Source organism: Dyella marensis (assembly GCF_900112865.1).
Lineage (GTDB): Bacteria > Pseudomonadota > Gammaproteobacteria > Xanthomonadales > Rhodanobacteraceae > Dyella_D > Dyella_D marensis_A.
Map to the genome: position 1 here is coordinate 1 of NZ_FONH01000010.1, position 111,663 is coordinate 111,663.

Consider the following 111,663-nt stretch of genomic DNA (forward strand, 5'->3'; position numbering starts at 1 on the left):
CCGGCATCTGGACCGAATCCCTGGGCGACAGCGCCGTCAACCTGGTGATCCGCGCCTTCACCCGCACCGGCGACCTCTGGGGCGCCCAGACCGACCTGCTGCGCCGGATCAAAGAGCGCTTCGACGCCGAGGGCATCAGCATCCCGTTCCCGCAGCGCGAGCTGCGGGTGGTGCAGGGCAAGCTGCCGGACTGAGATGAAGCCCCTCTCCCTTCGGGAGAGGGGTTGGGGTGAGGGTACGGCCGGAGCGCAAGGGTGAAGTGCACCGCTCCGCCCGCACCCTCATCCGGCTGCCGCCACCTTCTCCCGGTGGGAGAAGGGTTCTGATAGGGGAACTGAGGCGGCTCCAGTCGCCTGCATACGTATGCGCATGGTCCCCTGCGACCAAGATCGATCCAGACGGACCGGCGTGCCTTCGCTATGATTGGGCTCTTGCGCGCCGCCATCCCCCAGGCGTTGCGCCATCGCCATCCGCAGGAGAAATCATGGCCGACCTGAAAGAAGCCCGCGTGCCGGATATCGGGCACGACAATGTCCCGGTGATCGAAGTGCTGGTGAAGCCTGGCGACAAGGTCGCCAAGGAGCAGGGCCTGGTCACCCTGGAATCGGACAAGGCCACCATGGAAGTGCCCGCGCCGTTCGCCGGCACGGTCAAGGAAGTCAAGCTGAAGGTGGGCGACGAAGTGTCCGAGGGCGCCGTGATCGCCATCATCGAGGCCGACGAGGCCAGTGCCCCGGCCCCGGCGCCCCAGGCAGCCGCGCCGGCGCCGGCGCCGGCCGCGCCCGCACCCGCCCCGGCCAAGGCCGCCGAGCCCACCCGCGCCGCGGCCCCCGCGCCGGCTGCCGGCGGCGGCGTCCGCGAGGCCCGCGTGCCGGATATCGGCGGCCACGACGGCGTGCCGGTGATCGAGGTGCTGGTCAAGGTCGGCGACACCGTCGCCAAGGACCAGAGCCTGATCACCCTGGAATCGGACAAGGCCACCATGGAAGTGCCCGCCCCGTTCGGCGGCGTGGTGAAGGAACTGAAGGTCAAGGTCGGCGACGAGCTGTCCGAAGGCGCCGTGATCGCCCTGATCGAGAGCGCCGACGGCGCTCCGGCCGCCGCGCCGGCTCCGGCGCCGGCCAAGGCCGAAGTACCCCAGGTGGAAGAGAAGCCCGCCCCGATCGGCGGCCGCGGCATCCTTCCCGGCAACGCTCCGGAGGGCGACGTGGCTCCGGCTGCGCGTCCGCCGTTCGACTCGCGCATCGTCATGCCGGGCGACGCCCCCTACGCCAGCCCCGCCATCCGCGCCTTTGCGCGCGAGCTGGGCGTGGATATCCGCCAGGCCAAGGGCAGCGGCCGCGGCGGCCGCATCGTGCGCGAGGACATCACCTCCTACGTCAAGCACGCGCTGGCTTCCGGCGCGCGTCCCAGCGGCGCGGCGCAGCCGGCCGGCGGCGGCCTCAACCTGCTGCCGTGGCCGAAAGTGGACTTCGCCAAGTTCGGCCCGATCGAGGAAAAGCCGCTCACCCGCATCCAGAAGATCTCCGGCGCCAACCTGGCGCGCAACTGGGCGATGATCCCGCACGTCACCCAGCACGAAGACGCCGACATCACCGAGCTGGAAGCCTTCCGCAAGAAGCTCGGCGAAGAGAACAAGGACCTGAAGATCACCCCGCTGGTGTTCCAGATCAAGGCGGTGGTCGCGGCGCTGAAGAAGTTCCCGCAGTTCAACGCCTCGCTGGACGAGACCGGCGAGAAGCTGATCCTCAAGAAGTACTTCCACGTCGGCATCGCGGTGGACACGCCGGACGGCCTGGTGGTGCCGGTGATCCGCGACTGCGACAAGAAGGGCCTGCTGGACCTGGCGGTCGAGCTGGGCGAGATCTCCAAGAAGGCGCGCGACAAGAAGCTCGGCCCGAACGACATGTCCGGCGGCTGCTTCTCGATCTCCTCGCTGGGCGGCATCGGCGGCACCGCGTTCACGCCGATCGTCAATGCGCCGGAGGTGGCGATCCTGGGCGTGTCCAAGGCGCAGACCAAGCCGGTGTGGAACGGCAAGGAATTCGCCCCGCGCCTGATCCTGCCGCTGTCGCTGAGCTACGACCACCGCGTGATCGACGGCGCGCTGGCCGCGCGCTTCGCGGCCTTCCTCGCCAACCAGCTCGGCGACATCCGCCGCCTGCTGCTCTGACGCGAGGGGCGACGCCATGGCTAATACGATCGAAGTGAAAGTCCCCGACATCGGCGGCCACGACAGCGTGCCGGTGATCGAAGTGCTGGTGAAGGCCGGCGACAGCGTGACCAAGGACCAGAGCCTGATCACGCTGGAGTCCGACAAGGCGACGATGGAGATCCCGTCGAGTGCCGCCGGCACCATCAAAGAGGTGAAGGTGAAAGTGGGCGACGAGCTGTCGGAAGGCGCCGTCATCGTGATCCTGGAAGTCTCCGGCGACGCCGCCGCGCCCGCGGCCGAAGCGCCGAAGGCCGCCGCTGCTCCGGCACCGGCGCCTGCATCTGCGCCGGCCCCCGCCAAGGCGGCCGCACCCGCCCCGCAGGCGGCCGGCGCCTCCGGCCGCACGGCCGACATCGAATGCAAGCTGGTGGTGCTCGGCTCCGGTCCCGGCGGCTACACCGCCGCGTTCCGCGCCGCGGACCTGGGCGTGGACACCGTGCTGGTGGAGCGCTACGCCACCCTGGGCGGCGTCTGCCTCAACGTGGGTTGCATCCCGTCCAAGGCGCTGCTGCATGCCGCGGCCGTGATCGACGAGGCCGAGGCCATGGCCGCGCACGGCGTCAGCTTCGGCAAGCCCAAGCTGGACCTGGACAAGCTGCGCTCGTTCAAGAACAAGGTGGTCGGCCAGCTCACCGGCGGCCTGGCCGGCATGTCCAGGCAGCGCAAGGTGCGCACCGTGCAGGGCGTCGGCAGCTTCGTGTCGCCGCACGAGCTGGAAGTGGAGACGGCCGAAGGCAAGAAGCTGGTCCGCTTCGAGCACGCCATCATCGCCGCCGGCTCGCAGTCGGTGAAGCTGCCGGCGTTCCCCTGGGACGACGAGCGCGTGATGGATTCCACCGGCGCGCTGGAACTGAAGGACGTGCCCGGCAAGCTGCTGGTGGTCGGCGGCGGCATCATCGGCCTGGAGATGGCCACCGTGTACGCCGCGCTCGGCAGCGAGGTGACCGTGGTCGAATTCATGGACCAGCTGATTCCCGGTGCCGACGCCGACCTGATCAAGCCGCTGGCCAAGCGCCTGGGCGGCAAGCTCAAGGGCGTGCACCTCAAAACCAAGGTGACCGAGGCCAAGGCCACCAAGAAGGGCATCGAGGTTGCCTACGAAGGCGACAGCATCCCCGAGACCAAGCTGTTCGACCGCGTGCTGGTGGCGGTGGGACGCTCGCCCAACGGCGGCAAGATCGGCGCGGACAAGGCCGGCGTCGCGGTGACCGAGCGCGGCTTCATCAACGTCGACACGCAGATGCGCACCAACGTGCCGCACATCTTCGCCATCGGCGACCTGGTCGGCCAGCCGATGCTGGCGCACAAGGCCACCCACGAGGCGCGCGTCGCCGCCGAGGTGGTCGCCGGCATGAAGAGCCATTTCGATGCGCGCGTGATCCCGTCGGTGGCCTTCACCGATCCGGAAGTGGCATGGGTCGGCGTGACCGAGCGCGAGGCGAAGGAAAAGGGCTTGAAGATCGGCGTGGGCAAGTTCCCGTGGGCGGCCAGCGGCCGCGCCATCGGCATCGACCGCACCGAGGGCTTCACCAAGCTGATCTTCGACGAGGAAACTCACCGCGTGGTCGGCGGCGCCATCGTCGGCCCGCACGCGGGCGACCTGATCGCCGAGATCACCCACGCCATCGAGATGGGCAGCGAGGCGGCCGACATCGGCCTCACCATCCATCCGCACCCCACCCTGAGCGAATCGGTGGGCATGGCGGCGGAGGTGTACGAGGGCACGATTACCGACTTGTACATGCCGAAGCGGAAGTAAGCCGGTACCAAGGCAGGCAAGAAAGAGCCCGGGCATGCCCGGGCTCTTTCGTTCTCAGCTCGTCATTCCGGCGAAGGCCGGAATCCAGTCCAGTACGTCGTGCGAAGCACGCAAGACCTTTTGCGACAATCACGCATCATCGCTACTGGATCCCGGCCTGCGCCGGGATGACGGACAAATCAGTTCGATTCCGTGAACTGGATGTACGGCGTCGAGCCGCTCCCCGTCGAGCAACTGCCCAGGTTGAGGTTGTTGCTCTCGCCGGTGCTGCCGGAGTTGGCCACGCAGGACGGCGCGCTGGTCGAGCCGTTGGTCACCGCCAGCTTGGCGGTGATCGACGAGCCGCTGTTGAACTTCGCCATCGAGCCGCCGGCATTGCCGACCACGTTCCACTCCGCGACCTTCCACACCGTGGCCAGGTACAGCACGCTGTCCTTGCCGCTGGAGCTGTAGGCCTGGGTGCCGTTGGTGAACACCACGGTGTCGTTGCCGCCCGAGCTCACCGTGCCGGTCAGCTTCACATTGGCCAGCTGGGTGGCCGGCACGTCCGGCGCGGTGGCGGCCGCGCTGTTCTTGTAGCAGTCGCCGGCGCCGTCGCTGCCGAAGCCGCTCGGGCAGCTGCTGCCGCCGTAGCCGATCAGCCAATACTGCATGAACACCGCCGCCTCGCCGTCCACTTCATAGTCCGGCGCGTACACGTACTGCTGCCACACGGTGCAGCCGGAGTGGCTTTTACAGGCCGAGGTGGTGTCGTCGAAGCTGGAATTGATCTGCAGCGAATACTCGTTGGCGCCGAGGATGCCGCCGCCGCCGTAGGCGGCCACACCCACGCCGGACTCGGAGGTCACGCCGGTGACAGTCGGGAAGCTGCCGACGGCCTTGGTGATCAGCGTCGACGAATGCAGCGTGTAGTCGTTGCCGTTGCCGGCGTTCTGCGCGGCGCCGAAGTTGCGCCAGCGCGGCGTGGGCATCACGCGCGGGATCGCCGCCTTGCACGCGGTGCGCTCCCACACGACGCTGGGATAGGTGGCGTGGAAGCAGCCTTCCGCCGGCGTGGCGATATGCGAGATGTCCTCGCGCCACTGCGCGCGGGCCTGTGCCTCCAGCGCACCGACATACTCGGTGCCGGCCTGGCTGGATACGTTCGTGGGCTGCGCGGCATAGGCCGCGGAAACACAGGCGGCGCCGACCACGCCGGCGGCCAGAATAAACGTCAACTTCGCAAGCATTGAATTCTCCCTGGTACGCGAATTGGGCTGAGCGGTTCCGGCGCTGGAGGATTCCAGCCGCCGGTTTTTGGGCAACAACTCACCTGCGCGCCGACCGCCGTCGCGGTGGCGATGATCTGTGCAACTGCATGGCTCCGCTTCATCCTCACGGCGGAGAGTCGAGCGATGACGCATCCCCTGAGGGAGCGTTTGACCCTCCGGGTACAAACGTTCCGGCGGCCTTGGTAATGCATCTTCGGTGCGCTTTGCAAATCGAAAGAGACTGCGTCAAACACCTGCGATGCAAAACGCTCGATGCGCGAGCGCGAATGCTTTGCGCGAGTCTTGAAATCAGCTGTCGAACGAAAGAAGCGCCGCGTCGTTAACGATGGTCAACGATTCGTGCATTCGAAAAAACGCGCGAAGCACATGCGTGTGCAAGGTGTGAAGAAGCCGCGCCGTCATTCCGGCGCAGGCCGGAATCCAGTGACGTCACCGATCGATTTTCGCGAGAGCTCAAAAGCCCATGACTCGCTCGCTCACCCCTTCGGGAGTGCCCTGCGAGCATTCTTCGCGCTGCGCGCTCGTCCGGCCTGCGCCGGAACGATGGCTCGAATGGATGCTGTGGCTTTACCCGGCGTGTTGCTTCGCCGGCATGTTCTGTTCGATCCGCCGCCGCAGGCTGATCAGCATGTTGACCACCTCGTGGGTGGTGCCCGCCATCTGGTTGACGACGTGCAGCAGGTCGCGCGGTGAGTAGTCGTCGTTGTCGAAGTCCAGCTGCATATCGACCATGTGCGGCCCGTTCATGACCATCGGCAGGTCGCCGGCCAGGGTGGTGATGCTGGTGGCCTGCGAGGCATAGACGGCCGAATAGCCGCGCAGGCGCTCGCTGTCGATCCAGCCGGCGGACTGGTTGGCCACGGCCAGGTCCCAGGCTTCGCGTCGCAGCACCGGCCAGCGGAAGTCCAGGTAGAGGCCTTCGGGTGCGTTTGCCTGCGCATGCTGGCGGATCGTTTCGCCGGAGGCGTGCGCCTTCAGGTCGGCGTTCAGCACGTCGCGCAGATGCATCAGCGCCTGCATGCGCTGCTGGTCGTGTTCGAGCACCCTGCCGATCTCGGCCAGGTTCTGCTGGATCTCCGCGTCGATGCGCACGCTGGCCTCCCGGGCCGCGTTCTGGTGATGCGTACGTTCGATCCACGCTTCCAGCCCCAGCGCGGTGAGGATGCTGAGCACGATCATCAGGTAATGCTTGAGGAAATCCCTGAGCGAATACAGGCGCGTCTTCGGCAATTCGAGGTGCATGGCGGCATCCGGGCGACGATATGAAGCAAGCGGCCGAGGGTATCCGATGCTGCCGCGGGCAGGCAGTGCGGATTGGCACCGCCGGCCAGGCTCCGCCCGGCTATGCTGGAATAGTCCTGCTTGCAAAGCCGTCGGCGCGCCGGCATCTGCTTCGCATCTCTACTTCGACCACAAGGTGTCCCATGACTCTCAACGTCTGCCTGGCAGGAGCCACCGGCTGGGCCGGTTCCGAACTCGCGCGCGGCCTCGCCGTTGCCGATGGCCTGAAACTGGTCAGCGCCGTATCGCGCAAGCATGCGGGCGCCACGCTGGCGCAGGCGCTGGGTGATGAACGCCTCGACGCACCGGTGTTCGCCACGGCCGCCGAGGCGCTGTCCAAGCCGGTCGACGTATTCATGGAATACACCAGGCCCGACAGCGCCAAAGCCAATATCCTCGCCGCGCTGGAACACGGCGCGCACGTGGTGGTGGGCACCTCGGGTCTGAGCGACGAGGATTACGCGCGCATCGACGAAGCCGCCCGCGCCAAGGGCCGCGCCGTGCTGGCCTGCGGCAACTTCGCGCTCACCATGGTGCTGCTGCAGAAGTTCGCCGAGCAGGCGGCGAAGTACATCCCCAGCTGGGAAATCATCGACTACGCCTACGAAGGCAAGCCCGACGCGCCCAGCGGCACGGTGCGCGAGCTGGCCGGGCGCCTGGGCAAGGTGCGCCAGCCGGAACCGGGCCTGCCGCTGGAAAAGACCAACGGCGTGCGCGAGACGCGCGGCGGCACGCTGGGCGGAGCGCAGGTGCACGCGGTGCGCCTGCCGGGCTTCGTGCTCGGCGCCGAAGTGATCTTCGGCATGCCGGACCAGACCCTCACCCTGCGCCACAACGCGGGCAGCAGCGCGAAGCCTTATGTCGACGGCGCGCTGCTGGCGATCCGCAAGGTGTCCGGGCTCGCACCGGGTCTCCACCGCGGCCTGGACAAGGTGCTGGAGCTCTGACGCGTCAGCCGTGCGCGGCGCCGGCTTCGTCCTGCGCCAGCGCATGGACCAGGTGGCCTTCCAGCTGCTGCAGGTGCGACTGGATTTCCTGCGAGGTGTTGATCATCTGCCGCAGCACGGTGACGAATTCCAGCGGATCGACCGGCGCGTCCAGGTCGATCCGCGCACGCAGCGCCGCCATGCCCGGCGCATTGAGCAGGATGATGCTGTCGTGGGTGAGCCAGTTGGACGCATCGCGCAGGTCGGCATAGGCGGTGGAGTAGCGGCGCAGGTCGCCATCGTCCATCCAGCTCGCCGACTGGTTGGCCACGGCGACATCCCAGGCCTGCGAGGCGAAGGTCGGCCAGTTGATGCTCAGCTTGAAGGAGGCCCGGCGCGCGCGGATATGCTCGTTCACCACGGCGGCCGTGGCGCCCGCGCGGATGTCCTGGCTCACCGCCTCGTCGAGTTCGCGCAGCGGCGCGATCAAGGTCTGGTTCGCCTTGATCGACGTGCGCACGTCGCTGAGATTGGTCTCGATCTCCAGGCGGATCTGCCGGCTTGCCGTCGCGGCCGCATGCGCATGGTGCGAGCGCTCGATCCATGCCTCCAGACCCAGCGCGGTGAGGATGCTGAGCACGATCATCAGATAGTGCTTGGTGAAGTCCTTCAGCGAGTGCAAGCGCATTTTCGGCAGTTCGAGATGCATCGGTTCCGGCTCGGCGGGGCTGGCGGACGCGCAGCGTAGCCGATCCCGGCCGGCGGCAGCAGTGCGCTAGCCGCGTTCGAACAGGTCGCCCTGTGCGACGAAGCTGTCTTGTTCGACGAAGCCCGACAACCCCACCCCGACCAGGCGGTAGCGGCTGTCCGCCGGACGCTCCACGCGGGCACGCAGCGCGCAGGCCAGGTCGGCCAGTTCTTCCGCGGAGGCGGGCCGCGTGGAGGGCGTAAGGCTGCGCGTGAGCGTGTGGAAGTCGGCGGTCTTGAGCTTCAGCACCACGGTGCGGGCAATGCGGCCATGCGTGCCGGCGGCCTCGCGCTCGTGCGCAGCCCAGGTCTTCTCGGCCAGGCGGCGGATATGCGGCTCCAGCTCGTCCAGGGTCAGGTCGTGCTCGAAGGTGTCTTCGGCCGAGACCTGCAGGGTGGGGCGGTCCGGCTCGACCGCATGCTCGTCGATACCCAGCGACAGTTCGTGCAGGCGCCGGCCCCAGCGGCCGAAGCGCTGCTCCAGCTCAGCCGCGGCGAAGGCGCGCAGCTCGCCCACGGTGGCGATGCCCATCTCCGTCAGCTTCGCCTCCATCACCTTGCCCACGCCGGGCAGGCGGCCCACCGGCAGCGGCGCGAGGAATTCCATCACCTGGTGCGGGCGGATCACGAACAGGCCGTCCGGCTTGTTCCAGTCGGAGGCGATCTTGGCCAGGAACTTGTTCGGCGCCACGCCGGCGGAAGCGGTCAGCTGCGTCTCCGCGCGGATCGCGGCGCGGATCGCCTCCGCCGTGGCGGTGGCCGAGGGCAGCGCCGTCGACGTGGTGACGTCAAGATAGGCCTCGTCCAGCGACAGCGGTTCGATCAGGTCGGTATGCCGCGCGAAAATCTCGCGCACCTGCCGCGACACCGCCTTGTAGCGGCCGAAATCCGGCGGCACGAAGATCGCCTGCGGGCACAGCCGCTCCGCGCGCACCGCCGGCATCGCCGAGCGCACGCCGAACTTGCGCGCCTCATAGCTGGCCGCGCACACCACCGAGCGCGCGCCGCGCCAGGCCACCACCACCGGCTTGCCGCGCAGCGCGGGATCGTCGCGCTGTTCCACCGACGCGTAGAACGCGTCCATGTCGATGTGGATGATCTTGCGCGAGGTCGGGGACACGAACGGACGGGAGCGGATCGCGGGCGTGGATGGCGGCGAGAGTTAAGCACGGAACCGGAAGTTCTGCCCGATCCGCGGCCAGACTTGCCCATTCCTGCCGATCGGTCGGACCGGCGCTTGAAGGCGCGGGCCAGCGCCGCACATCACACGCGGTTACCGCCCCTCCTGCCAGGATGGGCGGCGTCTACTCGAGGAAAGCATGTCATGAAGATCCTGATGGTCCTGACGTCGCACGACCAGCTTGGCGACACCGGGCGCAAGACCGGTTTTTGGCTGGAAGAATTCGCCGCGCCGTACTACGCGTTCAAGGATGCCGGCGCGCAGATCGTGCTGGCCTCGCCCAAGGGCGGCCAGCCGCCGCTCGATCCCAAGAGCGACGATCCGGATGCGCAGACCGACGCCACTCGCCGCTTCCGCGCCGATGCCAGGGCCACCGACGCGCTCGCCCATACGCTGCCGCTCGCCGACGCAGCCAGGGCCCAGTACGACGCCGTGTTCTATCCCGGCGGCCATGGCCCGCTGTGGGACCTGGCCGAGGACAAGACCTCGGCCGAACTGATCGAGCGCACCTACGCCGCCGGCAAGCCGGTCGGCGCGGTGTGCCACGGACCGGCGGTGTTCCGCCACACGCGCATCAAGGGCGAGCCGCTGGTGCGCGGCAAGCGCGTCACCGGCTTCACCAATGGCGAAGAGGCCGCGGTGGGCCTTACCGACGTGGTGCCGTTCCTGGTCGAGGACATGCTCAAGGCACACGGTGCCGAGTATTCGAAGAAGGCGGACTTCCACCCCTATGCCGTCACGGACGGCAACCTGGTCACCGGACAGAACCCGGCTTCCTCGGTGGATGCGGCCAAGGCGGTGCTGGCGCTGCTGCGCAACGAAGACTGATGGCGAAAACGCCGAAGGGATGCGCAGGCGTCCCTTCGGTATTACACGGTGGCGGCCCGTCGAAGGCCGTCATGCCTGTCTGAAGGGGCTTGCGCGGGCGAGAGAATTCAATTCATCGAAATGCGATAAATTAATACATTTGAGATGGTTCTAGGTAATGCACTCATCCGATCGACGAAATAGCATTTAACGCAATGCCGATGCGTTAAATGTCTTTATCCTAATTCGTCTGAAAGGGTTGCTGTGATGAAAGCGTGGCTTTTTATGCTGATGGCTCTCTTGTCGATGCCTGCCGTTGCTGGCTTCAGCTTGTTGCTTCCTAAGATCACTGCGGAAAATTCGAAGCTGGTAGGTACGATCACTGCATTCAAGGTTTTCAAGGGCAACGACAAATGTTATGTGGCGATCAAGGATCCGAACAATGCCTACTACAGCGAAGGCTTTCATTTTATTGATGACGCGATGATCTGCTCGGTTGCAAAGGCGGCATTTCTCACCGGGCTCAAAGTCGCTGCTGTGACCGTAGTCAGGAGCGGATACGGGGCCAACGAAATTATATCCATGAGCGTGGTGAGGGCCGGGGGCGTACCCACCTGGCCGGCGGCTGCTGGTTACGGTGGCAGGGTCTCTGATTACTAGGGGCTCATGATCATGCTGGCGAAGCGATGGTTTTCATGTGCTGGCGGGCTGTTGAGTCTTGTTCTATGCGGTGTGCTGCCGGCGCTGTCGAATGCTCAGGTGCGCGTGGTTTACCGTTACGACACCAGGCCACCCCAGGAAATATTCGCCTCTGGTTTTGCCGCGCCAGGGCAGGATATGAATCTGATCCGGCACGTAACCGGGTGGACCGACGGAAGGGCCGAAGGCGACGACGACGGCCTGATCGCCACCACGTCCGAGGAGAGCGTTGCACGGAGAATGGCGGTCGCGCATTTAAATCATTTTTCCGATCCCAATGCGATGGTCTTTGTTTACGCCATATCTGCAAACCATGATTTCTTTGCGGTGATGCCCAGCCTGAGTAATTTTCTTGAGCAGCAAAGAGCTGCCCCCGCTGCGGCGCGCTACATGGAGCGAGAGGGCCAGCTGAGCCTTGTGATCGAGTCGTACCGGGAGCAGCAGGAATTCGTATCGGCCGCTCCCATTCCACCCTCGGCGATCCGGTGGGCGCGTCCGATCAGTTTGGAGCGCGATGCTAGGAATCGTCTGCGCCCGCGATTCGGCGAGCGCCGAATCAATGGGGACTGGGTCGATGACGCACCCGACCAGTCCGCAAATGCCGGTCACTATCCCGTAAATTGGCCAGACGAGCCCTCGGCTTCACCCCAGCCGGCTTTCTCCCTGTCTTCATGCGAGGAAGACCAAGGTGCTTCCGCAGGTCCGCCGGGGGTGAATTGCACCGGAGACTTGTACGCGGCAGTGGCGGACGACGGTGAAGTCTTTCCCCGGGCCATGCTGCCGTCCTGCTCGTCGGCACCCAGGCCAAGGCGCGCTGCCATCATGCTGCCCTGTTCCGATGCCTGGCCCCTCGTGAATATCTCCAGGCTGGCCAGAACCAACGCAGCGCTTTTCCCGGGCGGGGACGAGTTTCTTGCTGCCATATACATGTCAGTACTTGCGAATACGCGCTGGCACATCTTGTTGCACGATGAGTAGAGGTGGCGGAGCCACGCATAGCATGGCCACTCATAGGGCATAGGTCATCGGTCATGGTCGGACCGTCCCGGGTTATCGTCAGCCCCCATGACCGATACCTCCCCCTCCTACCTCCGCCGCCTCGGCACCTGGGACGCCGCCGCCATCGTGATCGGTGGCGTGATCGGCGGCGGCATCTTCCGCAGTGCCTCCACGGTGGCCGAGCGCACCTCGTCCGGCTGGGAACTGCTGCTGCTGTGGGCGATCGGCGGTGCGCTGACCCTGGCCGGGGTGCTGTGCTACGCGGAACTGGGCGCGCGGCGGCCGCAGGCCGGCGGTATCTACATCTATCTGCGCGAGGCCTTCGGCCAGCTGCCGGCCTTCCTGTTCGGCTGGACCATGGCGCTGATCAACTACCCGGGCAGCGTGGCGGCGGTCGCGACCACCTTCGCGGATTACTTCTGCGCGGCGGTGGGCCTGCCGGTGCTATGGGTGAAGCCGGTGGCGGCGGCGGCGATCACCTTCATCGTCGGCGTCAATTTCTTCGGCATCCGCGCCGGTTCGCGCATGCTCAACGTGTTCACCGTGCTCAAGCTGGCGGCCATCGCGATGCTGGTGGCCACCGCGCTGGTGCTGGCGCGCGGCCACCTGGGCATGGCGCTGGCGCCGGATCCGGCGCACCAGGCGCGGCCATGGGATTTCCTCGGTGCATTGCTGCCAGTGCTGTTCACCTATGGCGGCTTCCATTACCTCAACGACCTGGCCGGCGAAGTGCGCGAGCCGCAGCGCACCTTGCCGCGCGCGCTGGGCCTGGGCCTGGCGGCGGTGGTGCTGTGCTACCTGCTGGTCAACTTCGCCTACGTGGCCGGGCTCGGTCACGCCGGCCTGGCGGCGAGCCGCGCGCCGGCGGCGGACCTGATGCAGCGGCTGTTCGGCGACGCGGGCGCGCGGGTGATGGCGATCGGCATCGCCTGTTCCACCTTCGGCTATTGCAGCATCGCCATCGCCGGCGGCGCGCGCGTGCTGCAGACCATGGGCGCGGACGGCATGTTCTTCCGCGCGGTGGGGCGCATCGACGCGCAGTCGCGCGCGCCGCAGGTGGCGCTGGCGGTGCTCGGCGGCTGGGCGATCGTGCTGGTGCTGTCCGGCAGCTTCGGCCAGCTGCTCAACTACACCACGGTGGGCGAGTGGCTGTTCCATGCGTTCGGCATCGCCACGCTGTTCTGGTATCGCCGCCGTTTCGCGGCGGAGCCGGCGCCGTACCGCGTGCCGTTCTATCCGGTGCTGCCGTTCCTGTTCGTGCTCACCGTGCTGGGCGTGATCGCGGCAACGACCATCGATTCGCCCGGCGACGCCGGCATGAGTCTGCTGCTGGTGGTGCTCGGCGTGCCGGTGTACCTGGTGTGGCGCGCGTGGCAGCGGCGCGGAACGGCGTAGCATCGTAGGTTGGGGTGAGCGCAGCGAACCCCAACGTGCGCACCGGATACCGCGATGTCGGGGTTCGCTGCGCTCACCCCAACCTGCGTCGCCTTGGGCGGAGGAGTCGTGCGTGAAGCGATGGCGCAAAATCACCTTCTTGATGCTCGTCGCATGCGGCGAGCCGGCCATGGCCGGGCAACTGGCCGATCTCGGCCAGCCCTCCGCCAAGGTCGCGCTGGCCCAGGTGCAGCGCAGTGCGCATGAAGTGCGCGATGGCGCGGTGGTGCTGCTGCCTTTCGTGTTCCAGCCCGCCGCGGCGCCGCAGCTGACTATTGCACCGGCACAAGGCGCATGGGACTGGACCGGCCAGGGCGAGCTGCGCCTGCGCGTACAGAACGGCATGGACTGGGCGGTGACGCTGCGCATCGATATCGACGGCGCCGGCAAGGATCAGGCGCTGCACGCGACGGTGGGCATTCCGGCCGGGCCCGCGCAGACCGTGGTAGTGCCGCTGCATGCCGCCTCGCCGCGCGCGCAGGGCATGCAGGTGGGGCCGCCGATGCCGTACGACAGCAACGGCCAGCGGCTGCTGGTCGCCACCACGGTGGAAGGCCAGCTGGATGCGCATCAGGTCGCCGCGGTGCGCTTGAGCATGCCCGCGCCGCAGGCGGCGCAGACCCTGCTGTTCGGCAAGCTCGAGACCGTCGCCGGCGATGCGGCGCTGCGCAGCGCCTACACCGCCATCGTCGATGGCTATGGCCAGTACACGCGCGGCCAGTGGCCGGAGAAGATAGGCAGCGACGCCGCTCTGCGCGCCGCGCAGGCGAAAGCCCAGGCTGCACTGGGCGAACACCCTTCGAACCTGCAGCGCGACCGCTACGGCGGCCGCCAGGACGTGCCGGCGTTCAAGGCCACCGGCTGGTTCCGCACCGAGCGCCGCGACGGCCGCTGGCAGCTGGTGACGCCGGAAGGCCATGCGTTCTTTTCGCTGGGCGTCAACGCGGTAGTGACGGAACAGCGCAGCTACGTGCAGGGACGCGAGTGGATGTTCAGCGGCCTGCCGTCCGACAGTGGCGCCTGGCAAGCTTTCTACGGCGACAGCGACAACCGCGCGCCCGATGCGGCGGCCACCGCCGGCATCGGCTACAACCATGGGCGCTGGTTCGATTTCTATGCGGCCAATCTGTATCGCCTGGACGGCGCGAACTGGAAGCAGGCCTGGCTGGCGCGCAGCACCGCGCGCCTGCGCGCCTGGGGTTTCAACACGCTGGGCAACTGGAGCGACGAGGCGCTGGCGAAGGAGCGCACGAACCGCCTGGCCTACACCCGCTCGATCGAAGTGGAAGGCGTGTTCGGCAATGTCTCCAGCGGCTACGACTACTGGGGGCGCATGCCCGATCCGTTCGATCCGCGCTTCGCGCAGGCCGCCGAAGCCGCCGCGGTGAAAGCGACCCGGGATGCGCAGGACGATCCCTGGCTGCTCGGCTATTTCAGCGACAACGAACTGGCCTGGGCCGGCGCGGGACCGCAGGGGCGCTGGGGGCTTGCGCTGGGCACGCTGCGCGGCGAAGCGCGCAGCGACGCCAAGCAGGCCTTCATCGCCGCGCTCAAGCGCAAGTACGGCGAGCCGGCGAAGCTGGCCGCCGCGTGGGGCATCGAGCTGCCGTCATGGGATGCGCTCAACGCCACCGGCTACAACGCACCGCTGCCGGGCGAGGCGCATCCGGCGATCGCCGCCGACTACAGCGCATGGCTGCGGCAGTATGCCGAGCAGTATTTCCGCGTGGTCACCGAGGCGCTGCATCGGCACGACGCCCATCACCTGTTCCTGGGCGGCCGCTTCGCGGTGAACACGCCGGAAGCCGTCGCCGCCTGCGCGCGCTACTGCGACGTGATGAGCTTCAACGCCTACACCGACGTGCCGCAGCACGGCGCGGACATGGCGGCGATCGCCAGACTCGGCAAGCCGGTGATGTTCACCGAATTCCACTTCGGCTCGGACGACCGCGGCCCGTTCGGCCGCGGCGTGGTGCCGGTATGGAACGAGGCGCAGCGCGGCGAGGCGTACGCGCGCTACGTGCAGGCGGCGGCGAAGGACCCCAACGTGGTCGGCGCGCACTGGTTCGAATACACCGACCAGCCGGTCAGCGGCCGCGCGCTCGACGGCGAGAATGCGCACGTCGGCCTGGTCGGCATCACCGACCTGCCGTTCCAGAATTTTGTCGAGGCGGTGCGCAAGGCGAACGAGCAGGTCTATCAACGCTGATGTAGGTTGGGGTGAGCCGCAGGCGAACCCCAACAATACGAGGCGTTCGGGTGCGGCAATGTTGGGGTTCGCCTGCGGCTCACCCCAACCTACGCTTGCAGGCTGGTGATCGCGCCGAACGCCACCAGCATGATCACCGCCACCGCCAGGCAGGCGCTGGTCGGCTTGATCCGCCGCGCATCGATGCGCGGCACCAGCCGCCACAGCAGTCCAGCGCCGATCAGCATGTTCAGCACGATCGCGGCGCGCCAGCCGAAGGTATGCAGCTGCGCCAGCGGGTCGGCCTGCGCGCCGTGCTTCATCAGCACCGAGCCGCCGACGATCACGTCCAGCAGCATCCACAGCAGGCAGGCCAGGTAGGTGCGGTTGAATACCGGCGGGCAGCGCTCGATCCAGCGCAGCACCGCCCAGGCGATGATCGCCACGAACAGCGCGCCGATGCTGCTGTAGAGCACCCACCACAGCAGGCTGCTGAGCAGGATCAGGAAGGTGTTCATGCCTGCTCCCCGCCCAGGCCCAGGCGGCGCAGCAGCTTGTCCATCAGCCAGGCCGGGCCGACCAGCAGGTAGGAGAGGTCGGTGAGGAAGCTGGGGCGGCGCCCTTCGATGGCGTGGCCGACGAACTGGCCGACCCAGGCCACGGCGAACACCGCCACCGCGCTCCAGCGCAGCGTGCCCGCGCCGTATTGCGCGAACACCCACGCGGTGAGCAGGTCCAGCAGCACGAAGGCGAGCAGCATCGCGCCGGCCAGGCGCCGCGAATGCTTCCAGTACCAGGCGAAGGCCAGCACCTGCGCGCCGACCGACCAGAAACCCGGGCGGCCGAGCAGGGCCGGCACCGGGATCGTCCACAGCAGGGCGATGGCGCTCCACAGGATCAGCGGCACGCACACTTCGTGCAGCCGCTGGTTGAGCGGATGGCGATGGTCGCCGGCGTAGCTGTCCAGCCACGGGCCCATGCCGCTGCGCGGTTCGGTGCGCATGGCGGCGTCAGTCCAGCCGGATGTCGGCGATGCGGCGCAGCGCCTCGGCGTACTTGGCGGCGGTGCGCTCGATCACCTCGGCGGGCACGCGCGGACCGGGGGCCTTTTTGTTCCAGTCCAGCGTTTCCAGATAATCGCGCACGAACTGCTTGTCGTAGCTGGGCGGGCTGATGCCGACCTGGTATTCGTCCGCCGGCCAGTAGCGCGAGGAATCTGGCGTGAGCATCTCGTCCATCACGTAGAGCTTGCCGTGCTCGTCGGTGCCGAATTCCAGCTTGGTGTCGGCCAGGATGATGCCGCGCTCGGCGGCATAGGCGGCGGCCCACTTGTAGATGGTCAGGGTGGCATCGCGCACCTGCCCGGCGAGCTCCGCGCCGACCGCGGCGACCACCGCGTCGAAGCTGACGTTCTCGTCGTGGTCGCCGACGGCGGCCTTGGTCGACGGGGTGAAGATCGGTTCCGGCAACTGCTGCGCCTGCTTGAGGCCCGCCGGCAGCCGGATGCCGCACACCGCGCCGGTGGCCTGGTAGTCCTTCCAGCCCGAGCCGATCAGATAACCGCGCGCGATCGCCTCCACCGGCACCGGCTTCAGGCGGCGCGTGACCACGGCGCGCTTGTCGTACAGCGCCAGGTCGGTGCCGGCCGGCAGCACTTCGCCCAGCGGCGTGTGCAGCAGGTGATTGGGCACCAGGTGTCCGGTCTTGCCGAACCAGAAGTTGGAGATCTGCGTGAGCATCTCGCCCTTGCCGGGGATCGGGTCGGGCAGCACCACGTCGAAGGCCGACAGGCGGTCGCTGGCCACGATCAGCAGGCGGTTGCCCGGCAGCGCATAAACGTCGCGCACCTTGCCGCGGTGGAGCAGCTCCAGGCCGGGCAGATCGGATTGCAGCAAGGTGGTGGGCACGGCGGGCTCCTCGGAAGGTCGGGCGGGGCAAGCCCGTCATTGTAGCGGCGGCGGAGGGCGGATCGGCCTCGCGGGGGCTGCTAGTATGGGAGTCTTTAGCCCCTTCCCACCTTCCATTCCACGTGTCGCCGATGCGCTTCGCCCTGACCGCGGTACTCGTCCTCGCCGCCAGCTTCCCCGCCCATGCCGCAACGCCGCCCAAGCCGGCGCGGCTCGGCCTGTGCGCGGCCTGCCATGGCGAAACCGGCATCGCGCAGATTCCCGGCGCGCCGCACCTGGCCGGGCAGAAGGCCGACTACCTGCGCGAGGCCCTGCGCCAGTACCGCGACGGCCGCCGCAAGGCGCCGATCATGCAGGCGGCGATCGGCCCGGTGAGCGAGGCGGACCTGGACGAACTGGCTCGCTGGTACAGCCAGCAGGCACCGGCGAAGGCGCAGCCATGAACATCTCCTGGACCCTGCTGCTGGCGTTCCTCGGCCTGGTCTTCGGCCACAGCCTGACCACCATGATCGCCGGCGGCGTGGTCGGCTTCATCATCGACAGCATGCGCCAGACCCAGCGCCGCCGCGCGCCGACGGCGGGCGGCTACATCGGGCCGCTGTTCGCGCTGCTGGGCGCGGTGGCCAAGTCGGACGGGCGCGTCTCCGAAGCGGAGATCGCCGTCGCCGAGCGCCTGATGTCGCGCATGGGCCTGAGCGCCGAGCAGCGCCAGCAGGCGGTCACCGCGTTCAATGCCGGCAAGGCGCCGGAATTCGACGTGACGCCGGCCATCGACGAACTGCGCCAGTGGGTCGGCGTGCGCCGCGACCATGCCTTTCCGGTGCTGGACGTGGTGATCGACACCGTGCTGGCCGAGGGCAACCCCGCGCCGGAAAAGATGGCGATCCTGCGCCAGCTGGCCTTCGCCCTGCGCGTCAGCGACATGGAGCTGATGGCGCTGATGGCCATGAAGGGCTACGCCTGGAACGCCGGCGCCAACTATCGCGGCCAGGGTTATGGCAACGGCAATGGCTACGTGCCGCCGCAGCGCAATACCAGCGGTCCCGATCCCTACACCGTGCTGGGCATCGGTCGCGACGTCGACGACCGCGCCGTCAAGCGCGCCTACCGCAAGCTGATCTCCGAGCACCATCCGGACCGCCTGGGCGACCTGCCCGAGGACATGCGCAAGCGGGCCGAAGCGCGTGCCAGCGAGATCAATGCGGCGTATGAGCGGATCAAGGCCGAGCGCGGCTTCAAGTAAGCGCGGGCGGCGGTGCTAGGCTCTTTCCCGATTTTCCCTTCGAAGTTCGCCCGACCATGAAGCAGCCCAACGTCATCGCCCCCTCGATCCTCTCCGCCGACTTCGCCCGCCTGGGCGAGGACACCGCCAAGGCCCTGGCCGCCGGCGCGGACTGGGTGCATTTCGACGTGATGGACAACCATTACGTGCCCAACCTGACCATGGGCCCGATGGTGCTCAAGGCGCTGCGCGACTACGGCATCACCGCGCCGATCGACGTGCACCTGATGGTCAGGCCGGTGGACCGCATCGTGCCGGACTTCGCCAAGGCGGGCGCGAGCGTGATCAGCTTTCATCCGGAAGCCAGCGAGCACGTGGACCGCACCATCGGCCTGATCAAGGATTCCGGCTGCCAGGCCGGCCTGGTGTTCAACCCGGCGACGCCGCTGAACTGGCTGGACCATGTGCTGGACAAGCTCGACCTGGTGCTGATCATGTCGGTCAATCCCGGCTTCGGCGGCCAGAAGTTCATCCCGCACGCGCTGGAGAAGCTGCGCGAGGTGCGCCGCCGCATCGACGAGAGCGGCCGCGCGATCCGCCTGGAAGTGGACGGCGGCGTCACCGCGGACAACATCGGCCAGATCGGCGCCGCCGGCGCGGACACCTTCGTGGCGGGCTCGGCCGTCTTCAACGCGCCGGACTACCGGGCGGTAATCGAGGCCATGCACAAGCAGCTCGGGGCCTGAGGCAATAAAAATCCCGGCGCAGGGGAAGCGCCGGGATAAAGACGTCGGAACGACGTTCAGAGGAGACCACGCTGGCCGCGCCCGCCGCTCCTTGCGTGTTCCACGGCAATGGATTCGGGCGCAGCCGCAAGTTCTGACCGGCCATTCCCGCGTTGGTTCCTTGCAAAGCGAAAATATTTCCGCGCAAGAAAAAAGCCCCGCTGGGGAGCGGGGCGGAACTCACCGTCACAGAGGGGGACGGGAAGGGGCACATCGGGTGGCTGTCGGGACCTGGCTCCTTGCCCCGGCGGCCTGGCGCGCTTCCTTGCACGCCGGCCGCCATGCCTTCCACGGCAGCTCACTTCAGAACGGTCGTCAGTGGATGCTCATCACCAGGCCCAGCAGCAGGGCGCCGAGGGCCAGCACCACGCGCAGGGGTTCGAAGCCGCGCAGTTCGGCGTTGGGATCGGTGGGTTCGGGCTTGTCCATGGCGCGTATCCGAGGGGGGGCGAAGTGGTGCCTATGAGGCGCCGCCGGCGGGCGCGCGGCCCGGCGGGGTACGGGCGATCGGGCGACGGCGTCTGGCAAATCCCGGGCAGCAGGGGTCCCCGCCTTGCGCCGCGCGAGTGGGCATAGCACCCTGCGCGCCATCCGCACCGAGAGGGAACGCTCCATGGGCCGCAGCATCGCCATTGTCGAAGACGAACCGTTGATCCGCGCCAACTACGTCGAGGCGCTCAACCGCTTCGGCTACGACACGCGCGGCTATGGTTCGCGCCGGGAGGCCTCGACCGCCTTCGCCATGCGCCTGCCGGAGCTGGTGATCATCGACATCGGCCTGGGCGACGAGCCGGAAGGCGGCTTCGACCTGTGCCGCGAGCTGCGCGCGAAATCGCCCACGCTGCCGATCATCTTCCTCACTGCGCGCGATTCGGATTTCGACGTGATCTCCGGCCTGCGTCTGGGCGCCGACGATTACCTCAGCAAGGACACCAGCCTGCACCAGCTGGCCGCGCGCATCGCCGCGCTGTTCCGCCGCATCGAGTCGATGAAGGCGCCGGCTTCCAGCGAGACGGTGATCGAGCATGGCCCGCTCAAGCTCGAATCCGAGCGCATGCGCATCACCTGGAACAACGAAGAGATCCCGCTCACCGTCACCGAGTTCTGGATGGTGCACACCCTGGTGCGCTTCCCCGGCCACGTGAAGAACCGCGACCAGCTGATGCGCGAGGCCGAGCTGGTGGTGGACGACGCCACCATCACCTCGCACATCAAGCGCATCCGCAAGAAGTTCATCGCGGTGGCGCCGGAATTCGACGCGATCGAGACCGTGCACGGCGTCGGGTATCGTTGGCGTCCTTGAGGGAATCGGGAATAGAGAATCGGGAATAGGGAAAAGCGGCATCCCGCAAGCTTGTCGCGCCTCGCTTTTCCTATTCACTATTCTCCATTCTCTATTCCCAGCTCTCAGATGACCCTCCGCCGCAAGCTCCTTCTCGTCGCCCTGTGCACCCTGGCCCTGCCCGTGGCCGGGTGGCTGTACGTGCGCCAGATGGAAACGCTGTTGCGCGAAGGCCAGGCGCAGGCGCTGGTGGCGTCGGCGCGCGCGGTGGCGCGCAGCCTGGTGGCGACGCATGCGCCGCTGCCGCCCGGCGGTGCGGGCTGGTATGTGCAGCAGGCGGTCAATCCGATCACCGTCGACGGCTACGGTGACGACTGGGCGCCGCTCACGCCCTGGAGCCAGGCGCTGGACAAGCGCGGCAAGCTGCTGCTCGCCGAGGACGCGGACTGGCTGTATGTCTACGTCGACGTGCGCAGCACCCACCGCACCCGCGCCGATGCGGCCGACGCCAACGCGCTGGCGGCCGATCACCTGATCCTGGGCCTGCGCAAGGACGGCCAGCTGCGCCGCTACCTGATCGCCAGCTCCGCGCCGGGGCCGGCCACGGCGCGGCCGCTGGATCCGGCCGTGCAGCATTTTCCCGAATGGATCGCCACGCAGTGGCAGGAAGACGGCAGCGGCTATCGCGTGGAGCTGCGGCTGCCGCGCTCGCTCGGCCTGGATGGCCTGGGTGTGGGCATCTATGACGCCTCAGCGCCGGACGGCGATCCGCAGGCGGCGGACGTGCGGCCGCTGCTGGGCTATTCCAGGGAGCTGTCCCGCGAACTGGCCCAGCTTGCGCCGGAGAACGTGCGCGCCCGCGTGCTGGCGCCGCAGGGTTGGCTGCTGGCGCGCAGCGGGCGCATGGGCAACACCGCGGTGCCGGCCGGCGAGCAGCCGGGCTGGTTCGCCGCGCTGGTCTACCGCTCGCTGCTGGCCAACCAGCTGGAGGATGCCGAGCCCTGGACCGACGACGCGCCGCGCCTGGACGTGCATGAAGTGAACGCCGCCGCCGCCGGCACGCCGGCCACGCTGTGGCGACAGGGCGAAGGGCGCGGCAGCGTGGTGCTGGCCGCGGCGGTGCCGGTGGAGCAGGGCGGCAAGGTGCAGGGCGTGCTGCTGTTGGAACAGGCCAGCCGCGCGGTGCCGCTGTTGGCCAATCGCGCCCTGTTGGGTCTTCTGGCGACCAGCTTCGGCGTGCTGCTGGTGGCCGGTGCGATCCTGCTGGCCTTCGCCACGCGTCTGAGCCTGCGTCTGTCGCGCCTGCGCGATGCCGCCGAGCGGGCGCAGGCCAACGATGGACGTCTGGACGGCCAGATGCTGGCGCGCTTCCCGATGACTGACGCGCAGGACGAGATCGGCGACCTGGCACGCAGCTTCGAGCGCCTGTTCGAAGTGGTGGGCGGCTATACCGACTATCTGCGCACGCTCGCCTCCAAGCTGTCGCACGAGCTCAATACGCCGCTGGCGATCGTGAAGTCCTCGCTGGATAACCTCGAACACGCCCTGGTCGACCGCGACGCCCTGCCGCCCGAGGCCGCGCCCTACCTGGCCCGCGCCCGCGACGGCGTGGCGCGCCTGGGCACCCTGGTGCGCGCGATGAGCGAAGCCAGCCGGATGGAACGCGCGATCGCCGCGGCGGAGCCGGAGGACGTGGACCTGGTCGAAGTGGTGCGCGGCTGCGCCGAGGCCTACCGCCCGCTGGCCGGCACGCGCCGCCTGGAAGGCCTGCTGCCGGACACGCCGCTGCGCCTGCACTGCGCGCCGGAGCTGATCGCGCAGGCGCTGGACAAGCTGTTCGACAACGCGTTGTCGTTCACCCCGGAAGGCGGCTGGATGCGGCTGAGCCTGCGCGCGGACGGCGATGCCGCCGAGATCGAGCTGGCCAACCAGGGCGAGCCATTGCCGGCGGCGATGCAGGGGCGTTTGTTCGATTCGCTGGTGAGCCTGCGCGACAAGGCGAAGCCGGGCGATGTGCCGCACCTGGGCCTGGGGCTGTATGTGGTGCGGCTGGTGGCCGAGCGCCATCACGGCGTGGCGTCGGCGCGCAATCTCGAGGACGGCAGCGGCGTGGCTTTTACGCTCCGCCTGCAAGGCATGCCACGCCAACGGCTGTAGGTTGGGGTGAGCCGCAGGCGAACCCCAACATCGGCACGTTCATGCGTTTCGCCATGTTGGGGTTCGCCTGCGGCTCACCCCAACCTACGTCGAATCCGCCGGATCAGGGCTTGGCTAGCGCCACCTGACGCACGATCCAGCCGCCGCCCTGGTGCAGCAATTCCGCCTGCTTCTTGTCGGGCGTACCGCAATCGGCGCCCTGCGCCTTGCACGGCACCAGCGTGATGCTCAGGTGCTGCTCGTCGGCCAGCTGGAAATCCGCCAGCTTCTCCTCCGCCGCGCCCGCGGCATCCTCCAGCGCGGTGCCGATGAACACCCCGCTGCGGAATACATACAACTGCAGGCTTGCCGGGTGGCATGCGCGGTCGAAGCTCGCCGCTGCCTCCGCCACATAGGTATCGCCCTTGCGCTGCGCCCGCCCGGTGAGCAGGCGCTGGCCGCCGGTGAGCAGGAAGCGGTCCTCGTCGCCGCGCGGCGAGGGCGCGGCGGCGGCGCATTGGCCGGCGTTGGCGCTGGTGACGATCTGCGCGCCGTCGTCATCGTCATCCTCGAATTCCAGCGGCTGCAGCGGGCGCGGCACGTAGGCCTGCGCGGCGGCCGGCGCTGCCGGTTCGATGGGCTGGTGCATCCACACCGTCACGCCTGCCGCGCCGACCAGCAGCGCGGCGATGGCCCAGCCGCGGCCGGGCGCGCCGGGGCGGCGCACGATCCACAGCAGGACCGCCAGCGCCGCCAGCACGGCGAACGGGGCCAGCACGTGCCAGTACAGGCTCAGCGCGGCGAAGACGGTCGCGGCGATGGCCCAGCCCAGCGTGCCGCGAGGACGCTCCGGCGTGGTGCTCGCGGGGATCGGAGGCGGCACGGCAGCGCTCGCGTCGGTGGGCAGCGGCGGCGGCAACGGTTCGCCGGACGCCGCCGGCGACCAGGCGAACCACTGCTGGCCGCCGTCATGGCACCACTGGTCGCCCGGCTCGGCGTAGCGGTCCAGCGCGGCTTCCGGCAGCGGGCCGCGGGTCTGTCCCGCGCGCAGCAGCCAGACCAGCGCGGCCTGGTCCGGCTCCGGCCGCGCTTCCACGCCCATGCCTTCCAACTGCGCGGCCTGCGCCTGCGCGGCGGCCAGCTCCAGCCCGCGCCGGATCAGCAGCGGCGCGCGCTCGAACACCCGCTGGCGGAAATCCGCGTCCTGCATGCCGAAGGCCTCGGCCATGCGCGCGTGCGCGCTGGCCGGATCGTGGCCCGGCAGCAGGCGACCGGTGAGCACGAGGCAGTACTGATCCATATCGCATTCCACCGGGAGGCGCACCCAGGATGGCGCGCCGATCCGCCCAAGGGTAGGCGTGGCGCGGGAAGGCCACAAGCACAAGCTCCGCGGCCCCTTCGGTTCGCTGCACGCCTATGTCTACAATGGCCGCCTTGAGTGTCTCCCGCATGGCTTCCCGGATTCCCCGAACGTGATTTCACGAGAGCAGTTCGACGCGCTGGCCGCCCAGGGCCACACGCGCATCCCGCTGGTGCGCGAGGTGTTTTCCGACCTCGATACGCCGCTGTCGGTGTACCTGAAGCTGGCCGACGGCCCGTACACCTTCCTGTTCGAATCGGTCGAGGGCGGGGCTACCTGGGGACGCTATTCGATCATCGGTCTGCCGGCCCGCCGCGTATACCGCCTGCGCGGCCACGAGCTGGAAGTCGAAGACAGCGGCGAAGTCACTGAGCGCCGCCACCTGGACGACCCGCTGGGCGAGATCGAGAAACTGCGCCGGCAGTACGACGTGCCGCGTCTGCCGCAGCTGCCGGCCTTCAGCGGCGGCCTGGTCGGCTACTTCGGTTTCGAGACCATCGGCTACATCGAGCCGCGCCTGGCGCGCTGGGACCGCGCCGACGAGCTGGGCACGCCCGACGTGCTGCTGATGCTGGCCGAGGAAGTCGCTGTGTTCGACAACCTCAAGGGCCGCCTGTACCTGATCGTGCATGCCGACCCGGCCAGGCCGCACGCCTACGCCGAAGCCCAGCGCCGCCTCGACGCGCTGGTGCACCGCCTGCGCCAGGGCGGCGCCTCGTATCCGCAGCTGACCCAGTCGGTGGCGCTGGACGAGGGCGATTTCAAATCCTCCTTCACCAAGGAGGAATTCGAGGCGATGGTCGAGCGCGCGAAGGAATACATCCGCGCCGGCGACATCTTCCAGGTGGTGCCTTCGCAGCGCCTGAGCGTGGGCTTCAACGCCCGCCCGGTGGATGTGTACCGCGCGCTGCGCGCGCTCAATCCGTCGCCGTACATGTATTTCGTGGACCTGGGCGACACCCAGATCGTCGGTTCCTCGCCGGAGATCCTGGCCCGCCTGAAGGACGGCAAGGTGGTGGTGCGCCCGCTGGCCGGCACGCGCAGGCGCGGCGCCACGGAAGCAGAAGACCTGGCGCTGGAAGAGGAACTGCTGGCCGATCCGAAGGAGCGCGCCGAGCACGTGATGCTGATCGACCTGGGCCGCAACGACATCGGCCGCATCAGCGAGACCGGCAGCGTGGAAGTGAGCGAATCCTTCGTGGTCGAGCGCTACTCGCACGTGATGCACATCGTGTCGCAGGTGCAGGGCAAGGTGCGCCCGGAGGTCGGCTACATGGATGTGCTCAAGGCGACCTTCCCCGCCGGCACGCTCAGCGGCGCGCCGAAGATCCGCGCGCTGGAGATCATCCAGGAGCTGGAGCCGTACAAGCGCAACATCTACGCCGGCGCGATCGGCTGGATAGGCTGGTGGGGCGACGCGGACACCGCCATCGCCATCCGCACCGCGGTGATCCAGGACGGCCGCCTGCACGTGCAGGCCGGTGCCGGCATCGTCTACGACTCCGATCCCACCGCCGAGTGGGAGGAGACCATGAACAAGGGCCGCGCGCTGTTCCGCGCGGTGGCGCAGGCGGCCAAGGGACTCTGAGCCGGATGCACAGGAAACGCCATTTGAGCGCCTCGATCACGCGTGCCGGCATCGTCGCGCTGCCGCTGCTGTATTCGCTGACCGCCACCGCGCGCGAGCCGGCCGACCCGCACTGGGTCGACGACCCGTACAGCCGCATGAAGGCGATGGCGATGCTGCAGTCGCTCAACGCCGACCTGCTCAGCCACCCGAGCGCCACGCTGACGCTGGAGCGCTGGTGCGGCACGCATCACCTGGCGCGCGACGCCAAGGTGGTCGCGCGGGTGGTCAAGGGCGCGGATAAACCTCTGCCGGAAGGTGCGCGCGAGCAGTTGGCGATCGGTATGGACGAACCGGTGCGCTACCGCCAGGTGCAGCTGGTCTGCGGCGGGCTGGTGCTGTCGGAGGCCGACAACTGGTACGTGCCTTCGCGCCTCAGCGAGGCGATGAACCAGGAGCTGGACCACAGCGACACGCCGTTCGGCAAGGTGGTGCAGGCGCTGCACTTCCGCCGGCAGACGCTGGCTGCCGAACTGCTGTGGTCGCCGCTGCCGGCGGGCTGGGACGCGGGGACGCCGCTGCCCCCGGCGACGCGCCATCCACTCGATATCCCCGCCCACGTGCTGCAGCACCGCGCCCTGCTGGTGAGCGGCGACAACCACCCCTTCAGCCTGGTGGTGGAGAGCTATACGGCGAACGTGCTGGCGATGCCCTCGGCGTTGCTCTCGCCGACACCGTGACAGCAAGCCTGGCGTAAGGGCTGCGTCACAAAATCTGCCAGAATGTGATGGCGTTCGCAGGGAAGGGCGGACGCCATGGCGCCGCGTGCCGTCCAGGCACGTACCCACCCAGGGACCGGGATCGATCGAACCGGGGCTCGATGCAGCCACACCTCTTCCGGCAGTAACCCGCGGCGCGGGCGCCATGGTGGCGTCCGGGGGAGCGCGCGGGCAGCAAAGCAACAGGGGAAAACATGAATCGCATCTATCAGACCGCATGCGTCGCCGCATGCGCGCTCCTGCTGTCGTCGTGCGCGACCATCGTGGGCGGCAAGTACCAGCAGGTCAGCGTGGAGACCAAGGCGGCCGACCAGGGCAGCCTCGCCGCGCAGTGCACCTTGAGCAACGACCGCGGCACGGTCAGCGTCACCACGCCGGGCACCGCCAAGGTGCGCCGCTCCGATGGCGCGCTGGACGTGACCTGCCAGAAGGATGGTACGCAGATCGCCCAGCAGACCTATCACGCCAGTACGCGCGGGATGGTGTGGGGCAACCTGCTGTTCGGCGGCCTGATCGGCATCGTGGTGGACTTCACCAACGGCGCGGCGCACCACTATCCGGACCACCTCAGCGTGACCGCCTACAACAAGCGCTACGACGCCTCCGCCATGCACGGCGGCGCGCCGGCGACCATGGGCAGCGGCAGCGCCGCCGCCTCGGTGCCGCCGGCCGACAGCGACCTGGCCAGCCTGGACCACCGTATCGCCCCGGCCACCTTCAACGCGGCGCAGAACCTGGCCGCGTCCAGGCAGTGCGACCGTGCGTTGCACGTGGTGATGGCCGACGGCGCGCGCTCGATGCTGGAAGCGAACTGCCCGGGCGGCGAGCCGCTGCATATCGAGTGCGATAGCGCCAGCTGCGCGGCGGTGCATAAGGAATAAGGCACGGCGCTTCAACTCCCTCTCCCCTCCGGGGAGAGGGCTGCAGTGAGGGGCCGGGCGGAGCGGCGTAGGTTGGGGTGAGCGCAGCGAACCCCAACGTGGCGGGCGGATGGCGAGGTTCGTTGGGGTTCGCCTCCGGCTCACCCCAACCTACGCCTATGCGATGGCTTAACGGTGTGCTTCCTGCACCTGATCCAACCGCACCCACCGCTTCCCATCCACCCGCGCGCAGATCCCGCCATCCGCGCACGGCGCCAGATTGCCCGCGGCGATCGCCGCATTGATGCGCGCCGTCCACGCCGCGTTCGCCAGTTCGGTGTGCGCGCGCATCACCGTATAGGCCGCCGCGCCGATCACCAGCAGGCCGCCGACCGCGCAGGCGATAAAGGCCTTCCACGCCGTCGCCGTGTGCACGCGCCCGGCCTGGCTCACGCGCTGCTGCAGATCCGCCGCGGCATTGCGCACATCGAGCATGGCGCTTTCCAGGTGCTTCTCCGCCTGCGCCAGCGGCTCGCGCAACCCGTGGCTGAGCGTGGCGCCGGCGGCGTGGCGGAATTCCTCCACCGCGCTGGCGGAGACCTCGTGCGCGACCTGGCTGACGCTCTGCGCAGCCATGCGGATGGTCTCCGCCGCCTGCACGTTCTGCTGCACCACCTTGTCGCCACGGGTCTCGAAGCTGTCGACCAGCATCGCCAGCTTCACCGCCATGGCCTTGATATCGTCCTCGCTCATCTGCGTTCGCTCGCGTTCAATGCCTCAGCGTAGGCCCTTGCTGTTGCTGGGTCGGTGGCTGCTGCGCCTGCGGCGCCACCTCGGGCGTCGCCTGCTGCGGTTGCTGTTGTTGCTGCTGGCGGTTGAGCTGCTGGCCTTGCGCGAGCAGGGCCTGGCCCTCGTTCGATTGCGCGTAGGCCTGCGCGACCTGCTTCGATGCGGCGTCGTCCTTGCTGGCCGCGGCGCGGGTGAGCGCATCGAACTGGTCGCTGGTCGACGGCTTCGGCGCGATCGGCTGCCCGGGCGCCTCCGGCTTCGGGCCGATGGCGACGTTCTGGCGCGTGTACCTGGCGCTGAGTTCTTCGTCGCGCGGCTCGGCGCTCTGGCGGTCGCCGATGCCGTTCCACTGGCTCTTCGGCACCAGCACGGTGTTGTAGCCGGCCGGCGTGTTGCGATCCACCGGGCGAAAGCGGTACAGCGCCATGCCTTCCTCCGAACGGTGCACCACGTTCAGGCGCGGATCGTCCGGTTCGACGCTCTTTTGCAGGTACGGCTTGTCGCTCAAGGCATTGAGGTAGTCGACCATCAGGTTGTTGCTGCGCGCCGCCAGGCCGTCGCGGTGATAGCTGCCGCCGATGTCCGAGTGCGCGCCGGCCACCGTGACGCCGAGGAAGCGGTCGCCGCCGGAGGTGCCGGGAGGAATGATGTGGTCGACCTTGAACAGGCGGCGGCGCTCGTCCTCGGCGATGATCTGGAAACCGGAAATCACCGACGGCGGCGGGCGGCGGTCATGGTTCTGCGGCACGCCGGTGCCGACCGGATCGAACAGGCCTTCGACCTGGGCCACCTTGCCGGGACCTTCCAGCGCGGGCTTGGAATAGGTCGCGCTCTTGATCATGCCGTCCGATTCGTATTTGTACTTCGCGCCGCTCGGATCCTGGATGCCTCGTTCGTCGACCAGCCGGGTGAAGCCGGCGGCCTGCTCGGCGCCGCGGCTGAAGCCGATGCTGACCACGCTGATCTTCGCGTCCGGGTCCTCGCGCCGCCAATCCTTGGCCTGCTCGATGAACTGCTTGTACATCTCCTCGGTGCGTCGCTCGTAGGTGTAGCCGCGCATGCCGTCGACCAGCTTGGGCAGCGCGCTGTCCTGGGTGCCCGGGCCGGCGACGTAGCCGGACACGATGCGCCGGTCGCCGTGCACGTTGAGTTCCTGGATCTGCTGGTTGATCTTGGCCACGTTGGTGGCGTGCTCGGGATCGCCGAGCATGTCGTTGCCGGTGCCGTCGAACGCGGCGACGAAGACGCGCTGGTGCGGGTCGTTTGACTGAAGCAGAACCGGCGCCTTGAAATCGGCCAGCTGCTGGCTGGCGGTTTCATAGGTCCTGAGCTTCGCGGCATCGGCGGGATACGTGCTTACGCCGTCCTCGAGGATGCCGTCGTCGCCAAGCTTGTGCTTATCCTTGCCCATGACTGCGACTCCCTTTAGTAGGTCTTGCTCCACACCAGGAAGATGTCCTTCCTGAAGTCGCTGTCTTTGTTGCCCGGGATCTGCTCGTTCCGGGTGGGGATGAACATCGCCGTGTAGACGTTGATGGTGCGGTCGTCCACTTCCAGGTAGATGTCCGGCGCCCCGGCGACGGGGCCCTCATAGAAATCGGCCATCTCGGCCTTGGGCACTTTGTGCCAGATCAGCTCGTCCTTGAAGATGCGGGCGATATCGACCTGCGCCTCATGGGCCGAACCGTCCTTCGACTTCCAGCGCACCTCGGCCGGTGCGGGAAAGTTGCGGATGCCCAGTTCGGTCGAGCCCCAGGCCTTGCGGTTGTCGCCGGCCGGCTTGGGCGGCGAGACCTCGTCCGCGCCCTTCTGCACCTGGTAGCGGCCGTTGTAGGCGACGCTGCAGCCGATGGTGTCGTAGCACTGCGCTTCGAAATTGTGCCGCTTGAAATGAAGAGGGACCTGCTGGGTCTGGGCCGGCGGCGCGATGCCCTGCTGTTCGTCGAGTGACATGGCGGAAACACATCCTGTTGAAATGGAAACCATGAAGCCCAGTGCCAGCAATGCCTGAAGCCGTAAGGCTGAAGTGCGCATTGAGCAATCCTTTGTCCGTGTCGGCCATGGTCGGTCCCCATGGCCCGGGGCATCTTACCGCGCGGCGGGGGGCTGGCCAGATGCGATGGGCCGGTTAGCGAAGTACCGCACAGACTCGAATGAATGACGTAGGTTGGGGTGAGCCGCCGGCGAACCCCAACAGCCCCGTCACGGCACAGCCACGTTGGGGTTCGCCGGCGGCTCACCCCAACCTACGGGTTACGGCTCAAGATACGGTCGGGCGATGTCCAGCGCGGTGCGGTACGGCTCGGGATCGTTGCGGTTGCTCAGCAGGATCACCGTGAGCCGCTGCTTCGGCCAGCGCACGATCACGTTGCGGAAGCCGATGCTCTCGCCGGAATGCCAGCGCACCTCGCCGTGGATGCGCCAGCCGTAGCCGTAGGCGTCGACATCCGCTTCACCGGTGACATGGTTCTGCGCGGCGAACGCCAGGCGGCGCGAGGCGTCCTTGAGCAGGCGGCCGTCGTACAGCGCCGCATCCCAGCGCGCGAGGTCATCGATCGACGAATAGATGCCGCCGTCGCCGCGGGTGGCACTGGTCAGGTCCTGGTCGGTGCACACCCAGCGGCCGTCCTGCTCGCTGTAGCCATAGGCGCGATGCTCCGGCTGCGGGCCGTCCGGTTCGCGCAGCAGGGTATGGTCCATATGCAGGGGCTTGAAGATGCGACGCCGCAGGAAATCCGGCAGGCGCTGGCCCGAGGCGCGCTCGACGATCAGGCCCAGCAGCACGTAGCCGCTGTTGCTGTAGCGATAGCCGGTGCCCGGTGCGAAGTAGCTGCGCGTTTCGGCGGAGAGCATGCGCAGCACGTCGCCGTCGTTCAGTTGCCTGGTCGTGCCCGGCGGCATCAGGTCTTCGTAGTCGATCAGGCCTGACGCATGCGAAAGCAGGTGATGGATGGTGATGCCCTGGTCGCTCGCCGGCAGCGAAGGCAGCCAGCGGCGCACGGAGTCGTCCAGCTTCAGCTTGCCGTCCTCGGCCAGCAGCAGGATGGCGGCGGCGGTGAACTGCTTGCTGATCGACGCCAGCCGGTAGTTGGTGGCCGGCGTGGCGGCCACGCCGTGTTCCAGGTCGGCGTAGCCGTAGGCCTTGCGCAGCACCGGCTTGCCGTCCTTCAGCACCAGCAGCGCGGCGCCGGGCACCTTGCCGGTGTAGGGCTGCATCAGGGCGGCAGCGTCGTCCGCGCGGGAAGCGGAGGAAACCAGGGCCAGCAGGGCGGCGGCGAGGAACGCGAAGTGGCGCATGGCTGGCCTCAGCGGATCGGCAGGTCGTAGTAGGTATCGGGCGTGGGCTCGGGATCGAGCGTGTAGTGCCACCACTCGAACTTGTAGTTGCGGAAGCCGCCGCGGCGCATCGCCTCGCGCAGCAGGTCGCGGTTGGCGCGCTGTGCCGGTGTCACGTCCGGGTTGTCGGTGTTGGCCAGCGGATCGAAGTAGTCGAACGGCGTGCCCATGTCGAGCGGCGCGCAGTGGGCGTCGCCGGCATCGCATTGCATCAGCGTGAGATCCATCGTCGCGCCGCGGCTGTGGCCCGAGCGCGGCGCGATGTAGTCGCCGAGCAGCACGCGCTTGTCGAGATGCGGATAGTGCGCGGCCTTGGTGCGCTGGTCGGCCAGGTCGCCGCCCCAGCGTACGAAATGGGCGACGGCGCGGGCAGGGCGATAGCAATCCCACAGCAGCAGGCGCCGGTGGCCGGCACGAAGACCGCGCTCCACCCTCGCCAGCGCTTCGGCGGCGGGCCGCAGCAGATAGCACCTGGCGGCCTCGTAGCCGTCGACCGGCGTGCCGACGAAGTTGTCGCTGCCGGCGTACTTGAGGTCCTCGGCGATGTCAGGCGCCAAGGTGCGGATATCCACCAGGCCGGCCTGCGCCAGCGTGCCGGTGGCCACGGGCGGTTTCGGCGCGGGCGCGGTGCAGCCCAGCAGCGCGACGGCGGCCAGCGGCGCCAGCCGCCTAATCGCAGTCGCGCACGCGCTTGAACGCGAGATCTTCGAAGTCGTAGCTGAAATCGGCATCGGGATCGACCTTGCTCATATGCAGGTTGCCGGCCTTGTCGGTGGGCGCATGCAGCCAGGCCTCGGCGTCGCCGTGCTCCCACTGCACCAGGTACTGGTTGCCCACGCGCAGCACCGGGCCGCGCAGGCGCGGCGACTTGGCGGCCTCGAAGGCGACACCGTCGCCGCGCGGGCACAGGCGCACCTCGCCGAACCATGGATCGCGCCAGATGCCCAGCAGTCCGGCGAGTTCCTTGCGCGTGGCCGGGCGCCGCGCCGAGGTGTCCGGCACGCGCGAGGCGTGGCGATGGCTTTCCTTCGCGGCCAGTTCGTTCGCATAAGCCGCCACGCCGCGTGCCTTGTCCGGCGCGGTGAACTGCTTGAGCAGCACTTCGATCAGCACGGTGCGCGCATCTTCCGCGTCGCCGTTGATCAGCACGACGAAGCCGTCGCGCCGGTCCGGCAGCAGGTACAGCGCCGAATACATGCCCGACAGCGTGCCGGTGTGCGACACGGTGAGGGCGCCATCGACGTCGGCGATGCGCCAGCCGTAGCCGTAGGCGTACAGGCGCGTGCCGTCCCAGGCGCGCCGCTGCGCGGAGATCGGCATCGGCGTGTAGGGCGTCCACAGTTTGTCGCGCTGGGCCTGCGGCAGCCAGGCCAGCTGATCCGCCGTCGGCGCCAGCCACTGGCGCGCCCAGGCCAGCATGTCGTCCAGGCTGCACTGCACGCCGCCGGCGGCTTCCATGGTGCTGGGATGCACTTGCGGATCGGCGGGCGCCAGCGCGACGAAGCCATCGTCGCGGCGGGCATGCGGTACCGCTACCGGCGCCAGCGCATCGCGGCGCCAGCTGCCGACCTGGCAGCGCGACAGTCCCAGCGGCTGGAATACTTCGCGCCGCAGCAGCGTCTCGTAAGGCGCGCCGCCGGCCGCGGCGGCCACTTCGCCGGCCACCACGTAGAGCAGATTGTCGTAGGCATAACCGGCGCGGAAGTCGTAGCGCGGCTTGAGATAGGCCAGCGCGGCGACGATGTCCTTGCGGGTGAACGCATTCGGTTCCGGCCACAGCATCAGGTCGCCCGCACCTTCGCCCAGGCCGCTGCGATGGGTGAGCAGGTCGCCCAGCTGCATGTGCTCGGTCACCCACGGGTCGAACATGCGGAACGCGGGAATCCAGCGTTTCACCGGATCGTCCCAGCGCAGCTTGCCTTGCTGCACCAGCCGCGCGAGCAGGGTGGCGGTCATGGCCTTGCTGTTGGAGGCGATCTTGAACAGCGTGTCGTTGGTCACCGGCTGGCCGGAGCCCAGTGCGAGTTCGCCCGCGGTGCGGCGGTAGACGACCTGGCCGTTCTCGATCACGCCGACGGCGATGCCGGGCAGGTGATAGCGCGCGACCACGGCATCGACCAGCGGGTCGAAGCGTTCCTTCGGCGTCTGCGCACTTGCCGCTCCCGCGGCGAAGGCGAGCGCGGCGAGCAGCGTCTTAGCGAGCCGGCGCATCGGCCGCCTGCTCCACTGCCCGCCACACGCGCAGCAGATTGCCGCCCCACAGCTTGGCGATGTCCGCATCGCTGAAGCCGGCCTTGCGCAAGGCCTCGGTCACGTTGCGGGTCTGGCTGGCATCGCGCCAGCCGTCGATGCCGCCGCCACCGTCGAAATCCGAGGCGAGGCCGACATGGTCGATGCCGGCGACGTCGACCATGTGGCGGATCTGCGCCACGTAATCGTCCAGGGTCGGCAGCGGGAAGGCGGCATCGATACGGCGCATGCCGTCGACATAGGCCGGCAGGAAATCGTGCTTCTCGCTGTCGTACTGTTTGTCGCCGACCCGCTTGGCTACCTGCGCCTGCAGGGCCTTTTCGGCCAGCTCGCGGCCCGGATCGAGCTTGAGGAAGCCCTTGTACGCCACCGCCTGCACCACGCCGCCCTTGGCGGCGATCGCGCGCAATAGATCATCCGGCAGGTTGCGCGGGTGGTTCACCAGGGCGTGCGCGCCGGAATGCGAGGCGATGACCGGCGCCTTGGACAACTTCAGCACGTCGCGCACGCAGGCGTCGGAGCTGTGCGACATATCGACCATGATGCCGAGGCGGTTGGCGCGCTCCACCACCTGGCGCCCGAACGCGCTGAGGCCGGCATCGCTGAGCGGCGGATCGCCAAGCTCCGCGGTGGGCATCGAGCTGGTGCACAGGTCGTTGTGGCCGACGTGAGTGAGGCCGATGTAGCGAGCGCCCTGGGCGAAGGCCCAGTCCAGGTTCTTCAGGTCGTGGCCGAGCGAATAACCGTTCTCGATGCCGATCATCGCCGAGAGCACGCCGTCCTTGCGGTTGGCCAGCACCTGTTCCGGCGTGGTGGCGAGGCGTATGCGCTGCGGATAGCGCTGCACCAGCAGGTGGATGTCGGCGTACTTGCGCCTGGCCTGCGCCACCGCCTTGGCATAGCCCTTGGCGTCGAGCGGCCCCTGCTCGACATAGATCACGAAGAACGCGGCGTTGAGCCCGCCGCGCTCCATCTTGCCCAGGTCGACCAGCAGTGGCGTGTCCTTGCCGGCGTCGAAACGCGGCTGGTGCATGTAGGCCAGCGGGATATCGACGTGGGTGTCGATGGTGACGGGCGGATCCTGGCCCGCCATGGCGGGGCCGGTGCACAGCAGCAGCGGCGCCAGTGCGCCGAGGTAGGGCCATAGCTTCATGCGGTTTCCCAATGCCGGGCCGGCTGCTCGCCGGCGACCATGTCTTCGAGACTCTGTCGCCGCCGCACTATGGCATGCCGGCCGCGGTCGAGCAGCACTTCGGCGGCCAGCGGGCGCGAGTTGTAGGTGGACGCCATCGCGGCGCCATAGGCGCCGGTGGTGCGGATCAGCACCAGCTCGCCGGCATGCAGTTCGGGCAGCTCGCGCTCCACCGCGAAGGTGTCGCCGGTTTCGCAGACCGGGCCGACCACGTCGTAGCGATGCGGCGGGCGCGCGTCGTCGAGCAGCGGGACAATGTCGTGCCAGGCGTCGTAGAGGCTGGGGCGCAATAGATCGTTCATCGCCGCATCCAGCACCAGGAAGCGGCGGCGCTCGCCGTGCTTCACGCGCACCACCCGGGTGAGCAGCACGCCGGCTTCGGCGACCAGGTAGCGGCCGGGTTCGAGCAGCAGGCGACCCCTGAATCCGGCCAGCGCTTCGCGGATGGCGGCCGCGTAGTCGCCGGGTGGGATCGGCACCTGCCCATCGCGGTAGCGCACACCGAGGCCGCCGCCGACGTCGATGCTGGCGATGGCGTGGCCGGCGGCTTCCAGTTCGCGCCAGAACGCCGCCACGCGCGCGAAGGCCAGGCGGAACGGCTCGACACTGAGGATCTGCGAGCCGATATGCACGTGCAGGCCGTCCAGCCGCACGTTGGCTTGGCGCGCGCTGTCGGCGAACCAGCGGCGCGCTTCATCGATGCTCACGCCGAACTTGTTCTCTGCCTTGCCGGTGGAAATCTTGGCGTGGGTCTGCGCGTCCACATCGGGATTGATGCGCACCGCGGCATGCGCGACGACGTGGAGCTCGGCCGCCATCCGCTGCAGCAGCTCCAGCTCGTCGGCCGATTCGACATTGAAGCGCAGGATGCCGGCGGCCAGCGCCTCGGCGATCTCCGCCGCCGTCTTGCCCACGCCGGAGAACACGATGCGCTGCGCCGGGATGCCCGCGTGCAGCGCGCGCCACAGCTCGCCGGAGGAGACGATGTCGGCGCCCACGCCGGCCTCGGCCATCAGCTGCAGGATGGCGAGGTTGCTGTTGGCCTTGACCGCGTAGCACAGCAGCGCATCGAAACCGTGCAGCGCCTGTTGCAGGCCGGCGATGCGGGTGCGGATGGCATTGGCGGAATAGGCGTGGAAGGGGGTGGGGATGCGTTCGGCGAGGCGGCGGAGGTCGACGCCGTCGAACAGGGCGTCGGGATTCGGCGAGTCGTCCGCAGGAAGCTTGGAGTGCTGCATGAGTGCCTCAACGTGAGCCCCTCTCCCGCCGGGAGAGGGGTGGGGGTGAGGGTACGGGCGAAGCGCAAGAGTGATGTGCACCGCTCCGCCCGCACCCTCACCCGGCTGCCGCCACCTTCTCCCGGAGGGAGAAGGACTCCACTTTGGGATAGTGTCGCCAATAAAAAAAGGCGGCCCGAAATCACGCGGGCCGCCTTGGGGAGTACACCTGTCAGAAGTCCAGCGAAACCGTCAGCTGGGCGAAACGCGGCGCCTGGAAGCGCAGCGGCTGGCGGAACGTGGAATTGGTGCCGTCGCTGATCGAGGTCTGCAGATCCTGGTCGACCGCCACCGTGCGCTGCTGGTTGAGCAGGTTGTAGACGGCGAACTTCACGCGCAGCTGGCCGCTGTCGCCCAGCGAACGCAGGTAGGTGACGCTGGCGCCGAGGTTGTAGGTCCACGGCATGGTGCCGTACTTGCCGCGCGGGGAGCGCTCGTAGACGCGGTCCTCGGAGCGGTCGGACGAGCAGTTGGCCACGCAGATGTAATAGCTGTGGTAGTTGGTCGCATCGTACGGATTGCCCACGCCGAAGCCGGTGATCGGGCCGCCGGACAGCACGGTCAGGTCGCCGCCGAACTGCCAGTGCGGAGTCAGCGCATAGGTGCCGCGCAGCTTCAGCTGGTGGCGGTGGTCGTTCGGCAGATAACCGTCGCCGCCGTAGTTGACCCACGGATTGTCGAAGTTCTCGGTGCGGCCGGTGTCGTCGAAGTTGGTGTCGGAATTGACCGGGCCTTCGGCATTGCCGCGATTCCACGCCAGCGTGTACGAGGCATTGAACGCCCACTTATTGTCCCAGGCGCGGTCCAGCTGGAACTCCACCGAGGTATAGGTGCGCTTGGGCTTCACCCAGCCGCGCTGGCCGAGGTAGTTGCCGTCGGCGTCGTACATCGCCCAGCCTTCCTTGGCCGTGTCCACGGTGACCCAGCCGTCGGCAGTGCCGTCGCAGTTGGTATCGCCCCACACGGTGACCTTCTTGCCCGGGTTGCCCATCACCCAGCCGATATAGCCGTCGCCGCCGCACTTGCCGGTGGCGCTGATCTCCATGTCGTCGATGGCGTTGTGCAGGCGCCGGTAAGTAGCGCTGACGCCCCAGGACCAGCTCTTGTCCAGCATCTGCTGGAAGCCGAGGATGGCCTCGTCCTGGAATACCTGGTCCATGTCGTGGTCGACCTGCGAGCGCAGGTCGCCGACCTTGCCGTCGCCCTGCGAGGTATCCACGCCGCCCAACTGCGGACCGAGCACCGGGATCGCGTACTGGTTGCCGTTGCGGTCCTGGATCTGCCAACCGCCGAAGGCGTAGTAGGTGCGCTCGTCGAGCAGGCCGCCGGCCTGCTTGATGTTGATCACGTTGGCCACCGGCAGGAAGTAGCGGCCCAGGTTGCCGAACAGCTTGGTGGTGCCGTCGCCCTTGATGTCCCAGGAGAAGCCCAGGCGCGGCGCCAGCATGTTCTTCATCTTGATGTAGCTGCTGCCGTCGGCGGCCTTGTTGTCGAAGCCGTCGTTGCGCAGGCCCGCGTTCAACAGGAAGGTCGGCGTGATCTGCCAGCTGTCCTCCAGGTAGTACGCCGAGTTGGTGGTCTGGAAGGTGCCGGCGATCTCGTAGCGGCGCGCGCGCACATAGGCCGTGTAGCCGGCCGGCAGCACGCCGCCGGTGTTGTTGATGGTCGAGCCCGGGGTGGCGTAATAGATGTTGTAGTAGAACGCGCCGGGGCCGGTGTAGTGGCGCTGGTAGATCGAGGTGTCCTTCTCGTGGTCGTAGCCGAAGCGCACCAGATGGTCGCCCAGCTTCCATTCGAAGTCGGCGCGCGCCTCCTTGCGGGTGTCGTCGCGCTTCTCCACCGTGGAGTTGGTGGTGCAGCCCAGCGGCACGTTGCCGGGCACCGGCACGGCGTTGGTGACCTTGGTTTCGGCCACCACGCGGTTGCATTCGATATCGCTGAGCGAGCGGGTGAACGCGTTGCGCTTGTTGCTGCCGTACAGCAACTTCATCGACAGGTCGTCGGTAAGGTAGTTGGTGTAGGTCAGCGCCCAGTTCCTGCCGCCGGAGTCGGTATAGATCTCGTTGGTCTTGGCGCCGAGCGTGCGGGTGTCGAAGGTGTAGTCGTAGACGTCGCCGGTGTTCTTGTTCTTGTCGGAGAAGGCCATCAGCGACAACAGGTTGCTGTCGTTGATGTGCCAGTCGATGGTGGCGCCCCAGAAGCCGTTGTGGGCGCCGTTGCTGGTGAAGGTGGTGCCGTCGTCGCTGGTGTTGCGCGGCGAGCTGCCGCGCGCCTCGTACATGGCGAAGAAGAACAGCTTGTCCTTCACGATCGGGCCGGACGCGTAGACATTGGTCTTCATCAGCGAGTCGCGGTCCTCGCTGGAGGCGAGGTAGCGGTTGCCGTCGGCGTCGTAGCGGTTCTTCGGCTTGTCGTGCCAGGCGCCGGGCTCCATGGTCAGCTCGGTGCCCCACTTGAACTGGTTGCTGCCCGAGCGCGCCACCGCATTGATCACGCCGCCGGTGGTGCGGCCGAACTCCACCGAGTAGCCGCCGGTCTTGACCTGAAACTCCTGGTAGAACGCGAATGGCGCTTCCGAATAGCCGTTGCGGTTGTAGAAGTCGGTGACGTTGAGGCCGTTGACGTAGATCGCGTTCTCCGCGATCGACGAGCCGCCGAAGCTGATGCCGCCGAAGCTGGAGTTGCCCTGGTTGACGCCCGGGGCGAGCAGGGCGACCGAGGCGATGTTCTGGTCGACCGGCAGGCGGCGCAGATCTTCGCGGCTGATGTTGACCGCCGACTCGGTGGAGCTGACATCCACCGCGGTGATCACGCTGGTGGCGGTGACGCTGACGCCTTCCAGCTCCCGCACGCCCAGGTTCACCGTGGTGGCGTTGCCCAGGGTCACGGTCACGTCGGCGGGCTGGGTGGTGAGATTGCCGTCCTTGCGGCTTTCCAGCACGTACTTGCCCACCGGCAGGAACGGAATGCGGTAATTGCCTTTCTCGTCCGCCGTGGTGGTGCGCGACAGGCCGGTGGCCGGATCGCGCACGGTCACCACCGCGCCGGGTTGCGTGCGGCCCACGATAGTGCCGTCGTTATTGGCGGCGTGCGCCTGCCAGGCCGGCAGCGCGAAGGCCATGCCCAGGCTCAGGCACAGTGCGGTCTTGCGCAGATAGCGACTGCTCATCTCCCCCATCTCCCCGTCTCCCCAACGTGATGTCGATGCGTTTGCGAAAAGAACTCGAGCTAACCGCCGGCACGCCCCCGCGCGTCCGGCAGCAGCTGCCACTGGAAGTGGTAGTCCCATTGGTTGAAGTACAGATTCCCGCCCTTCCACTCGACCTCGCCGCGTTGCGAATCGACGTTGTCGGAGCGGAACTGCTGCTTGGGCGGCGCCAAGGGCTGGCCGAAATCGCCATTGAAGGCGATGCGCCAGGCGTCCAGGCCGCCCAGGTAGAACCATTGCAGCGGTGCATCCGCGGCGGTGGCCGGATGCAGCTGGCCGGTGGTCACGTCCATCGGCACCCAGCCATAAGGCGCCAGGTAGACCTGGCCCCAGTCGTGGATGTTGTCGTAGCCGTTCTCGGCGAACACCATGCCGGACTGCCAGCGCGCCGGAATGCCGTTGAGCCGCAGCAGCGTGATCAGCAGCAGCGTCTGCTGCCCGCAGTCGCCGTGGCCGGCGTGCAGGGTGTAGTCGCTGATGTTGCTGATGGTGGAGTACTCGCGCGCGCCGGCCCAGGGGATGCGGTCGACCGCGGCGAACAGCTTCTGCACGATGCGGTAAGGGTTCTTCTCCTCGCCCACCGCATCCTTGGAGAACTTGCGCAGGTCGTCAGTGAACACGACATGCGGCGCGCGCTCGGCCACGTAGGGCGCAAGCTCCGGCGTGATGCGCGCGGCGGTGACCTTGTCCGGATCGATCTGGCGGTATTGCGCGGAGAGCGTGACCTCGTAGGTCACCGAGAACACCGTCTTCTCGCCGGCCTTGGCCGGCTGTTCCAGGTACACCGTGCGCATCGGCGCGGTGGCCGGGGCGATGTCGTGTTTCGCCGGCACGCTGGCGACGTACTCGATGTCGTCCTGCTGGCCGGGCAGCTCCTGCGGATACGGAATCCACGCCCGCACCGTCTCGCCCGCGGGCACCGCGTTGGCATCGACGGTGAGCGTCTGCGTCATGCGCACGCGATGCGGCAGCACGCTGGTCTTGTGCCCGGCCAGCGCGGCGGCACGCACCTGGCGGTGGTAATCGTTGAGCGTCTCCATCGGGCCGTCGGTGATCGGCGCCTTGTCGGCGCGCCGGTCGCGCGCTTGTGCGCTCAGCCGGAACAAGTTGCCGGGCGAACGCTTGAAGTACAGCGTGCGGCCGTCGATGACCTGGTGCTCGAACAGGCCGGCGGCGTCCCAGCGCGCGAATTCGGCGTCGCCCAGATCGGGAATCTGCTTGCGCAAGCGCGCCTTCACCGCGTCGGCGTCGAGGGTGAAGTCGAGCAGGATGCGGCGCATGCGCTCGCGCTGGAACAGCCAGTCCTGGCGCGTCTGCGCGGACAGGCCGGGCTGGGCGAGGGCCTGCCCGATCGCGGCGTCGGCCTGCTTGAAATGACCGGCGTCGATCTGCGCGATCGTGTCGGGCAGACTGGCCTGCGCTGGGGATTCCACGGCGAAAACGGAAGAACTCGCGCAGCACAGCGCCAGCGCGAAAGCCGTGCGGCGCAGGGCGCGCGCGGCGGGTGACCTCGATGGCGAGCCGGCCGTTTTCAACACACGAACTCCCCCGCAAGAAGTTGTTGAAAACGCTGTGTAGCATGCTTGCAATCCCTGGTCAATAATTTATGCTTCAATAGGAATTGACAGGAATTAGCTATTCCAAGCCTGTCGCAGCGTCACCGGCCGGCCATCCGGCGGCCACTCAACGAGGGGGTTCGATGATCCAGACGGTCTGGCCTTACCTGGTGCTGATGCTGTTGGCGGCGGGGGCATTTCCCGCGCTGGAAAGGCAGTTCGGCTGGCGGATCTTCAATGTGCTGCCGCCCATCGTGCTCACCTATCTGCTGGTCACGGCGCTGGCCGTGTCTGGCCTGTGGAAGAACACCGCGGAGATCCAGGCGGCGCAGGGCATGCTGGTGGAGCGCATGGTGCCGGCGCTGGTGTTCCTGCTGATGATCAACTGCGACCTGCGCGCGATCTTCGCGCTGGGGCCGCGCGTGCTGGCGGTATTCGCCTGCACCTCGGTGAGCCTGTTCACCGCCTTCGTGCTCACCTACCTGATGTTCCGCCACTGGCTGCCGGGCGATGCCTGGCATCCGCTGGCCGCGCTCAGCGGCAGCTGGATGGGCGGCACGGCGAACATGATCGCGGTGAAGCAGGCGATCGGCATGTCCGATACGCACCTGGCCATGAGCCTGCTGACCGATGCGCTGTGCTACTCGATGTGGGTAGTGGTGTTGTTCTCGGTGGCGCGCCTGGCGCCGGCCTTCAACCGCTGGACCCGCGCCACCTCCAGCGCGGAACTGGTGGTGGCCCAGACGCGCCAGGACAGCCCGCCGACCACGGACAGCGTGCTGCTGTGGCTGGGCCTGGCGTTGCTGGTGGCGGCAGGCTCCGCCTGGCTGGGCGCTCGCCTGCCGGCATCCGGCATGGTCAGTCCGACCACCTGGACCATCCTGCTGGCCACCGGCCTGGGCCTGGTCGCCGCGCATACGCCGCTGGCGCGGCTGCCCGGTGCGGGCAAGATCTCCGGCACGTTGCTGGTCGCGGTGGTGGCGGTGCTGGCCTCGCAGAGCAACTTCGAAGGCATGGGCCGCGCGCCGCTGTACCTGCTGTGCGGTGTCTGCATCATCGGCATCCAGGCGGTGCTGCTGGCGCTGTTCGCCAAGCTGTTCCGCTTCGATCTGTACCTGTGCGGGATTTCCTCGCTGGCGCATATCGGCGGCGTCGCCGCCACGCCGGTGCTGGCCGCCACGTACGCGCGGCCGCTGGTGCCGGTGGGCGTCCTGCTGGCTCTGCTCGGCTATATCCTCGGTACCGGTTTCGGGCTGCTGGTGGCCTCGGTGTTGTCCATGCTGTCGGCGTGAGCGCCGGCTTCTGTCGATGAGGAAGAAAACCATGCGCCATCCGCTTGCCGCCGCCTGCCTGGTCCTGCTGCTGCCCATGGGCGCGGCCTTGCATGCGCGCGACGTGCCGACGCTGCCGGTGCCGCCCTCGGGCGTGATCGGCGTAGGGCCGGAGCAGCTCGATCCGGCATTCTGGGTGCGCCAGGCGCCGTCGCCCGACACCGTGGTGCTGGATGCCGCCACGATGGCCGAACGCAACGCGAAACTGCTGCAGGTCGATCCGACCATGCACGACCTGCATGCACTGCCGGCCATGCTGGACCGCACGCAGGTGCTGAAGTGGATCCAGGATCTGTCCAGGCGCCCGTCGCGCGAGCTGTACGACGAAGCCGGCCAGCCCGTGCCCGTCGCCACGCTCGACGCGCTGCTGCCGGCGCTGGCGCTGGACCAGGTGCCGGCGACGCAGAAGACGCGCTACGGCCTGATCGTGCATCGCGCTGCGCTGCGTACCTTTCCCACCGCGCTGCGCGTGTTCAGTCACAAGGGCGATATCGACATCGACCGTTTCCAGGAGACGGCCGAGTTCCCCGGCACGCCGGTGGCGATCGTCCACGCCAGCCAGGACGGCCATTGGCTGTTCGTGGTGAGCCCGCGCTATGCGGCCTGGGTGGAGCGCGACGCGGTGGCCGAGGGCAGCCGCGAGCAGGTGCTCGGGTATGCGGACAAGACACCGTACCGCGTGATCACCGGCGGCACCGAACACACGGTCTATACCCGCGAGCAACCGGCGCTGGCGCAACTGCAGCTGGACATGGGCACGCGGGTGCCGCTGGCCCAGGGCCTGGCGCCGGACCAGCCGGTCAACGGACAGCACGCCTACAGCGCCTGGACGCTGGAACTGCCGCTCCGCCGGCCCGACGGCTCGCTCGCCTTCAGCCCCGCGCTGCTGCAGAAGAACACCGACAGCGCGGCCGACTACTTGCCGCTGACCCGCGCCAACCTGATTCGCCAGGCCTTCAAGTTCCTCGGCGAACGCTACGGCTGGGGCCATGCCTACGACGCGCGCGACTGCAGCGGCTTCGTCTCCGACGTCTACCGCAGCATGGGCGTGCAGATGCCGCGCAATACCAGCGCGCAGGCGGTCAGCCCGGGGCTGGAGCACACCCTGTTCACCGACAAGGACGGCCGCGCCGCGCGCGAGAAGGCCATCGACGCCTTGCAGGTCGGCGACCTGATCTACATCCCCGGCCACGTGATGATGATGCTCGGCCGCATCGACGGCGAACCCTACGTGATCCACGACACCGGCGGGCTGAGCTATCGCAGCGAGGGCGGCATGCGGCGGGTCAAGCTCAACGAAGTGTCGGTGACGCCGCTGCGCCCGCTGATGTTCAACGACAAGCAGAGCTATATCGACCGCATGACCAGCATCGTGCGCATCCGCTGAAAGCCCGACGACCAGACTCCAAGACAGACGGACCTCATGAAAATCACCGATATCCAGTTCGGCATGCTGCGGGTGCCGCTGAAGACGCCCTTCAAGACGGCCTTGCGCACGGTCGAGCGAGTGGACGACATCGTGGTGATGGTGCACACCGATACCGGCCACGTCGGCTTCGGCGAGGCGCCGGCCACCGCGGTGATCACCGGCGATACGCACGGCTCCATCGTCGACGCGATCCGTCATTACATCGCGCCGCGCTTGATCGGCCACGAGGTGGCCGACCTCAACCGGATCACCCACCTGATCCAGGCCTCGATGGAAAAGAACACCAGCGCCAAGGCGGCGGTGGAGATCGCGGTGTACGACCTGTGGGGCCAGCTGTACAAGGCGCCGCTGTACCAGCTGCTGGGCGGTGGCGATCCGGTGATCACCACCGATATCACCATCAGCGTGGACTACATCGACAAGATGGTGGCCGACTCGATCAGCGCGGTGGAGCGCGGCTTCGAGTCGCTGAAGATCAAGGTCGGCAAGGACATCGGCGTCGACATCGAGCGCGTCAAGGCGATCTACGCCGCGGTGGAAGACCGCGCGCTGCTGCGCCTGGACGCCAACCAGGGCTGGACCGCCAAGCAGGCGGTGTACGCGCTGCAGACGCTGGAAGATGCCGGCGTGAAGCTGGAACTGGTCGAGCAGCCGGTGAAGGCGCGCGACCTGGAAGGCATGCGCTATGTCACCGAACGCGTGCACACGCCGGTGATGGCCGACGAGAGCGTGTTCGGCCCGATGGAAGTGATCGAGCTGATCCGCCTGCGCGCGGCCGACATCATCAACATCAAGCTGATGAAGACCGGCGGCATCTCCAACGCCATCCGCATCGCCGACATCGCCGGCCTGCACGGCATCGACTGCATGATCGGCTGCATGCTGGAGAGCAGCATCAGCGTGGCCGCCGCGGTGCACGTGGCGGTGGCCAAGGCCGACGTGATCACCAAGGTGGACCTGGACGGCCCCTCGCTGTGCCAGTACGACCCGGTGGACGGCGGGGTCAATTTCAACGAATCGGAGATCTCGATCACCGACGCGCCGGGACTGGGCATCCGCCAGATCCACGGCCTCGAGCCGATCGATGGCTAGGAGCCCGAGCATGGCCGCATCGCTGCCCGCACCGCCGTTGTCACCGCTGGTGAAGATCCGTTCCGAGCGCGACCAGATGTCGGCGGTGGAGCGGCGCATCGCCGACTTCATCCTGGAGAACGCGCAGCTGCTGCGCGACTACTCCTCGCAGCAGCTGGCCAATGCGCTGGGGATCAGCCAGTCCAGCGTGGTGAAGTTCACCCAGAAGCTGGGCTTCAAGGGCTATCCGGATCTGAAGTATTCGGTCGGCGAGGCGATCGCCCGTGCCGACAACGGCGAAGCCGCGGTGGCCGCGCACGTGGTGGCCGGCGGCGAGGGCGAATCGCTGGCGACCAGCCTGTGGCGGCGCAAATCGGAAGCGGAAGAAGCCACGCGCCTGATCAATCCGCCGCAAACCCTGCGCGGTGCAAAGGATGCGCTGGGCACGGCGGGCAAGGTATTCGTGATCGGCGTGGGCGAGGACGACGTCTATTCGCGCGGCTTCGCGCTGAAGCTGTCGCTGCTGGGCATTGCCACCGTGCAGAGCTTCGACGTGGCGCGGATGATGGCGAGCATTTCCTCTGGCGGTGCCGGCGATGTGCTGCTGATCTTCTCCGAGCATGGCCATCATCCGGCGCTGTGCAAGCTGGGCCGGCTGTTCCGCGAGCAGCGCGGCCGCCTGCTGACGGTGACCCGGCACACCTCCAATCCACTGCGCGCGCTGGCCGACCTGGCCTTGCTGGTGTCGGCGCACGACGAGCAGCCGCACGTGCAGTCGATCGTCTATCAATCCGCCCTGCAGCATCTGCTGGACGGGCTGTTTATCGAGCTGTGCGAGGGCGACGAGCGCCGGCACGCGCAGCTGCTCGCCAACCTGGAACGGCTGCAGCTGTTGCAGGAACCCTGACCACCTGACGACTACGGGCCCGCATGATCCACGCTTTCCGTTGTGCTCTCCTGCGTTCGATCGTCGGCCTGGCGCTGGTCGTCCTGGCCGGCTGCGCCTCCTCGCCCGACCGGCCTGGCGATGCCGCCGCGTGGAAGGATGCGCGCCAGCTGGTGCTGGTGGTGACCGATGACTGGAACACCGACCACGGCAGGCTGCGCGCCTACGAGCGCCACGGCGACGCGTGGCAGCCGGTGGCGGACGCGGCGCCGGTGACGGTGGGACGTGCGGGCGCCGCCTGGGGCGTGGGCTTGCATGCGCCACGCAGCGACGGGCCGGTGAAGCATGAAGGCGACGGACGCAGCGCGGCCGGCGTGTTCCGCATCGGCGAGGCGTTCGGTTATGCCGGGCAGGTGGATACGGCGCTGTCGTATCGCGCCTTGACGGTGTCGGATTACTGCGTCGACGTGGATGGCTCGCCGCTGTACAACCGCATCGTCGACGCGAACAAGGAAGATCCCAAGGCGGTAGCCGGCTCGACCGAGGCGATGCGGCTGGACCTGCACGGCCATGGCGACCAGCGTTACAAGCTCGGCTTCGTGATCGAGCACAACCCGGACGGCCGGCGCGGCGCGGGTTCGTGCATCTTCGCCCACCTGTGGCGCTCGCCCACCGACAACACCGCCGGCTGCACTGCGATGGACGAGGCGGCGATGCGCCGCCTGCTCGGCTGGCTCAGGCCGGAACAGCATCCGGTATTCGTGCTGCTGCCACGCGAGGCTTATACGGAGCTGCAGCGCGACTGGGCCCTGCCCACGCCGGACGTGGTGCCATGAGTCCCACCGCGCGGGTACTGGCCGGCCTCGCCGCCGGCGCGGCGCTGGGCCTGGCGCTGGATGCGCTCAACCCCGCTGTCGCCGTGCGCGTCGCCGACGTGGCGCAGCCGCTGGGCCGGCTGTGGCTCAACGCGCTGCAGATGACCGTGGTGCCGCTGGTGCTGGCGTTGATCGTGGTGGGCGTGAACACCGCCACCGATGCGGCGGCGTCAGGCCGGGTGGCGCGGCGGGCGATCGTGGTGTTCATCGCGATCCTGGTCGGCGGTGCGCTGCTGGCGGCGTTCGCGGCGCCGTCGATCTTCGCCTTGTTCCCGCGCAGCCCCGCGCTGGCCGAGGCGCTGGGCAAGACCGTGGCGGGCCCGGCGGCCAGCGTGGCGCCGATGGGCTGGGCGGACTGGTTCAACGGCATCGTGCCGAGCAACGCGATCATGGCCGCGGCGCAGAGCGCGATGCTGCCGACCGTGGTGTTCGCGCTGTTCTTCGGCTTCGCGCTGACCCGCATCGAGGCGGCGCGGCGCGCGCTGGTGGTCAACTTCTTCCAGGCCATCGCCGACACCATGATCGTGGTGGTGCGCTGGGTGCTGTGGGCCGCGCCGGCTGGCGTGTTCGCGCTGATCCTCGCGGTCTGCGCGCGCGCCGGGCTGCACATGCTCGGCGCGCTGGGCATCTACGTGCTGGTCGAATGCCTGCTGTACCTGGCGGTGACCCTGCTGATGCTGCCGGTGGCGGTGCTGTGGGGCGGCGAGAAGGTGCGGCGCTTCATCGCCGCGCTGGCACCGCCGCAGGTGGTGGCGCTGAGCACGCAATCCTCGCTGGCCTCGATGCCGGCCATGCTGGAAAGCGCCGGCGCGCGGCTGGGCTACCCGGCGCACGTCAATGCGCTGGTGCTGCCGATGGCGGTGAGCCTGTTCCGCCTGACCAGCCCGGTGCAGTACGTCACTTCGGCCTGTTTCATCGCCTGGGCGTTCGGCATGGATCTCGGTGTGGCGCAACTGGTGCTGGGCGCGCTGCTGGCGGTGGTGATCAGCCTCGGTTCGGTGGGCCTGCCGGGGCAAGTGAGCTTCATGGCGACCAACCTGCCGGTGGCGCAGGCGATGGGCGTGCCGGTCGGGCCGCTGGGCCTGATGCTGGCGGTCGACACGCTGCCGGATGCGCTGGCGACGCTGGGCAACGTCACCGCCGATCTCACCGCCACCAGCGTGGTGGCGAAGCAATCGGCGGTGGATGCGGCGGAGAACGCATGAGCCGGGTGGTGGACGTCGATGCGGTGGTGATCGGCGCCGGCATGGCCGGCGCGTCGGCGGCGTACTTCCTCGCCCCTCATGCGCGGGTGGCGGTGCTGGAGCGCGAGGCGCATCCCGGTGTGCACGCCACGGGGCGCTCGGCGGCGCTGTTCTCCGAGACCTATGGCTCGCCGCAGGTGCGCGCGCTGACGCGGGCGACGCGGCCGTTCCTGCAGCGGCCGCCGGCAGGCTTCGCGGCGCACCCGATCCTGGCGCCGCGCGGCACCGTGATCATCGGCGATGCCGGCAAGGTCGACGCGGTGGAGGCGATGCACGCCGCCATGGCGCCGCATACGCCCGAGCTGACCTTGCTGTCGCCCGGCGAACTGCTCGCCATGGTGCCGGTGCTGCGGCCCGAAGCCGCGCGCATCGGCCTGCACGAACCCGGCGCCGCCGACATCGACGTCAACGAACTGCACCAGGGTTTCCTGCGCGGCCTGCGCGCACGCGGCGGACAGCTGCGCACCGGCGTCGACATCACCGCGATCGAGCGCGGTCCCGGCCATTGGTATGTGGAAGCAGGCGACACGGTCTACCGCGCACCGCTCGTGCTCAATGCCGCCGGCGCCTGGGTCGACCAGGTCGCCGCGCTCGCCGGCGTGCAGCCGCTGGGCATCGAGCCGCGCCGCCGCTCGGCCTTCCTGTTCGAGGCACCCGAAGGCCTGGCGACGGCGCGCTGGCCATTCGTGATCGATGCCGACGAAAGCTTCTACTTCAAGCCCGACGCCGGCCTGCTGCTGGGCTCCTCCGCCAATGCCGACCCGGTGCTGCCGCACGATGTGCAGCCGGAAGAACTCGACGTGGCGATGGGCATCTACCGCATCGAGGAAGCCACCACGCTGAGCATCCGCCGCCCGGTGCGTACGTGGGCCGGATTGCGTTCCTTTGTCGCCGACGGCGATCTGGTCGGCGGTTTCGCGCCGGACGCTCCCGGCTTCTTCTGGGTCGCCGCACAGGGCGGCTACGGCATCCAGACCAGCGCGGCGATGGGCGAAGCCTGCGCCAACGTGGCGCTTGGGCGAGATCTGCCCGGGCATCTGCAGGACGCGGGCTTGAACGCGGCGATGCTGGCGCCGCGCGGCTGAGCGGTTCCACAGGCTGGAAGGCCACGCTCATCCTATTCCTCGGGGTCGGCATTCAGCGCCACGCGCAGCGCGACAGCTGCCGCGATGCCGAGGGCGATGCCCAGGAGAAATTCCTCCGCCAGCCGGTTCGCGGCACAGCCGGCGATGCCCGCGAGCACGATCAGTGCGAGGAAGAGCGCTGCGTACCTGGAATGCCATGGGCGCTTTCCCGCGAACCGCTTGAGCCATTGCGCTTTCATCGTCCACACCTCGACTTGCCGCGAGAGGGCCATGGCGACATGTTGGCCACAGGCCTCGGGCAGATGTCGCAGGGCCTGACCGAAAACGGCATCCAGAGCACCTCATCGGGGACAAGCGGGTGCCGTGCGCCGGATAGACGTCCAAGCCGGCCTTGCCCGGAGCCTGTCCAGCCGCGGCCGGCGCGCTATCCTGTGCGCTCCCCCAGAGCCCGTCCAGGCGGGTGCGACGTCCGGGCCTTCGCCCGTAACATGGCCAAATTCATAGGGTTGCAGCGCTGATGTTGCTGATGATCGACAACTACGACAGCTTCACTTTCAACCTCGTCCAGTACCTGGGCGAGCTGGGACAGGAGGTGAAGGTGGTGCGCAACGACGCGCTCGACGTGGCCGGCATCCGCGCGCTACGGCCCTCGCACATCATGATCTCGCCGGGGCCGGGCACACCGGACGACGCGGGCGTCTCGCTGGACGTGCTGCGGCAGCTGTCGGGGGAAGTCCCGGTGTTCGGCGTCTGCCTGGGCCACCAGGCGATCGGCCAGGCCTTCGGCGGCAAGGTGATCCGCGCCAAGCAGATCATGCACGGCAAGACCTCGCCGGTGCGCCACCGCGGCCGCGGCGTGTTCGCCGGGCTGCCGGATCCGTTCGAGGCCACGCGCTACCACTCGCTGGTGGTGGAGCAGGGCTCACTGCCGGACTGCCTCGAAGTCACCGCATGGACCGAACACGCGGACGGCTCGATCGACGAGATCATGGGCCTGCGCCACAAGACCCTGCCGATCGAGGGCGTGCAGTTCCATCCGGAATCCATCCTCACCCAGCACGGCCACGACCTGCTGCGCAATTTCCTGGGCCTGCCGCTGAAGCTCGCCGCATGAACGGCGCCGGGCGCAGCATCACCATCACGCCGCAGGAAGCCTTGCAGAGGACGATCGAGCACCGCGAGATCTTCCACGACGAGATGATCGAGCTGATGCGCCAGATCATGCGCGGCGAGGTGAGCCCGCTGATGACCGCGGCGATCATCACCGGCCTGCGCGTGAAGAAGGAAACCATCGGCGAGATCACCGGCGCGGCGCGCGTGATGCGCGAGCTGGCCGAGAAGGTGGAGGCCGCGCCGCATGCGCATTTCGTCGACATCGTCGGCACCGGCGGCGACGGCGCTTCCAGTTTCAATATCTCCACCGCCTCGATGTTCGTCGCCGCGGCGGCCGGCGCGCGCGTGGCCAAGCACGGCGGGCGCAGCGTCTCGTCCAAGTCGGGCAGCGCGGACGTGCTGGAGGCGCTGGGCGCATCGATCGACCTGGCCCCGGCCAGGGTGGCGCAGTGCATGGACGAGACCGATATCGGCTTCATGTTCGCGCCCAACCATCATCCGGCCATGAAAGTCGTGGCGCCGGTGCGCAAGGAAATGGGCGTGCGCACCCTGTTCAACATCCTGGGCCCGCTGACCAATCCGGCCGGCGCGCCGAACATCCTGATGGGCGTGTTCCACCCCGACCTGGTCGGCATCCAGGTGCGCGTGCTGCAGCAGCTGGGCGCCAGGCATGCGCTGGTGGTGTGGGGCCGCGACGGCATGGACGAGATCTCGCTGGGAGCCTCGACTCTGGTCGGCGAGCTGCGCGACGGCGAAGTGCGCGAATACGAAGTGGAGCCGGAGGACTTCGGCCTGGCCATGGCCTCCAGCCGCAACCTGCGCGTGGAGAACGCGGCCGAGTCGCGCGCCATGCTGCTGGAGGCGCTGGAAGGCCGCCGCGGCGTGCCGCACGACATCGTCTGCCTCAACGCCGGTGCGGCGCTGTATGCGGCCGACGTGGCGCCGTCGATCGCCGCAGGTATCGAATTGGCGCGTGCGACCATTGCCAGCGGCGCGGCTCGTGCAAAAATGGACGCTTTCGTGGCGACCACCCGCCGGCTCGCGACGGCGTAGGCCGAACGCCTTAGGCGATCGGTCCGCGCGCGACGCGGCGCCGGCTTGTGTACCCTTGGGCCGCGCACCGCGCGTTCCCCGACCCACGCTGACGCATTCCAGGCCGACCCATGACCGACATCCTGCAACGCATCCTGACGCGCAAGACGGAGGAGATCGCCGAACGCAGCGCACGGCTGCCGCTGGCCGAGCTCAAGGCGCGCCTGGCCGATGCCGCCCAGACGCGTCCGTTCGCCGACGCCGTCGAGGCCAAGATCGAAGCCGACCTGCCGGCGGTGATCGCCGAGGTGAAGAAGGCCAGCCCCAGCAAGGGCGTGATCCGCGCCGACTTCGACCCCGCCTCGATCGCGCGCAGCTACGAGCGCGCCGGCGCGGCCTGCCTGTCGGTGCTGACCGACAAGGATTTCTTCCAGGGCAGCGAGGAATTCCTGCGCCAGGCGCGCGAGGCCTGCGCGCTGCCGGTGCTGCGCAAGGACTTCGTGATCCATCCGTACCAGGTCTACGAAGCCCGCGCGATCGGCGCCGACTGCATCCTGCTGATCGTCGCCGCGCTGGAGGATTCGGAGCTGGAAGACCTGTCCATGCAGGCCGCCGAGCTGGACATGGACGTGCTGTGCGAAGTGCACGACGCCGAGGAACTGGAGCGCGCCCAGGCGCTGCCGGTGCGGCTGATCGGCGTGAACAACCGCAACCTGCGCACCTTCGAGACCACGCTGGACACCTCGATCGAGCTGCGCGAGCTGATGGACTACCACCGGATCCTGGTCGCCGAATCGGGCATCCACACGCCGGACGACGTCGAGCGCCTGCGCGATGCCGGCATCAATGCGTTCCTGGTCGGCGAGGCGTTCATGCGCGCGCCGGACCCGGGCGCCGAACTCAAGCGGCTGTTCGCCAAGCAGTAAGGCTTATGACGTCGACAGGGGAAACCGGGCACTTGCCGGCGACGGCAGGCGAACAGGACGTGGCGCCGCGCGTGGTGCTGTTCGATTTCGATGGCGTGCTGTTCCAGGGCGACAGCTTCCGCATGTTCATCACCGAGCGCTACGCGCGCATGCCGCTGCGCAAGCTGCTGGCGTTCGCCAACCTGCCGTGGATGCTGGTGGTGTGGCCGATCTCCTGGCGCACGGTGGTGCGCAGCCTGGTGCATATCGGCCTGCTCGGCGTCGGCGAGCGCCGCTACGCCGCCGAGGCGCAGGCTTTTGCCGCGGCGCTGGTGCGCCGTCCGAGGCAGTTTTATCGCGACGGCCTGCAGGTCCTGCGCCGGCACCAGGCGGCGGGCGACCGCGTGATCGTGGTGACCGGCTGCGAGCGCACGGTGGCGCGGGGTATCCTCGACCAGCTGGGGCTGGAAGGGCTGGAATTGCTGGCGTCCGAGTTCAAGCCGGGGCCGTTCGGCATGCGCGTGAAGTTTCACAACGTCGGACGGCGCAAGCTGGAGCGGCTGGCCGCGCACGGCGTGAAGGAATGGCAGCTGGCCTACAGCGATTCGCTGGCCGACATCCCCATGCTCAAGGGTGCTGGCGAGGCGGTGCTGGTCAACGGCACGCCCAAGGTGTGCAAGCGGCTGGAGAAGGTGCTGGGGCGTTCGGTGACGCGCGTGGAGTGGTTTTGAGTTTCAGCGCAGCCATTGCTGCAGCAGCTGGCCGGCGCTGATCAGCACGATCAGCGCGCCGACCGCGGCCATCACCGCTTTCTCCGGCAGGTGGCGCACCAGCCACGCGGCCACCGGCGCGGCGATCACGCCGCCGGCGAGCAGGCCGAGCACGATGCTCCAGTGCTGGATGCCGATATGGAAAGCCAGCGTCGCCGAGATACAGACGGTGACCACAAACTCCGCCGCATTGACCGAACCGATGGTGCCGCGCACCGCGCCGCCGCGGGCGATCAGCGTGCTGGTCGCCAGGGGACCCCAGCCGCCGCCGCCGATCGAATCGAGCAGGCCGGCGATAAAGCCGAGCACGCCGTTGTGATGTACCTGGTGGCGGGTCAGCCGCCGGCCCAGCGCGCGCAGCAGCACCATCACGCCCAGGATCAGCAGGTAGGCGTTGACATAGGGCCGGATCGCCTCCCCCGGAACATTCGCCAGCACCGTCGCGCCCAGCACGCCGCCGATCGCCCCGGGGATGGCCAGCTGCCGGAACAGCCGCCAGCGCACATTGCCGAACCAGGCATGGGAGGCGGCCGAGGCGCCGGTGGTCACCACTTCGGCCGTGTGCACCGTGGCGCTGGCCACCGCCGGCGGCAGGCCCATGGCCAGCAGGATGGAACTCGAAACCAGCCCATACGCCATGCCGAGCGCGCCGTCGATCAGCTGAGCCAGCAGCCCGACCAGGGCAAAGCTGAAGAATTCGCTCCAGACCATCCGTCGAACCTGTCGTTGTCAGACCTGGACGCTAGGGCAAAAAACGTCCAGGAGGGGTGAGAAGCGGGGTGGCGAATGGTCGCGGGCGGCAGGTCGCCGGGGGCTCTTGTGAGGCGGCAGGCAGATGATTATGTTAGTACTTACATATCACTTTTGAGGCGGCTTTGCCCATGTACCTCTCCACTCTGGCCGAGCTGGCGCTCGGCAGCCGCCTGAAGGCGCTCAGCGATCAGTTCTACGCCGCGGCCGACGAGGTCTACCGCGCCTGCGGCGCCTCCATCGAATCGCGCTGGTTCCCGGTGCTGCGCTATCTGTGGGGGAACGGGCCCGGCACGGTGGGCGAGGTGGCCGCGGCGATCGGCCAGACCCATTCGGCGGTCAGCCAGCTGGTGGACAAGCTGGATGCCGCCGGCATGGTCCGCCGCGAGCGCGACCCGCAGGACGGCCGGCGCAGCGTTCTGGTGCTCACCGACCAGGCGCGCAAGGCGCTGGGCGCGCTGGGGCCGATCTGGCAGGCGATCCGCCGCGGCGTCAGTGCCTCCCTGGGCGAGGACGGCGGCCGGCTGCTGGCCGCGCTGGCGGCCTGCGAGGAGGCGCTTAAGGAGCGCCCGATCGTACCGGCGATCCTGGCCGAACACGCCGCGCTGCTGGCGCAGCCGCTGGAGATCGTGCCGTACGAACCGGCCCTGGCCGGAGATTTCTACCGACTCAACGTGCAATGGCTGGAACGCTATTTCGGGGTGGAGGACATCGACCGGCAGATGCTGGGCGACCCCGAGCGCTACGTGCTGGCCCCGGGCGGCGCCTTGCTGTTCGCGCGGATGGGCGGGCAGGCCATCGGCACCTGCGCGCTGCTGCAGGAGGCGCCGGGGGTGTACGAGCTGTCCAAGATGTGCGTGGACGACAGCTACCAGGGGCTCGGCGTGGGGCGGAAGCTGCTGGATGCGGCGATCGCCGAATTCCACCGCCGCGGCGGCCGCGAGCTGTTCCTGGAATCCAACAGCAAGCTGCGCACCGCGCTGCGCATGTACGAGCAGGTCGGCTTCGAGCTGCAGCCGGGCGTCCGTCCCGGCTCGCATTACCAGCGTTCGGACGTCTACATGGTCTACCGCGCCCCGGCTGAGCGGCTGGCGGGCTGAGCAGCCCCCTGAACGAACGAACCCGGCCGGAGCCGGGTTCGTCGGATGAAGCGATGGTGGGGCTCAGCGCGTGCCGCGCACCACGATGGTCTTGCCGGCCACGTCAATCATGCCCTGCTCCTCCAGCTGCTTGAGCACGCGGCCCACCATCTCGCGCGAGCAGCCCACGATGCGGCTGACTTCCTGGCGGGAGATGCGGATCTGGGTGCCGTCCGGGTGACTCATGGCGTCCGGCTCCTGGCACAGGTCCAGCAGGGTGCGGGAGATGCGGTTGGTGACGTCCATGAAGGCCATGCGGCTGACCTGGCGCGAGGTGCGCAGCAGGCGATGGGTCAGCTGGGAGCCGATGGCGAACAGGATCTTGGGGCATTCCTCGCGCAGCGGGCCTTCCATCAGGTGGAACAGGCGCTCGTAGCTGATCTCGGCCATTTCGCAGGGGGTGCGGGTGCGCACCATCGACTCGCGCTGGGCCTGCTCCACGAACAGCCCCATCTCGCCGATGAACTGGCCGCGGCTGAGGTAGGCGAGGATCAATTCGCGGCCCTGCTCGTCCTCGGTGCAGACCGCGAGCGAGCCGTCGACGATGTAATACAGGGTGTTGGCCGGGTCGCCGGGGCGGATGATGGCCGTCTTGCCTGGGTAGCGCCGGCGGTGGCAGAGGGCCAGGAAGCGCTCCATGGACGCCGGGTCGGGAGCGAAGCTGGCGGGAGCCTGGGAGCGTTCAAAAGCTTGTTGGAGTTGGTATTTGAGTTGCGCCACGATCTGTCCCAGCTTGGAGGGCGGCAGCCGTCGGACCCCTGGGGGAGGCGGCTGGACTTCGGTTCGTTCTTCTGATGACCCCGCGGCATTATGGCAAACCAGCGCAGCATGCCAAGGTTCAGTTCCTCCCTATTTTGTCGCATACTTCACGGTCTTTCGGTCACGGCGTTGTCGCCGGCCGGTCACAAGGGTCGCGGAGGCTTACGTCTTCGCGTCGTTTTTCTTTCCAGCGGGGACCCTTGTAGCTAACCCGCCTCTGCTGCTGGCCGTCCCCCGGCCATGGAGAGTCGTTGTGGTGAAACCCCTCCCGCGCCTGCGCCTGCAGGGCTTCAATAATCTGACCAAGGCCCTGAGCTTCAACATCTACGACATCTGCTACGCAGTGTCGGAAGAACAGCGCCAGCGCTACATCGAGTACATCGATGAGCAGTACGACGCCGACCGCCTGACCCAGATCCTCACGGACGTGGCGGAAATCATCGGCGCCAACATCCTCAACATCGCCCGCCAGGACTACGACCCGCAGGGCGCGTCGGTCACCATCCTGATCTCCGAGGAGCCGGTGGTGGAGAAGCTCGGCCGCGACACCATCTCCGGTGCCGTGGTGGCGCACATGGACAAGAGCCACATCACCGTCCACACCTATCCGGAAACGCATCCGCACAACGGCATCGCGACCTTCCGCGCGGATATCGACGTGGCCACCTGCGGCGTGATCTCCCCGCTGAAGGCGCTGAACTACCTGATCGACAGCTTCGAGTCGGACATCGTGATCGCCGACTACCGCGTGCGCGGCTTCACCCGCGACGTGAAGGGCAAGAAGCACTTCATCGACCACAAGATCAACTCGGTGCAGGACTACCTGGCCAAGCACATCCGCCAGAAGTACGAGATGTTCGACGTCAACGTGTACCAGGAAAACATGTTCCACACGAAGATGCACATCAAGGACTTCGACCTGGACACCTACCTGTTCGAGGCGCACGCGGACGATCTCTCGTTCAAGGAGCGCCAGCGCATCGAGTCCCTGCTGCGGCGGGAGATCGAGGAGCTGTTCCACGGGCGCAACCTGATGTGACTTACAAAAAACCCGCCGGAAGGCGGGTTTTTTTTGGGGGCTGGGCGGCGGCGTCAGATCCGGTACGCCACCTTCTTCATCACCATCGAGCTCAACTGCATCAATCCCGGAATGGGGAATGGCAACTCGATGCCGCCACGCTCCTTCGCATTCTCCGCGTGGCGCACCTCGTCCTCCTGCATCTGCACCAGCACGGCGCGCGAGCGCTGATCCTGTGCAGGCAGCGTTTCCAGGTGTTCCTCCAGGTGAGCTTCCACCTGGCGCTCCGTCTCCACCACGAAGCCCAGGCTGACCGGGTCGCCCGCCAGCGCGGCCAGCGCGCCGATCGCATAGCTGCCGGCGTACCACAGCGGATTGAGCAGGCTCGGGCGGCTGTCCAGTTCCTTCAGGCGTTCGGCGCACCAGGCGAGGTGGTCGGTTTCCTCGGCCGCGGCGTGCAGCAGGTGCTCGCGGTTCGCCTCGCTGCGCGCCAGCGCGGCCTGGCCGTCGTAGAGCGCCTGGGCGCAGACTTCGCCGGTGTGGTTGATGCGCATCAGGCCGGCGGCGTGACGGCGCTCGGCGTCGTCCAGTTCGGTCTCCTCGATGCGGGCGGCGGGCGAGGGGCGCGCGGCTTCGGGGCTGCCGGCGACCGTTTCGAGGGCGCGCTCCAGGCCGACCAGCAGGCGGTCGAGCGGCGACAGGGTGCGGACGTTCATGGCGGCCTCCATCAGGTTTCCAGTTGCTGCGCGAGCAGGACCAGCGGGTGCTGGTGCGGCCAGTCGCGCTCATTCTGCATGCCTGCGGCGAGATGCAGGCGACAGCCGATATTGGACGACAACAAGCGTCGCGGCGCCAAGGCGGCGACCTGCCGCAGGGTGTCCTCGCGCAGGCGGGCGGCGCGCTCGGGGAATTCCAGCACGTGCGTGCCGGCCGCGCCGCAGCAGTGCGGCGGTTTCGGCAGCGGCGCGACATCGAGCCCGGGCACGCGCCGCAGCAGGCGCAGCAGCGCGTCGTCGCTGCGGGCGACGTTGCTCTGCGTGCAAGGCAGGTGCACCGCCACGCGCGTGGGCAGCGGACGGAACGACAGCCGCTGTGCGCGTGCCGCCAGCAAGGCCATGGGATCGGCTACGCGGACGCCGGGCAGGACATGGCGCAGCGTGCCGACGCAGCCGGGCGTAACGGTCACCAGGTGATCCGCTTGCGCGTCTTGCCAGGCCGCGCTTACCTGTGCGGCCGCCTGCTCCGCCCTGGCAGTGTCGCCGCCATGCAGATCCATGGCGCCACAGCAGAATGCCGGAAGCTCCACCACGCGATAGCCGGCGGCGCGCAGCAGGGTGCGCGCGGCGCGTTGCGCGTCGGCGTCCTCGACACTGGCGATGCAGCCGGGGAACAGTGCGACGGTGTCGCCGTCCGCGGCTTTGTCGGAGGCTGGCTGCGCCAGGTAGGGCTCGGGCAGCGGTGTTCGCGGCCACAAGGCCAGCGCGCTGCGCAGCGCCGACCTGGCCGGCAGGCTTTTCGCGAGCGCCGATTTCCAGCCGGCGAAGCCCAGCCATCCCAGCCCGCGGCGCAGCCGGCGCCAGCGGCGGGGATCGCGGACCAGTCCGATTTCATGCTCGGGACGCTGCAGCGCCGGCCCCAGCAGCGCCCGCGTTTCCACCAGCAGCTCGCCATAGCGGACGTTGGCAGGGCAGACCTTCTCGCAACCCATGCAGCCCAGGCAGTGGTCCAGGTGCTCGCGCAGCTCGGCGGTCGGCGAAGCCTGTCCCCGCGCCAGCGCCGCGGCGATGGCGATGCGTCCGCGCGGCGACTCCGCCTCGTTGCGATCCAGCGCATAGGTAGGGCATACGGGCAGGCACAGGCCGCATTGCACGCACTGATCGGCCAGTGCGGCGATGCGTATGGGGGGCTTTTCTTCGGGCCGGTTCATCATGCTATTATTGCCAGCTCGCAGCCCGCCGACGGTGGGCTTGCGCGATCGATGCAAGCTCCGCTATCATCTCGCGCCTTTGCACCGCCGATTATGCCAACCGCCCATGTGGCGGCAGACTAGGTATTCCGAAATGAAAACGTTCAGCGCCAAGCCGGAAAGCGTCAAGCGCGATTGGTTCTTGATCGACGCGACCGACAAGACGCTCGGTCGTCTTTCGACCGAGATCGCCCGTCGCCTGCGCGGCAAGCACAAGCCGGAGTTCACCCCGCACGTCGATACCGGCGACTACATCGTCGTGATCAACGCCGAGAAGGTGCACGTCACCGGCGCCAAGCTGGACGACAAGATGTACCACCGCTTCACCGGCTACGTCGGCAACCTGAAGACCACCAGTCTGAAGGACATGCTGGCCAGCCACCCCGAGCGCGTCATCGAGATCGCCGTGAAGGGCATGCTGCCGAAGAACCCGCTGGGCCGCGCCATGTACCGCAAGCTCAAGGTCTACGGCGGCGCCGAGCATCCGCACACCGCACAGCAGCCGCAGGCGCTGGAAATCTAAGGAATCATCATGGCGATCCAGCAGAATTACGGCACCGGCCGCCGCAAGACCTCCGCCGCCCGCGTGTTCCTGCGCAAGGGCAAGGGCGACATCGTCGTCAACGGCAAGCCGCTTGATCAGTTCTTCGGTCGCGAGACCTCGCGCATGATCGTGCGCCAGCCGCTCGAGCTGATCGAAGCCACCGACAAGTTCGACGTCCTCGTGACCGTCGCCGGCGGCGGCATCACCGGCCAGGCCGGCGCCATCCGCCTCGGCATCGCCCGTGCGCTGATCGAGTACGACGAAAGCCTGAAGAGCCAGCTGCGCAAGGCCGGCTTCGTGACCCGCGACGCCCGTGAAGTCGAGCGTAAGAAGGTCGGTCTGCACAAGGCCCGTCGCGCTACCCAGTTCTCGAAGCGCTAATTCCCCTCGGGGTTTTCGCTTCAACGATACGGCGCATGCAGGTCAGAGCGCGCCGCATCGGCAGAATGTTGGGAGATCGTCTAACGGTAGGACAACGGACTCTGACTCCGTTTATCTAGGTTCGAATCCTAGTCTCCCAGCCAACATGAAGAACCCGCCCTTGTGGCGGGTTTTTTTTGTCTGTCGAGCACAGGTGGCGAACCACGTTCGACAAATTCGTCTGGAACGAATTTGGACAGCGCGAAGGGGCGAGCAATCCTAGTCTCCCAGCCAAGTCCGGAAAGCCCCTGGTAACCCCAGGGGCTTTTCTTTTGCGCGTCCGTTGGTGTGACTGGCCTCGCTTGACAGTCCGCAGGCCCAGGATCAGCCTGCCTCGGTCCAGGCAGGGGGTGGATCGTGGGCAGGACCAAGTCCGACCGGGCCGAAGGGGCCGACAAAGGCAAGGGCACCAAGCGCAAGGTCATCGAGCCCAAGACGCCCCATGTGGATTTCAAGGGGCCGAAGACCCGGGCCAAGGGGAAGGTGTCCCAAAAGGAATTCCTGGCTGCGATCGATATTGGCAACAGGCAGCCGACCATCAACATGCGCGGCGGTGTCGGCATTCCCGGCAAGCGCACCAAGCTCGCCGTGCAGAAATTCACTACGCTCGACTTTTCCAAGCTGAAAGGCGAGTTGTCACCGATTCTCGAGATGTCCAAGTCCGTCCGCGAGATGCGCGACCGCGGCGAAGGCATCGAGCCGATCCGCAAGAAAGTGAAGACGGTGAACCGGCAGGTGGTGTTCCAGAAGGGCGCCGAGGACGTCCACTCGCTGCATGTCGGCAATGACATCGCCGCTGTCTCGAATGGTCGCAACAGCAAGGTCTATGACTATCCGGACCTGGCGCCCAAGCTCGACAAGCGCCTGGCGCGCCCCAAGATCCGCGGCAAGACCTATTGGAAATCCGACCTGCCGCTGGGCGAGCGCCGCGCGCATGTCGCCGAGGGTTTCCAGCATCTGGTCGGCGGCAACAACGAGGAGGCGCAGAAGGCGTTCGGCAAGGCCGGCCTCACGCCGAAAGGCCAGAAGTGGATCAACAAGATGGGCACGCTGATGCTTGCCGAGCGCGGCCGCGAGCTGCATGGCGGAGGTGGCGACCAGGTCCATACCGCGCTGGGCCACGTTGCCGGCGATGGCAAGACAACCCGCAGCTTCAACGACGTCTTCGTCAAGCATGCCGAGACGCTGGCGCCGTTCGCGCTGCGCGGCGGCGCGAAGACGCTCAAGTAGTCGAGGCGCGACCGCATCCGCAGGAGCGGATGTGGCCGCGCAGCCGCTTACATCTCGCGGTCGCCGATCAGCACCACGTCCGCCGCGCGCTGCGCGAACAGGCCCACCGTGACAATGCCGGGAATCTGGTTCAGATCCTTTTCCAGCGCGACCGGATCGGCGATCTGCCACCCGTGCACGTCGATCACCCAGTTGCCGTTGTCGGTGACCACGCCATCGCGCCACACCGGGTTGCCGCCACGCTTGACGATCTCGCGGCCGACCAGGCTGCGTGCCATCGGGATCACCTCGATCGGCAGCGGGAACTTGCCGAGCAGCTCGACGCGCTTGCTGGAATCGATGATGCAGACGAACCTGGCGCTGGCCGCGGCGATGATCTTCTCGCGCGTCAGCGCGGCGCCGCCGCCCTTGATCAGGCGCTTGTACGGGTCGCATTCGTCGGCGCCGTCGACATAGATCGACAGCGGGCCGGTGGCGTTGAGATCGAGCACCGGAATGCCGACGCGCTTGAGCTGCGCGGTCGACTGTTCGGAACTGGACACCGCGCCCTGGATGCGGTCTTTCAGGTCCGCCAGCGCGTCGATGAAGAACGCCACGGTGGAGCCGGTGCCGACGCCGACGATGCCGCCGTCCTCGACGTAGCGGATGGCGGCTTCGCCCGCCAGGCGTTTTTCGTTGCTCATGGTGCAGTCCGCAGAGTGGGGGTTATTCGAGCGTGAGGATGTGGCGCCATTCGGCGGCAGCCACCGGCATCACCGACAGGCGGTTGCCCTTGCGCACCAGCGGCATGTCCATCAGGGCGGGATCGGCCTGCAGTTCCTTCAGCGAAATGGTGCGCTTGAGCTTCTTCACGAACTTCACCTCGACCAGCATCCAGCGCGGGTTGTCGCGCGAGCTGCCGGCGTCGAAGTAATGGCTCTTGGGGTCGAACTGGGTCGGGTCCGGATAGGCCTCGGTGACCACCTCGGCCACGCCCACGATGCCGGGCTCGGCGCAGTTGGAGTGGTAGAAGAACACCTTGTCGCCCTTGCGCATGCCGTCGCGCATGTAATTGCGCGCCTGGTAGTTGCGCACGCCGTCCCAGGCTTCCTTGCCCTTGCGCTTGAGGTCGTCGATGGAAAAGGTGTCCGGCTCGGACTTCATCAGCCAGTGGTTCATGCGTGGGCGTCTCCGTCGCCCGCCTCGGCGGGGTGGCAGTCGATCAGTTCCTGCTCGGTGGCGATGTAGTCCAGCGGCACGTCCCAGGCGGCCGGCTCGATCGCCGGCAGTTCCTGGAAGGCGTAGCCGATGCCGACCAGCAGCGGCTCGGTCGGGCGCGCCTGTTCCTGCAGGAAGGCGAAGGCGCGGTCGTAATAGCCGCCGCCGTAGCCCAGGCGGTTGCCGCGGCGGTCGAAGGCGAGCAGGGGCAGCAGGACCAGGTCGAGCTGGAAGGGTTCGAGCAGTTCGCTGGGGTTCGCCGGCTCGGGGATGCCGTACTGGTTCGGCTGCACGTCCTGGCCGGCGCTCCAGGGCGCGAAGCGCAGGCGCAGGCCCGGGCCGATCACCGGCAGCAGGAACTGCTGGCCGCGCGTGGCCAGCGGCGGGATGGCCAGGTTCAGCGGCAGCTCGCCGTTGGTCGCCCAATAACCGGCGACGCGCAGGTCGGTGTGGTACTCGGGCAGCTGTTCCAGGCTGCGGCGCAGCCCCTGGGCGGCGGCCATGCGCTGGGGCGGGGAGAGCTCGCGCCGGCGCTCGGCCAGCCGTTGGCGTAGCTCGCGGCGCTGGGCGGTGGCGTCCACGTCGGGGGTCTCCTCAAGAGAACGCCCGCAGCGCAAGCGCTGCGGGCGGTTTCCGCGGGCCCGGCCGATGTCGGAACAAGCTCGGCCGTAGCGGTAAAAGGTGGCGTCCACCGCGGTGCCGCTGCCCACCAAACGACCTTGATCCACGATGGATCAGGTGGGAGGGCTACATGGCCTCAAGGCTTTCCGCACGCAGCGGACATGCACAACAGCCGATGAAAAGCCGACCCGGGGCCGTATTTAGGAACAAGGCAAATGTAAGAGTGTGCTGGCGCACACCGCAGTAAACGCCGAGGACTATTTTAGTTGCGCATCGAGCGCCGCTTCAAGCTTGCGGCGCATGGCCGCAAGCGTATCGCCCACGCTCTGGTCCGCTCCGCTGTGCTGCTTGCGCAGAGCCAGGAACTCATGGGTGATGCTGATCGCCGCCAGCACGGCCAGGCGGTCGAAGCCGGGCGTCTTGGCGTTGGCGCGCAGTTCGCGCATCTTGCGGTCCAGGTAGGCGGCCGATTCGAGCAAGCCCTCCCGTTCCTCCGGTGCGCAGGCGATCAGGAATTCGCGATCGATCAGCCGCAGCGCGACCGGTTCACTGGAGGTGGTCATCTGGGTGCTCAGCCGTTGTTCTCAAGTGCCTTGAGGCGCTGGATCATTGCCTCGACGCGACTGCGCGCCTGTTCGTTGCGGGCCATCAGGCCGGCGCGCTCGCTGGCCAGCTGTTCCTGGCTGTGGCGCAGGCTGCGGTTTTCCTCGCCGAGCCGGCGCACCGCGTCCAGCAGGCGATCCACCTGCTCGCCGAGCGCGGCAAGTTCCTGCTTGACGGGATCATTGAACGGGGCGGGCGTGCTCATGCGCCGAACTATAGCAGGAGGTCCGGGCGTGTCAGCAGGCGCTTTCGGCGGTTTGCGGAGCGGTGCATTAAACTGGCGTCTTGACCCCGAAGGAGTATGTCCATGGCGCCTGCCGAGCTGATCGGTCACGAGGAACTGGACGGCGTCGCGGCGCGCCTGAAACTGGCCGTCGACGCCAGCGAACTGCACGGTTCGCTGTGCGGCTATCTCAGCGGCGGTGGCCGGGTCGGCAGGGATGCCCTGCTGTCGGTGCTGCAGCTGGACGGCGAGGAAGTCAGCCCTGCGGCCAACGACCGGGCGCTGCTCGAACGCCTGGTGCAGCAGAGCGAACAGGAGCTGGCCGATCCGGAACTTGGCTTCGAGCCGCTGCTTCCCGCCGCCGACCGCCCGCTGGAAGAACGCGCCGAATCGCTGGGCGACTGGTGCCGCGGCTTCCTCGGCGGCTTCGGCCTGGCCGGCCCGGACAAACTCGGCAAGCTTTCCGACGAGGCGCAGGAAATCCTGCGCGACCTGGCCACCATCGCCGCCTCGGAATTCGAATTCAGCGACAGCCGCGACGACGAGGACGCGCTGATCGAGCTGCACGAATTCGTGCGCGTCGCCGCCATGCTGCTGCACGCCGAATGCGTGGGTGGCCGCAACAAGCCCAACAGCGACACCGTGCATTGAGCATCGCGCAGGACGAATACGCCCGCCGTCGCCGGCAGCTGATGAAGATGGCCGGCGAGGACGCGGTGCTGCTGGTCGCCGCCGCGCCCGAACGCATCCGTAATGCCGATGCCGCCTGGCCTTATCGCCAGGATTCGGACCTGCACTACCTGGCCGGTTTCCCGGAGCCGGACGCAGTGCTGGCCCTGCTGCCCGGCCGCCAGCATGGCGAAGTGGTGCTGTTCTGCCGCGAGCGCGACGATGAGCGCGAGCGCTGGCACGGCGAGTCGATCGGCACCGAGCGCGCGGTGTCCGAGCATGGCATGGACGATGCATTCCCGATCGACGATATCGACGACATCCTGCCCGGCATGATCGAAGGGCGCGCCCGCGTCTATTGCCATTTCGGCCGCGAGCCGGAATTCGACGCCCGCCTGCTCGGCTGGATGCGCCGCCTGCGCCAGCTGCGCGGCGGCGGCGTGGTGCCGAAGGAATTCGTCGCGCTGGGTCATTTGTTGCACGACCTGCGCCTGTACAAGTCCCGGGCGGAACTGCGCCTGATGCGCAGCTCCGCCGCGATCGCCGCCGAGGCGCACCTGTCCGCCATGCGCATGGCGCTGGCGGGCCGGCACGAATACGAGGTGGAAGCCGAGCTGGTGCGCAGCATGCGCAGCCGCGGCGCGGTGCCGGCGTTCCCGCCGATCGTGGCCGCCGGCACCAACGCCTGCGTGATGCATTACACCGCCAACCGCGCACCGCTGCGCGACGGCGACCTGCTGCTGATCGACGCCGGCGCGGAGCTGGACTGCTACGCCTCGGACATCAGCCGCAGCTTCCCGCTCAACGGCCGCTACAGCCGCGAGCAGCGCGCGCTCTACGAAGTGGTGCTCGCCGCGCAGCAGGCGGCGATCGAGCAGGTGCGGCCCGGCCGTCCGTTCAGCGCCGCGCACAAAGTGGCCGTCTATCTGATCGCCGAAGGCCTGTGCTCGCTGGGCCTGTTGCAGGGCGACGCGGAGACGGCCATCGCCGAGGGTGCCTACAAGCGCTTCTTCCCGGCCAAGACCGGCCACTGGCTGGGCCTGGATGTGCACGACGTCGGCGATTACCGCATCGACGGCGAGCCGCGCATCCTGGAGCCGGGCATGGTGGTGACGGTGGAGCCGGGCATCTACGTGCCGCCCGGCGAGCGCTCGGTGCACGAGCGCTGGCGCGGCATCGGCATCCGCATCGAGGACGACGTGGCGGTGACCCGCGACGGCAACGAGGTGCTGACCGCCGCGGTGCCGAAAGAAGCCGAGGCGATCGAGGCGCTGCTGGCCGAGCGCTGACCTTCAGCACCCGGCGTAGGTTGGGGTGAGCGCAGCGAACCCCAACATGGCGGTGCGCCTGGGAAAGGTCATGTTGGGGTTCGCTGCGCTCACCCCAACCTACGGTTTGTCCTCATCCGATGCGCGCACCTCGTACCACATCGCATTGAGGATGCCGAAGGCGCAGGCCAGGCCCAGGCCGAGGATCCAGCTGAAATACCACATGGCTCAGGTCTCCGGTCAGTAACTGCGGTGCGTGCCGCGCACGTGGTCGAGGGTCACCCGGCCGCGCATCACCTTGAACACCCACGAGGTGTACAGCACGATCAGCGGCAGGAATACCGCGGTGGCGCCCAGCATCAACAACAAGGTGCTGCGGCTGGACGAGGCGTCCCACACGGTCAGGCTGGAACGCGGATCGAGGCTGGATGGCAGCAGGAACGGGAACAGCGCGAAGCCGGCCGAGAGGATGGTGCCGATCACCATCAGGCTGCTGCCGAGAAAGCCGCTCACCCGCTGCGTCGCCACCTGCCACTGCAGCACCAGCGCGCCGGCGAAGGCGGCGACCGGCGCGGCCCAGAACCACGGATGGCTCATATAGCTGGCGAACCAGCTGCTGCCCGTCGCCACCTGCTTGAACAGCGGATTGGACGGGCCGCCCGGCACCGCCTCGCTGGCGATGGCGTAGCCGGGAATGCCATAGGCCAGCCAGATGCCGGCACCCACGTAGAGCACCGCCCAGGCCAGGCAGGTCCAGCGCGCGATGCGCGCGGCGCGGGCGGCGATGCTGCGGTCGGCCTTGAATGCCACCCAGGCGGCGCCGTGGGTGAGCAGCATGCTGAGCGAGACCAGGCCCGCCAGCAGGGCGAACGGATGCAGCAATTCGAAGAAGCTGCCGTGCCAGCTCATGCGCAGATCGTCGTCGAAGCGGAACGGCAGGCCCAGGAACAGGTTGCCGAAGGCCACGCCGGTGAGCAGCGGCACCGTCACGCCGGAAGCCACCAGCACCCAGTCCCACAGATCCTGCCAGCGCGTGTGCTCGATCTTGCTGCGGAAATTGAAGCCCACCGGCCGCAGGATGAAGGCCAGCAGCACCAGCGCGATGGCCAGGTACATGCCGGAGAACGACACCGCGTACAGCATTGGCCAGGCCGCGAACGAGGCGCCGCCACCCAGCACGAACCACACCTGGTTGCCTTCCCAGGTCGGTTCGACGGTTTCCAGCAGCACGTGGCGCTCGTCGGAGTCGCGGCCGAGCAGGCGCAGCAGCGCCGCGGTGCCGAAGTCGTAGCCGTCGGTGACGGCGAAGGCGATCAGCAGGATGCCGAGCAGCGCCCACCAGATCACCCGCAGTGTATCGAGATCGAACATGGCAGGCTCCTTCAGTCTTCCAGGGCGGGACGCAGCGACGGGTCGCGTTCGACGACGGGCCAGATGCCCAGCCCGTCCGGCCCCTTGCGCGCGAACTTCAGCATCAGCACCGCGTCGACCACCGCCAGCGCCGTATAGAACAGCACGAAGCCGCCGAGCGAGGTCCATACCTGGCCGGTGGTCACGCTGGAGACGCCCAGCGAGGTCGGCAGGATGCCCTCGATCGCCCACGGCTGGCGGCCGTATTCGGCCACGATCCAGCCCAGCTCCGCGGCCACCCACGGCAACGGCAGGCTCCACAGCGCCAGCTTCAGGTACCAGCGGTTGCGATCGAGCCTGCGCCGGCTGGAGAGCCAGAACGAATAGCCGAACAGCGCGATGAAGTAGAAGCCGCAGGCAACCATGATGCGGAACGACCAGAACAGCACCGGCACGTTCGGAATGGTGCTGTCGGCGGCCTTCTGGATGTCTTCCGGGGTGGCCTTGCGCGGGTCCTCGACGAAGTGCTTCAGCAGCAGGGCGTAGCCGAGGTCCTTGTCGTGCGCGGCGAGAATTTCCTTGGCCTGCGCGTTGTGCTTGTCCTCGCGCAGCACCAGCATCGCATCGTAGGCGCGGATGCCGTTGTCGATCTTGCCCTTGGTGTCCTCGACCAGGTTATTGATGCCGGGGATCGGCTTGTCGATCGAGCGCGTGCCGATCAGGCCCATCACCCACGGCACCTGCAGGGCATAGTGCGTGGTGCGGTTCTTGACGTCCGGAATGCCGAACACGGTGAACGAGGCCGGTGCCGGTTCGGTCTCCCACATGGCTTCGATCGCGGCCATCTTCATCTTCTGGTTTTCCGACACCGCATAGCCGGACTCGTCGCCCAGCACCACCACCGACAGCGCCGCGGCAAGGCCGAAGCTGGCCGCGACCGTCATCGAACGCTTGGCGAAATCCACGTTGCGTCCGCGCAGCAGATACCAGGCGCTGATCGACAGCACGAACATCGAGCCGAGCACATAGCCCGCGCTCACCGTGTGCACGAACTTGGCCTGCGCCACCGGGTTGAAGAAGACCTCGGCGAACGAGGTCACCTCCATGCGCATGGTCTCGGGGTTGAAAGCCGAGCCCACCGGATTCTGCATCCACGCATTGGCCACCAGGATCCACAGCGCGGAGAGGCTGGTGGCCAGCGCCAGGAACCAGGTCACCAGCAGGTGCTTGACCGGAGAGATGCGCGTCCAGCCCATGAAGAACACGCCGATCAGGGTGCCTTCGAGGAAGAACGCCATCAGGCCTTCGATCGCCAGCGGCGTGCCGAACACGTCGCCGACGTAGTGGGCGTAGTAGGCCCAGTTCATGCCGAACTGGAATTCCATGGTGATGCCGGTGGCCACGCCCATGGCGAAGTTGATGCCGAACAGCACGCCCCAGAACTGGGTCATGCGTTTCCACACCTCGCGGCGGGTCATGACGTAGACGCTCTCCATGATGGCGAGGATCCATATCAGGCCCAGCGTCAGCGGCACGAACAGGAAGTGATAGAGCGCGGTCAGCGCGAACTGCAGGCGCGACAGGGTGACGACATCGGGGTCGATGATCATGGGTGGCCTTGGTTCGCGGCGGAAGACGAGGCGGCCGGCGCGAGCAGGTGCTCGATCGCCGCCGGACGGGTATCGGGACGCGGATGCGGCGCGATCGCCACCCACCAGATCAGGGTGAGCAGCACGATCTTGGCGATCACGATGAGGATCAGCTCGCGGGCCAGCCGGCGCAGCGGGCGGCCGCCGGCCTGGGTGCTGGCCGGACTGTCAGGTTGGATCGACCGCGTGCGCATCCGATGAGCCCCTGCATCAGCTGCAGCGGAGAATACGCCGCGCTCACGTCGATGTCGCGCGAAGCAATGACGCAGCGGCAGGCGGCCGCAGGGACTTGATCCCGGTCAGTTCGCCGGTGCGGGAGGCTCAGCCGCGCTCGTCGTCTTCGCTGTCGTCCGCGCCGTGGTCCCTGGCCTCGTCCAGCGGAATGCGCGTGCCGTCCTGCATGATCAGCACGCCGCCGTCGATGCTCTCGACATCCGCGCTCTCGGTGATGAAGCGCGCCACCACCGTGCCGCTGCCGCGCTCGCCGGTCACATGGAAGGCGAAGGTGTCGTCGTCGGGCTCGGCGCTGGTCGCGGCCCAGTCGAACTGGGTGCGGCGGATGGCGCCGATGTGTTCGGCGATGACCGGATCGGCCGCCATCGCCGTGGTGGCCTGCTGCTCGAACGCCTGCCAGCCCCACCACGCCAGCCCGCCGACGGCGGCCACGATACCCACCACCAGGCCGACCAGCAGCATCGCCCACAGGGGCATGCCGCGGCGTCGTGCCGGCCTGGGCGGCGGCGGGGGCAGCGGTGCAGGGCCGAGCGGCGGTATGGGATCCATGGGGTCGCTCATGCTTGCGCGAAGGCGTCGCGCGTGAGGTTCTCGGGTTCGCCGCCGGTGCACGCCACATCGTCTTCGATGCGGATGCCGCCATAGGGCTTGAACAGCTCGACGCGTTCCCAGTCGATGTCCTTCGCCACCGGGCGCTCGCGCAGCTCGGCCAGCAGCATGTCGATGAAGTACAGGCCCGGCTCGATGGTGACCACCATGCCGGGCTCCAGCGTGCGTGTCATGCGCAGGTAGGGGTGTCCGGCCGGGCGCGGGATGCTGCCGCCGCGCTCGCCCTGCTGGAAGCCGGCGACGTCGTGCACCTGCAGGCCGATCGGGTGGCCCAGGCCGTGCGGGAAGAACGCGGCGGTGACGCCGGTGGCCACCGCGCTTTCAGGCTCCATGCGGATGAAGCCATGCTCGCGCAGCACGCCGGCCAGCACGTGGTGGGCGTGGATATGCAGCTCCGGATAGCTTTGTCCCGCGCGCACCTTGGCGGCGAAGCTCAGCTGGGCCGCTTCGACGCTGTCGATCAGCGACTGGAATTGGTCCTCGCCGCGACCGGCATAGGTGCGCGTGATGTCGCTGGCGTAGCCGCAGGCATTGGCGCCGGCATCGATCAGGAACGAGCGGTGGTAGTCCGGCGCGACGTGATCGAAGTGCGTGTAGTGCAGCACCGCGCCGTGCTGGTTGAGCGCGACGATGCTGGCATAGGGCAGCTCGGCGTCGATCGCGCCGGCGGCCGCCAGATACGCCTGGTGGATACCGAGCTCGCTGGCGCCCGCGCGGAAAGCCTGCTCCGCTGCGCGATGCGCGCGCGCGCCGATGCGGCTGGCTTCGCGCATCAGTGCCAGCTCGTACGGCGTCTTGTACGAGCGATGCCAGTGCAGGATGTCGAGCACATCCTGCGGGTGGCCCGCTTCGATACCGGCAAGTGCGGGCTGGTCCGGCGCGATCACCGCGCGACGCGTCTGCGCGCCGGGCAGCTGCGCCACCGCTTCTTCCACCGTGCGCACCACGGCGATGTCGAAATGCTCGACCCAATAACCGCTGGGCGCTTCCGGCACCACGTGCCAGTAGTCGCGCGGCTGCAGGAACACCAGCCGCGGGCGCTGCCCCGGCGTATGCACGATCCAGCTGCCGGGCGCATCGGTCAGCGGCAGCCAGTGGCGGAAGTGCGGACTGGCGACGAAGGGGTAGTCCTGGTCGTCGAGGAACTTGCGCGGCGGCAGGCCGGCGGCGATCAGCAGATGGTCGTGGCCGGTCAACGCCAGCGCCTTGTCGGCACGCTCGCGCACGGTGGCCAGATGCTGGGGATAGAGCGAAGCGAGGCGGTCGATCATGGGGAGTCCTGGCTTGGGACCGTTGCGGACGATGGCCGCGCGGGCCGATAAGCGTCACATGATCGCGCGCGGGCGTGGCCGCCGCCAGCCTGGATGCGGCCGGGCGCTAGGGCCGGTCGCGATACATCGCGGACTTCGACGCCCCGCCGATGCCGGGATTGAAACAGTTGCAGGGATCCAGCCCGGCATAGAAGCCGGCCAGCGCGGGCTTGGCCCGGTACTGGTGCCCGACGTTGTGCTCGGCCGGATATTCGGCGCCGCGCCGGTCGAGCAGGGCGAGCAGCTCGTGCTTGACTGCCGCGCAGTCATGGCCCTTGGCGACGAGGTAGTCCTGGTGGAAGACATGGCACAGGAAGTGCCCGTAGTAGAGCTTCAAGCGCAGCCTGCGCTCGATCGGTTCCGGCAGGCGTTCGAACCAGTCGCGGTCGTTGCGGCGCAGGGCGATGTCGAGCGCGACGATGTCCTCGACCTCATGCGGATGGACCGCGCGATAGCGCACCGCCGCGCTGGCCGCGGCGAAGCGGTGCAGGAAGGCCTTGCGGCCTTCCGCTTCGGTGCATTCGAAGTACGCGCCGTCGGCGGACGAAAAATGTTCGGACAGAAACCGGTGCGCTTCGTCGGCACCTGCGGCCGATACCTTGAGCAGCAGGTGGTGCTCGTAGCGGTCGCGATAGCTGGCGATGCGCTCCGGCAGATGATCCGGCAGGCGCTCGCTGAGCCACTGCAACACGCGGTCGGCCAGGTGCGCGGGCACGAAGCCGAGGCGCTCGAACAGCGCGTCGCAGCGCGTCTTCAGCTGGAACAGCAGCGGCATACGGGCGGTGCCGAGCCAGTCGATCGCCAGGAACAGATCCTTGCCGTACCTGCGCGCGATATCGAAGGCATCGCGATGCAGGTACTCGGCGGCGATCGGCAGCTGCGCGAAATCCGCCAGCACGTGGCGCCGCAGCGCGGTCAGCGCGGCGGTGTCGTTGGCGCCGATGTAGAACACCCTGGCGTCCCGCTCCGCCGCGAACGTATCCAGGCGCACCGCAAACACCATGAGCTTGCCCGCGCAGCCGGAAGCTTCGAACAATCGCCGCGGATCGGCGTTGAAGCGCGCGGGCGTGACGGCGTCGATATCGCGGACATGGCTGGCGTAGTCGCCATCCGACGCCGCCGCGCCGGCATGGATGTCGTGCTCGCCGAAGCGGCCGGACTCGATGCGCGACAGGATTTCCTCCGGCGCGCTGCCGAGTTCGATGCCCAGGTGGTTGACCAGGCGGAGCTCGCCTGCCGCATCGACGGCCGCGTAGATCGCCAGCTCCGTATACGCCGGTCCGCGCTGCACCAGCGAACCGCCCGAGTTGTTGCAGACGCCGCCCAGCACCGAGGCGCCGATGCAGGACGAGCCGATCACCGAATGCGGCTCGCGCCCGAGCGGTTTCAAGGCGCGCTCGAGCTGATCCAGCGTTGCACCGCCGAGGCAGACCACCTGGCGCCCGCCGTCGATCAGGTGAATGCGCCGGATGCGCGTCGTGCTGACGATGACGACCGGGCGATCGTAGTCGTCGCCATCGGGCGTGGAGCCGCCGGTCAGCCCGGTATTGGCCGCCTGGGTGATGACCACGGCGCGCGCGGCGACGCAGGCGGCGAGCGCGCGCCACTGCTCGACCAGGTTGCCGGGACGGATCACGGCCAGCACGCGGCCGCTGCCGAAGCGATAGCCCTGGCGGTAGCGGCGTGTCTCGATGTCGCCGACCAGCACGTGGCGTGCACCGGCGATCTCGCGCAATGCTGCAAGCAAGGTTGCGCCGGCCTGGTCGGGCGGGGCCGGCATCAGGCGCGCATCCGCGCTGGCGCTTTCGCGGCGCTGCCGAGCAAGGCGAGCGCCGCGCCGAGCAGCAGTGCCACCGCGACCACCCATAGCCCGGCGTTCGTGCTGTGGGTGAGGTCCTTCATCCAGCCGATGATCGACGGGCTGACGAAGCCGGCCAGGTTGCCGATCGAATTGATCATCGCGATGCCGGCCGCCGCCGCGGTGCCGGCCAGCACGCTGCTCGGCCAGGTCCAGAACACCGGCATGGTCGACAGCACGCCGGCCGTGCCGAGCGACAGCGCGATCAGGCCCAGGACCAGCTCGCTGCCGCACAGCGTGCTCGCGTACAGGCCGGCGGCGCCGGCGATGCTCGCCGCGGCGAGATGCCAGCGGCGTTCGTTATGCCGGTCGGAGCTGCGCGCGAGCAGGATCATCGACACCACCGCCACGGCATAGGGGATCGCGGTCAGCAGGCCGACATCGAGCGCATCGTCGACGCCGGCCGCGGCGATCAGCGTGGGCAGGTAGAAGCTCACGCCGTACAGGCCCATCATGCAGCAGAAGTAGATGGCCGCCAGCCGCCACACGCGAACGTCCGCCATGACGCTGCGCAGCGATGCCTCGCTGCCGGCCTGCGGGTCGCCGGCCAGGCGGTCTTCGAGGAGCTGTTTTTCCCGCGCATCGAGCCAGCTCGCGGAGCGGATCCCGTTGGGCAGCACGAACGGCGTGGCGATGCCCAGCGCCAGCGAGGGCAGCGCTTCGAGCAGGAACAGCCACTGCCAGTTCGCCAGGCCGTGCACGCCGCCGAACGCATGCATGATCCAGCCGGACAGCGGGCCGCCGAGCACGCCAGCGATCGGAATGCCGGTCATGAAAAGTGCGTTCATGCGGCCGCGGCGCGCTGAGGGATACCAGTAGGTCAGGTACAGCACGATGCCCGGAAAGAATCCCGCCTCGGCGACGCCGAGCAGGAAGCGCAGGACATAGAACGCTGTCGGCGTGGTCACCAGCATGGTGGCCGCCGAGACCAGCGCCCAGCTCACCATGATGCGGCTGATCCACAGGCGCGCGCCCAGGCGGTGCAGCAGCATGTTGCTGGGCACCTCGAACAGGAAATAGCCGATGAAGAACACGCCTGCGCCGAGCCCGTACACCGCTTCGCTGAAGTGCAGGTCGCTCAGCATCTGCAGCTTGGCGAAGCCGATGTTGACGCGGTCGAGATAGGCCGCGACGTAGCAGATGAACAGGAACGGCAGCAGGCGCAGCGTCACCTTGGCGTAGGTGGCGGTCTCCAGCTCCGTGACAGGGTGCGGGGCGGTGGGCATGGCTCGGTTCCTGATTCGTGCGCGATGGGGCGTCGCGACCGAGTTTGGTGGTTCACAGGAAATCCGCACCACTATGGCGCAGCAGGAAGGCGCAGTTTGGGATTATTCGCACTGAGTAGGATTATTCCTTGCCACCCGGCAAGGCCAGCCAGGCCTCGAGCAGCGCCGCGTCGGCCGGACTGATCGAGACGATGCGAAAGCCCGACCACACCTGCCCGGGCGTCGCCGCCGCGTCGTGCCATTGCTCCTGCACGCCCAGTTCGATGCTCAGCGGCGAGGTGTTCGCGCCGGGGAAGCTGAGCCCCGGCAGGCCCAGGCTCACCTGGTACACCGCCTCGGGGCGTGGCGCCCCGGGCCCGATCAGCAGCATGCCGGTGGCGGAGAGATTGCCCAGGTGGCCGAGGAAGCGGTCGTTGATGACGTCGGTCACCGCCACCGTGTAGTTGGCGCGCTTGCGCAGGGCGCGGCGCTGTTCGATCGCGCTGGCGGATGTGTTCACTGGCGGCCTCCGGCATGCGCGGCGCCGGGCCGCAGGTTCTCCATCAGCGCGCGCAGCCCGCGGTCGAACAGGTTCTCGCGCGGGGCGATCGCTTCGCGCGCGCGGCCCTGCACGATGTCGCGCGCCAGCTGTTCCAGCGCCTGTTCGTCGCCGCGCGTGCCGCGCCGGGTGACGAACAGGCAGCGTCCGGACACGGTCGAGTACCAGGCCAGCTTCTGCGTCCTGGCGACCTGGCCGGCCTCGTCGAGGAAATCGAACCAGGTGCCGAACGGCAGCGTCAGCAGCCGCGCACGCACACGCCGTTCTTCTTCGCTGGGCGGTTCGGCCGCCTTGGCCGGTTCCGGCAGCGGTGCCGCTTCGGTGGCCTGGTGCTCGCCCAGGCGCTGGTGCTGTTTCAGCTTCATCGCCACGCCGGTGGCGGAGAGACCGTCGTCGCTTGCCGCGGCGTCGTCCGGGTTGCCGAGCAGGCGCCGGGCGACCTGGGCCGCTTCCTCGGCCTGCATGCCGATCTGCTGCAGGCCGGTCTGGATATCGTCGAGCAAGGCATTGCGGTCGTCGACCGGCGCCAGGCCGAGCAACTGGTCGGTGATGCGCAGGCGCGCGGCGAAGGTGTCGCTCTCCTCGCCGTTGCGCAGCAGGGTCAGCGCGAGCACGTCCGACCAGGCGCGTTCGAGCAGGGTGCGCACCAGGCCGCGCGGCGGCGCGGCGCGGAAGCGCTCGGCCATCAGCTCCGCGGCGTGGCGGCGCGCGTGTTCCAGTCGCTCGCGGCCCTGCATGGCTTCGACCTGGCGCCGCTCGGTGGCCTGCGCCTTGCGCGAGAGCAGGGACAAGTGATGTTCGATATCGGTGAGCAGGCTGGTGTACAGCGCGGCGCTGGGCGGTTCCCGCTGCGCGCGCTCGGCCAGCTGGGTGAGCTTGGTGGCGAGCGAGCGGTCGGCATCGCTCTCGTTGCCGTCGAGCCAGTCGTGCGCGGCATCGGCCATGGCCGCCAGCAGGCGGCGCGCGGGATGCTCGCGCTGGTCGAACACGTCGCGGTCGGCCAGCGCCATGCGCAGCAGCGGCACTTCCCATTCGCCAAGCAGGCGATAGGCATGGCTGTCGTGCTGCATCGCGCTGGTCATCTGGTCGAACAGCAGCGCCACCAGCTGCACGGTGTCGTCCTGGCGCGCGCTCAGCGAGAGCTTCGGCGCCGAAGTCTCGGTGCCGGCATTGAGCAGGGCCAGCAACTGGTCGCGCAGCTGCGTGGCCTGGCCTCCGGCAGCGACGCGCTGCGCCGCATGCGCGAGCGGCGCCTGCAGCGCGGCGAGCAGGTGTTGCAGCTGGTCGTCGCTCAATGCCTGGCCCGCGGGCGCCGGCGGCGGCGCGACCGCGCGCTGCAGCGCCAGCAGTTCGCGCAGCATGTCCAGCACGTTGTCGCCCAGTTCCAGCGGCGGCGGCGCCGCGCCGGCGGGCACGCTGCCCGGCACGGCCGGGGTGGGGATGCGCAGGCCGCGGCCCTCGCCGGGCCGCGCCACGCGATAGGCGTGCAGGTGCGGCAGGATGCCTTCGCCGGACAGGTGCTGGTTGACCGTTTCGTACAGCGAAGCCAGGTGCCGCACCACCATGTGGTCGAACGCGTCCAGCAGCAGCAGGCGATGGCGGATCGGCAGTTCCCAGTCGCGCAGGGCATCCAGGAAGCAGCGCGACAGCGACTGCGCGCCCAGCGGCAGGTCCTCGCCTTCCAGCGGCGGCAGGCTGGTCAGCGCGCCGTATCGGTAACTGAGCTCGAACAGCATCGGCGCATGCCGCGCTTCGCTGCGCACGCCGGCCTGTTCCAGCGCGGCGCGCTCGTCGTCCTCGCCGTCGTCCAGCAGGGACAGCGTGAGCGGAGCATCGCTCTGGGTCCTGGAGCCGAGCTGCTCGAAGCGCCCGGCCAGTTCGGCGAAGAAGCGCCGCTCGAGCATCTCGCGATGGTTCTGCAGCCGCACGCGCACGCTCATGTGCACCTGCTGGTCCATGTAGTTGCGGGCCTGCTCGGCCTGTCCGAACAGCTTGTGCTCGGCATCCAGCAGGCAGGCGCGCAGCGGCGCCTCCAGCCAGCTCTCGCACAGCGCGTGGGTTTCCTCGACCAGGCGGCGCACGCGCGGGCTCCAGCCCCCGTGGCCGTCGGGACGCTCGCCCTGGCCGGGCGCAAGCGGTAGGCGTCGACCCTGTTCGACATCCATGGAAGTTCCGCCCGTTTCCCCTGTAGACGGAGCGCAGTCTAGGCCCGCCGCGGCGGGCCTGCCATCGGCCGAACGTGCAGGCCGGATGACAGGCCCGGCTCAGTCCCCGCTGCCGGGCGGGGCCAGCCAGGTGTCGAGCCGCTCGGCATCGGCGGGGCTGATCGAGACGATGCGAAAGCCCGCCCAGACCTGGCCCGGCGCGGCGGCCGCGTCCTGCCATTGCTCCTGGATCCCCAGTTCGAGCGGCGGCGCCGTGCCGGTGCCGGGCAGGCGCAGGCTGACCTGGTAGACGGCGTCGCTGCGCGGTACCGCGTGGCTGATCAGCTGCAGACCGGTGGCGGAGAGGTCGCCGAGCCGGCCGATCGGGCGGTCGTGGATGAGATCGCACACGGCCACGGCCTGGTCGATCTTCCCGCGCTCCGCCCGGTGTCGCTCACCGGCCGGTCCGGCGTCCGCCGCGTCGGCAGGGACGTGTGGCCGCGGGTCCTCGCCGGGACGGGCAACGCGGTAGGCGCGCAGGTACGGCAGCACGCCTGCATCGATGAGGTGCTGGTTGATCGTTTCGTACAGCGGCAGCAGCTCGCGCACCACGGCATGGTCGAATGCGTCCAGCAGCAGCACGCGATGGGCGGCCGGCAGTTCCCATTCGCGCAAGGCGTCGAGGAAAGCGAGGGACTGCGCCTGCGCGCTGAGCGGGAGCTTGTCGCCGGCCAGCGGCGGCTGGGCGGCGAGGGCGGCGAAGCGGTAGCCGAGCTCGAACAGCGTCGATGCATGCCGCGCCTCGCTGCGTGCAGCGACCTGTTCCAGCATGGCGTGCTCGTCGGTTTCGTCATTGTCCAGCAGCGACAACGTGGCGGACAGCGCCAGCGGCATGGGCGCCGCGGTGTTGTCGACCGTAGCGCCGATCTGCTCGAAGCGTTTGATCACTTCGCTGCGGAAACGCTGTTCGATCGCATCCCGATAGCTTTGCAGCCGTTGGCGCGAACTGATGTAAGCCTGCTGTTCGGTATGACCGGGCGCCAGCCAGGACTGCTCGAACAGCTTCTGCTCCGCGTCCAGCAGGCAGGCCAGCAGCGGCGCTTCCAGCCAGCTGGCGTACAGCGCGTGGGTCTGCTCGATCAGGGCGCGCGCACGCGCGCCCCAGACCATGTTGGCGTGCGCGCGCTGGCCTGGCGCCGGCGCCGCATGTCGCTCCGGGGTAATGCTCATGAAGATTCTGCCGGTTGCTCTTGACGATGCAGATCACACTAGGCCCGTGCGGCGGGCGTGTGAGCGGCGGACGCCGGGAACCGGACGGATCAGTCCAAGAAGGAAGCGATCACATCGTTGAGGAAGCGCTGGCCCAGCGCAGTGGTGCGCAATCGAGTGGGATCGTCTTGCAGCCAGCCGCGTTGGTGACAGCGGTCGAGCGCGATCGCGATGCGTTCCAGCGGCAGGCCGGTGCGCGCCTCGAACGCGTCCATCGGCACGCCGTCGATCAGGCGCAGCGCGTTGAGCATGTATTCGAACGGCAATTCGTCGTCGCTCACCGCCTGGTCGCCGCCGATGCGGCCGGGGCCGCCGGCCGCTTCCATCCAGGCGCGCGGATGACGCGTCTTCCAGCGCCGGCGGACTTGCCCGGCGCCCGCATCGCTGAGCTTGCCGTGCGCGCCAGCGCCGATGCCGAGGTAATCGCCGAACTGCCAATAATTGAGGTTATGCGCGCAGCGCCGGCCGGGGCGTGCGTAGGCGGAGATTTCGTACTGGCCGTAGCCGGCCGTGGCCAGCGCCTGTTCGCAGGCTTCCTGCATCGCCCAGGCGTGGTCGTCGTCCGGCAGCGGCGGCGGGTTGGCGGCGAAGGCGGTGTTCGGTTCCAGCGTGAGCTGGTAATGCGAGATGTGCGTGGGCGCCAGGGCAACGGCGCGCGCCACGTCGGCGAGCGCGCCGTCCAGCGTCTGCTCGGGCAGGGCGTACATCAGGTCCAGGTTGATGTTCGCGTAGCCGGCATCCTGCGCGGACTTCACCGCGGCCGCGGCCTCGGCGGCGGAATGGATGCGGCCCAGGCGGCGCAGCTTGTCGTCGTCGAAGCTCTGGATGCCGAACGACAGGCGGTTCACCCCGGCGGTGAGATAGCCGTCGAAGCGGCCGTGCTCCACCGTGCCGGGATTGGTCTCCAGCGTGATCTCCGCCTCGCCGGCCAGCGGCAGCCGCTCGCGCACGCCGTCGAGGAAGCGCGCGATCAGTTCCGGCGCGAACAGGCTGGGCGTGCCGCCGCCGAAGAAGATGCTGCGGACCGGACGGCCTTCCAGCGCGGCGGCGAAATCGCTGCGATCCGCATCGAGATCGGCCAGCAGCAGTTCCACGTAGCGCTCGTACGGCGGCGGCTCGCCGCGCAGGCCGTGCGAGTTGAAGTCGCAGTACGGGCACTTTTTCACGCACCACGGCATGTGCACGTACAGCGACAGCGGCGGTGCGGCCAGCGGCATGCTCAGGTCCGGTCGCGCTGCCAGCCGGCCAGGCGGGCGTGCAGCACGGCGAGCGCCTGGCCGCGGTGGCTGAGGCGGTTCTTGGTGGCCGGATCGAGCTCCGCCGCGCTTTGCGCCAGGCCGTCCGGCAGGAACAACGGGTCGTAGCCGAAGCCGCCCGGGCCGCGCAGCGCGTCGAGCACGCGGCCGTGCCAGCGGCCTTCGGCGATCAGCGGGGCGGGATCGTCCGCATGGCGCACCAGCGCCAGCACGCAGATGAAGAAGGCGCCGCGCCGTGCCTCCGGCACGCCTTCCATTTCGCGCAGCAGCTTGGCGTTGTTCGCCGCCGAGTCGCCATGCCCGCCGCTGTAGCGCGCCGAGTACAGGCCCGGCGCGCTGCGCAGGTGGTCCACGCAGATGCCGGAGTCATCGGCCAGCGCGGGCAGGCCGGTGACGGCCGCGGCATGGCGCGCTTTCAGCAGGGCGTTTTCGATGAAGGTAAGGCCGGTCTCGTCCGCGTCGGCCACGCCCAGGCTGGCCTGCGCGACCACTGCCAGGCCGACATCGGCGAACAGCTGGTTGAACTCGGCGAGCTTGCCGGGGTTGCTGCTGGCGAGAACGATGCGATCCATGCTCAGCCCTGCGCCAGCGCGGCGCGCTGCGCGGCGACCAGCTCGCCGATGCCCTGGTCGGCGAGCCTCAGCAGGCTGTCCATTTCGTCGCGGCGGAAGGCGTGGCCCTCGGCGGTGCCCTGCACCTCGATGAAGCCGCCGCCGTCATTCATCACCACGTTCATGTCGGTATCGCAGCTGGAGTCTTCGGCGTAATCCAGGTCCAGCACCGGCATGCCCTGGTAGATGCCGACCGAGACCGCGGCGATCGCGCCGAATACCGGGTTGCGGCGCAGGTTCTCGCGCTTCATCAGCACGTTGACGGCATCGACCAGGGCCACGTAGGCGCCGGTGATGGCGGCGGTGCGGGTGCCGCCGTCGGCCTGGATCACGTCGCAGTCCAGGGTGATCACGCGCTCGCCCAGGGCCTGGCGGTCCACGCAGGCGCGCAGGCTGCGGCCGATCAGGCGCTGGATTTCCTGGGTGCGCCCGCCCTGGCCGCCGCGGGCGGCTTCGCGCTGGGTGCGGCTGGAGGTGGCGCGGGGCAGCATGCCGTATTCGGCGGTGACCCAGCCCTCGCCCTTGCCGCGCAGCCACGGCGGCACGCGGTCCTCGACGCTGGCGGTGCACAGCACGCGGGTGTCGCCGAAGCTGACCAGCACGGAGCCTTCCGCGTGGCGGGTGTAGTGGCGTTCGATGGTGACGGGGCGCAGCTGGTCGCTGGCGCGGCCGCTCGGGCGGCTGACGGCATTCATGGGGTGCAGTGGCCTGATTGGGCAAGGCAGGGCGGGAGAGTTTACCATTGCGCCCTTTCCGGCCGCCCGCGGCTGCTGATAAGGCCTCTTCCATGATCCGCAGCATGACCGCCTACGCCTTCGCCGAGACCACCGGTCCGGTCGGTGCCCTCAGCTGCGAGCTGCGCACGGTCAACCACCGTTACCTGGAATTGAGCCCGCGCCTGCCGGACGACCTGCGCGCTTTCGAGAGCGCCCTGCGCGAGCGCATCGCGGCGCGCCTGTCGCGCGGCAAGGTGGACCTGACCGTGCGCCTGCGCGGCGAGGCCCGTGGCGACGCGCTGCAGGTCAACCATGCCGTGCTGGGCAAGCTGTCGGAACTGTCGATGGACCTGGAGGCGCGTTTCCCGCGCCTGCAGATCGAGTTCACCGAGCTGCTGCGCTTCCCGGGCGTGCTGCAGCAGGCCGAGGTGGACCAGGACCAGCTGCAGGACGCGCTGTTCGGCGTATTGGACGACGCGCTGGCCGCGCTGACCGCCACCCGCGAACGCGAGGGCGCCAAGCTGGGCGCGATCCTGGGCGAGCGGCTGGACGGCATCGAGCGCATCGTCGGCGAGGTGCGTACCTGGATGCCGCAGATCCGCGAAGGCCTGCGCGCGCGCCTGGAGCAGCGCCTGGCCGACCTCAAGCAGCCGGCCGACCCCGGCCGCCTGGAACAGGAACTGGTGCTGCAGCTCACCCGCGTCGACGTCGACGAGGAGCTCGACCGCCTCGCCACCCACATCGCCGAAGCCCGCCGCGTGCTGGGCCTGAAGGAGCCGGTCGGCCGCCGCCTCGACTTCCTCATGCAGGAGTTCAATCGCGAAGCCAACACCCTGGGCTCCAAGTCGATTGATGCGCGCAGCACCAACGCGGCGGTGGAGCTGAAAGTGCTGATCGAGCAGATGCGCGAGCAGGTGCAGAACATCGAATGAGCACGAGCGACTCCGCCCGTTCCAGGCAAGAGACCACGTTGGAAGGCACCCTCTTCGTGGTCGCCGCGCCGTCCGGCGCCGGCAAGTCCACCCTGGTCAATGCCTTGCTGGAGCGCGAGCCGGCGATCTCGCTGTCGATCTCGCACACCACCCGGCCGCCGCGGCCGGGCGAGCAGTACGGGCGGCACTACTACTTCGTGGAGCGCGCGGAGTTCGAGCGCGAGATCGCCGACGGCATCTTCCTGGAACATGCCGAAGTGCACGGCAATCTCTATGGCACCTCGCGCACCACCGTGTCCGGCCTGCTGTGCCAGGGCCGCGACGTGCTGCTGGAAATCGACTGGCAGGGCGCGCGGCAGATCCGCAGATCCAAGCCGGACTGCGTCAGCGTCTTCATCCTGCCGCCGTCGCGGGTGGAGCTGGAGCGGCGCCTGCGCGGGCGCGCGTCGGACAGCGCCGAGGTGATCGAGCGCCGGCTGCACAATTCGCGCGAGGAGATCGCGCATGCCCACGAGTTCGACTACATCATCGTCAACGACAGCTTCGACGAAGCTCTTGGTGACCTGCAGTCGATCGTGCACGCGGTGCGCCAGCGCAGCCAGCTGCAGTGGCGCCGGCACGAGACGCTGATCGCCGAGCTGTTGGCCTGAACGCCAGGCATCGGACCGTCCGGGGCACTTTTTTCGCATAGCCTTCATGGCCGTCTTCGGCTAATTTGGGCCACTTTCCCCTGGCAGCTTCGCCCATGACCGACTCCGTCCGCGCCAAGCCCGACGACAGCGCCATCGTGCGCGTCCGTGGCCTGACCACGGTGCTCAACGGCAAGACCATCTTCGACGCGCTGGACCTGGATATCCCGCGCGGCAAGGTCACCGCCATCATGGGTCCCAGCGGCACCGGCAAGACCACCCTGCTCAAGCACATCACCGGCCAGATGCGCGGCCAGTCGGGCGAGGTGTGGGTCGATGGCAGGAACGTGCCGGCGCTGCGGCGCGAGCAGTTGTTCGAACTGCGCGAGCGCATCGGCTACCTGTTCCAGAACTCGGCCCTGCTCACCGACTTCGACGTGTTCGAGAACGTGGCGTTTCCGCTGCGCCAGCACACCGCGCTGCCGGAAGTGCTGATCCGCAATATCGTCCTGACCAAACTGCAGGCGGTGGGCCTGCGCGGCGCCGCGCGGCTGCTGCCGAGCGAGCTGTCCGGCGGCATGGCGCGGCGCGTGGCGCTGGCGCGCGCGATCGTGTTCGACCCGATGCTGATCCTCTACGACGAACCCTTCGTCGGCCTCGATCCGATCGCGCTCAACCAGGTGCTGAAGCTGATCCGCACGCTCAACGAGACGCTCGGCATCACCAGCGTGCTGGTGGCGCACGAGCTGGCCGCGGTGCAGCAGGTGGCCGATCACGTGTACCTGATCGCCAACGGCAAGGTGGTGGCGCAAGGCGATCCCAAGACCATCGCCAGCGACGGCTCGCCGTGGACGCGGCAATTCTTCGGCGGCGAGGCCGATGGCCCGGTGCCATTCCAGTATCCGGCCGGCGACTACGCCGCCTCGCTCGGCTTCAAGGGGGGCGCATGAACGCGCCACGCGACAACATCGTCACCCGCTCGCTGGCCCAGATCGGCGATTGCGGGCTGTTCCTGCTGCAGATCCTGGCCGCCGTGCCGCGCAGCATGCGCCATGCGCGCGAGACCGTGCGGCAGCTGTGGTTCGTCGGCGCGATGAGCCTGATCATCATCATGGTCTGCGGCCTGTTCGTGGGCATGGTGCTGGGGCTGCAGCTGTACGACGTGCTGTCGATCTTCGGCGGCACCTCGGCCACCGGCACGGTGGTGGCGATCGCCATCTACCGCGAACTGGGGCCGGTGGTGACGGCGCTGCTGTTCGCCGGCCGCGCGGGCACCTCGGTGACCGCCGAGATCGGCCTGATGCGCGCCACCGACCAGATCGCCGCGATGGAAATGATGGCGGTCGATCCGATCGCCTACGTCGCGGTGCCGCGCTTCCTCGCCGGCATCATCGCCATGCCGCTGCTGTGCTGCGTGTTCTGCGCGCTGGGCATCTTCGGCGGCCACCTGGTCGGCGTGAGCTGGCTGGGCATCGACAACGGCACCTTCTGGTCGAACATGACCGCCACCGTCGACCTGGTGAAGGACGTGCTCAACGGCGTGCTGTGGAAGAGCATGGCGTTCGGCGGCGTGGTCTCGCTGATCGCCGTGTTCCAGGGCTACACCACGCCGCCGACCAGCGAGGGCGTGGCCTATGCCACGACGCGCACGGTGGTGGCCTCGTCGATCGCCATCCTGGCGCTGGACTTCGTGCTCACCGCCTTCCTGATGTGACTCCCATGACTACGCCACTGACTATTGCCATCACCCATTCGCCAACGAGGATCGTGCCGTGAGCCAGAGACCGTCCTATGCCGTCGGCACCGGCCTGTTCATCGTGCTCGGCTTCGCCGCGCTCGGTTACCTCGCCACGCAGACCACCTCGGTGGCCAATACCAGCCGCGGGCCGAGCTATACCGTCGAGGCGCACTTCGCCAACATCGGCCAGCTCAAGGAGCGCGCGCCGGTGAAGGTGGCGGGCGTGCGCATCGGCCAGGTGCAGTCGATCGTGCTCGATCCGGGCAAGGAGACCGCCGACGTCAAGCTGGCCATCGACCAGCGCTACGACAAGATCCCCGCCGACTCGGTGGCGACGATCTTCACCAGCGGCCTGCTCGGCGACCAGTACGTGGGCATCCAGTACGGTAGCTCGTCCAAGGCCCTGGCCAACGGCGGCACGCTCGCGCTGACGCGTCCCGCCCAGCAGCTGGAGGAAATGCTCGGCAAGTTCTTCGGCGCCGGCGGCGCGGCGGACAACCTGGGCGGCAGCTACACCGTCAAGGCGCGCTTCACCAATGTGGGCGCGCTGTCCGCGGGCGCACCGGTGAAGATGGCCGGCGTGGCGATCGGCAGCGTCAAGTCGGTGCAGGCCGATCCGGTCAAGCTGGACGCCCTGGTGGAGCTGTCGATCGACAAGAAATACGGCCAGATTCCGGACGACTCGGCCGCCGCGGTATTCACCAGCGGTTTGATCGGCACGCAGTACGTTGCGATCCAGCCCGGCGGCTCGCCGGATGCGCTGAAGGACGGTGACGAACTGGTGCTGACCCAGTCGGCCCTGCAGCTCGAAGACCTGATCGGCAAGTTCCTGGTCAACGGCTCGGGCGACAAGAAACCGGACGGCGCCCCCGCTTCCTCTTCCTCCTCCCCGGCCGGCAAGCGTTGAGCCGGCCGTCCCCCCAGCTCTGAATCAGGCTATTCCCAGGAGTTTCCCCATGATGCTGCGCAGTCTGGCTCTCGCCACCGCCATCGCCTTCACCGGCCTCGTCGCCGCCCCGATCCATGCCCAGGCCGCCGCGCAGGCGCCGGCTTCCTCGCAGACGCCCCAGCAGGTCGCGCAGAGCATCGTCGACCAGCTCGGCAAGGCTATCGACGGCCACCAGGCGGAGCTGAAGAAGGATAAGGAAAAGCTCATCTCGGTGATCGACGATGTGTTCCTGCCGCACTTCGACATCGACTACGCCTCGATCCTGGTGCTCGGCCAGCACGCCCGCGAAGCCACGCCGGAGAAGCGCGCCGAGTTCGCCCGCGCGTTCTACAACTCGATCACCCACCGTTACGCCGAAGGCCTGCTCAGCTACACCCAGGGCCGCGTGAAGGTGCTGCCGTTCAGCGGCGACCTCAACGACAAGCGCACCGTGGTGCGCACCCAGGTGGTGCTGGACGACGGCAAGACGGTCTCGGTGGACTACGCGTTCCGCAAGTCGCGTGACGGCGACTGGAAGGCCTATGACGTGATCATCGAAGGCATTTCCTACATCACCAACTACCGCAACCAGGTCGATGCCGAGATCCGCAAGGGCGGCCTCGACAATCTGATCAGCGACCTCAAGAACAAGGGCGCGGATGCGCTCAAGCAGATGGACAAGGACGGCAAGCAGGGATGAGCGCCGCCGCCTTCCAGGTGACGCGCGCCGCGCCGGATGCCTTGCAGGTGTCCGGCGCGCTGACCTTCGCCACCGCGGCGCAGGCGCTGGCCGCTATCGACGCGGCGGCGGCGGACGGCTGCCGCCAGGTCGACCTGGCCGGGGTCAGCCAGAGCGACAGCGCCGGCCTGGCCTGCGTGCTGGCGGTGCTGGCCAAGGCGGCGGAGCGCGGCCATGCGCTGGCGCTGCGCAACGTGCCCGAGGGCATGCAGGTGCTGGCCCAGGTGTGCGAGGTCGACCGGCTGCTCGCCTGAGGCGCGTCGCTGGCTGTTGTGGCAAAGAGAAAGGGGCCTTGCGGCCCCTTTTTTTGTACTTCAGTTCTGGCTCGGCTTCTGCGCCGCCGGCTGTTCCTGGGATTGCTTCTGTTCCCACTGGTGCTGCTCGTTGAGCAGTTCGTCCGGATCGAAGTTCTTTTCCTTCAGGCCCTGCATCTGCTCGATCACTTCCGCTGGCGGATTGCCGTCGTAGATCCGGTAGATGCGCTGCTGGCGATAGGCGTCGCGCAGGAACACGTAGGGGTCGTAGGCGGACTTCAGGAAGCTCTCGGCGTCGATCGCGCGCGAGCGGATCGTCACCAGGTAGAGCACCTGCGGGATGTAGTACTGGCCGTAGTGGAACTCGTGGTTGCGCGAGAAATAGCTCAGCGGATCGAAGAAGTAGCTGTCCACCGGCAGGCGCCAGACGTCGCGCACGGTGGTCGGGCCGACGAACGGCAGCATCAGGAAGTCGCCTTCGGGCACGCCCCAGCGGGCCAGGGTGACGCCGAAGTCGTTGTCTTCCAGCGGCAGGCCGAGCTGGCTGGCCGGGTCGAAGAAGCCGCCCACGCCCAGGGTAAGGTTGACCAGGAAGCGCCCCGTGCTGCGCGCGGCCTGCATCGGCCGGGCCTGCAGCAGGTCGTTCGCCACCGTGATCGGCATCTTGATATTGGTAAAGAAGTCGCTGACCGCGCGGCGCACCGGCGGATTGGTGACCTTGCGGTAGCCGACCGCCACCGGGCGGATGACGGCCTGGTCGAGCGAATCGTTGAACGCGTAGACCTTGCGGTTGAACTGCTCGTGCGGGTCGTCCGTACGCGGCTTGGCGATGCTGCAGCCGGCCAGCAGGGCGATCGCGAGCAGGGGTAGCAGGCGCAGCGCAAGGAGTCGGAGGGGGGAAGACATCGGTGTCGGGGGTCCTGTCCGCTGCGGAAGGTTAAGGGGAACGATTAAGTGTACTGCCTGGTTTTTATATTGTGTACAGCGGGGCGAGTCTTGCCGGTCGGCGCTGCAGGCCGGCTGAACCGGGCATGATACGTCCATGCTGCATTGCCAGCAAAGCGCCCCCTGGCTACACTGGCGACCTATAAGTCGCTTTATTCCCTAAGGATTTCACATGGCACGCATTACCGTGGAAGACTGCCTCGAGGTAGTCGACAACCGTTTCGAGCTGGTGCTGATGGCGACCAAGCGCGCCCGCCAGCTCGCCAAGGGTGCCGAGCCGGCAGTCAATCCCGATCACGACAAGCCGACCGTGGTCGCGCTGCGCGAGATCGCCGACCGCCGCATCGACCAGGCCACCATCGACGAGATCGACCGCGCCGAGCGCGAGCGCGCCGAGCGCGAAGCGCTGGAATGGGCCGCGGCCGAAGTCGACGACGACCTTTCCAAGGGCGGCGACGACTGATGGACGGAGCCGGCTGTAAACCTCGCCCCGCGCGCGCCGGCTTCGCCGGTGCCGGGCGCGGGTGCGCGAACGCCGGCTCTTCCTCGCTTCATCCCATCCGGCGCATGCACTGGCGCCGCGAGGTGGCTGCCTGAGCGGCGGCCAACGCCCCATGAGCACGACCACGCATCCCGAACCCGTGGATACGTCGTCGCTGCCCCCGTACGTGCTGGCGCTCAAGGAGCGCGTCGCCTATCTACCGCCCGAGCAGGTCGCGCGCGTGCTGCGCGCCTACGAGGTCGGCGCGCAGGCGCATGAAGGCCAGGCGCGCAAAAGCGGCGAGCCGTACATCACGCATCCGGTCGCGGTCGCCGGCATCCTCGCCGAGCTCGGCCTGGATGCCGAGACCATCATCGCGGCGATCCTGCACGACACGCTGGAAGACACCGCGCTCAGCCGCACCGAGCTTGCCGGCGAATTCGGCGAGACCGTGGCCGACCTGGTCGACGGCGTCACCAAGCTGGACAAGATGCGCTTCAGCAGCCGGCAGGAAGCCGACGCCGAAAGCTTCCGCAAGATGCTGCTGGCGATGGCGCGCGACCTGCGCGTGATCCTGATCAAGCTCGCCGACCGCCTGCACAACATGCGCACGCTCGGTGCCAAGGATGCCGACTCGCGTCGCCGCATCGCGCGCGAGACGCTGGAGATCTACGCGCCGATCGCGCAGCGCCTGGGCATGAACAAGTTCAAGGCCGAGCTGCAGGACCTGGGTTTCCGCGCCCTGCATCCGGACCGCTACCGCGTGATCAGCGAGCGCATCCGCGCCGCGCTGGGCAATCGCCGCGAGGCGATGGGCAAGATCGAGGCCGCGCTGTCGGCACGTCTTACTGGCGAGCACCTGGCTTCGCGCGTGCTCGGCCGCATCAAGTCGCCGTGGAGCATCTATTCGAAGATGCGCAGCGAGCATAAGAGCTTCGCCCAGCTGATGGACGTCTACGGTTTCCGCGTGGTGGTCGACAGCGCAATGAGCTGCTACGTCGCGCTGGGTGCGGTGCATTCGCTGTACAAGCCGGTGGATCGCCGCTTCAAGGATTTCATCGCGATCCCCAAGGCCAACGGCTACCAGTCGCTGCACACCGTGCTGCTGGGGCCGTTTGGTGCGCCGATCGAAGTACAGATCCGCACGGCCGAGATGGATTCGGTGGCCGAGCGCGGCGTGGCCGCGCACTGGGCCTACAAGACCGACAGCGGTCCCGCCAACAGCGCGCAGGCGCGGGCGCGCGAATGGCTGTCGTCGCTGGCCGACAGCCAGGCGAATACGGCCTCGTCGTCCGAGTTCATCGAGAACGTCAAGATCGACCTGTTCCCGGACGAGGTCTATCTGTTCACCCCGCGCGGCGACATCCTCTCGCTGCCGCGCAACGCCACGGCACTGGATTTCGCCTACGCGGTGCATACCGACGTCGGCGACCACGCGGTGGCCGCGCGCGTGGATAAGAAGCTGCTGCCGCTGCGCACGCGCCTGGAATCCGGTCAGCTGGTGGAGATCATCACCGCGCCGTCGGCGGTGCCCAATCCGGCCTGGCTGGAGTCCGTGGTCACCGGCAAGGCGCGCACGGCGATCCGCCAGTACCTGAAGCATCTGCAGCACGAGGACGCAGTCGACTTCGGTCATCGCATGCTCGATCGCGCGCTCGATGCGCAGGGCTCGAGCCTGGATGCGATCCCGGTCGCCGTGCTTGATCGTTTCCTGGAAGCGGCCAAGCTCAAGCGCCTGGAAGAACTGCTCGCCGACATCGCGCTGGGCAACCGCATGCCGGACGTGGTCGCCGGCCAGCTGCTCGCCGCGCGCGGCAAGCAGAAGGGCACCGCGGCGCCCACGCAGCATGCGGTGGAGAAGATCCGCATCACCGGCGCCGAGCGCGGTGTGCTGAGCTTCGGCAACTGCTGCCACCCGCTGCCGGGCGACGAGATCATCGGTTATCTCTCCACCGGCAAGGGCATCGTGGTGCACCGGATCGAATGCCCGAACGTGGTAGAGCTGCGCAAGTCGCCGGAGCGCTGCGTCGCCATCGAATGGGACCGCGACGTGCAGGGCGACTACCGTGCCGAGCTGCGCATCGAGGTCATCAACCGTCCGGGCGTGCTGGCCACGGTGGCAGCGGCGATCGCTGCGGCGAACTCGAATATCGAGAACGTGGAATACGTCGAGCGCGACAGCGCCGCGGCCACGCTGCTGTTCGCGCTGGAAGTGAAGAACCGCAAGCACCTGGCCGACGTGATCCGCCGCGTGCGCCGCACCGGCGTGGTGAGCGGCGCCTACCGCTATCCGCTTTAAGTCGCGTCCGCGCTTTCCTACACTTCGGGCTTTCCCCGTCCGAGGTTCCCGCGATGACCCGCAGCATCATCTCCACCGACAAGGCGCCGGCCGCGATCGGCCCGTACTCGCAGGCCGTGCGCGCCGGCAACACCGTGTACTTCTCCGGGCAGATCCCGCTGGATCCGGCCACCGGGAACCTGGTGCAGGGCGATATCGCGCTGCAGACCCGTCGCGTGTTCGACAACCTCAAGGCGGTGGCCGAGGCGGCGGGCAGTTCGCTGTCGGCGATCGTGCGCGTCGGTATCTACGTCACCGACCTGGCCAACTTCGCCACCGTCAATGCAGTGATGGCCGAATATTTCCAGGCGCCGTATCCGGCGCGCTCCACCATCCAGGTCTCGGCCCTGCCCAAGGGCGCCGAGGTGGAAGTGGACGCCGTGCTGGTGATCGACTGACCTTGCGGCGAGGCGTGCGCCGACACGTGGTGTCGCACGCCTCCGCTACGCCTTTGCCGGCGCCTCCGCTAGGCTTTCGGTGATGTCCGCTGCGCCCACGCCACCCGCCGTCCATGCTTCCAGGGATCCCGGCCTCGCGCCGGTGTCGTCCCTGCCTGGTGTCGGCCCGGCGCTGGCCGCCACCCTGGCCAAGCTGGGCCTGGAGCGCCTGCAGGACCTGTGGTTCCACCTGCCGTTGCGCTACGAAGACCGCACCCAGATCAGCACCATCGCGGAGCTGCACGTGGGCGACCGCGTCCAGGTCGAGGGCAAGGTGGAAGCGGTCGAGCGCGGCTTCCGCTACCGGCCGCAGCTGAAGGTGGCGATCAGCGACGATTCGCGCGAAACGCTGGTGCTGCGCTTCTTCCACTTCCATCGCGCCCAGGCCGAGCAGCTCAAGCCCGGTGTGCGCCTGCTGGTCTACGGCGAAGTGCGCCACGGCGCGCAGGGCCTGGAGATGGTGCATCCGCAGTACCAGCGGCTGGAAGGCGTGGCCGAGCCGGCGATGGAGGAGCGGCTGACCCCGGTCTATCCCACCACCGAAGGCCTGGGCGTGAAGCGGCTGGCCGGCGTGATCGCCAAGGCGCTGGCGCTGCTGCCGCCCGACCGGGAGCTGGAGCTGATTCCGCCTGACCTGGGCGCGCAACACGGCCTGACTTCGCTCCGTGACGCACTGCTCTATGTGCACCGCCCGCCGCCCGACGCACACCTTGGCCAGCTGACGCAGGGCCGGCATCCCGCGCAGCAACGCCTGGCCTTCGAGGAACTGCTGACCCAGCACCTCAGCCTCAAGCGCATGCGCGCCGCGGTGAAGCGGCGCCACTCGCCCGCGCTCGGCGGCGACGGCACGCTGCGCGCACGCCTGCTGGCAGGGCTGCCGTTCCGGCTTACCGGCGCGCAGCAGCGCGTCAGCGACGCCGTGGCCGTGGACATGGCTAGGACGCATCCGATGCTGCGGTTGGTGCAGGGCGACGTCGGCAGCGGCAAGACCGTGGTCGCCGCGCTGGCGGCGCTCGCGGCGGTCGAATCGGGCCATCAGGTCGCGCTGATGGCGCCCACCGAACTGCTGGCCGAGCAGCACCTGCGCAACTTCCGCCACTGGCTGCAGCCGCTGGGCGTGGAAGTCGAATGGCTGGCCGGCAAGGTCACCGGCAAGGCGCGCACGCGGGCGCTCGAACGCGTCGCCGCCGGCGCGCCGGTGGTGATCGGCACGCATGCGCTGATGCAGGAGGGCGTCGAGTTCGCGCGGCTGGGCCTGGTGATCGTCGACGAGCAGCATCGCTTCGGCGTGCAGCAGCGCCTGGCGTTGCGCGACAAGGGGCTGGAAGGCGACCAGGTGCCGCACCAGCTGGTGCTCACCGCGACGCCGATCCCGCGCACGCTGGCGATGAGCGCGTATGCCGACCTGGACGTCTCCTCCATCGACGAGCTGCCGCCGGGCCGCACGCCGGTGCAGACCATCGCCATCTCCAATGCGCGCCGCGCGGAAGTGATCGAGCGCATTCATGCGGCCTGTCACGAAGGCCGCCAGGTCTACTGGGTGTGCACGCTGATCGAGGAAACCGAACAGCTGCGCGCGCAGGCGGCGGAGGTGGCGCATGCGGAACTGTCGGCGGCGCTCGGCGACCGCAAGGTAGGCCTGATCCACGGCCGCATGAAGCCCAGGGAAAAACAGGCGGTGATGGACGCCTTCAAGCACGGCGAACTGGCCGTGCTGGTCGCCACCACCGTGATCGAGGTGGGTGTGGACGTACCCAACGCCAGCCTGATGGTGATCGAGAACAGCGAACGGCTCGGCCTGGCCCAGCTGCACCAGCTGCGCGGCCGCGTGGGCCGCGGCGCGGTTGCCTCCAACTGCGTGCTGCTGTACCAGCCGCCGCTGGGCATGCTGGCCAGGGAGCGCCTGCAGGTGATGCGCGATACCAACGATGGTTTCCGCATCGCCGAGAAAGACCTCGAGCTGCGCGGCCCGGGCGAAGTGCTCGGCACGCGCCAGACCGGCCAGCTCAGCTTCCGCATCGCCGACCTCTCCCGCGACGCGCACCTGCTGCCGGCGGTGCAGGAGGTCGGCGCGCAGATGCTGCGCCATCACGCCGGCCAGGCGGAGCGGCTGATCGAGCGCTGGATCGGTGGCGCGGCGCGTTATGCGCACGCGTAAGGGCAGGGCGCGATGACTTTTGCGTTCCGCGCTCGCCGCCGTAAGCTAGCCGGCTCATCCGAGGAAACCCCATGACCAAGCCCCAGCTGCTGATCGACACCGACCCCGGCGTGGACGACGCCCTCGCCATCCTGATGGCGCATGCCCACGCCGACATCGCCGGCCTGAGCATCGCCGCGGGCAACGTGGGCCTGGGGCATACCGTGCGCAATGCGCGCACGCTGGTCGATCTGGTCGGTGGCGGCGTGCCGGTGTTCGCGGGCTGCCCGACGCCACTGGTGCGCGGGCCGGAGGAGGACGCCGCCTTCGTGCACGGCGCGGATGGCCTGGGCGACGTCGGCTTCGCCGAGCCCGTCGCGACGGCCGAGGCGGAGCAGGCCGCGCTGGCGCTGCTGCGCCTCACCCGCGAGCGTCCGGGCGAGCTGACCCTGGTGGCACTGGCTCCGCTGACCAACGTGGCGCTGGCCCTGCGCCTGGATCCGACCCTGCCGCAGCGCGTGAAGCGCCTGGTGGTGATGGGCGGGGCGGTGACCGGCCTCGGCAACACCGGCAAGGTGCCGGCCGAGTTCAACATCGGCTTCGATCCCGAGGCCGCGCACGTGGTGTTCGAGGCCTTCCCGCAGTTCGAGCTGGTCGACTGGGAAGCCACCCTGCGCCATGCCTTCGACGAGCCGGAATTCGACGGCTGGCTCGATGCCGGCGACAAGCGCGCCGAGTTCTTCGGCCAGGTATTCCGCACCGCCCGCGCCTTCAATGCCAGCAGCAAGCGCCGGGGCATCATCGCGGCGGATGCGCTGGCGATGGCGGTGGCGATCGACCCGTCCATCGTCACCCGCAGCGAGGAGCGCCACGTGGCCATCGAGCTGGACGGCCGGCTCACCCGCGGCGCCACGGTGGTGGACTGGACCGGCCGCCTGGGCCATCCGGCCAATGCGCGGATCGTGCTGGAGGTGGACCAGGAACGCTTCGCGGCCATGGTGAGACGCGCGCTGGGCGCAGCCTGAGTGGCCCGGGCCGGGCAAGTCACTGACGTGCTTGCCCTTGGCGCGGGGAGGTCGCTATAATGCCGCTCTTTCGCCCATCGCTTTGAGTCCGTCATGAAGCCCGATATCCATCCGAATTACCGCCCGGTGGTGTTCCAGGACCTGTCGTCCGACTTCGCGTTCCTGACGCGTTCGACGATCGCGACCAAGGAAACCGTCAAGTGGCAGGACGGCAACGAGTACCCGCTGATCAAGGTGGATATCTCCAGCCATTCGCACCCGTTCTACACCGGCAAGCAGAAGACCATCGAAACCGGTGGCCGCGTGGACAAGTTCCGCCGCCGCTACGCGCAGAAGTAATCGCGCGACGCGTCAGCCAGTCTTATGACTGGCGGAGCTGCAAGGTCAGGTACATGGCATGGGGCGAGCGCAGGCTCGCCCCATGCTTTTTCGCGTCCGCCATCCGACCATTCGCCAAGGGATGTTCGCCGGGTGATGTGTGATAATGGGCGGCGTTGCATCGCGCCTTCCCCAGCGCGATGCGCTTATTTCCCCCGCCTGGCGCACCACCCCCGGTGACCGGCGGCGACATTCGCGAAGGAGGTTTCCGTGTCCGATACCAAGACCGTCAAGCTGGTGGATGAGTCGAACAACCGCAGCAGCGAGCTGCCCCTGCTGAGTGGCACGCTCGGTCCGGCCTGCGTCGACATCGGCAATCTGTACAAGGACACCGGCCACTTCACCTACGACCCGGGCTACGGCAGCACCGCCAGCACCAAGAGCGCGATCACCTACATCGACGGCGACCAGGGCGTGCTGCTGTACCGCGGCTACCCGATCGAGCAGCTGGCCGAGAAGTCGAGCTTCCTCGAGACCGCTTACCTGCTGCTCAACGGCGAGCTGCCCAGCAAGAGCGAGTTCGTCAAGTTCGAAGACGACATCACGCATCACACGATGATGCACGAGTCGCTCAAGGACTTCTTCAAGGGCTTCCACCACGACGCGCATCCGATGGCCATGCTGGCCGCCTCGGTGGCTTCGCTGTCGGCCTTCTACCACGACGACATCGACGTCGATGACGCGGAAGACCGCAAGCTGGCCGCGATCCGCCTGATCGCCAAGATGCCGACCATCGCCGCCGCCTGCTTCCGCTATTCGATCGGCTGGCCGTTCCGCTATCCGCGCAACAACCTCGAATACGTCGACCGCTTCCTGCACATGATGTTCGAGGTGCCGAGCGAGCCGCTGACGCTGAGCCCGGTCGCCGCCAAGGCGCTGGACCTGCTGTTCATCCTGCACGCCGACCACGAGCAGAACGCCTCCACCTCGACGGTGCGCCTGGTCGGCTCGACCGGCGCCAACCCGTACGCCTCCATCGCCGCAGGCATCACCGCGCTGTGGGGCCCGGCGCACGGCGGCGCCAACGAGGCGGTGCTGAAGATGCTCGAGGAGATCGGCACGGCCGACAAGGTCGAGACCGCGGTCAAGCGCGCCAAGGACAAGAACGACAACTTCCGCCTGATGGGCTTCGGCCATCGCGTGTACAAGAATTTCGACCCGCGCGCGAAGATCATCCGCGAGATGACCCACAAGGTGCTCGGCGAGCTCGGCGTCAACGACCCGCTGCTGGAAGTGGCGCTGAAGCTGGAAGAGGCGGCGCTGAAGGATGACTACTTCGTCGAGCGCAAGCTGTACCCGAACGTCGACTTTTACTCGGGCATCATCTACAAGGCGCTCAACATCCCGACCGAAATGTTCACCGTGATGTTCGCCATCGCCCGTACCGCCGGCTGGATCGCCCACTGGATCGAGCAGCACGAAACCCCCGGTGCGCGCATCGGCCGTCCGCGCCAGATCTACACCGGCGCCAACGTGCGCGACTACGTGTCGGCCGACAAGCGCTGAGCGCAGCGTCGCCGCACACGAAAACGCCCGGCCATGCCGGGCGTTTTCTTTTGGGCGGAAGCTGAAGAGTCAGCGCAAGGCCGCCGCGAGCTTGCGTTCGAAGTCGTCTTCGTCCGCGCCCTCGGCGATCAGGGCTTCCACGGTGGCGAGCGGGGCGCGGCGCATGGGCTTCTCGTCGATGCGGTCCAGCGGCGGCTGGCGCAGCGAGTTGACCGGCAGCACGGTGAGGTCGAACGGCAGTTCGTCGGCGGCGAACAGCAGCACCGGGTATTCGGCCTGTTCGTCGCGGCTGATGCGCAGGCGGCGTGTCTGCGTTTCGACGGGCACGCCATGTTCGCGCAGGTGCAGGATGACCGTCTCCGGATCGTCGCTGAACACATGCAGGCAGACCGCCGAATGGCTGTCCGCGGTGCCGTCCAGCACGGCGCCGACCAGGCGCGGTTCGTAGTCGCCGAGGAAGCGCATGGCTTCCGCCGCCGCCTCGCGGCGTTTCTGCAGCAGCTGCGGCTGGCTGTGCGCCTGGAAGATGCGCTGGTGTTCGCGCAGCGCTTCCTCGATCTCGTTGTTGCGCGGCAGCGCCTGGGTGTCGAAGATGCCCAGCCGCTCGGCGGCCTTGAGCTTGGCGTGATGAAAATCGCGGATGCCGTGTTCGCTCATGAGGCGCGCGGCCTCCTGGGCGATGCGCAGGCGGTTGCGCTGGACGCGGTCCTGCGCATGGATACGGTGATGTTCGCCTCGAGCCATGATCCTGGTCCCTCCCGGTCGTTGGTTGGAGGTGCGGCCGTGCCTGACGGCCTCGCGGCGTAGCGGGTGGGCCGGCCACCCGCCGGTCGCGTCAGAAGATGTCGTACGCGTGCTGCTGGTCGGGATCCTCCTGCTGCTGGCTGGCCTGCTGGCGCAGGCGGTCCACGTCTTCCACCTTGAACATTTCCGGCATGGCGTTGGGATTGCCCGGCTCGGACGGCAGGCCGCTGGAGCGGTCGATCTGCACCGTGCTGATGCCCGGCGGCATCGACAGGGTGGCGGAGGGGCGGTCCTTCAGCGCTGCGCCCATGTAGTCCATCCAGATCGGCAACGCCGCCTTAGCGCCGAATTCGCCGCGGCCCAGCGAGCCGAAGTCGTCGAAGCCTACCCATACGGCCGTGGAGAGATCGCCATTGAAGCCGACGAACCAGGCGTCGCGGTGCTCGTTGGTCGAGCCCGTCTTGCCGGCGAGGTCGTCGCGACCCAGCGCCATGGCGGCGGCGCCCGTGCCGCGGCGGATCACGTCCTTCATCAGCGAGGTGACCAGGAAATCGTTGCGCACGTCGATCACCTGCGGCGCCAGCACCGGCGGATGCCCGCCGTCGTGCGCGTCGGCCGGCAGCACCGCGCCGCCCACGCTGGCCGCGCCGGCCGGCGTGCCGGCGACCGAATTGGCCGGCGCCACCGTGGCATTGGCCGGTGGCGGGCCTGGCGGACGGGTATCGAGCAGGCGCTCCTGGCAGGTGCGGCAGGCGCGTGCCGGGTTGGCGACGTAGACCGGCTTGCCGTCGCGGTCGTCGATCTCGCTGATGAAGTAGGGCGTGACCAGGTAGCCGCCGTTGGCGAACACCGCATAGCCGCGCGCCATGCCCATCGGCGACACCGAGGCGGTGCCCAGCGCCATCGACAGGTTGGGCGGCAGGGCGTCGGGCGAGAAGCCGAAGCGGGTGACGTAGTCGCGCGCATAGCGCACGCCGATGGCGTCGAGCAGGCGCACCGACACCAGGTTCTTGGACTTCACCAGCGCCTCGCGCAAGCGGATCGGGCCGTCGAACTTGTCGTCGTCGTTGGAGGGCGTCCACAGTCCGTCCGGCCGCGACGGGTCGGGCAGGGCCAGCGGCGCGTCGTTGACGATGGAGGCCGGCGTGAAGCCGCGCTCGAACGCCGCCGAATAGATGTACGGCTTGAAGCTGGAGCCCGGCTGGCGCGCCGCCATGACCGCGCGGTTGAACTTGCTGCGCAGGAAGTTGAAGCCGCCGACCAGGGCCTGCAGCGAGCCGTCCTCCGGATTGACCGAGGCCAGCGCGCCCTGCACCTTCGGGATCTGCGCCAGTTCCCATTCGCCCTTGGCGTTGCGCGACAGGCGGATGATGTCGCCGCGCTTGAGCACGGCGGCTACGTTCTTCGGCGGGGCGCCGACACGGGTCTCGTTGACGTAGGGCTTGGCCCAGGCCACCGCGTCCTGGCCGAGCTTCACCTGCTCGCGACTGGACAGGTAGACCGTCGCCTCGCTGCCGTCCACGCCGGTGACCACGCCCGGGCGCAGGCCGGCGATGTCGGTATAGCTGGACAGGATGCGGTCGAAGTCCTCGTTGCCGGCACTGTCGGCGAGCTCCTGGTGGTCTTCCGGGCCGCGCCAGCCGTGGCGGTGGTCGTAGTCGATCAGGCCGGCGCGCAGCGCGTCCACCGCGGACTGCTGGCGGGCGCTCTGCACCGTGGTCTTGATCACATAGCCCTCGGTGAGGGCGTCATTGCCCAGCCGGTCCAGCGCCTGCAGGCGGACCATCTCGGCCAGGTAGGGGGCGTCCACCTCGATCGGCGGCTCGTGCGGGAAGGCGTCGTTCGGTTCGGCGATCGCCTGCTGGTACTCGGCCTGGGTGATGTAGCGGTTGTTCAGCATCTGCCCCAGCACCCAGTTGCGGCGGTTGAGGCCGCGCTTGGGGTTGTTGATCGGGTTGACCACCGAGGGCAGCTGGAAGGTCGAGGCGATCATCGCGCACTCGGCCACGGTCAGCTGGTCCAGGCTCTTGCCGTAGTAGTACGCGGCGGCGGCGGCCACGCCATAGGAACGGTGGCCGAGGAACATCTTGTTCAGATAGAGCTCGAGGATCTGGTCCTTGCTGAGCTCGTTCTCCATGCGCAGGGCGATGAAGATTTCCGTGAGCTTGCGCGAATACAACTTCTCGGGGCTCAGGAAGAAGTTTCGCGCAACCTGTTGGGTAATGGTCGAGCCGCCGGGGCCCTTGTCGCCGCCGGAGACGACCACGTGCCAGCCGGCGCGGGCAATGCCGTGCCAGTCCACGCCGGGGTGGCGGTAGAAATCGCCGTCCTCGGCCGACAGTACGGCGTGCTTGAGGCGATCGGGTACCGCGGCGATGGCGACCGGGATGCGCCGGGTCTCGCCGAAGGTGGCGATCAGCTTGCCGTCGGCGGTGACCACGCGCAGCGGCACCTGCATGTGATAGTCCTTCAGGACCGCGACAGAGGGGATGCGCGGCGAGACCAGCCAATACGCCACACCCACCGCGGCGACCGCCAGCAGCAATCCGGTGAAGGCAAGGATCAGCACCCAGCGCAGCAGACGCTTGAGAATTTGCATGGTGTGGATATTGCGAGACCTGAGTCAAAACACGGCACAGTATAGATGTAGCACCATTTGCTTAACGGTAGAGGACGGCACATTCCCACCGGCAGGTCACCGTTACGTCACAAAAACGGCCGGGACGTGATTAGCGCCAAATGTGGATGCCGTCACGCCAAAACAGTCGAGAAAGTTCGTGTAGGCCGTTGCCAATACGTTAATTTTTGGATTTAATGCCGACGCGCACTCGCCACACTTAGACGGTGCAGGCGCCCAGGGGCAAGGGGGAAAATCGTGGGGCTCTTTACACCCAAGAAGCCGCCGCTGATTGGCGTCGATATCAGTTCGACGGCAGTCAAGCTGCTGCAGCTCAGCCAGGCCGGTGGCCGTTATCGCGTGGAGCACTACGCGGTCGAGCCACTGCCCCCCAATGCCGTGGTCGAAAAGAACATCGTCGAAGTCGAGGCGGTGGGCGAAGCGATCCGGCGCGCGGTAGCCCGCTCGGGCACCAAGCTCAAACATGCGGCTGCGGCCGTCGCCGGTTCGGCGGTCATCACGCGCATCATTCCGATGTCCAGCGATCTGTCCGAGGAAGACCTCGAAGGACAGATCCAGGTCGAAGCGAACCAGTACATCCCATACCCGATCGAGGAAGTGAGCCTTGATTTCGAGGTGCTGGGCCCGGTGCGCGACAACCCGGAAATGAACAACGTGCTGCTCGCCGCGTCGCGCACCGAGAACGTCGACATGCGCGTCGCCGCGCTGGATCTCGGCGGCATCGGCGCCAAGGTGGTCGACGTCGAGGCGTTCGCGATGGAGAACGCGTTCTCGATGGTCGCCGACCAGCTCAACGTCGGTCGCGACGCGCTGGTCGCGGTGGTCGACATCGGCGCCACCATGACTACGCTGTCGGTGCTGCGCAACCAGCGCACCATCTACTCGCGCGAACAGGTCTTCGGCGGCAAGCAGCTCACCGACGAAATCATGCGCCGCTACGGTCTTTCCTATGAGGAAGCCGGCCGCGCCAAGCGCAAGGGCGGCCTGCCGGAGTCCTACGAGACCGAGGCGCTGGAGCCGTTCAAGGAATCGCTGATCCAGCAGATCAGCCGCCTGCTGCAGTTCTTCTTCGCGGGCAGCGAATTCAGCAAGGTCGACCAGGTGGTGCTCGCCGGTGGCTGCGCTTCCATCGAGGGCCTCTGCCCGATGCTCGAGGAGCAGCTCGGCGTGTCCTGCGTGGTGGCCAACCCGCTCGCGCGCATGTCGCTGTCGCCGCGCGTGCAGGCGCAGCAGCTGGCCCAGGACGCGCCCGCGCTGATGATTGCGGTCGGCCTCGCCATGAGGAGCTTCGACTGATGGCACGCATCAACCTACTTCCCTGGCGCGCCGAACGCCGCAAGCATCGCGAGCGTGAGTTCTTCATGCAGCTCGGCGCGGCGGTCGTCGCGGCGATCCTGGTCGTGCTGGTGTGGATGACCTGGATGGACCAGCGCATCGGCAACCAGAACGAGCGCAACGACTACCTGCAGGGCGAGATCAAGCAGCTCGACGAGCGCATTGCCAAGATCAAGGATCTGGAGAAGGTGCGCGAGCGCCTGCTGGCCCGCAAGCAGATCATCGAGCAGCTGCAGGCCAACCGCTCGCAGATGGTCCACCTGTTCGACGAACTGGTGAAGACCATCCCCGCCAGCGCGCGCCTCAGTGGGCTCAAGCAGAGCGGCGAATCGATGTCGCTGGACGGCGTCGCGCAGTCCAACGCCAGCGTCGCCGAATACATGCGCAACCTCGAAGCCTCGCCGTGGATGGGCCACACCGATCTGCGCAAGACCGAGAACACTCACGGCGATTCGCGCATGCCCTACGTGTTCGGCCTGGACGTCGCGCTCAGCAAGCCCAAGGGTGACGATGCCGCGGACGGTGAACATGTGTCGGTACAGCCGGCCGGCGGCGCCAGCGCCTCGGCTCCGGCTACTGCGGCGCCCATCGCCCCTGCGGCTGCGGCACCTGCCACGTCCGGCACGGCTGCGCGCCAGGCGCTCGGCGCGGCGGCGCAGTCGTTGACCTCGCCGGCCAAGCCCGCGCAGGCGGCAGCTCCGCAGCAGGCGCCCAAGCCGACCAGCGCGGCGAGCAACGGGGGAGCCAAGCCATGAAACTCTTGAATGACCTGCGCAACCTCGATCGCAACAACATCGGCGGCTGGCCGAAGTCGGCCAAGATCTTCTTCACCGTGCTGCTGTTCGGCCTGGTCGGGTTCTTCGGCTGGTACCTGATCATCAGCGACCAGCAGGACAACCTGAACACGCTGGCCGGCAAGGAAGAACAGCTCAAGCAGGAGTTCTCCCAGAAGCAGGCCAAGGCAGTGAATCTCGAAGCGTTGCAGCAGCAGCTCGACGAGATGCAGGACATGCTGCGCCAGCTGCTGCGCCAGCTGCCCAGCCGCACCGAGATGCCGGAACTGCTGGTCGATATCTCGCAGACCGCGCTGTCGGCGGGCCTGGAGACCGAGCTGTTCCAGCCGGGCGCCGAGATCCCGAAGGATTTCTACGCCGAGAAGCCGATCCAGTTGCGCATGGTGGGCAACTACCACCAGTTCGGCACCTTCATCAGCGGCGTGGCCTCGCTGCCGCGCGTGGTGATCCTGACCCTGCACGACGTCTCGCTCACGCCCAAGGACAAGAACGGCATGCTGGTCCTGCAGGGCACGGTCAAGACCTATCGCTATCTGGAAGACGACGAGAGCGCCGAAGCCAAGGCGGCCAACGCCAGGCCGGCAGGCGCCAAGACCGGGGGGCAGAAATGAGCAACACCACCGCCCTCCGCGCCGTACGCGTCGCGCTGGCCATCGCCGCCGTCCTGATGCTTGCCGGCTGCACCCGCGGCATGTCGGACCTGCGCGACTGGGTCGCGCAGGAAAAGCAGAAGAAGGGCGCGCCGATTCCCGCGCTCCCCGTGATCAAGACCTTCGAAACCTTCCTCTACAACGACCAGGACCGCCGCGACCCGTTCAGCCCCAGCACTGCTGAGCTGGACAACAGCGCCGCGAACGGTCCGCGCCCCGACCAGGACCGCGCCAAGGAGCCGCTCGAAGCGTTCGCGCTCGACAGCCTCAAGATGGTCGGCACGGTCGGTACCGGCAACGGCATGGAAGTGCTGATCAAGGATCCCACCGGGGTGATCCATCGGGTTCACCGCGGCGAATACATGGGCCAGAACTACGGACACGTCTCCGCCATCGCCGAAGACCATCTTGAACTGGTCGAACTGGTATCCAACGGCAACGGTGGCTGGATGGAACGCTCGGCCAGCATCGCGCTTGGCGAGAAATAAGAATCACAGGGGCTGATGCAATGACGAACCTCAACCAACCAGTCCAGGGCCGTGTCATGCGCCATGCGAGTCGCCGCTTGTTCACCGCACTGCTGATCGCCGGTGCCGCGTGGTCCGGCCTCGCAGCCGCCGCGACGAACACCTTGCGCGAGATCAGCTACGACACCCTGCCTGGCGGCAAGGTGGAGCTGCATCTGAACTTCGCCCAGGGCCCGGTGCCCGAGCCGAAGGTCTTCACCACCGGCAACCCGCCACGCATCGCCATCGACTTCCCCGATACCGAGAACTCCGCCGCACGGCACCTCGACATCGGCAAGGGCTCGACCATGGGCGTTTCGGCGATCTCCGCCGGCGGCCGCACCCGCGTGGTGGTCGAACTGATGCGCGACTCGAGCTACCGCTCGCGCGTCGACGGCAACAGCCTGGTGTTCACGGTCAGCAATGGCACCGAGGCACAGACCACCACCACGGCGTCGATCATCGATCCGTCCAAGGCGCTGCCGTCCTCGGCCGCCGGCCCGGCGGTGTCCAATATCGACTTCCGGCGCGGTCCCAACGGCGAAGGCCGCGTGCTGATCAACTTCAGCGGCTCCGGCGCCAATGCGGACATGAAGCGCGAAGGCGACAAGGTCGTGGTCAACCTCGACCACGTGAACCTGCCCGCGAACCTCGCCCAGCGCCTGGATGTGCTCGACTTCGCCACGCCGGTGCAGTCGGTCACCACCAAGGCCGGCACGCGCGGCGGCGCCCGCATGGAGATCGCGGTCAAGGGCAACGTGGAGACTTCGGCCTACCAGACCGGCGACCAGTATGTGGTCGAGGTCGCGCCGAAGAAGGTCGCCCCGGGTACTGGTCCGGACGGCAAGCCGTTGAAGGGTCAGGATCCGACCTATAACGGCAACCGCGTCACCTTCAACTTCCAGGACATCCCGGTCCGCTCGGTGCTGCAGCTGATCGCCGACATGTCCGGGCAGAACCTGGTGGCTGCCGATACCGTCGGTGGTGCGATCACTCTGCGCCTCGTCAACGTGCCGTGGGATCAGGCGCTGGATGTGGTGCTGCGTGCCAAGGGCTTGGACAAGCGCCGCAACGGCAATGTGATCTGGATCGCTCCACAGGAGGAGCTGGCCAAGTATGAGCAGAGTGTCGCCGAGGCGCGGATTAAGGCCGAGGACACCGCTGAGCTGGTCACTGACTACATCCCGATCAGCTACGGCAAGGCGCAGGACATCGCCAAGCTGCTGACTCAGGGCAGCATGGGTAGTACTAGTGGCGGCGGCGCCGGTAACGCCAGTCGTGGTTTCCTGTCCTCGCGCGGCAGCGTGTCCTTCGACGAACGCACCAATACGCTGCTCGTCAACGACAACCCGCAGAAAATCCGTGAATTGCGTGATTTGATCGCAGTGCTCGACCGACCGGTCCAGCAGGTGCTGATCGAATCGCGCATCGTGGTGGCTACCGATACTTTCACTCGCGAGCTGGGCGTAAAGTGGGGCGTGCAGGCGACCCATACCACCAGCGGCGGCAACGTCATTTCGACCAGTCCGACCGGTACCAACGCAGGTGGCCTGGCGATCAACCAGGGCAATATCAACAACGCGGGCGGCACCGGCACCACCACTTATCAGACAGGTGCGGGCGGCTTCAACGTGAACCTGCCGGCGACGAATGCCCTCGCCAGCACGCTTGGCTTGGCGATTCTCGGCAAGAACTACTTGGTCGACCTGGAACTGTCGGCGGCTCAGAGCGAGGGCCGCGGCGAAGTGATCTCCAGCCCGCGCGTCATCACCGCGAACCAGCAGGAAGCGGTGATCCGCCAGGGTCAGGAAATCGGCTACGTGACCTACCAGAACAGCGGCGGCTCCGGCACCGCGCCGACCGCGTCCGTGCAGTTCAAGGACGCCGTGCTGGAACTGAAGGTCACCCCGACCATCACCGCCGACAACCGCGTCTACCTCGCGATCAACGTGAAGAAGGATGCGCTGGCGCAGTTCGTCACCACGCCGAACGGTCAGGTGCCGCAGATCGATACCCGCGAGATCAACACTTCCGTGCTGGTAGACAACGGCCAGACCGTGGTGCTCGGCGGCATCTATGAGATCACCAAGCAGAACACCGTCACCAAGGTGCCGGGCCTCGGTGATATCCCCGGCATCGGTGTGCTGTTCCGCACCACCAAGCGCCAGAACGACAAGGCTGAACTGCTGATCTTCGTGACCCCGCGCATCCTGAGCGACAGCTTGCGCTGAGCGGATCGTCAGCGAGAAACACGCAAGAAGGGCGGCCTCGGGCCGCCCTTCTTCGTTTCCGTGCATGCTCAAGCTATGCCATCAGTCGCGGCCCCGCCGCCGCGCCCGCTCGCTAAACTTCCGGGACATGCCGCTGTCTGTAAGCGGATGAACCCAGATGGGAACCCGATGGACATGCCCGAGAGTCAACCGTCGTCGCGGCTGCAGCAGTCCTTTACGCGCCTGCGCGAAGCACTGCAGCAGAGCATCGTCGGCCAGCCGCACCTGATCGATTGCCTGCTCGTCGCACTGCTGGCGGATGGCCACCTGCTGGTCGAGGGCGCGCCGGGCCTGGCCAAGACCACCGCGGTGAAGGCGCTGGCGGGACGTATCGAGGCGGATTTCCACCGCGTGCAGTTCACCCCGGACCTGCTGCCGGCGGATCTCACCGGCACCGACATCTTCCGGCCGCAGTCGGGCAGCTTCGAATTCGAGCGCGGTCCGCTGTTCCACAACATCGTGCTGGCGGACGAGATCAATCGCGCGCCGGCCAAGGTCCAGTCCGCCCTGCTCGAGGCCATGGCCGAGCGGCAGATCACCGTCGGCCGCAGCACCTGGCGGCTGCCCGAGCTGTTCATGGTGATGGCGACGCAGAATCCGATCGAGCAGGAAGGCACCTTCGCGTTGCCCGAGGCGCAGCTCGACCGCTTCGTCATGCATGTGACCATCGGCTATCCGGATGCCGCTTCCGAGCTGGCGATCCTGCGCCTGGCGCGCGAGCAGGCGCGGCGCAGCCTCCACCCGCAGCCCGAACCGCCACCGACACTGAGCCAGTCCGACGTATTCGCCGCCCGCGAAGCCGTACTTGCGGTGCACATGGCGCCCGCGCTGGAGTCGTACATCGCGCAGCTGGTGCTGGCCAGCCGCGACGCCGGCGTCTACGGGCCGCAGTTGAAGCGCTGGATCGCCTGGGGCGGCAGCCCGCGCGCGACCATCGCGCTGGACCGCTGCGCGCGCGCCCACGCCTGGCTGGCGGGGCGCGACTACGCCTTGCCGGAAGACGTGCACGCGCTCGCCCATGACGTGCTGCGCCATCGCATCCTGCTCAGCTACGAAGCCGAGGCGGAAGGCATCCGCAGCGACCAGGTGGTGACGCGCCTGCTGGAGCTCGTGCCGTTGCCGTGAGCGCCGTGTTGCCACCCGCCGCGGACGGTGACGGACGCGTCAGCGTCTCCCTGGCCGAATTGCTCGCCCAGCGCGCCCGCGCGGCGCGCAAGCCCTTGCCTCTGCGCCGCAGCCGCGCGGCGCCGGCCGGCCCGCAGGCCAGTCGCGTGCATGGGCGCGGCATGGACTACGCGGAATCGCGCGCCTACCAGCCCGGCGATGACGTGCGCCGGCTCGACTGGCGCCTCACCGCGCGCAGCGGAAAACTCCACACCAAGCTGTTCCAGGAAGAACGCGAAGGCCGCCTGCTGGTCTTGCTCGACACGCACGCCAGCATGCGCTTCGGCACCCGCGCCCGCTTCAAGTCCGTGCAGGCGGCGCGCGCCGCGGCGCTGGCAGGATGGCTGGCCGTGCGTGCGGGCGAACGCGTCGGCGCGCTGGCGTTCGGCGAGCGCCGGCACCTGCTGCGTCCACAGGGCAGCACGCGCGGTGCGCTGGCGCTCTGTGGTGCGATCGCGGCCTGGGATGCCGATCGTGCACCGGCGTCCGGCGCCGAGCCGCTGTCCGAAGCGCTGCAGCGTGCCGGCCGACTGATGCACGGCGCCAGCCGCGTGCTGCTGATCAGCGATGGGCTCAGCGCCGACGATGCCGCGCGTGGCCGTCTTATCGACCTGGCGCGTCACACCGACGTCTCCGTGCTGATCGTCGGCGACGCATTGGAACTGGCCTCGGCCCCACCCGGTCGCTATCCGCTCGAACACGATGGCCTGCGCCGCGAAGTGGTGCTGATGGGTGAGCGGCAGCGCCGCGACTTCCAGCTGGCCCTCGGCGCCGGCCAGGCTCGCCTCGCCGCGCTGGCGCACTCGCTCAATCTGCCCCAGCGCATCGTCGACACCACCGCCGATCCACTCGACGCCGTCGCCGCGCTGCTTGCCGGCACGAAGGCGGGCGCGTGATGCCTGCTACCACTCCGCCGCAGGCCGGGCCGATCCTGCGCGACATCCACCTCCCGCCCGATCCGCCGTGGTGGCCGCCTGCGCCCGGCTGGTGGGCACTGGCGGCCATCGTGCTGGTGGCACTGGCCCTGGTCTGGTGGTGGCGGCGCAAGCGTCGCCTGCAGCGCGAACACGTGGCCGCCGCACTGGCCGACATCGACGCGCTCGAACGCACCTATGTCGGCCAACCCCAGCGGCTGGCGATGGAACTGCATCAGCTGCTGCGCCGCGCTGCGCGCCGCTACGACCCGGCCGCCACGCATCATCGCGGCGAAGCCTGGCGCCGCTGCCTGGCCGTCATGCCGGTGGACGAGGCGACGCTCGCCCGGCTGACCAGCCTGGACGACGCCATGTTCCGCCCCGCTGCCAGCCCGGCGAATCTCGCCGAAGCTGCCGATGCCACGCGCCACTGGCTGGCGCTGGCGCTGGCGCTGCGGCCAGGGCGCGCCACGCGCCGCCGTGCCGCTGTGCCGGAGGCCGGGCATGCCTGAATTCGCCTGGCCATGGATCGCCTTGCTGCTGCCGCTGCCCTGGCTGCTGCGGCGCTGGCTGCGTCCGGCCGCGCCGGGTCAGGCCTTGCATTTGCCGCATCCGCAGCTGCGCCTGGCCGCGGTGGCGGTGAACGCGCCCAAGGGCAGCCGGGTCTGGTGGCTGCTGCTGGCCTGGGCCTGCTTGCTCGTCGCCGCGGCGCGGCCGCAATGGATAGGCCCGCCGCAGGCGCAGCAGCGCAGCGGGCGGGCGATGATGCTGGCGGTCGACCTGTCCGGCAGCATGCGCCTGGAGGACATGCAGCTGGCCGGCCAGGCGGTCAGCCGCTTCGGTGCGGTGGAAGCGATTGCCAGCGACTTCATCTCACGCCGCAGCGGCGACGAAATGGGCCTGATCCTGTTCGGCACCCGTGCCTTCCTGGTCACGCCGCTCACCTACGACCTCGGCGCCGTCAGCGCACAGCTGCAAGGCTCCACCGTGGGACTGGCCGGCACCGAGACGGCGATCGGCGATGCGGTGGCGGTGGCGGTCAAGCGCTTGTCGGCGCTGCCGGAGCAGGCGCGCGTGCTGGTGCTGCTCACCGACGGTGTCAACAACGCCGGCAGCATCGCGCCGCTCGATGCCGCCCGCGCCGCCAAGGCCGCAGGCGTGCGCGTCTACACCATCGGCATCGGCGCCACTGAAATGCGCGTGCCGGATTTCTTCGGCACGCGCACGGTGAATCCGTCGGCCGATCTCGACGAAAGCATGCTGCGCACGATGGCCACGCAGACCGGCGGCCGCTATTTCCGCGCCACCGATACCAGCGAACTGGCCGCCGCCTATCACGCGATCGACACGCTGGAACCGATGCCGCAACACGGCCCGGAACTGCGGCCGCGGCACGAACTGTTCCGCTGGCCGCTGCTCGCCGCGGTGGCCTGCTTCCTGTTCGCGCTGGCGCCGCTGGCGCGCCGGCAGCGTCGCGGGGTGAACGCGTGATGGCCTGGTGGCACGACTTCCATTTCCTGCGACCGTGGTGGCTGCTGGGCCTGCTGCTGGCGCCGCTGGCCTATGCGCTGGCCGCGCGCGGCGGGCAGGAGCGGCGCGAGCTGGCGCGGCTGGTCGATCCCGAACTGCTGCCGCATGTGCTGCACGGGCAGGGCGGCGACCGTCGCTGGCCGCCTGCGCTGCTGGCGTTGGGCGCGGCGCTGTGCGCGCTCGCGCTGGCCGGTCCCACCTGGGATCGCGTGGCTTCGCCGCTGTACGCCAGCCGCGCCGCCCAGGTCGTCGCGGTCTCGCTGTCGCGGCACATGCTGGCCAAGGATATGGCGCCAAGCCGCATCGATCGCGCGCGCTACAAGGCGCACGATCTGCTCGCGGCCAATCGCGGCGGCCTCAACGGACTGATCGCGTATGCCGGCGAGGCCTTCACCGTCGCACCGCTTACCTCCGATGCGAATGCGCTGGACGACCTGCTCGACGCACTCTCGCCCGACACCATGCCGACCGACGGCAACGACGCGGCTGCGGCGATCGAACGCGCCACCGCGCTGATCCGCGACGCCAAGGCCGGCGGTGGCCAGCTGGTGCTGATCGCCGACGGCGCCGACGCCGCGGCGCAGGCGGCGGCGCGCAAGGCGCGCGGCGAAGGCGTGCGCGTATCCGTACTGGGCATCGGCACGCCGCAGGGCAGCCCGGTGCCGGACGGCGACGGCGGGCTGCTGCGCGACGCGCATGGCGAAGTGGTGGTGGCGCGACGCGACGACGCCGCGCTGCGCGCGCTGGCCGACGCCGGCGGCGGCCGCTACGTGCCGATGCGCGACGACGGCCAGGACATCGCCGCGCTCAAGCCCGGCGAAGGCGCGACCCAAAGCTTCGTGCAGGCCGACGGTCAGCACGGTGACGAATGGCAGGATCGCGGCCCCTGGCTGCTGCTGCCCCTGCTGGCGGTGTTCGCCCTGGCGTTCCGCCGCGGCTGGCTGCTGCTGTTGCCGCTGGTCGTGCTGCCGGCGCTGCCGTCGACGGCACACGCCGGTAGCTGGAGCGACCTGTGGCGCCGTCCCGACCAGCAGGCCGCCGCGGCCTTGCGCCAGGGCGATGCGAAGCGTGCGCAGGAGCTCGCGCGCGATCCGTCGCTGCGCGGTGCGGCGGCGTACCGCGCGGGGGATTTTCCGGAAGCCGCCACCGCGTGGCAGGGCGCGCAAGGCGCCGATGCGGCCTACAACCTCGGCAACGCGCTGGCCAGGCAGGAGCGCTACAAGGAAGCCATCGAGGCCTACGATCGCGCGCTGCGGGAAAACCCCGCGCACGAGGATGCCAAGGCCAACCGCCAGGCCGTCGAGGACTGGCTGCGCAAGCACCCGCCGCCGCAGGACCAGCACAAGAACCAGGACAAGCAGGACAAGCACGGCGACGGCAAGGGCGGCAGCGACAAGGACCAGCCCGGCAAGGGCGACGACCGTCCGGACGACAAGAAAGACGGCGAGCCCAAGCCCGGCCAGGATCAATCCAAGGAAGGCGGCGGCACCGACTCCAAGCGCGACTCGTCCGGCCAGGGCAAGCAGGACGGCCAGAGTGCGGAGAAGCAAGGGCAGGGCGAAGCCAAGCCGCCGTCCGCGCAGGAGCAAGCCGAACAGAAAGCGCGCGCCGAGCAGGCCAGGAAGGCGCTGAGCGCGCAGATGGACCAGGCCCTGCGCGATGGCAAGCAGGGCAAGGACGACGGTGCGCATGAACTGGGCGCGATCCCCGCGGACGATCCCCAAGCCAAGCTGCCCGCCGACGTGCGCCGCGCGCTGCAGCGCGTGCCCGACGACCCCGGCGCGCTGCTGCGCCGCAAGTTCGAACTGGAATACCGGCAGCGCCACGGCAGCGCCGGAGAGGATGACTGATGCTTTCGTCGCGCCTGCGCTGCTGCCTGTGCCTGTTGCTGTGTTGCCTGCCCTGGCTGGCCTCGGCCGCCGAGGTGCGCGCCGAGCTCGATCGCAACACCGTGTCGCTGGGCGAGACAGTTACGCTGAACCTGAAAGTCGAAGGCGGCTCCGTCGGCACGCCGGATCTGTCCGCGCTCGCCGCGGACTTCGACGTGCTGGGCACGTCCAGCAATTCCAGCCTGAGCATTGTCAACGGCAGGCGCACGTCCGAATTCACCTACGGCATCGCCTTGCGCCCGAAACATGTGGGGCTGCTGACGATTCCCGCGCTCGCCCTCGCCGGCGGCAGCACCGCGCCGGTGCAGCTGCAGGTGACGCCGCCCGACCAGCAGGCCGCGGCCACCGCCGGCAAGGAGCTGTTCGTCGAGGCGATGGCCGAGCCGCGCACGGCGTATGTGGGCCAGCAGATGTCCTTCGTGGTGCGGCTGTACTTCGCCGCCAGCCTCAGCAGCGGTTCGATGGACGAGCCGCAGGCCGAGGGCGCGGAACTGCACAAGCTCGGCGACGACTCCAATTACCAGGCCGAGCGCGCCGGCCGTCGCTACAACGTGATCGAGCGCCGCTACGCGCTGATTCCGCAGCGCGCGGGGCATGTCGAGGTCGGTCCCGTCGCGTTCCAGGGCGAACTGATCGACATGGCCGATCCGAACAGCTTCTTCGGCAGCACGCGCGCGGTGTCGGCCGCGTCGGCGCCGGTGTCGTTCGAGGTGCGCGCCGTGCCCGCCGCCGCCGGCAAGACCAGCTGGCTGCCCGCGCGCACGCTGTCGCTGAGCCTGGACGGCCAGCCCGAGCAGGGCCAGCTGCGCGCCGGCCAGCCGCTCAACCTCACCATGACCGAGCAGGCCACCGGCCTGCCGTACGAATCGCTGCCGGCGCCGAGCCTGCCGGCGATCGATGGCGCCACGGTGTATCCGGACAAGCCGGTCAACAGCACGCGCGTCGACGGCGGGTGGCTGGTCGGGCGCCGCCAGCAATCGTTCGCGCTGGTGCCGAATCGGCCGGGCGAGCTGGTGATTCCCGCCACCACGCTGACCTGGTGGAACACGCAGACCGACCAAGCCGAAGTCGCGCGCATTCCGGAGCGCCGCTACACCGTGCTGCCGGCCGCCGGTGCGCCTGCGGCAGCGGCTTCGGCGGCGAGTGTCGATGCTGCGCAGACGGCGCCAACGCCGGCCGCGACCGCTGCCGGCGGCGCGCCGTGGCGCTGGCTCGCTCTGGGCAGCCTCGGCTTGTGGCTGGTCACCGTGCTGGCGTGGTGGTGGCTCCGCCGCGCGAGGCCGGCGTCGCGCCAGGCCGCCGCGGCCTCGGCTCCAGCCAGCCAGCGCGAACGCCGCGCCGCCTTCCTGGCCGCTGCGCGCGGCAGCGATGCGGCGGCGCAGGCACATGCCTTGCTGGCGTGGGCGCAGCTCGAGCGTCCCGGCCTGGTCAATCTAGGTGCCTTGGCCGAAGCGCTGGCATCGGCACCGCAGCGCGAGGCGATCGATGCCTTGCAGCAGCAGCGCTACGCGGTCGATGGCGGCGCATCGTCCGGCGATCGCCTCGCCGCGGCGTTCCGCGACGGCTTCCAGTGGCGTACCGCGCCGACGGCCCCGGCCGACGGATCGGGCCTGCCGCCGCTGTATCCCTTCAAGCTGGACTGAGCGCTCGCTTCAAGGCGACCGGCGGCGCCCCTCTGCCCGCATTCATGACCCCGTCCGCATCGCGGCGCGATTTCGGCGATGATGATTTCGATGGCCATGGCGATAAAGGCTGTGTCGCCATCGGCGAGGTTGTCGTGGTTTCGCAGGTTTTTGCGCCGTATGCTTGCCGTCGGGGCGCCCCGGAGGGGCGGAGGGTTCTGGGGACACATGAAGACAGAAGACATCTCGTTCGGCTATCTGCTCAACGACGTCACCTTGCTATTCCGCAAGCACTTCGACCGTCGCGCGGTGAAGTTCGGCCTGACCCGCGCGCAGTGGCGCGCGACCAAGGTGCTCTATCACCGTGAAGGACTGCGCCAGACCGAACTGGCCGAATTCCTCGAAATGGAACCGATCGCCGTGGGCCGCGTGATCGATCGCCTGCAGGCCGCGGGCTTCGTCGAGCGCCGCGCCGATCCGCGCGATCGCCGCGCCTGGCGCCTGTACGTGACCGAGCAGGCGCGCGGGGTGATCGCCGACATGGAGCAGATCGGCCGCGGCCTGCGCAAGGACGCCACCAAGGGCATCGAGCTGCACGAAATGCAGCAGGCGATGGACGTGCTCAACCGCATCAAGGACAACCTGCAGGCGCTGGATCAGCCCGACGATACGGAAAATCCTGCGGCCACTTAAGCTTACGCCACGCTTACGGGGGCGCCTGCCAGTGCCATTGGTCCCTGTGGTGACTAGGAATTCTCCCGGCATAGTACGGGTCTTTTTGGCGTGCACGATGCCGCCGTTCCGACGTGCCGGCGATCGATCGCGGGCGGGGGCGGCGATTCCTCGGAGGGAACGCGCGCCGGCCGAACCAGCCTGAGAGTCCCCATGCCCTGGAAGAAACTGCTCCTGATCGTGTTGGCGCTGGCGCTGCTGGGCGTCGCCATGATCGTGTTCCGCGGCCGCCAGGAGGCCGCCCCCGCGCTCGGCAAGGGCGGCGGCGCGCAAAGCGGCGAAGTGCCGGTGCAGGTGGCCACGGCCACGCGCGGCGACGTCGACCTGAGCCTGAAGCTGGTAGGGCGCGCCGAAGCCTTTTCCACGGTGACCCTGCGCTCGCGCGTGTCCGGCCAGCTGCAGACGCTGGCGTTCAAGCCCGGCGCGCAGGTGAAGCAGGGCGAGCTGCTGATCCAGATCGATCCGAGCCTGCTCAAGG

General features: G+C 68.3%; 106 protein-coding genes, 1 tRNA gene, 1 other RNA gene and 1 pseudogene (1 of these 109 only partly in view). 63 read left to right on the plus strand and 46 right to left on the minus strand.

Annotated features, from left to right (window positions below; translation table 11 throughout):
• The 3 genes and pseudogenes from BM172_RS13675 to lpdA all read left to right on the plus strand — a co-directional run.
• A pseudogene (locus BM172_RS13675) lies at window positions 1-194 on the plus strand (mechanosensitive ion channel family protein); the annotation flags it as partial.
• A gap of 290 nt (window positions 195-484) precedes the next feature.
• Entirely contained in the window at window positions 485-2,173 is a 1,689-nt protein-coding gene (aceF, locus tag BM172_RS13680; RefSeq protein ID WP_026633890.1) for a dihydrolipoyllysine-residue acetyltransferase, read from the plus strand.
• Window positions 2,174-2,189: 16 nt separating this feature from the next.
• Window positions 2,190-3,974, plus strand: coding sequence for a dihydrolipoyl dehydrogenase (gene lpdA / locus BM172_RS13685; RefSeq protein WP_026633889.1), 1,785 nt, complete (start codon window positions 2,190-2,192; stop codon window positions 3,972-3,974).
• A gap of 179 nt (window positions 3,975-4,153) precedes the next feature.
• Here the strand turns inward: lpdA and BM172_RS13690 are convergent, their stop codons facing one another.
• Together BM172_RS13690 and BM172_RS13695 are read right to left on the minus strand one after the other, a co-directional pair.
• Window positions 4,154-5,203: a hypothetical protein gene (locus BM172_RS13690; protein WP_026633888.1), complete on the minus strand. Its 1,050-nt coding sequence runs from the start codon at window positions 5,201-5,203 to the stop codon at window positions 4,154-4,156.
• A gap of 609 nt (window positions 5,204-5,812) precedes the next feature.
• Window positions 5,813-6,487, minus strand: a complete 675-nt coding sequence (locus BM172_RS13695) for a hypothetical protein (RefSeq protein WP_026633887.1) — start codon at window positions 6,485-6,487, stop codon at window positions 5,813-5,815.
• A 182-nt stretch (window positions 6,488-6,669) separates the two neighbouring features.
• On the opposite strand from BM172_RS13695, the gene dapB reads away from it, so the two are divergent.
• Window positions 6,670-7,473, plus strand: coding sequence for a 4-hydroxy-tetrahydrodipicolinate reductase (gene dapB, locus BM172_RS13700; RefSeq protein ID WP_026633886.1), 804 nt, complete (start codon window positions 6,670-6,672; stop codon window positions 7,471-7,473).
• A gap of 4 nt (window positions 7,474-7,477) precedes the next feature.
• Here the strand turns inward: dapB and BM172_RS13705 are convergent, their stop codons facing one another.
• Window positions 7,478-8,140, minus strand: coding sequence for a hypothetical protein (locus BM172_RS13705; protein ID WP_143096523.1), 663 nt, complete (start codon window positions 8,138-8,140; stop codon window positions 7,478-7,480).
• An 87-nt stretch (window positions 8,141-8,227) separates the two neighbouring features.
• Entirely contained in the window at window positions 8,228-9,283 is a 1,056-nt protein-coding gene (gene dinB, locus BM172_RS13710) for a DNA polymerase IV (RefSeq protein ID WP_051548401.1), read from the minus strand.
• Window positions 9,284-9,523: 240 nt separating this feature from the next.
• Here dinB and BM172_RS13715 point away from each other — a divergent pair, with 240 nt between their 5' ends.
• The 5 genes from BM172_RS13715 (at window position 9,524) to BM172_RS13735 (ending at window position 15,527) form a co-directional block, all read left to right on the plus strand.
• Window positions 9,524-10,207, plus strand: coding sequence for a type 1 glutamine amidotransferase domain-containing protein (locus tag BM172_RS13715; RefSeq protein WP_026633883.1), 684 nt, complete (start codon window positions 9,524-9,526; stop codon window positions 10,205-10,207).
• A gap of 246 nt (window positions 10,208-10,453) precedes the next feature.
• The gene (locus tag BM172_RS13720; RefSeq protein ID WP_026633882.1) at window positions 10,454-10,846 is read left to right on the plus strand and encodes a hypothetical protein; all 393 of its coding nucleotides are present in this window, start codon (window positions 10,454-10,456) and stop codon (window positions 10,844-10,846) included.
• A gap of 6 nt (window positions 10,847-10,852) precedes the next feature.
• The gene (locus BM172_RS13725; protein ID WP_081805030.1) at window positions 10,853-11,863 is read left to right on the plus strand and encodes a hypothetical protein; all 1,011 of its coding nucleotides are present in this window, start codon (window positions 10,853-10,855) and stop codon (window positions 11,861-11,863) included.
• Between the two features lie 87 nt (window positions 11,864-11,950).
• On the plus strand, window positions 11,951-13,279 hold the full coding sequence (locus tag BM172_RS13730; RefSeq protein WP_026633880.1) for an APC family permease: 1,329 nt from the start codon (window positions 11,951-11,953) through the stop codon (window positions 13,277-13,279).
• 169 nt (window positions 13,280-13,448) lie between these two features.
• The gene (locus tag BM172_RS13735) at window positions 13,449-15,527 is read left to right on the plus strand and encodes a beta-agarase (RefSeq protein ID WP_231504124.1); all 2,079 of its coding nucleotides are present in this window, start codon (window positions 13,449-13,451) and stop codon (window positions 15,525-15,527) included.
• A gap of 89 nt (window positions 15,528-15,616) precedes the next feature.
• On the opposite strand, the gene BM172_RS13740 is transcribed toward BM172_RS13735, so the two are convergent.
• From BM172_RS13740 to BM172_RS13750, 3 genes are read right to left on the minus strand one after another with little or no spacing between them, the layout of a single operon-like run.
• The gene (locus BM172_RS13740) at window positions 15,617-16,024 is read right to left on the minus strand and encodes a hypothetical protein (protein ID WP_026633878.1); all 408 of its coding nucleotides are present in this window, start codon (window positions 16,022-16,024) and stop codon (window positions 15,617-15,619) included.
• Window positions 16,021-16,509 (minus strand): Mpo1 family 2-hydroxy fatty acid dioxygenase, encoded by a 489-nt coding sequence (locus tag BM172_RS13745; RefSeq protein ID WP_026633877.1) that lies wholly within the window; start codon window positions 16,507-16,509, stop codon window positions 16,021-16,023. The genes BM172_RS13740 and BM172_RS13745 overlap by 4 nt, the downstream gene beginning before the upstream one ends.
• Window positions 16,510-16,516: 7 nt before the next feature.
• Window positions 16,517-17,413 (minus strand): phosphoribosylaminoimidazolesuccinocarboxamide synthase, encoded by an 897-nt coding sequence (locus BM172_RS13750; protein WP_026633876.1) that lies wholly within the window; start codon window positions 17,411-17,413, stop codon window positions 16,517-16,519.
• A 131-nt stretch (window positions 17,414-17,544) separates the two neighbouring features.
• Here BM172_RS13750 and BM172_RS13755 point away from each other — a divergent pair, with 131 nt between their 5' ends.
• From BM172_RS13755 to BM172_RS13780, 5 genes are all read left to right on the plus strand, one after another.
• Window positions 17,545-17,856 carry a c-type cytochrome gene (locus tag BM172_RS13755; protein ID WP_026633875.1) on the plus strand — a complete coding sequence of 104 codons (312 nt, stop codon included), beginning with the start codon at window positions 17,545-17,547 and terminating at the stop codon, window positions 17,854-17,856.
• Entirely contained in the window at window positions 17,853-18,656 is an 804-nt protein-coding gene (gene djlA, locus BM172_RS13760) for a co-chaperone DjlA (protein WP_026633874.1), read from the plus strand. Before BM172_RS13755 ends, djlA begins: the two co-directional genes overlap by 4 nt.
• A gap of 56 nt (window positions 18,657-18,712) precedes the next feature.
• A complete protein-coding gene (rpe, locus tag BM172_RS13765; RefSeq protein WP_026633873.1) occupies window positions 18,713-19,381 on the plus strand; it encodes a ribulose-phosphate 3-epimerase in 669 nt (222 codons plus the stop codon).
• 652 nt (window positions 19,382-20,033) lie between these two features.
• On the plus strand, window positions 20,034-20,723 hold the full coding sequence (pdsR, locus tag BM172_RS13775) for a proteobacterial dedicated sortase system response regulator (protein ID WP_026633872.1): 690 nt from the start codon (window positions 20,034-20,036) through the stop codon (window positions 20,721-20,723).
• 108 nt (window positions 20,724-20,831) lie between these two features.
• A complete protein-coding gene (locus BM172_RS13780) occupies window positions 20,832-22,859 on the plus strand; it encodes an ATP-binding protein (protein ID WP_026633871.1) in 2,028 nt (675 codons plus the stop codon).
• A 103-nt stretch (window positions 22,860-22,962) separates the two neighbouring features.
• On the opposite strand, the gene BM172_RS13785 is transcribed toward BM172_RS13780, so the two are convergent.
• On the minus strand, window positions 22,963-24,138 hold the full coding sequence (locus tag BM172_RS13785) for a hypothetical protein (protein WP_026633870.1): 1,176 nt from the start codon (window positions 24,136-24,138) through the stop codon (window positions 22,963-22,965).
• 172 nt (window positions 24,139-24,310) lie between these two features.
• Between BM172_RS13785 and trpE the strand changes: the two genes are divergently transcribed.
• The 3 genes from trpE (at window position 24,311) to BM172_RS13800 (ending at window position 27,425) form a co-directional block, all read left to right on the plus strand.
• Window positions 24,311-25,786 (plus strand): anthranilate synthase component I, encoded by a 1,476-nt coding sequence (trpE, locus tag BM172_RS13790; protein WP_026633869.1) that lies wholly within the window; start codon window positions 24,311-24,313, stop codon window positions 25,784-25,786.
• Between the two features lie 23 nt (window positions 25,787-25,809).
• On the plus strand, window positions 25,810-26,505 hold the full coding sequence (locus BM172_RS13795) for a hypothetical protein (RefSeq protein WP_231504123.1): 696 nt from the start codon (window positions 25,810-25,812) through the stop codon (window positions 26,503-26,505).
• A gap of 233 nt (window positions 26,506-26,738) precedes the next feature.
• On the plus strand, window positions 26,739-27,425 hold the full coding sequence (locus BM172_RS13800) for a hypothetical protein (protein WP_051548358.1): 687 nt from the start codon (window positions 26,739-26,741) through the stop codon (window positions 27,423-27,425).
• 168 nt (window positions 27,426-27,593) lie between these two features.
• Here BM172_RS13800 and BM172_RS13805 read toward each other — a convergent pair whose 3' ends face one another.
• The 10 genes from BM172_RS13805 to BM172_RS13850 all read right to left on the minus strand — a co-directional run bounded on the left by BM172_RS13805 (window position 27,594) and on the right by BM172_RS13850 (window position 40,991).
• Window positions 27,594-28,157 (minus strand): hypothetical protein, encoded by a 564-nt coding sequence (locus tag BM172_RS13805; protein ID WP_026633867.1) that lies wholly within the window; start codon window positions 28,155-28,157, stop codon window positions 27,594-27,596.
• Window positions 28,158-28,173: 16 nt separating this feature from the next.
• Window positions 28,174-29,604 carry a phospholipase effector Tle1 domain-containing protein gene (locus tag BM172_RS13810; protein WP_051548357.1) on the minus strand — a complete coding sequence of 477 codons (1,431 nt, stop codon included), beginning with the start codon at window positions 29,602-29,604 and terminating at the stop codon, window positions 28,174-28,176.
• Window positions 29,605-29,618: 14 nt separating this feature from the next.
• A complete protein-coding gene (locus BM172_RS13815) occupies window positions 29,619-30,146 on the minus strand; it encodes a hypothetical protein (RefSeq protein WP_051548356.1) in 528 nt (175 codons plus the stop codon).
• A gap of 300 nt (window positions 30,147-30,446) precedes the next feature.
• Complete coding sequence (locus BM172_RS13820) at window positions 30,447-31,502, minus strand: serine hydrolase domain-containing protein (RefSeq protein WP_026633865.1); 1,056 nt, start codon at window positions 31,500-31,502, stop codon at window positions 30,447-30,449.
• On the minus strand, window positions 31,499-32,260 hold the full coding sequence (locus BM172_RS13825; RefSeq protein WP_081805027.1) for a M15 family metallopeptidase: 762 nt from the start codon (window positions 32,258-32,260) through the stop codon (window positions 31,499-31,501). Before BM172_RS13825 ends, BM172_RS13820 begins: the two co-directional genes overlap by 4 nt.
• Window positions 32,199-33,740: a serine hydrolase domain-containing protein gene (locus BM172_RS13830; protein ID WP_035322426.1), complete on the minus strand. Its 1,542-nt coding sequence runs from the start codon at window positions 33,738-33,740 to the stop codon at window positions 32,199-32,201. Before BM172_RS13830 ends, BM172_RS13825 begins: the two co-directional genes overlap by 62 nt.
• Window positions 33,724-34,932 (minus strand): dipeptidase, encoded by a 1,209-nt coding sequence (locus BM172_RS13835; protein ID WP_026633862.1) that lies wholly within the window; start codon window positions 34,930-34,932, stop codon window positions 33,724-33,726. The genes BM172_RS13830 and BM172_RS13835 overlap by 17 nt, the downstream gene beginning before the upstream one ends.
• Window positions 34,929-36,209 (minus strand): diaminopimelate decarboxylase, encoded by a 1,281-nt coding sequence (lysA, locus tag BM172_RS13840; protein WP_026633861.1) that lies wholly within the window; start codon window positions 36,207-36,209, stop codon window positions 34,929-34,931. The genes BM172_RS13835 and lysA overlap by 4 nt, the downstream gene beginning before the upstream one ends.
• A 211-nt stretch (window positions 36,210-36,420) precedes the next feature.
• The gene (locus BM172_RS13845; protein WP_026633860.1) at window positions 36,421-39,417 is read right to left on the minus strand and encodes a TonB-dependent receptor; all 2,997 of its coding nucleotides are present in this window, start codon (window positions 39,415-39,417) and stop codon (window positions 36,421-36,423) included.
• A gap of 59 nt (window positions 39,418-39,476) precedes the next feature.
• Window positions 39,477-40,991: a transglutaminase-like domain-containing protein gene (locus BM172_RS13850; RefSeq protein ID WP_428844769.1), complete on the minus strand. Its 1,515-nt coding sequence runs from the start codon at window positions 40,989-40,991 to the stop codon at window positions 39,477-39,479.
• Window positions 40,992-41,155: 164 nt separating this feature from the next.
• Between BM172_RS13850 and BM172_RS13855 the strand changes: the two genes are divergently transcribed.
• From BM172_RS13855 to BM172_RS13885, 7 genes are read left to right on the plus strand one after another with little or no spacing between them, the layout of a single operon-like run.
• The gene (locus BM172_RS13855) at window positions 41,156-42,304 is read left to right on the plus strand and encodes a DUF819 family protein (RefSeq protein ID WP_026633859.1); all 1,149 of its coding nucleotides are present in this window, start codon (window positions 41,156-41,158) and stop codon (window positions 42,302-42,304) included.
• A gap of 31 nt (window positions 42,305-42,335) precedes the next feature.
• A complete protein-coding gene (locus BM172_RS13860) occupies window positions 42,336-43,730 on the plus strand; it encodes a C40 family peptidase (RefSeq protein WP_026633858.1) in 1,395 nt (464 codons plus the stop codon).
• A 36-nt stretch (window positions 43,731-43,766) separates the two neighbouring features.
• The gene (locus BM172_RS13865) at window positions 43,767-44,864 is read left to right on the plus strand and encodes a dipeptide epimerase (protein ID WP_026633857.1); all 1,098 of its coding nucleotides are present in this window, start codon (window positions 43,767-43,769) and stop codon (window positions 44,862-44,864) included.
• Between the two features lie 37 nt (window positions 44,865-44,901).
• Window positions 44,902-45,750: a MurR/RpiR family transcriptional regulator gene (locus BM172_RS13870; RefSeq protein WP_026633856.1), complete on the plus strand. Its 849-nt coding sequence runs from the start codon at window positions 44,902-44,904 to the stop codon at window positions 45,748-45,750.
• Between the two features lie 23 nt (window positions 45,751-45,773).
• Window positions 45,774-46,565 (plus strand): L,D-transpeptidase family protein, encoded by a 792-nt coding sequence (locus BM172_RS13875; RefSeq protein WP_035322421.1) that lies wholly within the window; start codon window positions 45,774-45,776, stop codon window positions 46,563-46,565.
• A complete protein-coding gene (locus BM172_RS13880; protein ID WP_026633854.1) occupies window positions 46,562-47,809 on the plus strand; it encodes a dicarboxylate/amino acid:cation symporter in 1,248 nt (415 codons plus the stop codon). The genes BM172_RS13875 and BM172_RS13880 overlap by 4 nt, the downstream gene beginning before the upstream one ends.
• A complete protein-coding gene (locus BM172_RS13885; RefSeq protein ID WP_026633853.1) occupies window positions 47,806-48,933 on the plus strand; it encodes an NAD(P)/FAD-dependent oxidoreductase in 1,128 nt (375 codons plus the stop codon). Before BM172_RS13880 ends, BM172_RS13885 begins: the two co-directional genes overlap by 4 nt.
• A gap of 32 nt (window positions 48,934-48,965) precedes the next feature.
• Here the strand turns inward: BM172_RS13885 and BM172_RS13890 are convergent, their stop codons facing one another.
• Window positions 48,966-49,172, minus strand: coding sequence for a hypothetical protein (locus BM172_RS13890; RefSeq protein ID WP_143096524.1), 207 nt, complete (start codon window positions 49,170-49,172; stop codon window positions 48,966-48,968).
• A 278-nt stretch (window positions 49,173-49,450) separates the two neighbouring features.
• Here BM172_RS13890 and BM172_RS13895 point away from each other — a divergent pair, with 278 nt between their 5' ends.
• The 4 genes from BM172_RS13895 (at window position 49,451) to BM172_RS13910 (ending at window position 52,714) form a co-directional block, all read left to right on the plus strand.
• Window positions 49,451-50,047, plus strand: coding sequence for an anthranilate synthase component II (locus BM172_RS13895; protein ID WP_026633851.1), 597 nt, complete (start codon window positions 49,451-49,453; stop codon window positions 50,045-50,047).
• Complete coding sequence (gene trpD, locus BM172_RS13900; RefSeq protein ID WP_081805026.1) at window positions 50,044-51,099, plus strand: anthranilate phosphoribosyltransferase; 1,056 nt, start codon at window positions 50,044-50,046, stop codon at window positions 51,097-51,099. The genes BM172_RS13895 and trpD overlap by 4 nt, the downstream gene beginning before the upstream one ends.
• A 110-nt stretch (window positions 51,100-51,209) precedes the next feature.
• Window positions 51,210-52,004 (plus strand): indole-3-glycerol phosphate synthase TrpC, encoded by a 795-nt coding sequence (gene trpC / locus BM172_RS13905; RefSeq protein ID WP_026633849.1) that lies wholly within the window; start codon window positions 51,210-51,212, stop codon window positions 52,002-52,004.
• A gap of 5 nt (window positions 52,005-52,009) precedes the next feature.
• Complete coding sequence (locus BM172_RS13910; protein ID WP_051548354.1) at window positions 52,010-52,714, plus strand: HAD family hydrolase; 705 nt, start codon at window positions 52,010-52,012, stop codon at window positions 52,712-52,714.
• Between the two features lie 3 nt (window positions 52,715-52,717).
• Here BM172_RS13910 and BM172_RS13915 read toward each other — a convergent pair whose 3' ends face one another.
• Window positions 52,718-53,464 carry a sulfite exporter TauE/SafE family protein gene (locus tag BM172_RS13915; RefSeq protein WP_026633847.1) on the minus strand — a complete coding sequence of 249 codons (747 nt, stop codon included), beginning with the start codon at window positions 53,462-53,464 and terminating at the stop codon, window positions 52,718-52,720.
• A 170-nt stretch (window positions 53,465-53,634) separates the two neighbouring features.
• Between BM172_RS13915 and BM172_RS13920 the strand changes: the two genes are divergently transcribed.
• Window positions 53,635-54,603 (plus strand): bifunctional helix-turn-helix transcriptional regulator/GNAT family N-acetyltransferase, encoded by a 969-nt coding sequence (locus tag BM172_RS13920; protein ID WP_026633846.1) that lies wholly within the window; start codon window positions 53,635-53,637, stop codon window positions 54,601-54,603.
• 63 nt (window positions 54,604-54,666) lie between these two features.
• On the opposite strand, the gene crp is transcribed toward BM172_RS13920, so the two are convergent.
• Window positions 54,667-55,281 (minus strand): cAMP-activated global transcriptional regulator CRP, encoded by a 615-nt coding sequence (gene crp / locus BM172_RS13925; protein ID WP_208399577.1) that lies wholly within the window; start codon window positions 55,279-55,281, stop codon window positions 54,667-54,669.
• Window positions 55,282-55,654: 373 nt separating this feature from the next.
• Here crp and speD point away from each other — a divergent pair, with 373 nt between their 5' ends.
• Window positions 55,655-56,440 carry an adenosylmethionine decarboxylase gene (gene speD, locus BM172_RS13930; RefSeq protein ID WP_026633844.1) on the plus strand — a complete coding sequence of 262 codons (786 nt, stop codon included), beginning with the start codon at window positions 55,655-55,657 and terminating at the stop codon, window positions 56,438-56,440.
• 53 nt (window positions 56,441-56,493) lie between these two features.
• Here the strand turns inward: speD and coq7 are convergent, their stop codons facing one another.
• The gene (coq7, locus tag BM172_RS13935; RefSeq protein WP_026633843.1) at window positions 56,494-57,135 is read right to left on the minus strand and encodes a 2-polyprenyl-3-methyl-6-methoxy-1,4-benzoquinone monooxygenase; all 642 of its coding nucleotides are present in this window, start codon (window positions 57,133-57,135) and stop codon (window positions 56,494-56,496) included.
• An 11-nt stretch (window positions 57,136-57,146) separates the two neighbouring features.
• Window positions 57,147-58,349, minus strand: a complete 1,203-nt coding sequence (locus BM172_RS13940) for a (Fe-S)-binding protein (RefSeq protein ID WP_026633842.1) — start codon at window positions 58,347-58,349, stop codon at window positions 57,147-57,149.
• A gap of 130 nt (window positions 58,350-58,479) precedes the next feature.
• On the opposite strand from BM172_RS13940, the gene rplM reads away from it, so the two are divergent.
• From rplM to BM172_RS13960, 4 genes are all read left to right on the plus strand, one after another.
• Window positions 58,480-58,908, plus strand: a complete 429-nt coding sequence (gene rplM, locus BM172_RS13945) for a 50S ribosomal protein L13 (protein ID WP_026633841.1) — start codon at window positions 58,480-58,482, stop codon at window positions 58,906-58,908.
• Window positions 58,909-58,917: 9 nt separating this feature from the next.
• Window positions 58,918-59,310 (plus strand): 30S ribosomal protein S9, encoded by a 393-nt coding sequence (gene rpsI / locus BM172_RS13950; protein WP_026633840.1) that lies wholly within the window; start codon window positions 58,918-58,920, stop codon window positions 59,308-59,310.
• A 69-nt stretch (window positions 59,311-59,379) separates the two neighbouring features.
• A tRNA-Gln gene (locus BM172_RS13955) sits at window positions 59,380-59,453 on the plus strand.
• A 253-nt stretch (window positions 59,454-59,706) separates the two neighbouring features.
• Window positions 59,707-60,579 carry a hypothetical protein gene (locus BM172_RS13960; RefSeq protein WP_026633839.1) on the plus strand — a complete coding sequence of 291 codons (873 nt, stop codon included), beginning with the start codon at window positions 59,707-59,709 and terminating at the stop codon, window positions 60,577-60,579.
• A gap of 47 nt (window positions 60,580-60,626) precedes the next feature.
• On the opposite strand, the gene rpiA is transcribed toward BM172_RS13960, so the two are convergent.
• From rpiA to BM172_RS13990, 6 genes are all read right to left on the minus strand, one after another.
• A complete protein-coding gene (rpiA, locus tag BM172_RS13965; RefSeq protein ID WP_026633838.1) occupies window positions 60,627-61,262 on the minus strand; it encodes a ribose-5-phosphate isomerase RpiA in 636 nt (211 codons plus the stop codon).
• A gap of 22 nt (window positions 61,263-61,284) precedes the next feature.
• Window positions 61,285-61,737, minus strand: coding sequence for an EVE domain-containing protein (locus tag BM172_RS13970; RefSeq protein ID WP_026633837.1), 453 nt, complete (start codon window positions 61,735-61,737; stop codon window positions 61,285-61,287).
• Window positions 61,734-62,357: a 5-formyltetrahydrofolate cyclo-ligase gene (locus tag BM172_RS13975; RefSeq protein ID WP_026633836.1), complete on the minus strand. Its 624-nt coding sequence runs from the start codon at window positions 62,355-62,357 to the stop codon at window positions 61,734-61,736. Before BM172_RS13975 ends, BM172_RS13970 begins: the two co-directional genes overlap by 4 nt.
• Before the next feature lie 103 nt (window positions 62,358-62,460).
• Window positions 62,461-62,647, minus strand: a non-coding RNA gene (gene ssrS / locus BM172_RS13980) — 6S RNA.
• 7 nt (window positions 62,648-62,654) lie between these two features.
• On the minus strand, window positions 62,655-62,960 hold the full coding sequence (locus BM172_RS13985) for a cell division protein ZapA (protein ID WP_026633835.1): 306 nt from the start codon (window positions 62,958-62,960) through the stop codon (window positions 62,655-62,657).
• Window positions 62,961-62,968: 8 nt separating this feature from the next.
• The gene (locus BM172_RS13990) at window positions 62,969-63,205 is read right to left on the minus strand and encodes a TIGR02449 family protein (protein ID WP_026633834.1); all 237 of its coding nucleotides are present in this window, start codon (window positions 63,203-63,205) and stop codon (window positions 62,969-62,971) included.
• 102 nt (window positions 63,206-63,307) lie between these two features.
• On the opposite strand from BM172_RS13990, the gene BM172_RS13995 reads away from it, so the two are divergent.
• Window positions 63,308-63,874 (plus strand): UPF0149 family protein, encoded by a 567-nt coding sequence (locus BM172_RS13995; protein ID WP_026633833.1) that lies wholly within the window; start codon window positions 63,308-63,310, stop codon window positions 63,872-63,874.
• Complete coding sequence (locus tag BM172_RS14000) at window positions 63,829-65,181, plus strand: aminopeptidase P N-terminal domain-containing protein (RefSeq protein ID WP_051548353.1); 1,353 nt, start codon at window positions 63,829-63,831, stop codon at window positions 65,179-65,181. Before BM172_RS13995 ends, BM172_RS14000 begins: the two co-directional genes overlap by 46 nt.
• A gap of 99 nt (window positions 65,182-65,280) precedes the next feature.
• Here BM172_RS14000 and cydX read toward each other — a convergent pair whose 3' ends face one another.
• From cydX to rph, 14 genes are all read right to left on the minus strand, one after another.
• On the minus strand, window positions 65,281-65,385 hold the full coding sequence (gene cydX / locus BM172_RS14005) for a cytochrome bd-I oxidase subunit CydX (protein WP_081805025.1): 105 nt from the start codon (window positions 65,383-65,385) through the stop codon (window positions 65,281-65,283).
• A 15-nt stretch (window positions 65,386-65,400) separates the two neighbouring features.
• Entirely contained in the window at window positions 65,401-66,531 is a 1,131-nt protein-coding gene (gene cydB / locus BM172_RS14010; RefSeq protein ID WP_026633831.1) for a cytochrome d ubiquinol oxidase subunit II, read from the minus strand.
• 11 nt (window positions 66,532-66,542) lie between these two features.
• Entirely contained in the window at window positions 66,543-68,120 is a 1,578-nt protein-coding gene (locus BM172_RS14015) for a cytochrome ubiquinol oxidase subunit I (RefSeq protein ID WP_026633830.1), read from the minus strand.
• On the minus strand, window positions 68,117-68,353 hold the full coding sequence (gene cydP / locus BM172_RS14020) for a cytochrome oxidase putative small subunit CydP (protein WP_026633829.1): 237 nt from the start codon (window positions 68,351-68,353) through the stop codon (window positions 68,117-68,119). Before cydP ends, BM172_RS14015 begins: the two co-directional genes overlap by 4 nt.
• 127 nt (window positions 68,354-68,480) lie before the next feature.
• Window positions 68,481-68,870 carry a flagellar basal body-associated FliL family protein gene (locus tag BM172_RS14025; protein ID WP_051548352.1) on the minus strand — a complete coding sequence of 130 codons (390 nt, stop codon included), beginning with the start codon at window positions 68,868-68,870 and terminating at the stop codon, window positions 68,481-68,483.
• Between the two features lie 80 nt (window positions 68,871-68,950).
• Entirely contained in the window at window positions 68,951-70,273 is a 1,323-nt protein-coding gene (pepQ, locus tag BM172_RS14030; RefSeq protein ID WP_026633828.1) for a Xaa-Pro dipeptidase, read from the minus strand.
• Between the two features lie 106 nt (window positions 70,274-70,379).
• The gene (gene dld / locus BM172_RS14035; protein ID WP_026633827.1) at window positions 70,380-72,092 is read right to left on the minus strand and encodes a D-lactate dehydrogenase; all 1,713 of its coding nucleotides are present in this window, start codon (window positions 72,090-72,092) and stop codon (window positions 70,380-70,382) included.
• A complete protein-coding gene (locus BM172_RS14040) occupies window positions 72,092-73,396 on the minus strand; it encodes an MFS transporter (protein WP_035322415.1) in 1,305 nt (434 codons plus the stop codon). Before BM172_RS14040 ends, dld begins: the two co-directional genes overlap by 1 nt.
• A 121-nt stretch (window positions 73,397-73,517) precedes the next feature.
• Entirely contained in the window at window positions 73,518-73,895 is a 378-nt protein-coding gene (locus BM172_RS14045; RefSeq protein WP_026633826.1) for a PilZ domain-containing protein, read from the minus strand.
• Window positions 73,892-76,099 (minus strand): DUF1631 family protein, encoded by a 2,208-nt coding sequence (locus BM172_RS14050; protein WP_026633825.1) that lies wholly within the window; start codon window positions 76,097-76,099, stop codon window positions 73,892-73,894. Before BM172_RS14050 ends, BM172_RS14045 begins: the two co-directional genes overlap by 4 nt.
• A gap of 99 nt (window positions 76,100-76,198) precedes the next feature.
• Complete coding sequence (locus BM172_RS14055; protein WP_081805024.1) at window positions 76,199-77,308, minus strand: DUF1631 family protein; 1,110 nt, start codon at window positions 77,306-77,308, stop codon at window positions 76,199-76,201.
• A gap of 89 nt (window positions 77,309-77,397) precedes the next feature.
• Window positions 77,398-78,564, minus strand: a complete 1,167-nt coding sequence (gene hemW, locus BM172_RS14060; protein ID WP_026633824.1) for a radical SAM family heme chaperone HemW — start codon at window positions 78,562-78,564, stop codon at window positions 77,398-77,400.
• A gap of 2 nt (window positions 78,565-78,566) precedes the next feature.
• Window positions 78,567-79,175, minus strand: a complete 609-nt coding sequence (gene rdgB, locus BM172_RS14065; RefSeq protein ID WP_026633823.1) for an RdgB/HAM1 family non-canonical purine NTP pyrophosphatase — start codon at window positions 79,173-79,175, stop codon at window positions 78,567-78,569.
• A gap of 2 nt (window positions 79,176-79,177) precedes the next feature.
• Window positions 79,178-79,909: a ribonuclease PH gene (rph, locus tag BM172_RS14070; RefSeq protein ID WP_026633822.1), complete on the minus strand. Its 732-nt coding sequence runs from the start codon at window positions 79,907-79,909 to the stop codon at window positions 79,178-79,180.
• Window positions 79,910-80,001: 92 nt separating this feature from the next.
• Between rph and BM172_RS14075 the strand changes: the two genes are divergently transcribed.
• The 7 genes from BM172_RS14075 (at window position 80,002) to BM172_RS14105 (ending at window position 85,150) form a co-directional block, all read left to right on the plus strand.
• On the plus strand, window positions 80,002-80,862 hold the full coding sequence (locus tag BM172_RS14075) for a YicC/YloC family endoribonuclease (protein ID WP_026633821.1): 861 nt from the start codon (window positions 80,002-80,004) through the stop codon (window positions 80,860-80,862).
• Window positions 80,859-81,512 (plus strand): guanylate kinase, encoded by a 654-nt coding sequence (gmk, locus tag BM172_RS14080; RefSeq protein WP_051548351.1) that lies wholly within the window; start codon window positions 80,859-80,861, stop codon window positions 81,510-81,512. The genes BM172_RS14075 and gmk overlap by 4 nt, the downstream gene beginning before the upstream one ends.
• A 95-nt stretch (window positions 81,513-81,607) precedes the next feature.
• Window positions 81,608-82,441 carry an ABC transporter ATP-binding protein gene (locus BM172_RS14085; RefSeq protein ID WP_026633819.1) on the plus strand — a complete coding sequence of 278 codons (834 nt, stop codon included), beginning with the start codon at window positions 81,608-81,610 and terminating at the stop codon, window positions 82,439-82,441.
• The gene (gene mlaE / locus BM172_RS14090) at window positions 82,438-83,205 is read left to right on the plus strand and encodes a lipid asymmetry maintenance ABC transporter permease subunit MlaE (RefSeq protein ID WP_026633818.1); all 768 of its coding nucleotides are present in this window, start codon (window positions 82,438-82,440) and stop codon (window positions 83,203-83,205) included. The genes BM172_RS14085 and mlaE overlap by 4 nt, the downstream gene beginning before the upstream one ends.
• Before the next feature lie 58 nt (window positions 83,206-83,263).
• The gene (mlaD, locus tag BM172_RS14095) at window positions 83,264-84,136 is read left to right on the plus strand and encodes an outer membrane lipid asymmetry maintenance protein MlaD (protein WP_026633817.1); all 873 of its coding nucleotides are present in this window, start codon (window positions 83,264-83,266) and stop codon (window positions 84,134-84,136) included.
• A gap of 52 nt (window positions 84,137-84,188) precedes the next feature.
• The gene (locus BM172_RS14100) at window positions 84,189-84,857 is read left to right on the plus strand and encodes an MlaC/ttg2D family ABC transporter substrate-binding protein (protein WP_026633816.1); all 669 of its coding nucleotides are present in this window, start codon (window positions 84,189-84,191) and stop codon (window positions 84,855-84,857) included.
• Window positions 84,854-85,150, plus strand: a complete 297-nt coding sequence (locus tag BM172_RS14105; RefSeq protein WP_026633815.1) for an STAS domain-containing protein — start codon at window positions 84,854-84,856, stop codon at window positions 85,148-85,150. Before BM172_RS14100 ends, BM172_RS14105 begins: the two co-directional genes overlap by 4 nt.
• Before the next feature lie 60 nt (window positions 85,151-85,210).
• Here the strand turns inward: BM172_RS14105 and BM172_RS14110 are convergent, their stop codons facing one another.
• Window positions 85,211-86,056 carry an MlaA family lipoprotein gene (locus BM172_RS14110; protein WP_026633814.1) on the minus strand — a complete coding sequence of 282 codons (846 nt, stop codon included), beginning with the start codon at window positions 86,054-86,056 and terminating at the stop codon, window positions 85,211-85,213.
• A gap of 211 nt (window positions 86,057-86,267) precedes the next feature.
• Here BM172_RS14110 and rpoZ point away from each other — a divergent pair, with 211 nt between their 5' ends.
• The 7 genes from rpoZ to BM172_RS14145 all read left to right on the plus strand — a co-directional run bounded on the left by rpoZ (window position 86,268) and on the right by BM172_RS14145 (window position 94,397).
• Window positions 86,268-86,558 carry a DNA-directed RNA polymerase subunit omega gene (rpoZ, locus tag BM172_RS14115; protein WP_026633813.1) on the plus strand — a complete coding sequence of 97 codons (291 nt, stop codon included), beginning with the start codon at window positions 86,268-86,270 and terminating at the stop codon, window positions 86,556-86,558.
• 130 nt (window positions 86,559-86,688) lie between these two features.
• Entirely contained in the window at window positions 86,689-88,875 is a 2,187-nt protein-coding gene (locus tag BM172_RS14120; RefSeq protein ID WP_428844770.1) for a RelA/SpoT family protein, read from the plus strand.
• Between the two features lie 53 nt (window positions 88,876-88,928).
• Window positions 88,929-89,312, plus strand: coding sequence for a RidA family protein (locus tag BM172_RS14125; RefSeq protein WP_026633811.1), 384 nt, complete (start codon window positions 88,929-88,931; stop codon window positions 89,310-89,312).
• 82 nt (window positions 89,313-89,394) lie between these two features.
• A complete protein-coding gene (gene recG, locus BM172_RS14130) occupies window positions 89,395-91,509 on the plus strand; it encodes an ATP-dependent DNA helicase RecG (RefSeq protein ID WP_026633810.1) in 2,115 nt (704 codons plus the stop codon).
• 71 nt (window positions 91,510-91,580) lie between these two features.
• Window positions 91,581-92,513, plus strand: coding sequence for a nucleoside hydrolase (locus tag BM172_RS14135; RefSeq protein WP_026633809.1), 933 nt, complete (start codon window positions 91,581-91,583; stop codon window positions 92,511-92,513).
• Between the two features lie 93 nt (window positions 92,514-92,606).
• Window positions 92,607-92,852 carry a type B 50S ribosomal protein L31 gene (locus BM172_RS14140; RefSeq protein ID WP_026633808.1) on the plus strand — a complete coding sequence of 82 codons (246 nt, stop codon included), beginning with the start codon at window positions 92,607-92,609 and terminating at the stop codon, window positions 92,850-92,852.
• A gap of 249 nt (window positions 92,853-93,101) precedes the next feature.
• Window positions 93,102-94,397, plus strand: coding sequence for a citrate synthase (locus BM172_RS14145; protein WP_026633807.1), 1,296 nt, complete (start codon window positions 93,102-93,104; stop codon window positions 94,395-94,397).
• Window positions 94,398-94,466: 69 nt separating this feature from the next.
• Here the strand turns inward: BM172_RS14145 and BM172_RS14150 are convergent, their stop codons facing one another.
• Window positions 94,467-95,141, minus strand: a complete 675-nt coding sequence (locus BM172_RS14150; RefSeq protein ID WP_026633806.1) for a hypothetical protein — start codon at window positions 95,139-95,141, stop codon at window positions 94,467-94,469.
• A gap of 91 nt (window positions 95,142-95,232) precedes the next feature.
• Complete coding sequence (locus BM172_RS14155) at window positions 95,233-97,740, minus strand: penicillin-binding protein 1A (protein ID WP_026633805.1); 2,508 nt, start codon at window positions 97,738-97,740, stop codon at window positions 95,233-95,235.
• Between the two features lie 276 nt (window positions 97,741-98,016).
• Here BM172_RS14155 and BM172_RS14160 point away from each other — a divergent pair, with 276 nt between their 5' ends.
• The 13 genes from BM172_RS14160 to BM172_RS14220 form a co-directional block, all read left to right on the plus strand.
• Window positions 98,017-99,075, plus strand: a complete 1,059-nt coding sequence (locus BM172_RS14160; protein ID WP_026633804.1) for a pilus assembly protein PilM — start codon at window positions 98,017-98,019, stop codon at window positions 99,073-99,075.
• Window positions 99,075-99,869 carry a PilN domain-containing protein gene (locus BM172_RS14165; RefSeq protein WP_026633803.1) on the plus strand — a complete coding sequence of 265 codons (795 nt, stop codon included), beginning with the start codon at window positions 99,075-99,077 and terminating at the stop codon, window positions 99,867-99,869. Before BM172_RS14160 ends, BM172_RS14165 begins: the two co-directional genes overlap by 1 nt.
• Window positions 99,866-100,519 (plus strand): type IV pilus inner membrane component PilO, encoded by a 654-nt coding sequence (locus tag BM172_RS14170; protein ID WP_026633802.1) that lies wholly within the window; start codon window positions 99,866-99,868, stop codon window positions 100,517-100,519. Before BM172_RS14165 ends, BM172_RS14170 begins: the two co-directional genes overlap by 4 nt.
• Window positions 100,516-101,046 (plus strand): pilus assembly protein PilP, encoded by a 531-nt coding sequence (locus BM172_RS14175; RefSeq protein WP_026633801.1) that lies wholly within the window; start codon window positions 100,516-100,518, stop codon window positions 101,044-101,046. Before BM172_RS14170 ends, BM172_RS14175 begins: the two co-directional genes overlap by 4 nt.
• Before the next feature lie 56 nt (window positions 101,047-101,102).
• On the plus strand, window positions 101,103-103,295 hold the full coding sequence (gene pilQ / locus BM172_RS14180; protein ID WP_026633800.1) for a type IV pilus secretin PilQ: 2,193 nt from the start codon (window positions 101,103-101,105) through the stop codon (window positions 103,293-103,295).
• A gap of 168 nt (window positions 103,296-103,463) precedes the next feature.
• On the plus strand, window positions 103,464-104,459 hold the full coding sequence (locus BM172_RS14185) for an AAA family ATPase (protein WP_026633799.1): 996 nt from the start codon (window positions 103,464-103,466) through the stop codon (window positions 104,457-104,459).
• Window positions 104,456-105,394, plus strand: coding sequence for a DUF58 domain-containing protein (locus tag BM172_RS14190; RefSeq protein WP_026633798.1), 939 nt, complete (start codon window positions 104,456-104,458; stop codon window positions 105,392-105,394). Before BM172_RS14185 ends, BM172_RS14190 begins: the two co-directional genes overlap by 4 nt.
• A complete protein-coding gene (locus tag BM172_RS14195; protein ID WP_035322411.1) occupies window positions 105,394-105,924 on the plus strand; it encodes a DUF4381 family protein in 531 nt (176 codons plus the stop codon). Before BM172_RS14190 ends, BM172_RS14195 begins: the two co-directional genes overlap by 1 nt.
• The gene (locus BM172_RS14200) at window positions 105,917-106,903 is read left to right on the plus strand and encodes a VWA domain-containing protein (protein WP_026633796.1); all 987 of its coding nucleotides are present in this window, start codon (window positions 105,917-105,919) and stop codon (window positions 106,901-106,903) included. The genes BM172_RS14195 and BM172_RS14200 overlap by 8 nt, the downstream gene beginning before the upstream one ends.
• Entirely contained in the window at window positions 106,903-108,792 is a 1,890-nt protein-coding gene (locus BM172_RS14205) for a VWA domain-containing protein (RefSeq protein WP_035322410.1), read from the plus strand. Before BM172_RS14200 ends, BM172_RS14205 begins: the two co-directional genes overlap by 1 nt.
• On the plus strand, window positions 108,792-110,474 hold the full coding sequence (locus BM172_RS14210) for a BatD family protein (RefSeq protein ID WP_051548350.1): 1,683 nt from the start codon (window positions 108,792-108,794) through the stop codon (window positions 110,472-110,474). Before BM172_RS14205 ends, BM172_RS14210 begins: the two co-directional genes overlap by 1 nt.
• A 207-nt stretch (window positions 110,475-110,681) precedes the next feature.
• On the plus strand, window positions 110,682-111,146 hold the full coding sequence (locus BM172_RS14215) for a MarR family winged helix-turn-helix transcriptional regulator (RefSeq protein ID WP_026633793.1): 465 nt from the start codon (window positions 110,682-110,684) through the stop codon (window positions 111,144-111,146).
• A 192-nt stretch (window positions 111,147-111,338) separates the two neighbouring features.
• On the plus strand, window positions 111,339-111,663 hold the beginning of the coding sequence (locus BM172_RS14220) for an efflux RND transporter periplasmic adaptor subunit (protein ID WP_026633792.1). Its footprint extends 806 nt past the window's final position; the window shows 325 of its 1,131 coding nt (coding positions 1-325); it begins with the start codon at window positions 111,339-111,341; the stop codon falls past the right edge of the window.

What these genes read in the sequence shown, in the direction of transcription:
- aceF (WP_026633890.1), top strand. Translation starts at nt 485, where the DNA reads ATGGCCGACCTGAAAGAAGCCCGCGTGCCGGATATCGGGCACGACAAT.
- lpdA (WP_026633889.1), top strand. Translation starts at nt 2,190, where the DNA reads ATGGCTAATACGATCGAAGTGAAAGTCCCCGACATCGGCGGCCACGAC.
- BM172_RS13690 (WP_026633888.1), bottom strand. Translation starts at nt 5,203, where the DNA reads ATGCTTGCGAAGTTGACGTTTATTCTGGCCGCCGGCGTGGTCGGCGCC.
- BM172_RS13695 (WP_026633887.1), bottom strand. Translation starts at nt 6,487, where the DNA reads ATGCACCTCGAATTGCCGAAGACGCGCCTGTATTCGCTCAGGGATTTC.
- dapB (WP_026633886.1), top strand. Translation starts at nt 6,670, where the DNA reads ATGACTCTCAACGTCTGCCTGGCAGGAGCCACCGGCTGGGCCGGTTCC.
- BM172_RS13705 (WP_143096523.1), bottom strand. Translation starts at nt 8,140, where the DNA reads ATGCGCTTGCACTCGCTGAAGGACTTCACCAAGCACTATCTGATGATC.
- dinB (WP_051548401.1), bottom strand. Translation starts at nt 9,283, where the DNA reads ATGGACGCGTTCTACGCGTCGGTGGAACAGCGCGACGATCCCGCGCTG.
- BM172_RS13715 (WP_026633883.1), top strand. Translation starts at nt 9,524, where the DNA reads ATGAAGATCCTGATGGTCCTGACGTCGCACGACCAGCTTGGCGACACC.
- BM172_RS13720 (WP_026633882.1), top strand. Translation starts at nt 10,454, where the DNA reads ATGAAAGCGTGGCTTTTTATGCTGATGGCTCTCTTGTCGATGCCTGCC.
- BM172_RS13725 (WP_081805030.1), top strand. Translation starts at nt 10,853, where the DNA reads ATGATCATGCTGGCGAAGCGATGGTTTTCATGTGCTGGCGGGCTGTTG.
- BM172_RS13730 (WP_026633880.1), top strand. Translation starts at nt 11,951, where the DNA reads ATGACCGATACCTCCCCCTCCTACCTCCGCCGCCTCGGCACCTGGGAC.
- BM172_RS13735 (WP_231504124.1), top strand. Translation starts at nt 13,449, where the DNA reads ATGGCCGGGCAACTGGCCGATCTCGGCCAGCCCTCCGCCAAGGTCGCG.
- BM172_RS13740 (WP_026633878.1), bottom strand. Translation starts at nt 16,024, where the DNA reads ATGAACACCTTCCTGATCCTGCTCAGCAGCCTGCTGTGGTGGGTGCTC.
- BM172_RS13745 (WP_026633877.1), bottom strand. Translation starts at nt 16,509, where the DNA reads ATGCGCACCGAACCGCGCAGCGGCATGGGCCCGTGGCTGGACAGCTAC.
- BM172_RS13755 (WP_026633875.1), top strand. Translation starts at nt 17,545, where the DNA reads ATGCGCTTCGCCCTGACCGCGGTACTCGTCCTCGCCGCCAGCTTCCCC.
- djlA (WP_026633874.1), top strand. Translation starts at nt 17,853, where the DNA reads ATGAACATCTCCTGGACCCTGCTGCTGGCGTTCCTCGGCCTGGTCTTC.
- rpe (WP_026633873.1), top strand. Translation starts at nt 18,713, where the DNA reads ATGAAGCAGCCCAACGTCATCGCCCCCTCGATCCTCTCCGCCGACTTC.
- pdsR (WP_026633872.1), top strand. Translation starts at nt 20,034, where the DNA reads ATGGGCCGCAGCATCGCCATTGTCGAAGACGAACCGTTGATCCGCGCC.
- BM172_RS13780 (WP_026633871.1), top strand. Translation starts at nt 20,832, where the DNA reads ATGACCCTCCGCCGCAAGCTCCTTCTCGTCGCCCTGTGCACCCTGGCC.
- BM172_RS13785 (WP_026633870.1), bottom strand. Translation starts at nt 24,138, where the DNA reads ATGGATCAGTACTGCCTCGTGCTCACCGGTCGCCTGCTGCCGGGCCAC.
- BM172_RS13800 (WP_051548358.1), top strand. Translation starts at nt 26,739, where the DNA reads ATGAATCGCATCTATCAGACCGCATGCGTCGCCGCATGCGCGCTCCTG.
- BM172_RS13805 (WP_026633867.1), bottom strand. Translation starts at nt 28,157, where the DNA reads ATGAGCGAGGACGATATCAAGGCCATGGCGGTGAAGCTGGCGATGCTG.
- BM172_RS13810 (WP_051548357.1), bottom strand. Translation starts at nt 29,604, where the DNA reads ATGGGCAAGGATAAGCACAAGCTTGGCGACGACGGCATCCTCGAGGAC.
- BM172_RS13815 (WP_051548356.1), bottom strand. Translation starts at nt 30,146, where the DNA reads ATGTCACTCGACGAACAGCAGGGCATCGCGCCGCCGGCCCAGACCCAG.
- BM172_RS13825 (WP_081805027.1), bottom strand. Translation starts at nt 32,260, where the DNA reads ATGCCGATTTCAGCTACGACTTCGAAGATCTCGCGTTCAAGCGCGTGC.
- BM172_RS13830 (WP_035322426.1), bottom strand. Translation starts at nt 33,740, where the DNA reads ATGCGCCGGCTCGCTAAGACGCTGCTCGCCGCGCTCGCCTTCGCCGCG.
- BM172_RS13835 (WP_026633862.1), bottom strand. Translation starts at nt 34,932, where the DNA reads ATGAAGCTATGGCCCTACCTCGGCGCACTGGCGCCGCTGCTGCTGTGC.
- lysA (WP_026633861.1), bottom strand. Translation starts at nt 36,209, where the DNA reads ATGCAGCACTCCAAGCTTCCTGCGGACGACTCGCCGAATCCCGACGCC.
- BM172_RS13845 (WP_026633860.1), bottom strand. Translation starts at nt 39,417, where the DNA reads ATGAGCAGTCGCTATCTGCGCAAGACCGCACTGTGCCTGAGCCTGGGC.
- BM172_RS13855 (WP_026633859.1), top strand. Translation starts at nt 41,156, where the DNA reads ATGATCCAGACGGTCTGGCCTTACCTGGTGCTGATGCTGTTGGCGGCG.
- BM172_RS13860 (WP_026633858.1), top strand. Translation starts at nt 42,336, where the DNA reads ATGCGCCATCCGCTTGCCGCCGCCTGCCTGGTCCTGCTGCTGCCCATG.
- BM172_RS13865 (WP_026633857.1), top strand. Translation starts at nt 43,767, where the DNA reads ATGAAAATCACCGATATCCAGTTCGGCATGCTGCGGGTGCCGCTGAAG.
- BM172_RS13875 (WP_035322421.1), top strand. Translation starts at nt 45,774, where the DNA reads ATGATCCACGCTTTCCGTTGTGCTCTCCTGCGTTCGATCGTCGGCCTG.
- BM172_RS13880 (WP_026633854.1), top strand. Translation starts at nt 46,562, where the DNA reads ATGAGTCCCACCGCGCGGGTACTGGCCGGCCTCGCCGCCGGCGCGGCG.
- BM172_RS13885 (WP_026633853.1), top strand. Translation starts at nt 47,806, where the DNA reads ATGAGCCGGGTGGTGGACGTCGATGCGGTGGTGATCGGCGCCGGCATG.
- BM172_RS13890 (WP_143096524.1), bottom strand. Translation starts at nt 49,172, where the DNA reads ATGAAAGCGCAATGGCTCAAGCGGTTCGCGGGAAAGCGCCCATGGCAT.
- BM172_RS13895 (WP_026633851.1), top strand. Translation starts at nt 49,451, where the DNA reads ATGTTGCTGATGATCGACAACTACGACAGCTTCACTTTCAACCTCGTC.
- trpD (WP_081805026.1), top strand. Translation starts at nt 50,044, where the DNA reads ATGAACGGCGCCGGGCGCAGCATCACCATCACGCCGCAGGAAGCCTTG.
- trpC (WP_026633849.1), top strand. Translation starts at nt 51,210, where the DNA reads ATGACCGACATCCTGCAACGCATCCTGACGCGCAAGACGGAGGAGATC.
- BM172_RS13910 (WP_051548354.1), top strand. Translation starts at nt 52,010, where the DNA reads ATGACGTCGACAGGGGAAACCGGGCACTTGCCGGCGACGGCAGGCGAA.
- BM172_RS13915 (WP_026633847.1), bottom strand. Translation starts at nt 53,464, where the DNA reads ATGGTCTGGAGCGAATTCTTCAGCTTTGCCCTGGTCGGGCTGCTGGCT.
- BM172_RS13920 (WP_026633846.1), top strand. Translation starts at nt 53,635, where the DNA reads ATGTACCTCTCCACTCTGGCCGAGCTGGCGCTCGGCAGCCGCCTGAAG.
- crp (WP_208399577.1), bottom strand. Translation starts at nt 55,281, where the DNA reads ATGGAGCGCTTCCTGGCCCTCTGCCACCGCCGGCGCTACCCAGGCAAG.
- coq7 (WP_026633843.1), bottom strand. Translation starts at nt 57,135, where the DNA reads ATGAACGTCCGCACCCTGTCGCCGCTCGACCGCCTGCTGGTCGGCCTG.
- BM172_RS13940 (WP_026633842.1), bottom strand. Translation starts at nt 58,349, where the DNA reads ATGATGAACCGGCCCGAAGAAAAGCCCCCCATACGCATCGCCGCACTG.
- rplM (WP_026633841.1), top strand. Translation starts at nt 58,480, where the DNA reads ATGAAAACGTTCAGCGCCAAGCCGGAAAGCGTCAAGCGCGATTGGTTC.
- rpsI (WP_026633840.1), top strand. Translation starts at nt 58,918, where the DNA reads ATGGCGATCCAGCAGAATTACGGCACCGGCCGCCGCAAGACCTCCGCC.
- rpiA (WP_026633838.1), bottom strand. Translation starts at nt 61,262, where the DNA reads ATGAGCAACGAAAAACGCCTGGCGGGCGAAGCCGCCATCCGCTACGTC.
- BM172_RS13970 (WP_026633837.1), bottom strand. Translation starts at nt 61,737, where the DNA reads ATGAACCACTGGCTGATGAAGTCCGAGCCGGACACCTTTTCCATCGAC.
- BM172_RS13985 (WP_026633835.1), bottom strand. Translation starts at nt 62,960, where the DNA reads ATGACCACCTCCAGTGAACCGGTCGCGCTGCGGCTGATCGATCGCGAA.
- BM172_RS13990 (WP_026633834.1), bottom strand. Translation starts at nt 63,205, where the DNA reads ATGAGCACGCCCGCCCCGTTCAATGATCCCGTCAAGCAGGAACTTGCC.
- BM172_RS13995 (WP_026633833.1), top strand. Translation starts at nt 63,308, where the DNA reads ATGGCGCCTGCCGAGCTGATCGGTCACGAGGAACTGGACGGCGTCGCG.
- BM172_RS14000 (WP_051548353.1), top strand. Translation starts at nt 63,829, where the DNA reads ATGCGTGGGTGGCCGCAACAAGCCCAACAGCGACACCGTGCATTGAGC.
- cydX (WP_081805025.1), bottom strand. Translation starts at nt 65,385, where the DNA reads ATGTGGTATTTCAGCTGGATCCTCGGCCTGGGCCTGGCCTGCGCCTTC.
- cydB (WP_026633831.1), bottom strand. Translation starts at nt 66,531, where the DNA reads ATGTTCGATCTCGATACACTGCGGGTGATCTGGTGGGCGCTGCTCGGC.
- BM172_RS14015 (WP_026633830.1), bottom strand. Translation starts at nt 68,120, where the DNA reads ATGATCATCGACCCCGATGTCGTCACCCTGTCGCGCCTGCAGTTCGCG.
- cydP (WP_026633829.1), bottom strand. Translation starts at nt 68,353, where the DNA reads ATGCGCACGCGGTCGATCCAACCTGACAGTCCGGCCAGCACCCAGGCC.
- BM172_RS14025 (WP_051548352.1), bottom strand. Translation starts at nt 68,870, where the DNA reads ATGCCCCTGTGGGCGATGCTGCTGGTCGGCCTGGTGGTGGGTATCGTG.
- pepQ (WP_026633828.1), bottom strand. Translation starts at nt 70,273, where the DNA reads ATGATCGACCGCCTCGCTTCGCTCTATCCCCAGCATCTGGCCACCGTG.
- dld (WP_026633827.1), bottom strand. Translation starts at nt 72,092, where the DNA reads ATGCCGGCCCCGCCCGACCAGGCCGGCGCAACCTTGCTTGCAGCATTG.
- BM172_RS14040 (WP_035322415.1), bottom strand. Translation starts at nt 73,396, where the DNA reads ATGCCCACCGCCCCGCACCCTGTCACGGAGCTGGAGACCGCCACCTAC.
- BM172_RS14050 (WP_026633825.1), bottom strand. Translation starts at nt 76,099, where the DNA reads ATGGATGTCGAACAGGGTCGACGCCTACCGCTTGCGCCCGGCCAGGGC.
- BM172_RS14055 (WP_081805024.1), bottom strand. Translation starts at nt 77,308, where the DNA reads ATGAGCATTACCCCGGAGCGACATGCGGCGCCGGCGCCAGGCCAGCGC.
- hemW (WP_026633824.1), bottom strand. Translation starts at nt 78,564, where the DNA reads ATGCCGCTGGCCGCACCGCCGCTGTCGCTGTACGTGCACATGCCGTGG.
- rdgB (WP_026633823.1), bottom strand. Translation starts at nt 79,175, where the DNA reads ATGGATCGCATCGTTCTCGCCAGCAGCAACCCCGGCAAGCTCGCCGAG.
- rph (WP_026633822.1), bottom strand. Translation starts at nt 79,909, where the DNA reads ATGAATGCCGTCAGCCGCCCGAGCGGCCGCGCCAGCGACCAGCTGCGC.
- BM172_RS14075 (WP_026633821.1), top strand. Translation starts at nt 80,002, where the DNA reads ATGATCCGCAGCATGACCGCCTACGCCTTCGCCGAGACCACCGGTCCG.
- gmk (WP_051548351.1), top strand. Translation starts at nt 80,859, where the DNA reads ATGAGCACGAGCGACTCCGCCCGTTCCAGGCAAGAGACCACGTTGGAA.
- BM172_RS14085 (WP_026633819.1), top strand. Translation starts at nt 81,608, where the DNA reads ATGACCGACTCCGTCCGCGCCAAGCCCGACGACAGCGCCATCGTGCGC.
- mlaE (WP_026633818.1), top strand. Translation starts at nt 82,438, where the DNA reads ATGAACGCGCCACGCGACAACATCGTCACCCGCTCGCTGGCCCAGATC.
- BM172_RS14100 (WP_026633816.1), top strand. Translation starts at nt 84,189, where the DNA reads ATGCTGCGCAGTCTGGCTCTCGCCACCGCCATCGCCTTCACCGGCCTC.
- BM172_RS14105 (WP_026633815.1), top strand. Translation starts at nt 84,854, where the DNA reads ATGAGCGCCGCCGCCTTCCAGGTGACGCGCGCCGCGCCGGATGCCTTG.
- BM172_RS14110 (WP_026633814.1), bottom strand. Translation starts at nt 86,056, where the DNA reads ATGTCTTCCCCCCTCCGACTCCTTGCGCTGCGCCTGCTACCCCTGCTC.
- rpoZ (WP_026633813.1), top strand. Translation starts at nt 86,268, where the DNA reads ATGGCACGCATTACCGTGGAAGACTGCCTCGAGGTAGTCGACAACCGT.
- BM172_RS14125 (WP_026633811.1), top strand. Translation starts at nt 88,929, where the DNA reads ATGACCCGCAGCATCATCTCCACCGACAAGGCGCCGGCCGCGATCGGC.
- recG (WP_026633810.1), top strand. Translation starts at nt 89,395, where the DNA reads ATGTCCGCTGCGCCCACGCCACCCGCCGTCCATGCTTCCAGGGATCCC.
- BM172_RS14135 (WP_026633809.1), top strand. Translation starts at nt 91,581, where the DNA reads ATGACCAAGCCCCAGCTGCTGATCGACACCGACCCCGGCGTGGACGAC.
- BM172_RS14140 (WP_026633808.1), top strand. Translation starts at nt 92,607, where the DNA reads ATGAAGCCCGATATCCATCCGAATTACCGCCCGGTGGTGTTCCAGGAC.
- BM172_RS14150 (WP_026633806.1), bottom strand. Translation starts at nt 95,141, where the DNA reads ATGGCTCGAGGCGAACATCACCGTATCCATGCGCAGGACCGCGTCCAG.
- BM172_RS14155 (WP_026633805.1), bottom strand. Translation starts at nt 97,740, where the DNA reads ATGCAAATTCTCAAGCGTCTGCTGCGCTGGGTGCTGATCCTTGCCTTC.
- BM172_RS14165 (WP_026633803.1), top strand. Translation starts at nt 99,075, where the DNA reads ATGGCACGCATCAACCTACTTCCCTGGCGCGCCGAACGCCGCAAGCAT.
- BM172_RS14170 (WP_026633802.1), top strand. Translation starts at nt 99,866, where the DNA reads ATGAAACTCTTGAATGACCTGCGCAACCTCGATCGCAACAACATCGGC.
- BM172_RS14175 (WP_026633801.1), top strand. Translation starts at nt 100,516, where the DNA reads ATGAGCAACACCACCGCCCTCCGCGCCGTACGCGTCGCGCTGGCCATC.
- pilQ (WP_026633800.1), top strand. Translation starts at nt 101,103, where the DNA reads ATGCGCCATGCGAGTCGCCGCTTGTTCACCGCACTGCTGATCGCCGGT.
- BM172_RS14185 (WP_026633799.1), top strand. Translation starts at nt 103,464, where the DNA reads ATGGACATGCCCGAGAGTCAACCGTCGTCGCGGCTGCAGCAGTCCTTT.
- BM172_RS14195 (WP_035322411.1), top strand. Translation starts at nt 105,394, where the DNA reads ATGCCTGCTACCACTCCGCCGCAGGCCGGGCCGATCCTGCGCGACATC.
- BM172_RS14200 (WP_026633796.1), top strand. Translation starts at nt 105,917, where the DNA reads ATGCCTGAATTCGCCTGGCCATGGATCGCCTTGCTGCTGCCGCTGCCC.
- BM172_RS14205 (WP_035322410.1), top strand. Translation starts at nt 106,903, where the DNA reads ATGGCCTGGTGGCACGACTTCCATTTCCTGCGACCGTGGTGGCTGCTG.
- BM172_RS14210 (WP_051548350.1), top strand. Translation starts at nt 108,792, where the DNA reads ATGCTTTCGTCGCGCCTGCGCTGCTGCCTGTGCCTGTTGCTGTGTTGC.
- BM172_RS14215 (WP_026633793.1), top strand. Translation starts at nt 110,682, where the DNA reads ATGAAGACAGAAGACATCTCGTTCGGCTATCTGCTCAACGACGTCACC.